Source organism: Sphingomonas faeni, assembly GCF_040407565.1.
Taxonomy (GTDB): Bacteria; Pseudomonadota; Alphaproteobacteria; order Sphingomonadales; family Sphingomonadaceae; genus Sphingomonas; species Sphingomonas faeni_F.
Genome location: NZ_JAPZPR010000002.1, coordinates 228466 through 340173, shown reverse-complemented (window position 1 = coordinate 340173; position 111708 = coordinate 228466). Strand labels below are relative to the sequence as shown.

General features: G+C 66.8%; 109 protein-coding genes and 1 tRNA gene (1 of these 110 only partly in view). 45 read left to right on the top strand and 65 right to left on the bottom strand.

From position 1 onward, the window contains the following. The first annotated feature begins 85 nt into the window (after positions 1 to 85). Complete coding sequence (locus tag O6Y00_RS06040; RefSeq protein ID WP_353441693.1) at positions 86 to 1195, top strand: aldo/keto reductase; 1110 nt, start codon at positions 86 to 88, stop codon at positions 1193 to 1195. 103 nt (positions 1196 to 1298) lie between these two features. Here the strand turns inward: O6Y00_RS06040 and O6Y00_RS06035 are convergent, their stop codons facing one another. Genes O6Y00_RS06035 through O6Y00_RS06025 form a run of 3 tightly spaced genes read right to left on the bottom strand, consistent with a single transcriptional unit; the run spans position 1299 to position 3116 of the window. Then, positions 1299 to 1745 (bottom strand): carboxymuconolactone decarboxylase family protein, encoded by a 447-nt coding sequence (locus O6Y00_RS06035; RefSeq protein ID WP_353441692.1) that lies wholly within the window; start codon positions 1743 to 1745, stop codon positions 1299 to 1301. After that, on the bottom strand, positions 1742 to 2143 hold the full coding sequence (locus O6Y00_RS06030; protein WP_353441691.1) for a cupin domain-containing protein: 402 nt from the start codon (positions 2141 to 2143) through the stop codon (positions 1742 to 1744). Before O6Y00_RS06030 ends, O6Y00_RS06035 begins: the two co-directional genes overlap by 4 nt. After that, positions 2130 to 3116, bottom strand: coding sequence for a catalase family peroxidase (locus O6Y00_RS06025; RefSeq protein ID WP_353441690.1), 987 nt, complete (start codon positions 3114 to 3116; stop codon positions 2130 to 2132). Before O6Y00_RS06025 ends, O6Y00_RS06030 begins: the two co-directional genes overlap by 14 nt. A gap of 112 nt (positions 3117 to 3228) precedes the next feature. Here O6Y00_RS06025 and O6Y00_RS06020 point away from each other — a divergent pair, with 112 nt between their 5' ends. Together O6Y00_RS06020 and O6Y00_RS06015 are read left to right on the top strand one after the other, a co-directional pair. Beyond that, the gene (locus O6Y00_RS06020; RefSeq protein WP_353441689.1) at positions 3229 to 4119 is read left to right on the top strand and encodes an AraC family transcriptional regulator; all 891 of its coding nucleotides are present in this window, start codon (positions 3229 to 3231) and stop codon (positions 4117 to 4119) included. A 318-nt stretch (positions 4120 to 4437) separates the two neighbouring features. Next, positions 4438 to 6570 (top strand): phosphocholine-specific phospholipase C, encoded by a 2133-nt coding sequence (locus O6Y00_RS06015; protein ID WP_353441687.1) that lies wholly within the window; start codon positions 4438 to 4440, stop codon positions 6568 to 6570. 64 nt (positions 6571 to 6634) lie between these two features. On the opposite strand, the gene O6Y00_RS06010 is transcribed toward O6Y00_RS06015, so the two are convergent. The 6 genes from O6Y00_RS06010 to O6Y00_RS05985 form a co-directional block, all read right to left on the bottom strand. Continuing rightward, a complete protein-coding gene (locus tag O6Y00_RS06010) occupies positions 6635 to 9163 on the bottom strand; it encodes a TIM-barrel domain-containing protein (protein ID WP_353441686.1) in 2529 nt (842 codons plus the stop codon). Beyond that, entirely contained in the window at positions 9160 to 10692 is a 1533-nt protein-coding gene (locus O6Y00_RS06005; RefSeq protein WP_353441685.1) for a tryptophan halogenase family protein, read from the bottom strand. The genes O6Y00_RS06010 and O6Y00_RS06005 overlap by 4 nt, the downstream gene beginning before the upstream one ends. Further along, complete coding sequence (locus O6Y00_RS06000) at positions 10689 to 12302, bottom strand: alpha-amylase family glycosyl hydrolase (RefSeq protein ID WP_353441684.1); 1614 nt, start codon at positions 12300 to 12302, stop codon at positions 10689 to 10691. The genes O6Y00_RS06005 and O6Y00_RS06000 overlap by 4 nt, the downstream gene beginning before the upstream one ends. Next, on the bottom strand, positions 12302 to 14104 hold the full coding sequence (locus O6Y00_RS05995; protein WP_353441683.1) for an alpha-amylase family glycosyl hydrolase: 1803 nt from the start codon (positions 14102 to 14104) through the stop codon (positions 12302 to 12304). Before O6Y00_RS05995 ends, O6Y00_RS06000 begins: the two co-directional genes overlap by 1 nt. Beyond that, the gene (locus O6Y00_RS05990) at positions 14101 to 15615 is read right to left on the bottom strand and encodes a tryptophan halogenase family protein (RefSeq protein ID WP_353441682.1); all 1515 of its coding nucleotides are present in this window, start codon (positions 15613 to 15615) and stop codon (positions 14101 to 14103) included. The genes O6Y00_RS05995 and O6Y00_RS05990 overlap by 4 nt, the downstream gene beginning before the upstream one ends. An 83-nt stretch (positions 15616 to 15698) precedes the next feature. Beyond that, positions 15699 to 18662, bottom strand: coding sequence for a TonB-dependent receptor (locus O6Y00_RS05985; RefSeq protein ID WP_353441681.1), 2964 nt, complete (start codon positions 18660 to 18662; stop codon positions 15699 to 15701). A 211-nt stretch (positions 18663 to 18873) separates the two neighbouring features. Between O6Y00_RS05985 and O6Y00_RS05980 the strand changes: the two genes are divergently transcribed. Next, positions 18874 to 19896, top strand: a complete 1023-nt coding sequence (locus O6Y00_RS05980; RefSeq protein ID WP_353441845.1) for a LacI family DNA-binding transcriptional regulator — start codon at positions 18874 to 18876, stop codon at positions 19894 to 19896. A gap of 163 nt (positions 19897 to 20059) precedes the next feature. Here O6Y00_RS05980 and O6Y00_RS05975 read toward each other — a convergent pair whose 3' ends face one another. After that, the gene (locus O6Y00_RS05975) at positions 20060 to 20740 is read right to left on the bottom strand and encodes a DUF6445 family protein (protein WP_353441680.1); all 681 of its coding nucleotides are present in this window, start codon (positions 20738 to 20740) and stop codon (positions 20060 to 20062) included. Between the two features lie 50 nt (positions 20741 to 20790). On the opposite strand from O6Y00_RS05975, the gene O6Y00_RS05970 reads away from it, so the two are divergent. Next, positions 20791 to 22374: an MFS transporter gene (locus O6Y00_RS05970; RefSeq protein ID WP_435368591.1), complete on the top strand. Its 1584-nt coding sequence runs from the start codon at positions 20791 to 20793 to the stop codon at positions 22372 to 22374. Positions 22375 to 22404: 30 nt separating this feature from the next. On the opposite strand, the gene O6Y00_RS05965 is transcribed toward O6Y00_RS05970, so the two are convergent. The 7 genes from O6Y00_RS05965 to O6Y00_RS05935 form a co-directional block, all read right to left on the bottom strand. Next, positions 22405 to 23472, bottom strand: a complete 1068-nt coding sequence (locus O6Y00_RS05965; RefSeq protein ID WP_353441678.1) for an alpha/beta hydrolase — start codon at positions 23470 to 23472, stop codon at positions 22405 to 22407. A 23-nt stretch (positions 23473 to 23495) separates the two neighbouring features. Continuing rightward, entirely contained in the window at positions 23496 to 24455 is a 960-nt protein-coding gene (locus tag O6Y00_RS05960; RefSeq protein ID WP_353441677.1) for an alpha/beta hydrolase, read from the bottom strand. 70 nt (positions 24456 to 24525) lie between these two features. Beyond that, positions 24526 to 25191: a dTMP kinase gene (gene tmk, locus O6Y00_RS05955; RefSeq protein WP_353441676.1), complete on the bottom strand. Its 666-nt coding sequence runs from the start codon at positions 25189 to 25191 to the stop codon at positions 24526 to 24528. A gap of 106 nt (positions 25192 to 25297) precedes the next feature. Further along, positions 25298 to 27853, bottom strand: a complete 2556-nt coding sequence (gene mprF / locus O6Y00_RS05950; RefSeq protein ID WP_353441675.1) for a bifunctional lysylphosphatidylglycerol flippase/synthetase MprF — start codon at positions 27851 to 27853, stop codon at positions 25298 to 25300. Positions 27854 to 27879: 26 nt separating this feature from the next. Next, the gene (locus tag O6Y00_RS05945; RefSeq protein ID WP_353441673.1) at positions 27880 to 28278 is read right to left on the bottom strand and encodes a DUF2147 domain-containing protein; all 399 of its coding nucleotides are present in this window, start codon (positions 28276 to 28278) and stop codon (positions 27880 to 27882) included. Positions 28279 to 28288: 10 nt separating this feature from the next. Then, positions 28289 to 29050, bottom strand: coding sequence for an AcvB/VirJ family lysyl-phosphatidylglycerol hydrolase (locus tag O6Y00_RS05940; RefSeq protein WP_353441672.1), 762 nt, complete (start codon positions 29048 to 29050; stop codon positions 28289 to 28291). A gap of 80 nt (positions 29051 to 29130) precedes the next feature. Next, entirely contained in the window at positions 29131 to 29415 is a 285-nt protein-coding gene (locus O6Y00_RS05935; protein WP_353441671.1) for a chorismate mutase, read from the bottom strand. A 132-nt stretch (positions 29416 to 29547) separates the two neighbouring features. Between O6Y00_RS05935 and O6Y00_RS05930 the strand changes: the two genes are divergently transcribed. Next, positions 29548 to 30576 carry a polyprenyl synthetase family protein gene (locus O6Y00_RS05930; RefSeq protein ID WP_353441670.1) on the top strand — a complete coding sequence of 343 codons (1029 nt, stop codon included), beginning with the start codon at positions 29548 to 29550 and terminating at the stop codon, positions 30574 to 30576. 203 nt (positions 30577 to 30779) lie between these two features. Here the strand turns inward: O6Y00_RS05930 and O6Y00_RS05925 are convergent, their stop codons facing one another. The 3 genes from O6Y00_RS05925 to mutS form a co-directional block, all read right to left on the bottom strand. Continuing rightward, positions 30780 to 31244 (bottom strand): hypothetical protein, encoded by a 465-nt coding sequence (locus O6Y00_RS05925; protein WP_353441669.1) that lies wholly within the window; start codon positions 31242 to 31244, stop codon positions 30780 to 30782. Between the two features lie 65 nt (positions 31245 to 31309). Further along, a complete protein-coding gene (locus O6Y00_RS05920; RefSeq protein ID WP_353441668.1) occupies positions 31310 to 32302 on the bottom strand; it encodes a cation diffusion facilitator family transporter in 993 nt (330 codons plus the stop codon). Between the two features lie 331 nt (positions 32303 to 32633). Continuing rightward, positions 32634 to 35213 (bottom strand): DNA mismatch repair protein MutS, encoded by a 2580-nt coding sequence (gene mutS / locus O6Y00_RS05915; RefSeq protein ID WP_353441844.1) that lies wholly within the window; start codon positions 35211 to 35213, stop codon positions 32634 to 32636. 339 nt (positions 35214 to 35552) lie between these two features. Between mutS and O6Y00_RS05910 the strand changes: the two genes are divergently transcribed. The 3 genes from O6Y00_RS05910 to O6Y00_RS05900 all read left to right on the top strand — a co-directional run bounded on the left by O6Y00_RS05910 (position 35553) and on the right by O6Y00_RS05900 (position 40100). After that, positions 35553 to 36392 (top strand): class I SAM-dependent methyltransferase, encoded by an 840-nt coding sequence (locus O6Y00_RS05910; RefSeq protein WP_353441667.1) that lies wholly within the window; start codon positions 35553 to 35555, stop codon positions 36390 to 36392. Positions 36393 to 36503: 111 nt separating this feature from the next. Next, positions 36504 to 38762 carry an NADP-dependent malic enzyme gene (locus O6Y00_RS05905; protein ID WP_353441666.1) on the top strand — a complete coding sequence of 753 codons (2259 nt, stop codon included), beginning with the start codon at positions 36504 to 36506 and terminating at the stop codon, positions 38760 to 38762. A gap of 96 nt (positions 38763 to 38858) precedes the next feature. After that, on the top strand, positions 38859 to 40100 hold the full coding sequence (locus O6Y00_RS05900) for a hypothetical protein (protein WP_353441665.1): 1242 nt from the start codon (positions 38859 to 38861) through the stop codon (positions 40098 to 40100). 165 nt (positions 40101 to 40265) lie between these two features. Here O6Y00_RS05900 and O6Y00_RS05895 read toward each other — a convergent pair whose 3' ends face one another. Continuing rightward, positions 40266 to 41054 (bottom strand): SDR family oxidoreductase, encoded by a 789-nt coding sequence (locus O6Y00_RS05895; RefSeq protein ID WP_353441664.1) that lies wholly within the window; start codon positions 41052 to 41054, stop codon positions 40266 to 40268. Between the two features lie 130 nt (positions 41055 to 41184). On the opposite strand from O6Y00_RS05895, the gene O6Y00_RS05890 reads away from it, so the two are divergent. From O6Y00_RS05890 to O6Y00_RS05875, 4 genes are all read left to right on the top strand, one after another. Then, positions 41185 to 42012, top strand: a complete 828-nt coding sequence (locus O6Y00_RS05890) for an SDR family NAD(P)-dependent oxidoreductase (RefSeq protein WP_353441663.1) — start codon at positions 41185 to 41187, stop codon at positions 42010 to 42012. Next, complete coding sequence (locus tag O6Y00_RS05885; RefSeq protein WP_353441662.1) at positions 42009 to 43442, top strand: MFS transporter; 1434 nt, start codon at positions 42009 to 42011, stop codon at positions 43440 to 43442. The genes O6Y00_RS05890 and O6Y00_RS05885 overlap by 4 nt, the downstream gene beginning before the upstream one ends. A gap of 243 nt (positions 43443 to 43685) precedes the next feature. Beyond that, positions 43686 to 45563 (top strand): M1 family metallopeptidase, encoded by a 1878-nt coding sequence (locus O6Y00_RS05880; RefSeq protein WP_353441661.1) that lies wholly within the window; start codon positions 43686 to 43688, stop codon positions 45561 to 45563. Between the two features lie 137 nt (positions 45564 to 45700). After that, positions 45701 to 46318, top strand: coding sequence for a CHAP domain-containing protein (locus tag O6Y00_RS05875; RefSeq protein ID WP_353441660.1), 618 nt, complete (start codon positions 45701 to 45703; stop codon positions 46316 to 46318). Positions 46319 to 46686: 368 nt separating this feature from the next. On the opposite strand, the gene msrB is transcribed toward O6Y00_RS05875, so the two are convergent. The 4 genes from msrB to O6Y00_RS05855 form a co-directional block, all read right to left on the bottom strand. Further along, a complete protein-coding gene (msrB, locus tag O6Y00_RS05870; RefSeq protein ID WP_133030144.1) occupies positions 46687 to 47175 on the bottom strand; it encodes a peptide-methionine (R)-S-oxide reductase MsrB in 489 nt (162 codons plus the stop codon). A 61-nt stretch (positions 47176 to 47236) separates the two neighbouring features. Continuing rightward, positions 47237 to 48475 carry a cytochrome P450 gene (locus O6Y00_RS05865; RefSeq protein WP_353441659.1) on the bottom strand — a complete coding sequence of 413 codons (1239 nt, stop codon included), beginning with the start codon at positions 48473 to 48475 and terminating at the stop codon, positions 47237 to 47239. Positions 48476 to 48615: 140 nt separating this feature from the next. Continuing rightward, complete coding sequence (locus tag O6Y00_RS05860) at positions 48616 to 49851, bottom strand: ABC transporter permease (RefSeq protein ID WP_353441658.1); 1236 nt, start codon at positions 49849 to 49851, stop codon at positions 48616 to 48618. Beyond that, positions 49848 to 50774, bottom strand: coding sequence for an ABC transporter ATP-binding protein (locus O6Y00_RS05855; RefSeq protein WP_353441657.1), 927 nt, complete (start codon positions 50772 to 50774; stop codon positions 49848 to 49850). Before O6Y00_RS05855 ends, O6Y00_RS05860 begins: the two co-directional genes overlap by 4 nt. Before the next feature lie 44 nt (positions 50775 to 50818). On the opposite strand from O6Y00_RS05855, the gene queG reads away from it, so the two are divergent. After that, positions 50819 to 51967: a tRNA epoxyqueuosine(34) reductase QueG gene (gene queG, locus O6Y00_RS05850; RefSeq protein ID WP_353441656.1), complete on the top strand. Its 1149-nt coding sequence runs from the start codon at positions 50819 to 50821 to the stop codon at positions 51965 to 51967. Between the two features lie 72 nt (positions 51968 to 52039). Here queG and O6Y00_RS05845 read toward each other — a convergent pair whose 3' ends face one another. The 3 genes from O6Y00_RS05845 to O6Y00_RS05835 form a co-directional block, all read right to left on the bottom strand. Then, entirely contained in the window at positions 52040 to 52513 is a 474-nt protein-coding gene (locus O6Y00_RS05845) for an Hsp20 family protein (protein ID WP_353441655.1), read from the bottom strand. Between the two features lie 199 nt (positions 52514 to 52712). Further along, entirely contained in the window at positions 52713 to 53084 is a 372-nt protein-coding gene (locus O6Y00_RS05840) for a hypothetical protein (RefSeq protein ID WP_435368590.1), read from the bottom strand. Continuing rightward, positions 53081 to 53770 carry an EI24 domain-containing protein gene (locus O6Y00_RS05835; RefSeq protein ID WP_353441654.1) on the bottom strand — a complete coding sequence of 230 codons (690 nt, stop codon included), beginning with the start codon at positions 53768 to 53770 and terminating at the stop codon, positions 53081 to 53083. The genes O6Y00_RS05840 and O6Y00_RS05835 overlap by 4 nt, the downstream gene beginning before the upstream one ends. A gap of 452 nt (positions 53771 to 54222) precedes the next feature. Between O6Y00_RS05835 and O6Y00_RS05830 the strand changes: the two genes are divergently transcribed. Beyond that, positions 54223 to 55221 carry an adenosine kinase gene (locus O6Y00_RS05830; protein WP_353441653.1) on the top strand — a complete coding sequence of 333 codons (999 nt, stop codon included), beginning with the start codon at positions 54223 to 54225 and terminating at the stop codon, positions 55219 to 55221. Between the two features lie 244 nt (positions 55222 to 55465). Here the strand turns inward: O6Y00_RS05830 and O6Y00_RS05825 are convergent, their stop codons facing one another. From O6Y00_RS05825 to hisB, 8 genes are all read right to left on the bottom strand, one after another. Beyond that, complete coding sequence (locus tag O6Y00_RS05825) at positions 55466 to 57076, bottom strand: amino acid permease (RefSeq protein ID WP_353441652.1); 1611 nt, start codon at positions 57074 to 57076, stop codon at positions 55466 to 55468. Positions 57077 to 57186: 110 nt separating this feature from the next. Further along, positions 57187 to 57564 carry a histidine triad nucleotide-binding protein gene (locus tag O6Y00_RS05820; protein ID WP_353441651.1) on the bottom strand — a complete coding sequence of 126 codons (378 nt, stop codon included), beginning with the start codon at positions 57562 to 57564 and terminating at the stop codon, positions 57187 to 57189. Between the two features lie 116 nt (positions 57565 to 57680). Continuing rightward, positions 57681 to 57998, bottom strand: coding sequence for a phosphoribosyl-ATP diphosphatase (locus O6Y00_RS05815; protein WP_056489754.1), 318 nt, complete (start codon positions 57996 to 57998; stop codon positions 57681 to 57683). Between the two features lie 32 nt (positions 57999 to 58030). Beyond that, positions 58031 to 58252, bottom strand: a complete 222-nt coding sequence (locus O6Y00_RS05810) for a hypothetical protein (RefSeq protein WP_353441649.1) — start codon at positions 58250 to 58252, stop codon at positions 58031 to 58033. A gap of 3 nt (positions 58253 to 58255) precedes the next feature. Beyond that, entirely contained in the window at positions 58256 to 59032 is a 777-nt protein-coding gene (gene hisF, locus O6Y00_RS05805; RefSeq protein WP_353441647.1) for an imidazole glycerol phosphate synthase subunit HisF, read from the bottom strand. Positions 59033 to 59261: 229 nt separating this feature from the next. Continuing rightward, on the bottom strand, positions 59262 to 59996 hold the full coding sequence (hisA, locus tag O6Y00_RS05800; protein ID WP_353441646.1) for a 1-(5-phosphoribosyl)-5-[(5-phosphoribosylamino)methylideneamino]imidazole-4-carboxamide isomerase: 735 nt from the start codon (positions 59994 to 59996) through the stop codon (positions 59262 to 59264). Beyond that, a complete protein-coding gene (hisH, locus tag O6Y00_RS05795) occupies positions 59993 to 60598 on the bottom strand; it encodes an imidazole glycerol phosphate synthase subunit HisH (protein ID WP_353441645.1) in 606 nt (201 codons plus the stop codon). Before hisH ends, hisA begins: the two co-directional genes overlap by 4 nt. Positions 60599 to 60707: 109 nt before the next feature. Beyond that, entirely contained in the window at positions 60708 to 61295 is a 588-nt protein-coding gene (gene hisB / locus O6Y00_RS05790) for an imidazoleglycerol-phosphate dehydratase HisB (protein ID WP_353441644.1), read from the bottom strand. A gap of 71 nt (positions 61296 to 61366) precedes the next feature. Here hisB and O6Y00_RS05785 point away from each other — a divergent pair, with 71 nt between their 5' ends. From O6Y00_RS05785 to gmk, 5 genes are all read left to right on the top strand, one after another. Beyond that, on the top strand, positions 61367 to 61852 hold the full coding sequence (locus O6Y00_RS05785; RefSeq protein ID WP_056052087.1) for an SspB family protein: 486 nt from the start codon (positions 61367 to 61369) through the stop codon (positions 61850 to 61852). A 186-nt stretch (positions 61853 to 62038) separates the two neighbouring features. Continuing rightward, complete coding sequence (gene fumC, locus O6Y00_RS05780) at positions 62039 to 63427, top strand: class II fumarate hydratase (RefSeq protein WP_353441642.1); 1389 nt, start codon at positions 62039 to 62041, stop codon at positions 63425 to 63427. A 168-nt stretch (positions 63428 to 63595) separates the two neighbouring features. Then, positions 63596 to 63808 (top strand): hypothetical protein, encoded by a 213-nt coding sequence (locus O6Y00_RS05775; protein WP_132737264.1) that lies wholly within the window; start codon positions 63596 to 63598, stop codon positions 63806 to 63808. After that, the gene (locus O6Y00_RS05770) at positions 63805 to 64005 is read left to right on the top strand and encodes a hypothetical protein (RefSeq protein WP_132737267.1); all 201 of its coding nucleotides are present in this window, start codon (positions 63805 to 63807) and stop codon (positions 64003 to 64005) included. Before O6Y00_RS05775 ends, O6Y00_RS05770 begins: the two co-directional genes overlap by 4 nt. A 72-nt stretch (positions 64006 to 64077) precedes the next feature. Beyond that, the gene (gmk, locus tag O6Y00_RS05765; RefSeq protein WP_353441641.1) at positions 64078 to 64728 is read left to right on the top strand and encodes a guanylate kinase; all 651 of its coding nucleotides are present in this window, start codon (positions 64078 to 64080) and stop codon (positions 64726 to 64728) included. Between the two features lie 84 nt (positions 64729 to 64812). Here gmk and O6Y00_RS05760 read toward each other — a convergent pair whose 3' ends face one another. Genes O6Y00_RS05760 through O6Y00_RS05750 form a run of 3 tightly spaced genes read right to left on the bottom strand, consistent with a single transcriptional unit; the run spans position 64813 to position 66364 of the window. Then, entirely contained in the window at positions 64813 to 65493 is a 681-nt protein-coding gene (locus O6Y00_RS05760) for an ATP12 family chaperone protein (RefSeq protein WP_353441640.1), read from the bottom strand. Further along, a complete protein-coding gene (locus O6Y00_RS05755) occupies positions 65490 to 65708 on the bottom strand; it encodes a hypothetical protein (RefSeq protein ID WP_353441639.1) in 219 nt (72 codons plus the stop codon). The genes O6Y00_RS05760 and O6Y00_RS05755 overlap by 4 nt, the downstream gene beginning before the upstream one ends. Beyond that, positions 65705 to 66364: an HAD-IA family hydrolase gene (locus O6Y00_RS05750; protein ID WP_353441638.1), complete on the bottom strand. Its 660-nt coding sequence runs from the start codon at positions 66362 to 66364 to the stop codon at positions 65705 to 65707. The genes O6Y00_RS05755 and O6Y00_RS05750 overlap by 4 nt, the downstream gene beginning before the upstream one ends. Positions 66365 to 66478: 114 nt before the next feature. Here O6Y00_RS05750 and O6Y00_RS05745 point away from each other — a divergent pair, with 114 nt between their 5' ends. Next, positions 66479 to 66973 (top strand): DUF1440 domain-containing protein, encoded by a 495-nt coding sequence (locus tag O6Y00_RS05745; RefSeq protein WP_353441637.1) that lies wholly within the window; start codon positions 66479 to 66481, stop codon positions 66971 to 66973. 423 nt (positions 66974 to 67396) lie between these two features. Here O6Y00_RS05745 and O6Y00_RS05740 read toward each other — a convergent pair whose 3' ends face one another. The 3 genes from O6Y00_RS05740 to O6Y00_RS05730 all read right to left on the bottom strand — a co-directional run bounded on the left by O6Y00_RS05740 (position 67397) and on the right by O6Y00_RS05730 (position 70170). Further along, positions 67397 to 68692, bottom strand: a complete 1296-nt coding sequence (locus O6Y00_RS05740) for an RluA family pseudouridine synthase (RefSeq protein ID WP_353441636.1) — start codon at positions 68690 to 68692, stop codon at positions 67397 to 67399. Beyond that, positions 68689 to 69063, bottom strand: coding sequence for a fluoride efflux transporter CrcB (gene crcB / locus O6Y00_RS05735; RefSeq protein ID WP_353441635.1), 375 nt, complete (start codon positions 69061 to 69063; stop codon positions 68689 to 68691). The genes O6Y00_RS05740 and crcB overlap by 4 nt, the downstream gene beginning before the upstream one ends. Positions 69064 to 69438: 375 nt before the next feature. Then, on the bottom strand, positions 69439 to 70170 hold the full coding sequence (locus O6Y00_RS05730) for a hypothetical protein (protein WP_353441634.1): 732 nt from the start codon (positions 70168 to 70170) through the stop codon (positions 69439 to 69441). A gap of 234 nt (positions 70171 to 70404) precedes the next feature. Between O6Y00_RS05730 and O6Y00_RS05725 the strand changes: the two genes are divergently transcribed. Continuing rightward, positions 70405 to 70626, top strand: a complete 222-nt coding sequence (locus O6Y00_RS05725) for a hypothetical protein (RefSeq protein ID WP_093398685.1) — start codon at positions 70405 to 70407, stop codon at positions 70624 to 70626. 77 nt (positions 70627 to 70703) lie between these two features. Here the strand turns inward: O6Y00_RS05725 and O6Y00_RS05720 are convergent, their stop codons facing one another. From O6Y00_RS05720 to O6Y00_RS05710, 3 genes are all read right to left on the bottom strand, one after another. Beyond that, positions 70704 to 71303: a glycine zipper 2TM domain-containing protein gene (locus tag O6Y00_RS05720; protein ID WP_353441633.1), complete on the bottom strand. Its 600-nt coding sequence runs from the start codon at positions 71301 to 71303 to the stop codon at positions 70704 to 70706. Positions 71304 to 71414: 111 nt separating this feature from the next. After that, positions 71415 to 71843, bottom strand: coding sequence for an OsmC family protein (locus O6Y00_RS05715; RefSeq protein WP_353441632.1), 429 nt, complete (start codon positions 71841 to 71843; stop codon positions 71415 to 71417). A gap of 106 nt (positions 71844 to 71949) precedes the next feature. Then, complete coding sequence (locus O6Y00_RS05710; RefSeq protein WP_056065671.1) at positions 71950 to 72255, bottom strand: glycine zipper 2TM domain-containing protein; 306 nt, start codon at positions 72253 to 72255, stop codon at positions 71950 to 71952. A 196-nt stretch (positions 72256 to 72451) separates the two neighbouring features. Between O6Y00_RS05710 and O6Y00_RS05705 the strand changes: the two genes are divergently transcribed. Then, positions 72452 to 73090: a trimeric intracellular cation channel family protein gene (locus O6Y00_RS05705; protein ID WP_353441842.1), complete on the top strand. Its 639-nt coding sequence runs from the start codon at positions 72452 to 72454 to the stop codon at positions 73088 to 73090. Between the two features lie 351 nt (positions 73091 to 73441). On the opposite strand, the gene O6Y00_RS05700 is transcribed toward O6Y00_RS05705, so the two are convergent. The 4 genes from O6Y00_RS05700 to sppA all read right to left on the bottom strand — a co-directional run bounded on the left by O6Y00_RS05700 (position 73442) and on the right by sppA (position 76971). Then, complete coding sequence (locus O6Y00_RS05700; protein ID WP_353441631.1) at positions 73442 to 74029, bottom strand: GNAT family N-acetyltransferase; 588 nt, start codon at positions 74027 to 74029, stop codon at positions 73442 to 73444. After that, positions 74029 to 74157 (bottom strand): hypothetical protein, encoded by a 129-nt coding sequence (locus O6Y00_RS05695; protein WP_353441630.1) that lies wholly within the window; start codon positions 74155 to 74157, stop codon positions 74029 to 74031. Before O6Y00_RS05695 ends, O6Y00_RS05700 begins: the two co-directional genes overlap by 1 nt. Positions 74158 to 74302: 145 nt before the next feature. Next, on the bottom strand, positions 74303 to 74893 hold the full coding sequence (locus O6Y00_RS05690) for a DUF805 domain-containing protein (protein ID WP_353441629.1): 591 nt from the start codon (positions 74891 to 74893) through the stop codon (positions 74303 to 74305). Positions 74894 to 75024: 131 nt separating this feature from the next. Beyond that, a complete protein-coding gene (gene sppA, locus O6Y00_RS05685; protein ID WP_353441628.1) occupies positions 75025 to 76971 on the bottom strand; it encodes a signal peptide peptidase SppA in 1947 nt (648 codons plus the stop codon). 493 nt (positions 76972 to 77464) lie between these two features. On the opposite strand from sppA, the gene groES reads away from it, so the two are divergent. From groES to O6Y00_RS05670, 3 genes are all read left to right on the top strand, one after another. Next, positions 77465 to 77752 carry a co-chaperone GroES gene (groES, locus tag O6Y00_RS05680; protein WP_056052039.1) on the top strand — a complete coding sequence of 96 codons (288 nt, stop codon included), beginning with the start codon at positions 77465 to 77467 and terminating at the stop codon, positions 77750 to 77752. Positions 77753 to 77818: 66 nt separating this feature from the next. Then, positions 77819 to 79462 (top strand): chaperonin GroEL, encoded by a 1644-nt coding sequence (gene groL, locus O6Y00_RS05675; protein WP_121904408.1) that lies wholly within the window; start codon positions 77819 to 77821, stop codon positions 79460 to 79462. Between the two features lie 199 nt (positions 79463 to 79661). Next, a complete protein-coding gene (locus O6Y00_RS05670) occupies positions 79662 to 80225 on the top strand; it encodes a Uma2 family endonuclease (protein ID WP_353441627.1) in 564 nt (187 codons plus the stop codon). A 6-nt stretch (positions 80226 to 80231) separates the two neighbouring features. On the opposite strand, the gene O6Y00_RS05665 is transcribed toward O6Y00_RS05670, so the two are convergent. Further along, on the bottom strand, positions 80232 to 81119 hold the full coding sequence (locus tag O6Y00_RS05665) for an alpha/beta hydrolase (protein WP_353441626.1): 888 nt from the start codon (positions 81117 to 81119) through the stop codon (positions 80232 to 80234). Between the two features lie 152 nt (positions 81120 to 81271). Here O6Y00_RS05665 and O6Y00_RS05660 point away from each other — a divergent pair, with 152 nt between their 5' ends. From O6Y00_RS05660 to O6Y00_RS05645, 4 genes are all read left to right on the top strand, one after another. Next, on the top strand, positions 81272 to 82213 hold the full coding sequence (locus O6Y00_RS05660; protein WP_353441625.1) for a sigma factor-like helix-turn-helix DNA-binding protein: 942 nt from the start codon (positions 81272 to 81274) through the stop codon (positions 82211 to 82213). Between the two features lie 46 nt (positions 82214 to 82259). After that, a complete protein-coding gene (locus tag O6Y00_RS05655; RefSeq protein ID WP_353441624.1) occupies positions 82260 to 82718 on the top strand; it encodes a hypothetical protein in 459 nt (152 codons plus the stop codon). A gap of 20 nt (positions 82719 to 82738) precedes the next feature. Beyond that, positions 82739 to 83278 (top strand): winged helix DNA-binding protein, encoded by a 540-nt coding sequence (locus O6Y00_RS05650; protein ID WP_353441623.1) that lies wholly within the window; start codon positions 82739 to 82741, stop codon positions 83276 to 83278. 175 nt (positions 83279 to 83453) lie between these two features. Then, positions 83454 to 83858 carry a GFA family protein gene (locus tag O6Y00_RS05645; RefSeq protein WP_435368589.1) on the top strand — a complete coding sequence of 135 codons (405 nt, stop codon included), beginning with the start codon at positions 83454 to 83456 and terminating at the stop codon, positions 83856 to 83858. Between the two features lie 33 nt (positions 83859 to 83891). Here the strand turns inward: O6Y00_RS05645 and O6Y00_RS05640 are convergent. Further along, positions 83892 to 83965, bottom strand: a tRNA-Gly gene (locus O6Y00_RS05640). A gap of 156 nt (positions 83966 to 84121) precedes the next feature. Here O6Y00_RS05640 and O6Y00_RS05635 point away from each other — a divergent pair. Beyond that, entirely contained in the window at positions 84122 to 85420 is a 1299-nt protein-coding gene (locus O6Y00_RS05635) for a methyltransferase family protein (protein ID WP_353441621.1), read from the top strand. Between the two features lie 110 nt (positions 85421 to 85530). Here O6Y00_RS05635 and O6Y00_RS05630 read toward each other — a convergent pair whose 3' ends face one another. The 3 genes from O6Y00_RS05630 to O6Y00_RS05620 form a co-directional block, all read right to left on the bottom strand. After that, positions 85531 to 86904: a glutamate--cysteine ligase gene (locus tag O6Y00_RS05630; protein ID WP_353441620.1), complete on the bottom strand. Its 1374-nt coding sequence runs from the start codon at positions 86902 to 86904 to the stop codon at positions 85531 to 85533. An 83-nt stretch (positions 86905 to 86987) separates the two neighbouring features. Next, entirely contained in the window at positions 86988 to 87737 is a 750-nt protein-coding gene (locus O6Y00_RS05625; RefSeq protein ID WP_353441619.1) for a 16S rRNA (uracil(1498)-N(3))-methyltransferase, read from the bottom strand. Between the two features lie 530 nt (positions 87738 to 88267). After that, the gene (locus O6Y00_RS05620; protein ID WP_353441618.1) at positions 88268 to 88429 is read right to left on the bottom strand and encodes a hypothetical protein; all 162 of its coding nucleotides are present in this window, start codon (positions 88427 to 88429) and stop codon (positions 88268 to 88270) included. Between the two features lie 96 nt (positions 88430 to 88525). On the opposite strand from O6Y00_RS05620, the gene ubiA reads away from it, so the two are divergent. The 3 genes from ubiA to O6Y00_RS05605 are packed head-to-tail and all read left to right on the top strand — an operon-like array spanning position 88526 to position 91634. After that, positions 88526 to 89467: a 4-hydroxybenzoate octaprenyltransferase gene (gene ubiA / locus O6Y00_RS05615; RefSeq protein WP_353441617.1), complete on the top strand. Its 942-nt coding sequence runs from the start codon at positions 88526 to 88528 to the stop codon at positions 89465 to 89467. A 9-nt stretch (positions 89468 to 89476) separates the two neighbouring features. Beyond that, positions 89477 to 90823, top strand: a complete 1347-nt coding sequence (locus tag O6Y00_RS05610) for a TldD/PmbA family protein (RefSeq protein WP_353441616.1) — start codon at positions 89477 to 89479, stop codon at positions 90821 to 90823. A gap of 46 nt (positions 90824 to 90869) precedes the next feature. After that, positions 90870 to 91634 (top strand): 3'(2'),5'-bisphosphate nucleotidase CysQ, encoded by a 765-nt coding sequence (locus O6Y00_RS05605; RefSeq protein ID WP_353441841.1) that lies wholly within the window; start codon positions 90870 to 90872, stop codon positions 91632 to 91634. A 9-nt stretch (positions 91635 to 91643) separates the two neighbouring features. Here O6Y00_RS05605 and O6Y00_RS05600 read toward each other — a convergent pair whose 3' ends face one another. From O6Y00_RS05600 to O6Y00_RS05590, 3 genes are all read right to left on the bottom strand, one after another. Then, entirely contained in the window at positions 91644 to 92777 is a 1134-nt protein-coding gene (locus O6Y00_RS05600; RefSeq protein ID WP_353441614.1) for a hypothetical protein, read from the bottom strand. A gap of 252 nt (positions 92778 to 93029) precedes the next feature. Beyond that, the gene (locus O6Y00_RS05595; RefSeq protein WP_353441613.1) at positions 93030 to 93737 is read right to left on the bottom strand and encodes a hypothetical protein; all 708 of its coding nucleotides are present in this window, start codon (positions 93735 to 93737) and stop codon (positions 93030 to 93032) included. Between the two features lie 5 nt (positions 93738 to 93742). Further along, positions 93743 to 94954, bottom strand: a complete 1212-nt coding sequence (locus O6Y00_RS05590; RefSeq protein WP_353441612.1) for a toxic anion resistance protein — start codon at positions 94952 to 94954, stop codon at positions 93743 to 93745. Between the two features lie 152 nt (positions 94955 to 95106). Between O6Y00_RS05590 and O6Y00_RS05585 the strand changes: the two genes are divergently transcribed. From O6Y00_RS05585 to typA, 3 genes are all read left to right on the top strand, one after another. After that, positions 95107 to 96120, top strand: coding sequence for a zinc-binding alcohol dehydrogenase family protein (locus O6Y00_RS05585; RefSeq protein WP_353441611.1), 1014 nt, complete (start codon positions 95107 to 95109; stop codon positions 96118 to 96120). Between the two features lie 408 nt (positions 96121 to 96528). Then, positions 96529 to 97494: a hypothetical protein gene (locus O6Y00_RS05580; RefSeq protein ID WP_353441610.1), complete on the top strand. Its 966-nt coding sequence runs from the start codon at positions 96529 to 96531 to the stop codon at positions 97492 to 97494. A 195-nt stretch (positions 97495 to 97689) separates the two neighbouring features. Continuing rightward, positions 97690 to 99534, top strand: a complete 1845-nt coding sequence (typA, locus tag O6Y00_RS05575) for a translational GTPase TypA (protein WP_056051990.1) — start codon at positions 97690 to 97692, stop codon at positions 99532 to 99534. Positions 99535 to 99825: 291 nt separating this feature from the next. On the opposite strand, the gene O6Y00_RS05570 is transcribed toward typA, so the two are convergent. Together O6Y00_RS05570 and O6Y00_RS05565 are read right to left on the bottom strand one after the other, a co-directional pair. Next, on the bottom strand, positions 99826 to 100794 hold the full coding sequence (locus O6Y00_RS05570) for a diguanylate cyclase domain-containing protein (protein WP_353441609.1): 969 nt from the start codon (positions 100792 to 100794) through the stop codon (positions 99826 to 99828). 131 nt (positions 100795 to 100925) lie between these two features. Beyond that, entirely contained in the window at positions 100926 to 101603 is a 678-nt protein-coding gene (locus O6Y00_RS05565; protein ID WP_353441608.1) for a L,D-transpeptidase family protein, read from the bottom strand. Between the two features lie 210 nt (positions 101604 to 101813). Here O6Y00_RS05565 and O6Y00_RS05560 point away from each other — a divergent pair, with 210 nt between their 5' ends. Together O6Y00_RS05560 and O6Y00_RS05555 are read left to right on the top strand one after the other, a co-directional pair. After that, on the top strand, positions 101814 to 102212 hold the full coding sequence (locus tag O6Y00_RS05560) for a hypothetical protein (protein ID WP_353441607.1): 399 nt from the start codon (positions 101814 to 101816) through the stop codon (positions 102210 to 102212). A gap of 143 nt (positions 102213 to 102355) precedes the next feature. Next, complete coding sequence (locus O6Y00_RS05555; RefSeq protein WP_353441840.1) at positions 102356 to 102616, top strand: DUF3297 family protein; 261 nt, start codon at positions 102356 to 102358, stop codon at positions 102614 to 102616. Between the two features lie 57 nt (positions 102617 to 102673). Here the strand turns inward: O6Y00_RS05555 and O6Y00_RS05550 are convergent, their stop codons facing one another. Both O6Y00_RS05550 and O6Y00_RS05545 read right to left on the bottom strand, forming a co-directional pair. After that, positions 102674 to 103240: a TMEM165/GDT1 family protein gene (locus O6Y00_RS05550; RefSeq protein WP_353441606.1), complete on the bottom strand. Its 567-nt coding sequence runs from the start codon at positions 103238 to 103240 to the stop codon at positions 102674 to 102676. Between the two features lie 3 nt (positions 103241 to 103243). Further along, complete coding sequence (locus O6Y00_RS05545) at positions 103244 to 103573, bottom strand: hypothetical protein (RefSeq protein WP_353441605.1); 330 nt, start codon at positions 103571 to 103573, stop codon at positions 103244 to 103246. 193 nt (positions 103574 to 103766) lie between these two features. Between O6Y00_RS05545 and rpmG the strand changes: the two genes are divergently transcribed. Next, positions 103767 to 103934 carry a 50S ribosomal protein L33 gene (gene rpmG, locus O6Y00_RS05540; protein ID WP_055881863.1) on the top strand — a complete coding sequence of 56 codons (168 nt, stop codon included), beginning with the start codon at positions 103767 to 103769 and terminating at the stop codon, positions 103932 to 103934. A 335-nt stretch (positions 103935 to 104269) separates the two neighbouring features. On the opposite strand, the gene O6Y00_RS05535 is transcribed toward rpmG, so the two are convergent. Next, positions 104270 to 104632 carry a response regulator gene (locus tag O6Y00_RS05535; RefSeq protein WP_353441604.1) on the bottom strand — a complete coding sequence of 121 codons (363 nt, stop codon included), beginning with the start codon at positions 104630 to 104632 and terminating at the stop codon, positions 104270 to 104272. Positions 104633 to 104668: 36 nt separating this feature from the next. Between O6Y00_RS05535 and O6Y00_RS05530 the strand changes: the two genes are divergently transcribed. From O6Y00_RS05530 to O6Y00_RS05515, 4 genes are all read left to right on the top strand, one after another. Beyond that, positions 104669 to 104953 (top strand): DUF3572 domain-containing protein, encoded by a 285-nt coding sequence (locus tag O6Y00_RS05530; RefSeq protein ID WP_353441603.1) that lies wholly within the window; start codon positions 104669 to 104671, stop codon positions 104951 to 104953. Beyond that, positions 104950 to 105576, top strand: a complete 627-nt coding sequence (locus tag O6Y00_RS05525; protein ID WP_353441602.1) for an HAD family hydrolase — start codon at positions 104950 to 104952, stop codon at positions 105574 to 105576. Before O6Y00_RS05530 ends, O6Y00_RS05525 begins: the two co-directional genes overlap by 4 nt. 235 nt (positions 105577 to 105811) lie before the next feature. After that, positions 105812 to 106276: a RidA family protein gene (locus tag O6Y00_RS05520; RefSeq protein WP_353441601.1), complete on the top strand. Its 465-nt coding sequence runs from the start codon at positions 105812 to 105814 to the stop codon at positions 106274 to 106276. Between the two features lie 178 nt (positions 106277 to 106454). Beyond that, positions 106455 to 107600, top strand: coding sequence for a GNAT family N-acetyltransferase (locus O6Y00_RS05515; RefSeq protein ID WP_353441600.1), 1146 nt, complete (start codon positions 106455 to 106457; stop codon positions 107598 to 107600). Here the strand turns inward: O6Y00_RS05515 and O6Y00_RS05510 are convergent. Together O6Y00_RS05510 and O6Y00_RS05505 are read right to left on the bottom strand one after the other, a co-directional pair. After that, the gene (locus O6Y00_RS05510; protein ID WP_353441599.1) at positions 107563 to 109149 is read right to left on the bottom strand and encodes a hypothetical protein; all 1587 of its coding nucleotides are present in this window, start codon (positions 109147 to 109149) and stop codon (positions 107563 to 107565) included. The two genes, O6Y00_RS05515 and O6Y00_RS05510, sit on opposite strands and share 38 nt — an antisense overlap. A gap of 122 nt (positions 109150 to 109271) precedes the next feature. Continuing rightward, the gene (locus O6Y00_RS05505; RefSeq protein ID WP_353441598.1) at positions 109272 to 110513 is read right to left on the bottom strand and encodes an argininosuccinate synthase; all 1242 of its coding nucleotides are present in this window, start codon (positions 110511 to 110513) and stop codon (positions 109272 to 109274) included. 147 nt (positions 110514 to 110660) lie between these two features. Between O6Y00_RS05505 and O6Y00_RS05500 the strand changes: the two genes are divergently transcribed. Continuing rightward, positions 110661 to 111050: an EF-hand domain-containing protein gene (locus tag O6Y00_RS05500; protein WP_353441597.1), complete on the top strand. Its 390-nt coding sequence runs from the start codon at positions 110661 to 110663 to the stop codon at positions 111048 to 111050. Between the two features lie 124 nt (positions 111051 to 111174). Here O6Y00_RS05500 and O6Y00_RS05495 read toward each other — a convergent pair whose 3' ends face one another. Beyond that, positions 111175 to 111708 carry the 3' portion of a cyclopropane-fatty-acyl-phospholipid synthase family protein gene (locus tag O6Y00_RS05495; protein WP_353441596.1) on the bottom strand. The gene runs 693 nt beyond the window's last position, so 534 of the gene's 1227 nt are visible here — the last part of the coding sequence; its start codon lies off the right edge, out of view; its stop codon occupies positions 111175 to 111177.

Sequence of the window (111708 nt, the reverse complement as noted above, 5' to 3'; positions counted from 1 at the left end):
CTTCACAAGGCCTTGTCGCCGATACCCGCTAATCACGAAAGCGATACCGTCTATCTCGTGTCGGACTTTCCTAGGAGATACAGTAATGACCCTCAACACGTATCGCACGCTTGGGCGCTCCGGCCTCGCGGTCAGTCCGCTTGCCCTCGGCACGATGACGTTCGGCGCCGGACGCTGGGGCGCCGACGAAGCCACGTCGCGGTCGATCTTCGACGCCTATGTCGAGGCCGGCGGCAATTTCGCCGATACCGCCGACGTCTATTCGGGCGGGCAGAGCGAGGAGATGCTGGGTCGCTTCGTCGCCGAACGCGGCAATCGAGACACGATGGTGATCGCGACCAAGTCGGGCTTCCCCCGCACCGACGGCACCCCGCTGGCCGGCGGCAACTCCGCGCGCAACATCCGCGACGGCATCGAGGGCTCGCTGCGCCGGTTGGGCACCGATTTCATCGATATGTACTGGACGCATGTCTGGGATCGCACGACCCCGCCCGAAGAAGTGCTGCGCGCGCTGACCGACGCGGTGCGGCGGGGCGACATCCTGTATTACGGCTTTTCCAACGCGCCGGCGTGGTACGCCGCGCAGATCGCGACACTCGCCCGCGCGCACGGTTTGCCCGAGCCGGTCGGGCTGCAATATTCCTATTCGCTGATCGACCGCGGGGTCGAGCTCGACGTGATGCCCGCGGGGCAGGCGCTCGGGCTGGGGCTGGTGGCGTGGAGCCCGCTCGGTGCCGGTCTGCTGACCGGAAAATACGGCCGCGAGAAGCTCGCGGAGGCGGGGCCCGCGGGCAGCCTGCCCAACCGCGCCGGCATGACGACCGACAGCGGCAGCGACGGCAGGTTGAACGGCGACAATCCGTATGGCGGCATGCTGTTCACCACGGCGAATTTCGACGTGGTCGACGTCGTGCGCGCGGTCGCAGCCGAGATCGGCCGGCCGATGGCGCAGGTCGCATTGGCGTGGGCTGCGGCCCGCGGCGGGGTTTCATCGGTGCTCGTGGGCGCGAGCCGGCCCGGGCAGTTGCTCGAGAACATCGCCGCGCTCGAGATCGTGTTCAGCCCCGACCAGCAGGCGCGTCTCGACGCCGTGGGCGCGCCGCCGATGCTGAACCCGTATTTCATCTTCGACCTGCCGCGCGAGCGGATCTTCGGCGGTCAGGCCGTAACGCCGTGGGCGCCTGCCATGCCGTGACGGGCATCGCGGGACCGGCCAAGCATTTCGACACGCATCCCTGCCGGTCGCGTCGCGTCAGCGCTTACGGGCCGCCACCGGGTTCCCTTGCGGTCCGATGCGGTCATGACCGCGCCTCGGGACCCCGTCGGAAACTGATGGCGATCCGGTTATAGGCGTTGATCAAGCCGATCGCCACGGTGAGGTCGGCGATCTCCTTCTCGTCGAACTGCGCGCTGACGATGGCGAACACCGCATCGGAGACACCGGCGCCCGCCACCATCGTGACCGCCTCCGTCCAGGCGAGCGCGGCCCGCTCGCGGTCGCTGAAGACGTCGCCCGCCTCGCGCCAGGCGGAGACGAGCAGGAGCTTACCAGCCGTGACGCCCGCGGCGAGCAGGTCATGGCCGTGGCTGTCGATGCAATAGGCGCAGCCGTTGATCTGCGATGCGCGCAGATACACGAGGTCGACCAGCGGCTTGGCCAGCCCGCAACCGCCGACATACAGATAGACGCCGCCTAACGCCTTCATGCCGTTCGCCGCGAGATGCTGGTAATCGAGGCGCATCATCGACGGGGGTCCGACGTCTTGAGGGGGGCGCCGTCGTCGGAGACGAACGTCACCAGCAGGCGCGCGGGACGCACCGCGCTCGCATTCGCCGTCAGCAGGTGATGGGCACCGGGTTGCTCGGTCCAGCCCTGCCCGACCCGGTAGCTGCGCACGGGCTCGCCTTCGATCCGGCTCTGGATACTGCCTTCGAGAACATAGGCGTAGAGAAACGCGGCGCCGTGCCGGTGCGGCGCGGCGCGCGCGCCGGGTGGGAACGTCACCACCGCCGCCGTGAACCGTTTGCCGACCACGCCGGGCAGCGGCTGCGAGACGAGCGGCGCGACGCTCTCCTCGGGGATCGGCGCGGCGGCCGGCATCGCTAGGAGCGCCGCGAGCATCACCGGACTAATGGCGTTCATTGAACGATACCGGATAGGCGGCATTACGGATCGTCACCATCGGGTCGGCGATCGCGATGCCCGGTGGCAAGGCGCCGGGAAGAAACAGCAGATCGCGGTCGGCCGCGACCGTGTCCGGTCCGGGCCGATCGATCGTGATCACGCCCAGCGTCACCAGGCGACGGGTTTCGGGCCATGCCACCGACGGATCGTCGACCCGGTCCGTCGGCTCTCCCAGTTGCGCAAGCCAGGTAAAGCGGACGGGTGCCCTGGCGACACGCGCGGCGATGTCGTCGATCAGGTACGTCGCCGAGCGTCGAGCTAGCGCGGCATCGTCCAGATACTGCTCGCCGGCCTCGGGCACGAAGCGATAGCGGACCGGGTGGCTCTTTCCGCCTGCGTCGATGAAGAAAAACGCGTTGACGCCGTAGAACGCGGTGGTCGCAAAGCTTTCCGGCGGCGGCTTCTGGGTCGTAAAGAACGTCCTTGCCGCAGGATGGGTGCCGAGAAATGCCTCGAACGGCGTTGGCGATGCCGTGCCCGCCGGGCTGTGGCCGAGCGCTTGCAGAAGCGTACTGAACTCCGCCGCCGTTCTCACCGGAAATCCATTGAAGCTGTGATTGACGATATCCAGGTTCGATCCGTCCGGCAGGAGGAACTTGACCGCGAAGCCGCGAGGATTGGCGCTCGCGCTGGTATCGGGAATATCGGGGATCCCGGTAAAATCGGAGAACCGGACGATGATCGGCACGGCGTCCGTGAAAACAGCCGCCGTCGACAGCGCGCGCGCAGCGGGAGCGGGCGTGAAACGGCCTTGCAGGATCACGCCCTTGGCGTGGACCGCGCGCGCATGATGCGCGCCGAACGCGCCATGGAAATCCTTGACGAGCTGTGCCGGGAGGCGTTTGGGAAGAGCCTGTTCGGTCTGCGCGTTGGCCGGCAAGCAGCCAAGCCAAACAGCAGCGATACCAACAACAGTCGATCGAATAGCCATTCTGGTTCCCCCGGTCGTCGGCCAGATCATGCTCCGATCACAGAAGAAAAGTCTGTTCCCAAATTGCTATTCGGAACCGATACTGCGCCCATGCTCCGGCGGAGTCATTATCATGCGGATGGAAGATCAGAGCGGCGCGAAATACGGCGGCAGGGATATACTGGAATCGTCCGTCGCGGGCGGCTGGCGGGGACTGGCCGCCGATCACCGTCATCATCCAAAGGGCGAAGTGGGGTCGTTCCAGCCCGCGAACCTCGAAATCGCGATCGCCACGGCCTGCAACCCCGCGTGTGTGGTCAGCCGAACGGGTGACCGGATACGCCAGCATACGCGCGTGGAGGCGGGGACGATCTGGTTCTGCCCGACGGGCGTCGAGGAGACCGACATCATCGTTTCCGAATGGCACGACGCGCTTCACATCTACCTGCCGTCGTCGGCGTTTGCGGACATTTCGGATGCGCGTGGCGGTGCAGCGTGCCGGCCCGAGGGCGTGCCCTATCTCGGCGGGTTCTTCGATGAACGGCTCAGGCGCCTCGGTGCCGAGGTGCTGCGCGAACTCGTGGCGCCGAGCGCGGCCAGCACTGTGCTGGTCGACACGCTGTCGATCGCACTGACCCGTTGCGTCATCGCTACCTATTCCGGTGTCGACACCGGGTCCGAAGGACGCGTCTCGGCCCATCGGCTGGACGACCGGCGTCTGCGGCGCGTTCTGGATTACATGACCGCGCATCTCGAAGACGATGTCGGGCTGACGGACCTGGCGGATGCAGCCTGCTTGAGCGTGTTTCATTTCATTCGACTGTTCACCAGCACGACCGGCCTGCCCCCGCACCGCTATCTGAGCCGCTTGCGGCTCGAACGCGCAAAGACGCTGTTGTCGCTGCGGACGATGCCGATCGCGGAAATCGCGCAGGCATGCCGCTTCTCGTCGCAATCGGCCTTCACGCGGGCCTTTCGACACGCGACGGCCACGACGCCGCAGGTCTATCGCCGACAATCCTAGCGCCGCATGGTGCCTTTCATGCCGCACGCGGTTGGAGATCTTCGCGAACGATGCCGGCTGGGGATCATCGGGAGCGAGCGTCACGCCGGTGAAACGTGACGGGCATAGCGAATCGCGCGTGAAGATGTGGTCCCTTTCGTCGTCGATGCATGCCCCGGCCGATCCGATCCCCGAACGCCGTCTGTCGAGTGCCCCTTGCGGATTGGCGCTCCTCGTCACGCCGTCCGCGACCGCGTCGCTGTCACTCGATCTCCGATCTGATAGGGGCGTGGTGTGCCGACGTTTGCGGACCATGATCTTCGCCTTTGGAGTGTCCCGATGACCGATGTCTCCCGCCGCACGCTGCTCGGTGCCAGCCTCACCGGCGCGGCGCTATCCGCATTTCCCGTCGCCATCGCGCGCGCTGCAGCGATCGCGCCCGACGTCAGGACGGGCACGCTCATGGACGTCGAGCATGTCGTCATCCTGATGCAGGAGAATCGCGGCTTCGATCATTATTTCGGGTCGTTGCGCGGCGTGCGCGGCTTTGCGGACCGGTTGCCGATTCCCGTGCCCGCCCCCGGACCCGCCCCCGTATTCGGGGAAGCCGGTGCGACGAAGCCCGTGCCGGTCTGGTATCAGCGCGACCGCACGGCGACCGGCGGCGCGCGGACGGTTTTGCCGTTCCATCTCGCGACCCGTACGAATTTCGACCTGATGCGGATGGAGGGCACGCCGCACAGCTGGCCCGATGCGCAGCGCGGGTGGGACGAAGGGCGGATGGCGCATTGGCCCGAGGCGAAAAGCCAGCGCGCGATGGGACATTACCGGCGCGAGGATATTGCGTTCCAGTTCGCGCTCGCCGAGGCGTTCACGGTCTGCGACGCCTATCACTGCTCGGTCCAGACCGGCACCAACACCAACCGCCTGTTCCTGTGGAGCGGCACCAACGATCCCGGTGGCACGATGGGCGGTCCGGCGATCGGCAACTCGCACGACAGCTTTCCCGAGGATGGCGGCAACGCCGAACCCTATCGCTGGACGACGGTGGTCGAACGGTTGCAGGCGAAGGGGGTCGACTGGCGAATCTATCAGGACATGGCCGATAATTTCACCGACAACCCGCTGGTCGGGTTCGCCGCGTTCCGCGACGCGCACGGGGGACGCGGCGATCCGGCGCTGAAGGACCGGGCGCTGACGACGCGCGGCCTCGACACGTTGCGCGGCGACGTACTCGCCGGACGACTCCCGCAGGTGTCGTACGTCATCGCCACCGCGAAAGGCTCCGAGCATCCCGGCCCGTCGAGCCCTGCGCAAGGCGCGGCCTACACCGCCGAGGTGCTCGACGCGCTGACGGCGGATCCGAAAATCTGGGCGCGGACTGCGTTGCTCGTCATGTTCGACGAGAATGACGGCTTCTTCGATCACGTCCCACCGCCCGCGCCTCCCTCGCTTGCCACCGATGGTACGATGCTCGGCGGCTCGACGGTCGATCTCGAGGGCAGCTATCACCGCCACCCGAGCAGGGGCGATGCCGCACTCGATCTCCCCGCCTATCGTGGCCGCGCTTATGGGTTGGGCCCACGCGTGCCGATGTATGTCGTCTCGCCGTGGAGCCGGGGCGGGTGGGTCAATTCGCAGGTGTTCGATCACACCTCGGTGATCCGCTTCCTCGAACGCCGGTTCGACGTTCACGACTCCAACATCGCACCGTGGCGGCGCGCGGTCTGCGGCGATCTGACCTCGGCGTTCGACTTCACCGCCGCGACCCTCACGCCGTTCGCCGCCTTGCCCGATCCACGCGCCGACGCGGTGCGGGCCGCAGCGATCCCGAAGCAGGTGAGCCCGCAGGCGCCGGCGGGATCGACGCCGCCGTGGCAGGAGCCCGGTATCCGCCGCGCCCGCCCGCTGCCCTATGCGTTGACCGTCAGCGACACGATCGGCGAGGACGCGGTTCGGCTTCGCTTTGCCGCCGACGGCGCGCAAGCCGCGGTGTTCCACGTCTACGACCGTACCGACCTGGTCCGGGCGCCACACCGCTTCACGGTCGAGCCCGGTGGTGCGTTGGATGGGCGCTGGGCGTTCGACGGCAAGGGGCAATACGATCTCTGGGTGCTCGGCCCGAACGGGTTCCACCGTCATTTCATGGGCCACCGCGACGACCCCGCTTCGCTGTCGGGGCTGGTATGGCGTGCCACAGCGACGGAGATGGCGCTGCTGCTCCCCGCCGGGCACCGCGCGCACGCTCTTGTCGCGCGTGCCGAACGGGTCGGCGCGACTGCCCAGGCGACGCCGCTCACCCGGACGCGGCACCGCTGGTCGCTGGCGGATACCTATGGCTGGTACGACATCACGGTCAGCGCAGCGACCGCGCCGAACTATCGCCGGCGGGTATCCGGGCGGATCGACACCGCCGGCCGAATCACGTGCAGCGATCCGTTCGCTGCGGCCGGTCCGACTGGCGACACTTAGCGGCACCAACATCATGGCGCGGTTCGGGACTACCAGCCTGCGACGGTTCGGGCTTTGGAGCGAGTCACTGCGCCGCGGCGGATGTCGGCGAGATCGCAGCCGATGCCGGCGCTCCTTCCACCACAAACGCGCGTGCGCTTGTCGTCGGGGGGACGATCAGCGTCGATGTTCCCGCCGCCTTGTCCTGGACGACGGCAGTCTGCTTGCCTTCGGTTCTTGCCAAGCCAGTGCCGTTCCAGCCGTGCACGGTGATCGCGATCGTCTTCCACCACGGCTTGAAGCCACCCTCGGGCTTGGCGAAGTCGATCGACAGGCCGGCGGGGGTGATCGTGCAGCGCACCGTCTGGCGGAAATAGCCGCGGCGGGTGTACGCCAAGGTGCGGCCGTCGTCCTCGTAGAGCGTGCCCAGGCAGTCGGCGCCGGGATAGACGTCGAGCCGCAGCGGACCGTTCGGGGTTTCGCTCGTGCTCTGGACCAGCGGCTGGCGGGGCAGGATCGTGCCTGCGCGGACGAACACGGGGAGGTAATCGAGGCGCGGTGTTTCTGTCACGCGATCGCCTAGCGTACGCGCGGTCGGTACGGCCTGCGTCGCGGACTGGATCGGGCCGGCGGCGGCGGGTTCGGGCGTGCCGACGCGTTGTCCGGTCCAGTAATCATACCAGCCGCCAGCGGGCAGGCAGACGTCGTAGGTCTGCGGCGACTCCGGCTTGGGCGGCGGTGCGATCAGCAGCGACTTGCCGAGCGTGAACGCCATCGACTGGTCGCACGACGCAGTCGCGGCGGCGGGGTAATCGTAGAATACCGGGCGCATGATCGGATCGCCGAACCGCGCATTCTGGTCCGCCAGTGCGTAGAAATACGGCATCAGGCGATAGCGCTCCTCGATGAAGCGACGGCGGATCGCGAGATGGTCGGGGCCGTCGACCCAGGGCTCGACGCGGGGGGTGCCGGTCGCCGAATGATTGCGGAACACCGGCGTGAACGCGCCGATCTCGGTCCAGCGCGTGAGCAGGTCGGGGCTCGGGCCGCCCGCAAAGCCGCTGACGTCGGCGGCGCTGTAGCCGAAGCCCGACAGGCCGAGGTTGATGATCTGCTGCACCGACAGCTTCAGGTGATCCCAGGTCGCGCTGTTGTCGCCGGTCCAGGTAACCGCGTAACGCTGCCCGCCGGCATAGCTCGCGCGGGTCATCACGAACGGGCGTTCGTCGGGGCGCAGCTTGAGCAGGCCGTCGAACGTGGCGCGCGTGTTGAGCATGCCGTAGACGTTGTGCGCCTCGCGGTGATCGGTGATGCGTGCCGCGAAATCGTCGCTGTCGATGCGGTGGCGGGTGTCGAGCGGCATCGTCTTGGTCGGCGTCTCGAAGATCGCCGGCTCGTTCATGTCGTTCCAGAACCCCGCGATCCCGGCGTCGAGGAAGCCCTTATACTGCGTGCCCCACCAGGTCCGCGCGGCGGTCTTGGTGAAGTCGGGGAATACCGAAGGGCCAGGCCAGACCGGCGCGACATACGGAGTGCCATCGGCGTTCTTGATGAACGCGTCGGCCTTCATCCCGCTCTGGTAGGGCGCGTAACCCTGCTCGACCGCGGCGATGTGGAGGTCGGTGATCGCGACCAGCTTGATCCCGTCCGCCTTCATCTCGGTGGCGAGCTTGGGCAGGACGGGGAAGGTCTTGGCGTCGGTGGTGAAGGGGCGGTTGCGATCCTGATAGCCGATGTCGAGCCAGATCACGTCGGTCGGCACGCGGTCGCTGCGCAGGCGCGCGGCGATCTGGCGGACCTCGTCGGCGCTGCCGTAACTGTAGCGCGACTGTTGGTAGCCGAGCGCCCATTTCGGCGCGAGCGGCGCGTGGCCAGTCAGGTCGGCATAGCGGCGCGTGACCTCCGCGACCGAGGGCCCGGCGATGAAGTAATAGTCGATCGGGCCGTCGGGGCCGCCGAACGACAGCGTCTCGGCATCGCGGTGGCCGAAGTCGAACCAGGTGCGATAGGTGTTGTCGAGCAGGATGCCGTAGCTGCCGCCCGCACCGCCGGAGCCGATGAAGAAGGGTATCGACTTGTAGATCGGATCGTCCGCGCTGCTGAACCCGAACGCGTCGGTGTTCCAGTCGACGAAGCCGTGGCCGCGCCGGTCGAGCCCCTGCGTCTTGTCGCCGAGACCGTAGAAATGCTCGCTGATCGGCAGCGTCTTGGAGATCGCGAACGCCTTGCCGTCGGTCGCGACGGGGGCAGCGTCCGCAGAGATGATCTTGCCGTCGAGCGTCTCGAAGGTGATCGCGCCGCCGGCACCGATCCGTACGCGGACGCTGGCGGTGGTGAAACCGTCGGGCGCGGCGCTTACTTTGGCGGTTTGCTTGCGGGTCGCCGCCGTCACCGCCCAACTCGCATCCTCGGCGAACGCGCCGTTCTTGGCGACGCGCACGCGGACGAGGCCGTCGGTCATAGCGGTGATCCGCATGGTCGCCGCGCCCGCGCGAACCTCGACGCCATCATTGCGCGGCGTGAGCGTCGGGGCGGCGAGCGTGGTCGTCTGCGCCTGGACGGGCACACTGCACACGCCGGCGGTGGCGGCGAGCAGGAGGGCGATGCGTTTCATACGTGATCCTTGTGGTCCGCGGCGGCGCGGAGGCGAGAGGCGTGTGACCCGAAATTCGATGCGCAACGGGTCAGGAAATCGTCGATCTTGGCCAAGTCGATGGGATCGATGTCGGCGCCGGGGGGGATCAGCCGCGCGGTGTCGGGGAAGGTGCCGTAGCCCGCGAACAGGCAGTGCCAGCTGATCGCCGAATAATAGCGGCCGAGCCCGGCGCGATCGATCGCCGCGACCATGTCGGCGCCGGTGAACCAGGTGGACATCAGCATCTTGAGGTCGTCGGACAGGGCTTCGACCCCTCGCGCTTCCGCCCAATAGCTGGTCGGATCGTCGTGGCGCTGGTTCAGCCGGTAGTGCGCGACGATGTAGTCGCGGACGCCGTCGTAGCGCGCGGCGATGCGCGTGTTGAACGCGGTGCGGACGGCGTCGGTCGCGCCGTCTTGGTCGACCATGTCGAGGAACGCTTCGACGGTGGCGATCACCAGATGCAGCGCGGTTGCCTCGAGCGGTTCGAGGAAGCCTTGGGCAAGTCCGACCGCGAGCGCGTTATGCGACCAGCTGTCGCGGACTCGGCCGACGCGCATCTTGAGGTGGCGCGCTTCGCCGGTGTCGACGCCGATATACGCGCGCAGTTCCGCTTCGGCCTGTGCTTCGGTCAGGTGGCGGCTGGAATAGACATAGCCGTTGCCGTTTCGGCTGGTCAGCGGGATGTGCCACGCCCAGCCGGCCGACAACGTGGTCGCGCGGGTCTGGCTGGGGATCGGTGCGCCGGGAACATGCGCGGTCGGCATCACTACCGCGCGGTCGTTGAACAGTGCGTCGGCGTAGCTGACGAACGGCACTTCCAGCGCACCGAAGATCGTGCTGCGAAATCCGCTCGCGTCGATGAAGAATTCGCCGGCGATGCGTTCGCCGTCGGTATCGATCAGCGCGGCGATTTCGCCGGTCGAGGCACGCTCGACGCTGGTGATCCGGCGCTGGAGATGGACGACGTCCAGCGTCTCGGTCGCGTGCGCAGCGAGGAACGCGCCGACCTTGTACGCGTCGAAATGATACCCGTAGCTGACCTCGAACGGGAAGTTCGCGGCAGGCTGCGGAGCGCAGTGCGCGGCGGCGAGCCGGGCGGGGAGCAGGAACTGGTCGGGATGCGCCTCGACGTCGCGCCCCGTTCGCCTTGCCCGCGCATTGTAGAAGAATTGCGGCGTGGTGTGGCCGTCGAGCGCGGTGGGGAAGGGGTGGAAATAGCGCTCATACCCCTCGCGGTCCGACCAGCCCTCGAAGCCGATCCCGAGCTTGTAGGTCGCATCGCACGCCGGCATCCACTCGGCTTCGGCGATGCCGAGCGTGTCGAAGAAGTGCTTCAACTGGGGCGTCGATCCTTCGCCGACGCCGACGATGCCGATCTCCGGGCTTTCGACCAACGTCACGCGGACGCCGCGATCCCGCCAGCGATGCGCGATCAGGCACGCGGTCATCCACCCGGCGGTGCCGCCGCCGAGGATGACGATGTGCTGGCCGAGCCCGTCGATCACCGTCGCAACACCAGCCCGGACAGCGGTGGCAGCGTCGTCGTGCCGGCGCCAACGGTCGCGAACAGCATGTCGCCGTCGGTCGCGATGCCGACTGGCCAATCACGCGCGTCGTCGCCGAGATTGAATACGCAGAGCAGCGTCTCGTCGCCGGACTCCCGCTCGAACGCGATCACTGCATCGTCGCTGTGGACGATCCGCAGGCTCCCGAGCCGCAACGCTGGATGCGCCTTCCGTGCGGCGATCAGCGCCCGTGTCCAGTGCAGCAGCGACGTCGCGTCCGTTTCCTGCGCATCGACCGCGATCGCGCGGTGATCCTCGCCGAACGGCAGCCAAGGCTCGGTACTGCCGAACCCAAGGTCGGGCGCCGCGCCGATCCAAGGCATCGGCGTACGCGCGCCGTCGCGGGACAAGGTCAGCGGCCAGTTCGCGATCGCCTCAGGATCGAGCAGGTCGTCGAACGCGATGTCGACCTGCGTCAGCCCGAGCTCCTCGCCCTGATACAGGAAGATGTTGCCGCGCAACGCGACGAGCAGCAGGATCTTCATCCGCGCGAACGCCTCGCGCTGGTCGGGCGTGGTCCAGCGCGACACCGCGCGCGGCGCGTCGTGGTTCTCGAACGCCCAGCTCGGCCAGCCGAGACCCGGCGTATCGGGCCAGTTGCCGACTGCATCGACGATCAGCTCGGGCGTCAAACGGTCCGCGTACAGGAAGTCGAACCCGTACGCGCTGTTGAGCCGGCCATTGCCGCCGGTGAACAGCTTCATTTCGCGGTCGCTGTCGTCGCCGCCGACTTCGGCGACGGTGAACCCGGCGCCATATTCGTCGAGCAGTGCGCGGATCCGCTCGATGAAGCCGACGATGTCCGGATGGCTCTGGTTGTGCAGCTTCTGCTGGAAATCGAACGACCGCGTCCGCGCGCGATTCGTCGCGGGCGCGGGCGGATTGTCGGTCAGCGCCGGGTCGTGCATCGCGAAGTTGATCGCATCGAGGCGGAAGCCGTCGACGCCGCGATCCAGCCAGAACCGCGCGGTCGCGATCAGCTCGTCCTGCACCGCGGGGTTGTGCCCGTTGAGCTGCGGCTGGTCCTTCAGGAAATTGTGCATGTAATATTGGCCGCGCCGCGCGTCCCAGGTCCAGGCGGGGCCGCCGAACACCGACTGCCAGTTCGACGGCGGCGTGCCGTCGGGCTTGGCATCCGCCCAGACATACCAGTCCGCCTTGTCGCCGCTGCGCGACGCCCGGCTCCGGCGGAACCAGTCATGCTCTTCCGAGGTGTGCGAATAGACCTGGTCGATGATGATCTTGAGCCCGAGCGCATGCGCGCGCGCGATCAGCGCGTCGAAATCGGCGAGCGTGCCGAAGATCGGATCGACGTCGCGGTAATCCGACACGTCATAGCCGAAATCCTTCATCGGCGAGGTGAAGAACGGCGACAGCCACACCGCGTCGACGCCCAGCGCTGCGACGTAATCGAGATGCGCGGTGATACCCGGCAGGTCGCCGATCCCGTCGTCGTTCGAGTCCGCGAAACTCCGGGGGTAAATCTGATAGATCGTCGCGCCCTTCCACCAGGGGTGGTCGGCAACGGACTCAGGCAATCGTGCAGGCATCAACGAGTCTCCGCGGCGCAGACGGCATAGCCGAAGGCGGGCAGGGTTAGTGTGACACTCCCGGGGGCGGCAGCGCGGGGCGCACATGTTCCGGCAAGCGTAGCGAAGCGGGTGGAGCCGGTCTCGACCTGCACCGCCTGCGTGAGCGGCTTGGCCGAGGTGTTGAACGCAAGCAGGGTTTCCGCACCCGTCGTCGGATCGAAGCGCGAAACGGCGAGCAGGCCCGGTGTCTCGCTGCGGCTGCGGATGACCGTCCGGCCACGGGTCAGCGCGGGATATGAGACGCGCACCTTCGAAAGCTCGGCGATCTCGCGGAACAGCGGATTGGTCTCGCCGAAGCTCTCGGTCGCGGTCGTCTTGGTCGTGCCGAGCAGGCGGTTGTCGTTGTAGATCGCGACCTTCGACGCGAACATGTCCTCGCGCGCGTCCTGGTCGTTGCCGTCGCCGACGAAGCCCTGCTCGTCGCCCGAATAGATCGTCGGCACGCCGCGCAACGTCAGCAGCATCGCGTTCGACAGCAGCACGCGCTTCAGCACGTCCTCGTCGGACGCCTGCGGGAATGCCTTCCGCACGTAGGTGGCGAAGCGGCCGTCGTCGTGATTGCCGGTGAAGGTCGGCAGGATTGCCGCCGTGTTGGCGCCCTTCGCATACAGCACGTCGCCGTCGAACAAGGCCTCGAATGCATCGGTGCCGCGCGTGCCGGCGACCGTCTCGACCACCGCCTGGCGGAACGCGAAGTCGAGCACCGCGGGCAGCTTGTCGACAATCGTGTGCTGCGCGAGCACCGCCGGGCGGACCTCGTGGTCGGAAACTTCGCCGAAGATGTGGAAGTTCGGGATGCCGTTCGACTTCGCCCGCGTCAGCATCGCGGGCACGAACTGTGCCCAGAATTCGGGGTTCACGTGGCGCGCGGTATCGATGCGGAAGCCGTCTACCTTGAACCGGTCGATCCACGATCCGAAAATGTCGATCATGCCGCTCACGACGCGCGGGTTCTCCGTCATGATGTCGTCGAGACCCGAGAAGTCGCCCATCGTCGAACTCTCGTTCATGAAAGTCGTGTCGCCGCGATTATGGTAATAGATCGGGTCGTTGAGCCACGCCGGCACCTTCACGGTGCGTTCCGCGGCGGGCACGTACGGCGTGTAGGCATAGGTCGTGTCGGTCAGCCTGGCGAAGTTCGCCGCGGTCTGGACGCCGTCGCCGACGAACCCTGGGTTGATCGCCTTGCCGCCGACACCGCCCTTGCGCTGGTACGGATACGTCGCGCGATCGCGGTACGGGCAGGGCAGGCCGACCGCGCATTCGCGGTACTGGATCACGTCGGCTGTGTGGTTGATGATGATGTCCATATACACCTTCATCCCGCGTTTGTGGGCGGCATCGACGAACGCGGTCATGTCGGCGTTGGTGCCGAGATGCGGGTCGACCTGCGTGAAGTCGGTGATCCAATAGCCGTGATAGCCCGCGGACTCGTGGCCCGGCGAACCCTGCACCGCCTTGTTCTTGAAGATCGGCCCGAGCCAGATCGCGGTCGCGCCGAGATGCTGGATATAGTCCAAGCGCTTGGTCAGGCCCTTCAGGTCGCCGCCGTGATAGAAGCCCTTCGCGGTCGGATCATAGCCGGTCTTCAATCGATCGCCGGCGATCCCGCCGCGATCGTTGCTCGGGTCGGCATTCTCGAACCGGTCGGGCAGGACGAAATAGATCACCTCGTCCTGCGGCGCACGCGCGCGGTAGTCGGCGGGCGGCACGGCTGCCGCGCCGGACAGCGCGAGCAGGATGGCGGCGGCAATGCTCATGCGCCGAGCCCTGCGGATGCCGCGCAATGCTGCGCGACGAACGCGGCGTGGTCCTGCATCTGGCCCGCCTCGCGCGCGTTCAGCTTGTCGATCGTGTCCATGAATTCCCCCAGGTCGCTCGTCGATATCGCGTCGGCCAGCGGGTGGTGGCCCGCCGGCATGATGCCTTGTCCCGCCAGCACCTGAAGCCAGCCGACTTCGGTGAACAGCTCCTCATGCTCGCGGACGATGTGTCCGTTGCCGCGCCACAGGTCGATCTTGGCGGCGAGGGTATCCGGGGCGGCCATGTCGCGGCACTGGCGCCAGAACGGCGTGTCGTCGCGCGCCGTCGCCTTGTAGTGGAGGATGATGAAGTCGCGGATGCGTTCGTATTCGAAGTCGCTCTGGCGGTTGAACTCGGTGCGGTCGGCCTCCGCAATCACACGGCCGGGCAGCAGCTTGAGCAATCGCGCAATCGCCGACTGGATCAGGTGGATGCTGGTGGATTCAAGCGGTTCCATGAACCCGGCGGCAAGCCCGAGCGCAACGACGTTGCGGTTCCACATCCGCTTGCGACGACCCGTGCGGAACGCGATCGTGCGCGGATCGGCCTTCGCCGGCGTGTCGAGACCGGCGAGCAACGTCGCGGTCGCCTCGTCCTCGCTCATATGTGCGCTGGAGAAGACGACGCCGTTGCCGGTCCGGTGCTGCAACGGGATCCGCCACTGCCAGCCGGCGGCATGTGCGGTCGATCGGGTGTACGGCGTGAACTTTTCGCTTCGTGCCGAGGGCACCGCGATCGCGCGGTCGCACGGGAGCCAGTGCGTCCAGTCCTCGTATCCGGTGCCGAGCGCCTCCTCGATCAGCAGCCCGCGAAAGCCGGTGCAGTCGATATACAGGTCGGCGGCGACGGTGGTGCCGTTCTCCAGCACGAGGCCGGAGACGTCGCCGCTGTCACCGTCGCGGGTGACGCGGACGATCTTGCCTTCGATCCGGTTGACGCCGCGCGTTTCCGAGTAGCGTCGCAGGTACCGCGCATAGAGCCCCGCGTCGAAATGATAGGCGTACGGCATCGATGGCAGCGTCCGCGCGGTGCGGGCAGGGCCACGCTGCATCCGCTCGGCAAGCGCCGCATGCGTGTTGAGCGAATAGGCGCCGAGATCGCCGGCCAGCCCGAGCGATCGCGCGCGCAGCCAATATTGGTGGAACGGCAGCAAGCCGACATCACGGCCGACATCGCCGAACGCGTGCATGTACCGATGGCCCGGCTTGAACCAGTCGACGAACTCGATGCCGAGCTTGAACGTGCCGCCGGTCGCGCGGAGGAACGCGTCCTCGTCGAGCCCGAGCGCATCGTTGAACAAATGGATCTGCGGGATCGTTGCCTCGCCCACCCCGACCGTGCCGATATCGTCGGACTCGATCAGGTCGATCTCGTATCCCGTCTCCAGGAACCGCGCGAACGTCGCCGCCGCCATCCAGCCGGCCGTGCCGCCACCGGCGATCACGATACGCAAAGGGTGATTGGCCATCGTCCGCGTCCCCGCTTCGAAACCGTTAGGTGCCGCCACTGCGGGGCAAATGCGGGGCGGCGTCAACCGCCCCGCCATCGACATCAGAACTTATACGTAATGCCGACATAATAGTCGCGACCATAGCGCTGATAGTCGATCACCTGGCGCGGATCGTCGTTCTGGTAGGTCACGAACGGCCGGTCGGTCAGGTTCTTCGCCTGTGCCAGGATCGCGAAGTTCGCGAGCGGACCGCTCTGGAATTCATACCCGATCTGCGCATCCAGGATGCCTTCCGATCGCGCGGTGCGATAGGTCGGGTTGGCGGACAGGCCGGCGACCTCGGCGAGGAAGCTGGAGCGGTAGCGATAGTTCGCGCGCGCCTGGAAGCCCCATTTCTCGAAGTAGATCGTGCCGCTGCCGGTCCACTTGGACAGGCCGGGCAGGGTGATCGCATCGGTCGGGTTGCTGGCGAACTTGATCGTCGACTGCGTGTAGTTGCCGCTGGCGAAGATGCCGAAGCCGTCGAGCGCCGACGTGATCGCCTTGAACGGCAGCGACACCGTGCCCTCGACCCCGAGCACTTCGCCGCGACCGGTATTGGCAGGCGTCGAGACGTTGCCGATCGTCTGGCCCGCCGCGATCACCTGCGCCTGCTGTGCCGCGGTTAGCGCCGGCAGCAGCGCCGAGAAGTCGTAGGGCAGCGAGTTGTTCGGATCGACGAAGTCGGTGAGGTGCTTGAAATACCCCGACAGTGCGACATAGCCGCCACCGCTGAAATACTTCTCGAACGACAGATCGATGTTGGTCGACTGGTACGGCTTCAGATTGACGTTGCCGCCGGTCGAGGTGAACACCGGGAACAGCCCGGCGGGCGTCTGGCCGATATTGGTCAGGTTGATCGCGACGTCCTGCGTCACGCGCTCCTGGTCGAGACGCGGACGGACCATCGTCTGCGAGGCGCCGACCTTGACGAAGCCCAGCGGGATCAGTTCGACCGACATCGTCGCCGAGGGCAGGAAGTTGGTGTACTTCACCGACTGCGTCACCGGGGCGATCGTCACGACGCCGCCGACGACGCTGGCGATCTGGCCGGTCGAGCTCTGGTCCGAATGCACCACCTGCGCACCGATCGAGCCCTTGAGCGGCTTGTCGCCGACCAGGCCGTCGATCGTGACCTTGGCATAGCCGGTCCAGACCTTTTCGAGCACGACATTGTCGCGCACCAGCGCGGACGGACGACCGTCGAACGCCGCATTGAGCGAATTATTGTAGAGATACAGCGGATCGAGCGTCAGCATCTGCGGGATGCCGAGGTAATCGAGCGCCACGTTCTTGCCGAGCAACGCCTCGCTCGGCACGTTGCCGCTCAGCGGCGAGCCGCTCGCCACGGTGCAGTTGGTGCCGCCGCCGGTCGGGCAGAGGAAATAGGACGTGTACGCGCTGGTCTTCTTGCGCTGGCTGTAGTTGCCGCCGGCTTCCCAGCCCTTGACGACGCTGTCCGAGAACTCGCCGTTGAGGCTTGCGCGGAGCGACTTCAGATCATCCTTGAAGCTCGGCCGGTTGAGGAAGCCCGACTGGACGACCTGCTGCGTGCCGTTGTTGCCCCAACCCTGCGGATCGGTCAGCTTGAAGATGTTGGTGTTGGTGTAATCGAGCGTCGGCGAGAAGGTGTAGGTGCCGTTGCCATTCTGCTTGACGGTGACGGTGTCCGCCGCGCCGCTCTTGGCGAAGCCGGTGCCGGTGTTGGTCTCGAGCAGGAAGTCGGTGCGCTTCGCACGGCTCCAGCTCGCATCGACGTTGAGGTGAACCGACTCGGTCAGCTTGAGGTCGTTGTTCCAGCCGAGCGAGAAATTGTCCGCCTTGCGCTGGTTATAGTCGTTGCGCTGCACCGCGAAGACGTTGCCGAACGTCGCGCTGGTCGCGAAGCCGTCGGCAATTGTCACCCCGGTAGCGGTCGTTCCGCCAGGCGAGGTCGGCGTCGTCAACTGACCAGCCAGCGGGAATTCAATGCCGCGCAGGATCTGCGTTTCCTCGAAGTGCGAATACAGCGCGTCGAACGTCGAATGGAAGCTGTCCGACGGCTGCCACTCGATCGTGGCTACGCCGCCATACCGCTTCAGTTCGTTCGACTGGACGTACGGCTTGGCGCCGTTGAGCAGGAACGGGCTGGTCGCCGTGCCGGCGCCGCTATAGCCCCACGCGTTGTAGCGCTCGTCCTGCGACGGCGTCTGCGTTGCGGACACGCCGATCGCGATGCCGAGCGTGTCGTTGGCGAACTTGTCGACATAGGTCGCCGACGCGCGATAACCGTAGCGATCGCCATCCGGGTTCAGCTTGTCGATGCCGTTCATCTGCGCGCGCGCGCTGACCGCGATGATGCGGTGCGCCTGGTCGAGCGGTCGCAGCATGCGCAGGTCGACCGTACCGGCGACACCCGCGGCGATCAGCGAGGCGTCGGCCGACTTGTAGACGTTGACGGTCTTGAAGAATTCCGACGGATACTGGTCGAACTCGACGCCGCGGTTGTCGCCGGTCGTCACCTGTTCGCGGCCATTGAGCAGCGTGGTCGAGAAATCGGGGCCGAGGCCGCGGATCGACAGGCGCTGGTCGCGGCCTTCGAGACGCTGCGCGGTCACGCCGGGCAGGCGCGCGAGCGAGTCCGCGATCGACACGTCAGGCAGCTTGCCGATGTCCTCGGCCGAGACCGAGTCGACGATCAGGACCGACTGGCGCTTGATCTTGGCGGAGGATTCGAGGCCGGCGCGGATGCCGGTGACGACAATGTCGCCACCATCCGCGGCATCCTGCGGTGCGGAATCCTGCGGCGCGGTCGGGACGGCGTCGGCGGGCTGCGGCGTCGGTGCCGCTACGGTCGGGACCGCGTCGACCTGCGCGGGTGCGGTCGCGTTCGCGTTTGCCGTGCCCGGTGTCGCCTGCGCGAACGCGGCCTGGCCCGGCAGGATCAGCGCGGCGGCGAGTGCGGTGGCGCTGACGCGGAGCGCGAGGCGGCTATGCGCGGAAACGCCGGTCGTGGCGCGCGCGCGGCACGGTGCAAAATTGCTCATGAATACCCCTTTGGCGGGAATGATCCCGCGCATCCTCAGTGACTTGTGTCGGTAGCCTCGACGTCGTGCTTTCGCGTCGATTGTCGCAAGGCTGCTATATTTCGGCGGCGGTCGTTGCAAAAGGGACGGGCATACGTATTCACTGTTTCATGCAGACCGTGTCTCTTTCGGACCACGCCAGCCGACAGTGGCGCCGATATCGGTGCCGGTGATGGGGCGTCGCCCGACATCGTTCGACATCGCGCAACTGGCGGGCGTCTCGCAGCCGACGGTGTCGCGTGCGCTGCGGGGATCGAAGTCGGTCAATCCGCAGACCCGCCAGCGGATCGAGGCGATCGCGCGGAGCCTGCATTATGCCGTCGACAAGCACGCGTCGTCGCTGCGCAGCCAGTCCGCGAACACGCTGGCGCTGCTGTTCTTCGAAGAGCCGGCGGAAGACGATTCGACGATCAACCCGTTCTTCCTGTCGATGCTCGGCTCGATCACGCACGCCTGCGCGCGGGCCGGCTACGACCTGCTGATCTCGTTCCAGCAATTGTCGGGCGACTGGCACGTCGATTACCAGGACAGCCGCAAGGCCGACGGCATCATCCTGCTCGGCTATGGCGATTACGAAGCCTATCGCGCCCGGCTCGATCACCTGACCGAACAGGGCACCAAGGTGGTGCGCTGGGGCGCGGTCGGCACGGGGCCGGCGGGGATCACGGTCGGTTCGGACAACCGCGGTGGTGGCGAGGCGGCGACGGCGCACCTGATCGCACGCGGCCGCCGCCGGATCGCCTTTCTCGGTGCGGCCGACGGGCGCTATCCCGAACTCGAGGATCGTTACCGGGGATATCGCGACGCGCTCGAGGCGGCCGGGCTGACGGTGGACGACGCGTTGCAGGTCGATGCGATCACCACCGAGGATGCGGGACAGGACGCGGTCGCCGATCTCGCGCGGCGCGGTGTCGAGTATGACGCGATCTTCGCGGCGAGCGACAGCATCGCGATCGGTGCGATGCGGGGACTGGCGGCGGCGGGACGTTCGGTGCCGGGCGACGTGGCGATCGTCGGCTTCGACGACATCGCCTCCGCGCAATTGACCAACCCGCCGCTGACGACCGTCACGCAGGATGCGCGCCGGGCGGGAGAGGCGCTGGTGCGGACGTTGCTCGCCAGGGTGCGCGACGAGGCGGTGGAAAGTGCGCCGTTGCCGACCCGACTGGTGATCCGCGCGAGCAGCGGGGCGTAGCGCGACACGATCCTCCCCCGCCAGGGGGAGGTGGCAGGCGTCAGCCTGACGGAGGGGGCGGCATGAGCAACCGCTGTTGCGTAACCTCCCCCTCCGTCACCTTCGGCGCCACCTCCGCCTGGCGGGGGAGGATCGAAGCGCCAAGCGGAACGGGCAGGCGCATTCAGTCGTCGAACAGGAACAGATTCAGAGTCAGCCGCCCGGCCAGCGGGTCCGAACTCAGCGCCACCTCGGGCGGCAGATACGCGCAGTGCAGCGTATTTCCCGCATAGACGAGCGCCCGGTTGAACCGCGCCGGCTGGACTGCGGCACACTCGTACAACGCGGTGTCCCCGGCAATGTAGGACGCTTCCGGCATCCCGAACGTCTGCACGTCCGCGTCCAGCGCCGCGCGGAACCGGTCGAGCCGCGATGCATCGACGCTTTCGAACCCGGTCGCCCGCTGCCGGTAAAACGCGGTGCCGCCCTGCTCGCCATGCCCGAGGAACAGCAGCACCGCGATCCGCCGCGATTCCACGCCGTCGAAATGCGGTAGGCGCTGGATCGGCGCGAGATCGACGGGGGCCGTGGTCACCAGCGAATAATAGGCTTCGGATACGGCCGGTGCGGGGTCGAGACCGAAATGCTCCGCCAGCAACGGGGCGATCCGGCGGCGCATCGTCTCGGCGAGGCGTGGCGGCACGGGTGCGCGGACGCCGGGATAATGCGGGCCGATCGCCGTCATGCGAAGGCTCGCCGCATCCTCGCGGAGCGCATCCGGATCGGGCCAGAAATCGTCGATCGCGAGCAGCGGGCGCTGCTCCTGGCCCTGGAGATGCAGCGTGGTTTTGAGCGTATCTGTCATCCCGGTCCTCATGCCGCCCCGCGGCGTGCGGTGCGAAGGTATTCGTATGCATGGTTGTTTTGACAGTCGCTTGGGGTCAAGCCAAGCCGACAGGATCGCCGTGCGGACAAGCGGCGACCGAGGGGAACCGCGTTTTGACCGAGAAACCAGTCCAGGGCTTTGGCGGCCTGTGGAACATCAGCTTCGGCTTTTTCGGCATCCAGATCGGCTTCGCGTTGCAGAACGCCAATATGAGCCGGATCTTCCAGACGCTCGGCGGCTCGCTCGACGACCTCTCCTATCTGTGGGTCGCGGCACCGTTGACCGGCCTGCTCGTCCAGCCGATCATCGGCCATTACAGCGACCGCACCTGGACGCGCTTCGGCCGGCGTCGTCCCTATTTCTTCGCCGGCGCGGTGCTTGCGGCCCTGGCGCTGTTCGTGATGCCCGAGGCGAAGATGCTCTGGCTCGCCGCGCTCACCTTGTGGGTGCTCGATGCGTCGGTGAACGTCTCGATGGAGCCGTTCCGCGCGTTCGTCGGCGACATGCTGCGCAAGGACCAGCACACCGCCGGCTATGCGCTGCAGACCGCGTTCATCGGCACCGGCGCGGTGGTCGGATCGATCTTTCCGTTCGTGCTCGCGCATCTCGGCGTCTCGGGCGACGCGCTGTCGGGCGTGCCCGATACGGTGCGCTACAGCTTCTGGTTCGGCGGTGCGGCGCTGTTGCTGGCGGTGCTCTGGACGGTCGGCAGCACGCGCGAATACAGCCCCGCGCAGATGGCCGGTTTTGCCGAGCGCGACGCGGTCGCGGTGCGGGTCGCACCGGCGGGCGACCTCGCCAACCGCGGCTTTGCAAGCAGCGTCGCCTGGATCGTCGCGGGCATCGCGGTGATCGTCGCGGTCCCCGAGCTGGCGTTACAGAAGGAAGTGTATCTGCTCGGCGGTCTGCTCGTCGCGTTCGGCGTCGCCAGCGTCGTCGCCATCGTCCTCGCGCGCGGCGGCAACACCGACAACGCGCTTAGCCAGATCGTCGGCGATTTCGCCGCTATGCCAGGCGTCATGAAGCGTCTCGCGGTCGTCCAGTTCTTCAGCTGGTCGGCGCTGTTCATCATGTGGATCTTCAGCACGCCGGTCGTCGCGCAATATATGTACGGATCGAGCGACGCGACGAGCGCGGCGTACAACGCCGGCAGCGACTGGGTCGGCGTGCTGTTCGCGGTCTACAACGCGGTCGCGGCCCTGGTCGCGTTGCTGGTCCTGCCCCGTCTCGCCAGGCGGATCGGGCGCGTCAGGACGCATGTCGTATGCCTGTTGTGCGGCGCGGCCGGGTTCGCCAGCTTCCTGGTCGTGCGCGATCCGATGCTGTTGCTCGTCAGCGAAGTGGGTATCGGCATCGCCTGGGCGTCGATCCTCGCGATGCCGTACGCCATCCTCGCGTCGAGCCTGCCGCAGGCCAAGCTCGGCATCTACATGGGCCTGTTCAACATCTTCATCGTCATTCCGCAGTTGCTCGTCGCGACGCTGATGGGGTCGGTGCTGAAGGCGTTCTTCCCGACCGAGCCGATCTGGACGATGGCGTTCGCCGCGGTCGTTCTCGCGCTTGCTGCGCTCGCCACGCTACGCGTGCACGACGTCACCGATCCAGCGTCGTGAGCCCGCGCGGCGACGCGGGCGAAGCACCGGTCAGGTGGCGGCGAAGGCGCGGCGCAGCGCGGCGAGTTTGGCGCGGGTGAACTGCTGCGCCTGCGGCGTATCCGGCGCGATCCGGTCGAAGGCGTGGAACGCGCCCGGGACGAGCAGGCATTCGGTCGCGACGCCGCTTTCCACCAGACGCCGGGCGTAGGTCATGTCCTCGGGCGCGAACAGGTCCACGCCGCCGACCGCGATGAAGGTGGGGGGCAGGCCGCGCAGATCGGCGACCCGCACCGGCACTGCAGCGGCAGGCACGCGCGCGGTGCCGGGGCTCATGCCGAGAAACGAGCGCCAGCCATATTGATTGGCCGTTCCGGTCCAGACGACCGCGCCGATAAAGGACGGTAGCTGGACGGCACCGCCGGTGCGATCGTCGAGCATCGGATAGATCAGCGACTGGAAGGCGACCGGCACCTCGCCGCGATTGCGCGCGACGATCGCCAGCAGCGCGGCATGGCCACCACCGGCGCTTTCGCCCATCACCGCGATCCGGGTGCGGTCGACGCCGAGCGTCGCGGCGTGCGCATGAAGCCAGCGCAGCCCTGCGTAATTCTCCTCGATCGAGCCGCTGTAGCGCGTCTCGGGTGCCAGACGGTATTCGACGGTCACGATGACGCAGTCGACGTCCCTGGCCAGCTGCTGGAGATAGGCGAGCTCCTGCTTCGCCGATCCGAGGATGAAGCCGCCGCCATGGGTGTGAAGGATCGCCGGGCGCGCCGCGCCGCCGGGCTTCGCGTTGACGACATAGACGGTGACGTCGGGCTGGCCGCGACCGACCGGCACCTGCCGCGCCGTGACGGGTACGTCGGCAAGTTGCGCCGGGGCACCAGCCGCGCCGGCCGCACGCAGCTTGGGCAGCGCCACGTCGGTGAACGGGTCGCTCTGCGCCGCCAGCGTCAGCATCCGCTGCGCGGCCGGGCGCAATTCGGGTGCGACATGTGCCAGCGCCTCGGCTGCGGGGGGCGTCGTGCCGACCGCGCCGGCCATTGGCGCGAGCAGCGTGCCGGCGACGACCGCGCCGGTTGCGTGCAGCATCTCGCGCCTGTTCCATCCGGTCATGTCGATCTCCAGTGCGTGTCGGGTCAGGCGGCGGCGGTGCGATCGGCGATCCAGCGCAGGAACAGGTCCGGCCAGGCGCTGGCTGGCAGGTCGGGCCGGCCGGTGCCGAAGCCGTGGCCGCCGCGCTGGAAGAAATGCGCCTCGACCGGGCGCTTCGCCGCCTGCATCGCGCGCATCATGATGACGCTGTTCTCCGCCGGTACCGCCGGATCGTCCAACGCGTGGGCGAGGAAGATCGGCGGCGTGGTCGCGGTGACGTGCTCAGCGGGCGAGCGGCGCGCGATCGATGCGGCGTCGGGGGAGGGGCCGAGCAGCATGCGGGTCGAATCGGCATGGCCGATGCCGGGGGCGTGGCTGATGACCGGATAGATCAACCCGACATGCGCCGGCCGCGCGTCCTGGCGATCGACCGCATCGCGCACCGCGGCCACCGTCTCGCCGAACCCGGTCGCCAGACTGGCCGCCAGATGCCCGCCCGCCGAAAAGCCGATCACCGCCAGCGTCGCGGGATCGAGGCGATAGTCGTGCGCGCGCGACCGGATCACGCGGACCGCGCGCTGCGCATCCTGCAACGGCACGTCGGCGCGGTGCGTCCAGCCTTCGCCGGGCAGGCGGTAGATCAGCACGAACACGGTATAGCCGAGCGCGTTCATGCGGTGCGCGACGTCGATCCCTTCGTTGACCACCGAGACGAAGGTATAGGCGCCGCCGGGGATCGACAGCACCGCCTGGCCGTTCGGCCGCGCCGGGACGAACACGCGCAACTCGGGCTGCGCGACGTTGCGGACGAAGTTCCGGGGGTAGGACGCGGGCTGCGGTTGCGGGACGAAGCCGGTCTCGGGTGGTCCGTCCGGCCATAGCGGGATGCGCGGTTGCCGGTCCCAGGACGCCGGCAATCCAGGCGCTGCCGACACTACGGGGGTGCCGACGACCAGCGCGGCCGACGTGGCGCCGGCGGCGATGAGGATGCTGCGACGGCTCATAGGGTTTCGATCCACGGGCATTGACATGGCGGCCTTCCAGAATTGACGAACGACGGACGCTATGGGGCAATCAGGGCGCGGGCAATCGGCGATCGGGAGCCAACGCCCATGCATCGAAGGCGGACATCACGCGCGCGCGAACCTCGTCCAATGGTCCGGACGCGTCGACGACGATATGGCGATGCCGCGCGTCTGCCGCCTGATCGAGGAAAGACTGTCGGATCCGCCGATGGAATGCGAGGTCGAGCGTCTCGAAGCGGCCCTCGTCGATCACCTCGTCGGACAGCCGTCGCCGACTCCGTTGCAGTCCGATCTCCGGGTCGAGGTCCAGGACGATCGTGAGATCGGGCCAGACGTCGCCGACGACCGACGCATGCAGATTGCGGATCAGCCGTTCCGACATGCCGCGCCCGGCGCCTTGATAGGCAATCGTCGACCCCACGTAGCGGTCCGATACGACGAATTGTCCGGAACGAAGCGCGGGAAGGATGACGCGACGGACGTGTTCGACCCTCGCGGCGGTCATGAGCAACAGCTCGGAATGCGGATCCCATACGTCGTCGGCGCCGGAAAGGATGAGCGACCGTATCGCTTCGCCCTGCGGTGTGCCGCCGGGCTCCCGCGTGGTCACGCCGTCCAGCCCCTGGTCCCGGAGATGCTCGACCAGGGCCCGCACGATTCCCGTCTTGCCGCTGCCGTCGATGCCTTCGAGCGAAAGAAAGCCTACCCCCTCCATCCGTGAACTCCTGCGATGAGACTGGTGCGATGAGACTGGTGCGATCCGGGGGAAAAGACGATGGTCCCTTCCGATCGCTGGTGACTTGGATGGTCCCTAGCAAGCCTTACCGGCTCACCAAAGCCTGCAAATCGATCAGCCCGCGCAACAGCGACGTGCCGCCCGGCGACGCGATGTAGCGCGGTGTCCAGTTCGGGCGGAACTTCTCCTTGTACGCGCGCAGGCCCGCGAACCCGTAGAAGCGCTCGCCGTGGCGGAACAGGAACGCCGCGACCTTCGACCAGGTCGGCGATAGCCGCCGCGCCTCGATCCCCGACAGCGGCGCCATCCCGAGCGAGAAATTGCGGTAGCCATGCTCGTGGCCCCACAGCATCAGTCGCGTGAACAGGAAGTCCATGCCGCCCTGTGGCATGTCCTCGGCGTGGCGCATCAGGTCGACCGAAAGCTCCTGCTTGTTCGGCGTGCCCCAGATATTGGCGAAGGCGACGATCCGGCCGTCGATCCGCACCACCGCGCAGTCGAACTTGGTGAGGTACCCGGGTTCGAACCGGCCGACGCTGAAGCTCTTTTCGGCATGCTCCTTGTCGGCCAGCCACCAGTCCGAGATCGCCTGCAACTCCGGAATGATCGCGGGCATGTCGGCGGCCGGGACGACCGCGAACGCGGCGCCCGCCCGCTCGGCGACGCGGCTGGCCTTGCGCACGCTGCGCATGTCGGACGTCTCGAGCGTGAAGCCGCCAAGCTCGACGGTCGCCTCCTCGCCGTATTTGACGAGCTTCAGCCCCATCTCGATCGCGATCGGGACGATGCGCAGGCCGATCTGGTAGAGCAGCAGCCGCCCTTGTGCGGCATCGGCCCGCGCGCGGATCGCCCAGAGCAGTTCGGACCACGCCTCGGCCGGGCCTACGGGATCGCCGATCACGATCCAGCTCGCGCCCTTGACCTGGTACATCAGGAACGCGTCGCGGCTGTCCGACACCAGGAAGCGCTTGTCGCCGGTGAAGGCGAGCATCGCGTCGGTCCGGTCGGCATGCGCGAGCGCGGCCTCCGCCACGTCGTCGGGCAGCACGTCGTGCACCATCGGCACGGGCGCCGCCGCGAACAGCCGCCAGATCGCCGCACCGATCAGCAGCAGGCCGACCGCAAGGCTGGTGCGCAGGAACCGCGAGGCGTTGGCGTTGGTCTCGAACTGCCACCACAGGTCGCTCGAATAGCCGACGCGGCGGTATGCGAAGAAGCCGATCAGCACCGACAGGCCGATCGCGGCGCCGACCCCGACCAGCCATTCGGGCGACAGCGGCTCCGCAGTCAGCCGCGTTCGCCGGTAGAACGCACCGCGCGTCCATTGCAGTGCGGCGGCGGTCAGCAGCAGGACGGCCGCTTCCTCGTAATCGAGACCCTTGGCGATCGACAGCAGCGCGCCCGCGACCAGCAGCAGCCGCGCCGCCCAGAACGCGCCGTCGAGCCGCCGGTACAGCCCGAGCGCGACGAACAGCAGCATGACGCCGACGAGGCTTGCCGCGACATGCGCCATCTCGCTGATCGGCAGCGGCAGGATCATCGCCAGCGCGTTCATGCGGCCGGGCGCTGCGGGGAGGGCGCCCGAGACCAGCAGCATCGCGCCGCTCATGAACACCAGCACGCCGAGTAGCAGCGGCGCGAGGGGGAGGGCGATCGCCAGCGGGTCGGGGCCGCCGCGCGCCTGATCCGGCGCGCGTGCGCGACGACGCCATTGCCGGCCCTCGTGGAACGCGAGGAGCACCGCCGCCAGGATCAGCGGCGCGACGTAATAGATGATCCGGTAGGCGAGCAACGCGGCGAGGATGGTCGCGTTGTTCTGCGGCATGGTGGCGATGATCACCGCCTCGAACACGCCGAGCCCGCCCGGCACATGGCTGATCAGCGCGACGACGATCGCCACCGCATAGCCGAGGAAGAGCACCGGATAGAGATCGGGCGATGCGTTGGGGAGCAGCACGAACAGCGCCGCGCTCGCCGCCGCGAGATCGACCGTCGAGACGAGGACCAGCGCCAGCGCCTGCCGCGCGTTCGGCAGCGGCAGCCGCCAGCCGAACAGTCCGATCGATCCGCCCTGCCGATAGCACAGCACGACCACCAGCATCGCCAGCGGAATGCCGATCCCGATCGCGCGCTCCAGCAGCGGCGGCATCGTCCAGTGGACGATCGGCAGCATCCCCGGATGGATCGCCATCGACAGGCAGGCAACGCTGATCACCCCCGCCCAGAACGTCACGCCCGCGATCAGGACGACGCGCGCCACCGCCGCCTCGTCGAGGCCGGCGCGGCTGTAGACGCGGTAGCGCGCCGATCCGCCGGTCAGCATCGCGAGCCCGAGATTGTGGCTAATCGTGTAGCTGGTGAACGAGGCGACGGCGGCGGTCCGCCAGGGCAGCGGATGACCGATCACGCGCAATGCGATCGTGTCGTAAAAGGTCAGCGCGATGTAGCTGACGACGGTCAGTCCGATCGACGCCGACAGCTGCGGCCAGCCCAGCGCCGCGAACGCCGCGCGGACCTCGGACAGGCGGATTTCCGCGGTCAGCTTGTGGATCGCCGCAAAGCCGAGCACCGCGACGAGCAGCACCGCGAGCGCGATCAGCGTGCCACGGCGATGCGCGATCCAGTCGCGAATCCGCAGCATTCGCGCAGGGGCCACCGCAGACTGCGTCAACCGCGGTGCCAGGTCTGCGTCTTGCAGAGGAACCCGCCGATCAGGCAGCCCTTGACGTCGATCGTGTTCGCATCGACCAAAGTGAGCGTCGAGCCGAACGTCCGGCCCATGTCGGGGACGAAGATCTGGCCCGACCATTTGCGACGACCGCTCGGGCGATATTCGCGGAGCAACGCGGTGCCGATCAGCCTCGGCGTCCCGCCATCGCGCGCGTCGGCCTGCGCCTCGTCGTCGGCGCGGACGACCCAGCCGCACAGCTTGTCCCCGCACGCGCCCGTCTTCACGGCCACGCTGTTCTTCGGATTGTGCCAGATCCCATCCACCGGAGAGGCGGGGGCGGGGGCGGGGGCGTTACTGGCTGCGGCCAGCGCGAGCGCCATCACTGCAAGACTCATCGAACGATCCTCAAGACGCGAAGACGAACCGCGACAGCACAGCGTAGAGCGCATCGGCATCGCGGTGAAGCGGGTGACCACCCGGCAGGGCGACGACCTGCGCATTGGGCTGCTTCAGCAGCGGGCACAAGCTGTCCGCCTCGACGATGCCGTGCACGCACAGCAGCGGCACCCAGGTTAGACGCCGCGCGGTGGGCAGCGCATCAGTGGTGGGAGTCCAGTAATCGAAGATTTCGTTCGGCGATGCGCGGAACTGGACGGTCTTTTCGGGCACGACCAGCGCCACCCTGGCAATCTTTGCGCGCAGGCTTTGGGGCAGCCCGACCAGCCCGACATGCAGCATGTCTGCGCCGAACGACTGACCGATCATCACCACGCGGTCGACATGGCCGAGGCGCAGCGCCCGCTGTTCGGCGCGCGCGACCAGCGTCGTCACGTCGGCGGGCGTTCGCGTCCGGCGCAGATAGGTCAGCGTGTTGATCCCCACCACGGCGACGCCGTCCGCCGCCAGCCGCTGCGCGATGTCGGGGCTCATACCGGTGTTGAAGCCGATATCGCCCGACAACAGCACGACCGCGAAGCGTGGGCGCGGGCCGGACGATCGATGCTCAGCGGGAATGTCGATGAAGATCGGTCCGCCGAAATAGCCGAGCCACCCCATGACGCCCGCGGCCGCCACGCCGAGCACGGCGACAGCGAGTAAGGATCGGCGAAACCACGTCATGCGCAACCGATTGCACGCGACCGGATGATCGACTCGTGGAGCAGACATGATGTTTTCGTCATCCGGGGCCTGTCCTGCCTTTCCGTCACCTCTCCCCGGCAGGGAGGATCGCGCGGGTAGGCCTCGCCTCAGCCCTCGCCCGCCAGTCGCTCGTGGTGGCGGATCACTTCGTCGATGATGAACCGCAAAAACTTTTCCGAAAATTCCGGGTCGAGCTGCGCGTCCGCCGCCAGTCGGCGCAGTCGCGCGATCTGGCGTTCCTCGCGGCCCGGATCCGCGGGCGGCAGGCCGTGCGTCGCCTTGTGGCGACCGACCGCCTGGGTCACCTTAAAGCGCTCGGCGAGCATGTGGATCAGCGCCGCATCGATATTGTCGATGCTCTGGCGATATCCGTTCAACAGGTCGTCGGCCATCGCGTACCCCTTCGATTGCGTGTTAGGTTGCGTCGTTGTCGTCTCGGGGCGCCTTTTGCGGAGATGCGCGCCGCTCGGCAAGAGGCACCAAGGCTTGCTTTGCGGAGGCATAGGCGTCAGAGGCTCGGGCAGATGAGCGCCACCGTCCACCGCCTCGACTCCCCCAGTGCGAATATCGGGCTTCAGCCGTCGCTGGACCCGATCGTCACGCTCGTGTCCGGCGATATGGACCAGGTCAACGCGGTCATCCGCGGCCGGATGCAGTCCGAGATTCCGTTGATCCCCGAACTCGCCGGACACCTTATCGCTGGTGGTGGCAAGCGGATGCGGCCGATGCTGACGCTCGCGAGCGCGCAGTTGATCGGCTATGCGGGGACGCAGCATCACCTGCTCGCCGCCGCGGTCGAGTTCATCCACACCGCGACGCTGCTGCACGACGACGTCGTCGACGGCTCGGACCTGCGCCGTGGCAAGCGCACCGCCAACATCATCTGGGGGAACCCCGCCAGCGTGCTGGTCGGCGATTTCCTGTTCAGCCGCAGCTTCGAACTGATGGTCGAGGCGGGCAGCCTCCGGGCGCTGAAGATCCTGTCGTCGACCAGCGCCGTCATCGCCGAGGGCGAGGTCAACCAGTTGACCGCGGCGCGGCGCGTCGATCTCGGCGAGGAGCGGTATCTCGACATCATCGGTGCGAAGACCGCCGCCTTGTTTGCCGCCGCCTGCCGGATCGCCGCGGTCGTCGCGGATCGCCCCGAAGCCGAGGAGGCCGCGCTCGACGCCTATGGCCGGAACCTCGGCATCGCCTTCCAGCTGGTCGACGATGCGATCGACTACGTCTCGGACGCGGACACGATGGGCAAGGACGCGGGCGACGACTTCCGCGAGGGGAAGATGACGCTGCCGGTGATCCTCGCCTATGCGCGGGGATCGGCCGAGGACCGCGCGTTCTGGAAGGATGCGGTCGAGGGCCGCCGCGACAGCGACGCCGATCTCCAGCATGCGATCCGCCTGATCCGCTCGACCCGCGCGATCGACGACACGTTCGCGCGCGCCCGGCACTACGGGCAGCGTGCGATCGATTCGATCGGCGGTTTCCCCAACGGTGCCGCCAAGGATGCGATGATCGAAGCGGTCGAGTTCGCGGTCGCCCGCGCGTACTAGATCGGGTTTAGAAATCATCCCCCGCCATTGGGAGTTGGCAGGCGGCAGCCTGACGGAGGGGGAGGCACGCGCAACTGCTGTTCCGTATCCTCCCCCTCCGTCACCTTCGGCGACACCTTCCCCTGGCGGGGAGGATTACAGGGCCGCATACGAAAACGGCGGCCGATCGCTCGGCCGCCGCTTCTTCTAAACCCGGCTAGCGCTCAACGGCACTTCACGTTGCCGCGATCGACCGACCGGCCGAGCAGCGCGCCGCCGCCGGCACCCGCCAGCGTGCCGAGCGTACCGCCACCGATCAGGTTGGCGAGCACGCCGCCACCGACCGCACCGATCACCAGGCCGGTGGTGCCGTCGTTGCGCTTGCAATATGCGCGACCGTCCCGGCCGCGATAGATGCGGTCGTTACGGCTCAGGCGACGCTCGCGGTAGCTGCCGTTCTGGTAGCTGCGCGACGGATCCCAGTTGCGATCGTTGTCGCCGCGCCAGTTACGATCGGCGCGCTGGTCGTCACGACGATCGTCCCGGCGGTCGTCCCGGCGATCATCACGGTCGCGACGATAGTCCTGTGCGCGACGATAGTCGTTGTTCTGCGCTGCGACCGGCGTCGAAATCATGGCGGGGGCCGCGACGGCAACCGACATCAGCGCGGCGATGAGATGCTTCTTCATAGGTAAAGACTCCTGATCTATGGAAGCCCAACCCGCACCGGCCCGGAAAAGTTCAAACCGCCGATCTAGACCGTCCTTGCGTCCGCCATCGAACAATCGTGGTCGCTACCGGTCTCGACCTGCAACGTCGCGTGGCCGATCCCGAATGTGTCGTGGAGCATCGTCCGGGCCTTGCTCAGGAACTGATCGCCCGGATGGCCACCGGGCATGACCAGATGCGCGGTCAGCACGGGCTCGGTGGTGCTCATCGGCCAGATGTGCAGATCGTGGATCTCGGTCACGCCGGGCAGGCCGCACAGCGCCGCATCGACATCGTCGAACGCGATCCCGCGCGGCACCGCCGACAGCGCCATCTCGACGGTCTCGCGCAGCAGGCCCCAGGTCTGCCAGAAGATCAGTACGGCGATGACGATGCTGACCGCCGGATCGATCCAGGTCAGGCCGGTGCGCCAGATCACCAGCCCGGCGATCACCACGCCCGCCGACACGATCGCGTCCGCCGCCATGTGCAGATACGCGCCCCGGATGTTGACGTCGCCCTTGCGTCCGCGCGCGAACATCCACGCGGTGACCGCGTTCACCGCGATGCCGATGCCCGCGACCAGCGACACGGTGAGGCCGGCAGTCGGAGCAGGGTCCGAGAAGCGCTGCGACGCCTCCAGCACGATCGCACCGAGCGCGACCAGCAGGAGCAGCGCGTTGGTCAGCGCGGCGAGGATGGTCGAGCCCTTCAGGCCGTAGGTGAAGCGCTTGGTCGGCGCGGTGCGCGCCAGCATCGTCCCGCCCCACGCGACGACGAGACCGAGCACGTCCGAGAGGTTGTGGCCCGCATCGGCGAGCAGCGCGACCGAGTCGATTCGCAGGCCGACCACCGCCTCGACCGTGACGAAGACGATGTTGAGCCCGATCCCGATCGCGAACGCGCGGTCGAAGGAGGCGGGGGCGTGGCTGTGGCTGTGGCCGCCATGGGAGTGGCCTCCGCCGTGGCTGTGGCCTGCCTGAGATGGGGCGCCGGCATGATCGTGCCCGTGTGAATGCCCGTGATGATGTCCGCCCAAGGCCCGCGCTCCGCTAAATCCGGCCGCCGCCTAGCATCGCCGTATCATGAGATACTAGGACGCGAGCGACATTCTCGCACGTCGCCAATCACGCAACGGTCCCCCCTCCCTGAAAGGGGGCAGGGGGTGGGTCGGCCGGTTTATGTCGCAACCGCGAGGACATGCGGAACCCGACCCACCCTCAACCCCTCCTTTCCAGAAAGGGGAGCAGTTTACCCTGCCACCAACCCACTCCGTCACCCCGACGGAGGCCGGGCCCGCCGTCCCGCGCACGCAATGCTCTTGAATGTGCGGAACAGTGGATGCCGGAACTCGCCCGGCATGACGGGGGCTAGCCCTCGTTCGCCAGCGCCTTCAGCCGGTACAGCGCGGCCAGCGCCTCCCGCGGGCTCATCGCATCGATGTCCAGCTTGGCGAGATCCTCACGCAGTACGTCGCACGCCGCTTCCTCGACCTGTGCGGCGGCGGCGAACAACGGCAGGTCGTCGAGCCCAGCCGCCAGCCCGCCGGTCTTCGCACGCCCGGCCTCGAGTTTCGCCAGCACCGCCTTCGCGCGCGCTACCGTTACCGGCGACATCCCCGCCAGCCGCGCGACCGCCAGCCCGTAACTCCGATCCGCCGGGCCGTCGGCGAGTTCGTGGAGCAGCACCAGCTCCCCCTTCCACTCGCGCGCGCGGACGTGGTGCAGCGACAGCGCCTCGCAGCGTTCGGCGAGCCGCGTCAGCTCGTGATAATGCGTCGCGAACAGACACCTGCACCGGTTGTCTTCGTGGATCGCCTCGACCACCGCCCAGGCGATCGCGAGGCCGTCATAGGTCGACGTTCCGCGCCCGACCTCGTCGAGGATCACGAACGACCGCGGCGTCGCCTGCGCGAGGATCGCCGCGGTCTCGACCATCTCGACCATGAACGTCGACCGCCCGCGCGCGAGGTTGTCCGACGCGCCGACGCGGCTGAACAGGCGGTCGACCAGACCCAGCGTGGCCTTGGTCGCGGGCACGTACGACCCCGCCTGCGCGAGCACTGCGATCAGCGCGTTCTGGCGGAGGAAGGTCGATTTACCGCCCATGTTCGGGCCGGTGACGAGCCACAGCCGCGAACTCTCCGAAAGATTGCAGTCGTTGGCGACGAACCGGTCGCCCGACTTCGCCACCGCCGCCTCGACCACCGGATGCCGGCCGCCCTCGATCTCGAAACACGCGTGATCGACCAGCGACGGCCGCGCCCAGGCGCCTTCCGCGGCGCGCTCCGCCAGCCCCGCCGCGACGTCGAGCAGCGCGAGCGCATCCGCCGTTGCCGCAATCGCCTCACGCCCGGCGAGGGCTTGCGCAGTGAGATCTTCCAGATGCGCCGCTTCCGCCGCCAACGCATGTGCGCCTGACTGCGACACCTTCGCCGCGACTTCGTGCAGAGCCGGCGTATTGAACCGGACCACGCCCGCCAGCGTCTGGCGATGCGTGAAACCGCTCTCGGGCTTCATCAACGGATCCGCCGCCCGCGCCGGGACTTCGACATGATAGCCGAGCACGCCGTTGTGGCGGATCTTCAGCGCGGTGACGCCGGTCGCGGTGCGGAACTCCGCTTCCAGCGCAGCGATCGCGCGCCGCCCGCCAGCGCCTGCATCGCGCAGGTCGTCGAGCGCAGCGTCATAGCCTGCCGCGATATACCCACCGTCCGATGCCTCGATCGGCGGCGACGGCACCAGCGCGCGCTTGAGCAGGTCGATCAGCGCGCCGTGTCCGCGCAACCTTGGCGCGATGTCCCGGAGCAGCACCGGCGGATCGACGATCGCATCCATCCGCTCGCCGAGGCTCCACGCGCCGTCCAGCCCGTCGCGCAACTGCCCCAGATCGCGCGGGCCGCCACGCCCCGCCGCCAGTCGCCCGAGCGCGCGGCCGATGTCCGGCAGAGCGCGCAACGTCGAGCGCAACCGATCGCGCGCCGCCTGGTCGTCGTGGAACAGCCGCACCAGGTCGAGCCGCGCATCGATCGCCGCCTTGTCCATTAGCGGCGCGCCGAGATCCGCGCCGAGCAACCGCGCGCCGGCCCCGGTGACGGTCCGGTCGACCGCGTCGAGCAGGCTGCCTTTGCGCACGCCACCGGTGGTGCAGGTCAGCTCGAGGCTCTCGCGGGTGGCGGCGTCGATCGCCATCGTCTCCGCCGCTCGGCCGATCCGCGGGGGGCGGAGGAAGGGCATCGTGCCCTTCGCATTATGCTCTAGATACGCGACCAGGCCTCCGGCTGCGGCCAGCCCCGCGCGCCCGAACTGACCGAACCCGTCGAGCGTTGCCACGCCGTACAACCGCTTCAGCCGCGCCTCGCCCGCGCCGCTGTCGAAGTCGGTCTTCGGGCGCAGCGTCGTCGCGGCTTCCTCGAAAGCGCTAGCCTCCGACGCAACAACTTCGGCCGCACCGAGCCGCGCGAGTTCCGCCTCGACCGCATCGCCCGTAACCTCGACGATCTCGAACCGCCCGGTCGACACGTCCGCCGCGGCGATCGCCACCGACCCGCCCGCCTCGCCGATCGCCACGCACCAATTGTCCGAGCGCGCGTCGAGAAGCGCCTCCTCGGTCAGCGTCCCCGCCGTCACCACCCGGACGATCGCCCGCGCGACGAGCGCCTTCGATCCGCCGCGCGCCTTGGCTTCGGCCGGGCTCTCGACCTGCTCGGCGATCGCCACCCGGTGCCCGGCCTTGATCAGCCGTTGCAGGTACACCGTCGCCGCGTGCACCGGCACGCCGCACATCGGGATCGGCTTGCCCTCATGCTCGCCGCGCGCGGTCAGCGCGATATCGAGCACCCCCGCCGCGATCCGCGCATCGTCCATGAACAGTTCGAAGAAATCGCCCATCCGGTAGAACAACAGGCAATCCTGCGCCTCCGCCTTCAGGCCGAGATATTGCGTCATCATGGGGGTTGGGGCGGACATGCGCTGGGTTGATACAGCCGGGCCCCGGTCTTGCAAGCGCGGTGGCGTCCGACGCGATCCCGCCGGTCGGGAACGCCGCCGGCGGGTTGGCTCGCTCGTGCCTTCTGGATCGGGTCAAGCGTTCCGGTCAGGTTTTCCATCAGACAAAACCCCGAAAGAACCATTCTGGATCAGTATAACGGAAATTGAGCAAGGTAATGCCAAGAACGACGCTGGTCGACGGCCGCTGTTGACCGCTCAGAGTAAAGATGATCTCTTGCCGCCGGCAACGGGATTGACCCTGTTCGACTACAGCACGCCTGCATGACCGGGAGACGATATTTGCCGAGCGTCAAACGCCTCGTAAAGACACCCGTCATTGCGACACTTGCGTCGACTGCCGCGATCATCGGCGCGTCGAAGCGTCGGCGCGACAGGTTGCTGCCACCGATGACCCGGTCCAATTTCCTGAGAACCATTCCCGCAACCGGCGCGGTACTCGAACTCGGGCCGTTCGATGTTCCACAGATGATCGGCGACGACGTCGCGTATTTCGACGTGCTCGATCAGGACGCGCTCCGCATTCGCGCGGTCCAGGAAGGGCGAGACCCCGCCGGGTGTCCGGTGATCGATTACGTTTCGGACTGCGGCGATCTTTCGGTCGTGCCGGGCCCGTTCGATGCGGTGTTCAGTGCGCACGTGATCGAGCACCAGCATGATCTGATCCAGCATCTGGTCGACGTCCACCGCCTGCTCAAGCCGGGTGGCCGCTATTATCTGGTGGTCCCCGACAAGCGCTATTGCTTCGATCATTTTCTGAAGCCCTCGACGATCGAGGACGTGACCGCGATGACGGATCGGGGGCCCGCCGCCAATGTCGAGCGCGCCATCCACGACGTCTATCACAACCTCGCGCACAACCATGCGTTGAAGCACTGGCTCGGGCTGCATGGCGCGCGCCTGACGACCCCGGCCACGGCCAAGGCGGAGTCCGATACGGCGATCGCGCTGTATCGCGACGGCAACTACCGCGACGTTCACGCCTGTCATTTCACGCCGTCCAGCTTCCAGGCGATCCTGACCGGCTTGCATGCATCCGGACGCAGCCCATTGCGGCCGGTCGCGGTCCACGACACCCGCTTCGGCGACCTCGAATTCTTCGCCGTCCTCGAAGCATCCTAGCGCCGGTCGGATCGCGCCGGCCGGTCCTCTCGTGCGCCGATCCGGTCGGCCCGTGTCTTGTCAGCCGGGGGAGGGGTGGTATTGCCGGAGGCGAAAGCGCGAGGTGTGCAAATGGCTGACGACAATAATCTCCAATTCTCCGAACGCGAAGCTTTGCTCTTCCACTCGGAAGGCCGCCCGGGGAAGATCGAGATCATCGCGTCGAAGCCGATGGCGACGCAGCGCGATCTCGCGCTCGCCTATTCGCCCGGCGTCGCGGTGCCGGTGCAGGCGATCTATGACGATCCCGCCACCGTCTATGATTACACCGCGAAGGGGAATCTGGTCGCGGTCATCTCGAACGGTACCGCGATCCTCGGCATGGGCAATCTCGGCCCGCTCGCCAGCAAGCCGGTGATGGAAGGCAAGGCGGTCCTCTTCAAGCGCTTCGCCGATGTCGACGCGATCGATATCGAGCTGAAGACCGAGGACGTGAACCGCTTCATCGACGCGGTCGAGCTGATGGAGCCGACCTTCGGCGGGATCAACCTCGAGGACATCAAGGCGCCCGAATGCTTCATCATCGAGCAGGCGTTGCGCGAGCGGATGAACATCCCGGTCTTCCATGACGACCAGCACGGCACCGCGATCATCACCGCCGCCGGCCTGATCAACGCGTGCCTGTTGACCGGGCGGAAACTCTCCGAGGTCAAGATCGTCGTCAACGGCGCTGGCGCCGCGGCGATCGCGTGTACCGAACTCGTCAAGGCGATGGGCGTGCGCGGCGACAACGTCATCCTCTGCGACCGGAAAGGCGTGATCTACCAGGGCCGCGAGGGCGTCGACCAGTGGAAGTCGGCGCATGCCGCGGTGACCGAAACGCGCACGCTGACCGAGGCGCTGGTCGGGGCCGACGTGTTCCTGGGGCTTTCCGCGGCAGGCTCGCTGACGCCGGAGATGGTCAAGGACATGGCGCCCGCGCCGATCATCTTCGCGATGGCCAACCCCGAGCCCGAAATCCGGCCCGAGCTGGCGATGGCCGCGCGCCCCGACGCGATCGTCGCCACTGGCCGCTCGGATTATCCGAACCAGGTCAACAACGTGCTCGGCTTCCCGTTCATCTTCCGCGGTGCACTCGATGTCCGCGCGACCGGCATCAACGACGCGATGAAGATCGCCGCCGCCAACGCGATCGCCGAACTCGCGCGCGAACGCGTGCCCGAGGAGGTCGCCGCGGCGTACGGCGTCAGCCACAGCTTCGGCCCGGCGTACATCATTCCCGCGCCGTTCGATCCCCGGCTGATGGAAGTCGTCCCCGTCGCGGTCGCCAAGGCGGCGATGGCCTCGGGCGTCGCCACCAAGCCGATCCTCGACATCGAAGCGTATCGCCATTCTTTGAGAGCACGCCTCAACCCGACCACCTCGGTGTTGTCGATGGCCTATGAAGGTGCCCGCGCGCATCCCAAGCGCGTGATCTTCGCGGAGGGCGAGGAAGAGGTCGTCCTCCGCGCCGCGATCGCGTTCAAGGAAGGCGGCTACGGCACCCCGGTCCTCGTCGGCCGCGACGATGTGCCCGACCGGTTGCGCGCGCTCGGCGTTACCGACCCCGAGAGCTTCGAACTCCACAACAGCCGCGTCTCGCCGCTCGTGCCGCGGATGGTCGACTTTCTCTATTCCCGGCTCCAGCGCCGCGGGTATTTGCGTCGCGATTGCGAGCGGATGGTCAACCAGGACCGGAACATCTTCGGCGCGCTGCTGCTCCAGCTCGGCGAAGGCGACGCGATGATCACCGGCATCACGCGCACCTACGGCGAGACGATGCGCCAGATTTATCGCGTGATCGATCCGGTGAAGGGCAAGACGCCGTTCGGTATCCACCTGCTGGTCGGCCAGAGCCACACGGTGTTCATCGCCGACACCACGGTCAACGAGCGCCCGACCGCCGAGCAGCTCGCCGACTTTGCCGAGCAGACCGCGGCGGTCGCGCGTCGCATGGGGCATGAGCCTCGCGTGGCGTTCCTCAGCTATTCGAACTTCGGCAATCCGAAGGGCGAATGGCTCGACAACATCCGCGATGCCGTGACGGTCCTCGACGGGCGGCAGGTCGGCTTCGAATATGAGGGCGAGATGGCGCCGGATGTGGCGCTGAACCGGAAGCAGCTGGCGAACTACCCCTTCGCGCGACTGTCGGGGCCGGCCAACGTCCTGATCATGCCGGGCCTCCAGTCGGCCCATATCTCGGCGAAACTGCTGCGCGAACTGGGCGGCGACTCGGTGATCGGGCCGATGCTGATCGGGATGGAGAAGCCCGTCCAGGTCGCACCGATGACCTCGACCGCGAGCGAACTGGTCACGCTGGCGGTCCTGGCGGCGGGGGGTATCGCGCGGTAAGATCGGCCGGCAGACCGACTGGGCGCTGAAAAATACCGTGTTGCCGAAGTCCTGTGCTGGGATATGATCCCCCCGAAAAGATAACCGGGGGGTGTCATGAGGATGAAGCTGGTCGTCGCGGGCATGCTCGCGAGCTTTGGGTGCGTCGAGGCGGCGGTTGCCCAGGCGGTGATGCCGGTGCCTTACGGCGGCACCAGGCCAGCGCCCGTTCCACAATCGCCGACGGTCAATCCAAAGGATACGCCTGAAGAGATTGCCAAAGATTCGGCGCGCGACCTCAGCGACGATCATTTCTACAATCGTCCCGGCGCAACGCGGGCGAGCTACGATGCGGCGTGGCAACGCTGCCGCCTGATCGCGCGCGGATCGCGGACGCCGTCGGGATCCATCCCCTATTCCTACAATCCCGCGCTCGTCTCGCCGCTCGCGGCGGGGATCGGCGGCGGGCTGGGCGGCTTGCTGGCAGGCGCGATCGCCGAGGGGCAGCAGCGGCGCGCGAACCGGCGCAGCTGCCTGCTGATCGAAGGCTGGCGGATGATCGAGGTGCCGCCGGCGACGGCGACGCGCCTGAAGACGATGACCGAAGACCAGCGTAGCACGTATTTCAACGGGATCGTCGGCGCGGCGCAGGTCGACGGCAAGGTCACCGAGCGCACGAGCTTCACGCAACCGGTCGATCCCGTCTTCAATCTCGACGCGCCCGTCTTCGGCCCGGGGTCGGTGTATCTCGGCAAGAAGGTCGATCCGAAGGCGCCGTTCGTGCTCGCACCCGGAGAGGCCGCGGTCGTGCTGGCGTTTCGCCGGCCCGACGCGCTCAGCGCAGGCCGCTCCGCGCTGGTCCAGCTCGCGCGCTACGACGTCGCCGGCCGGGACCTGCTGTACCGCCGAAAGGACTGGAAGAAGACCGGCGACAAGACCGTCTATGAGGTCGCCGCCGGGAGTGCCGATCGCAAGGCACCGTACGAAGTGCAGGTCCTCAAGGTCACGCCGGGCGATTACGTGATCGCCTCGACCGCGGTCGTCGCCAAGATTGCGACAACCAGCTACTGCTTCGGCGCGCCGACCTTCCACGTCGATCCCGGTGCGGTGCTGTATGTCGGCGATTTCGTCCCTGTCGTGGATGCCAAGCTGAAGACCGGCGAGACCGTGAGCACGCTCGCCTACGCCTCGCATATCGAGGATGCGCGCCGGACGCTGACGACGTCGCAGCCTGCGCTCGGCGCTGCTTTGCGTCCCGCGACGATGCAGAACCGCGCGACCTATGCCTGCTCGGCGATCACGATGGACCGCTGGGACCTGCCCGGCGTCGGCTCCCTACCGCCCGCCGCCGCCCAGTAACTCGAACTCCCTCGCCCCTACGGGGAAAGGGAAGGGGCCCGAGGCCATTGTCGTGGGAAGGAAGAGGGGCGTGAGGCTTTGGACGGTTGATCCCAACCGCCCCTCTCCCTTCCGTCGCAAGCGCTCCTCCCTCCCTCTCCCCGGAGGGGCGAGGGAATCCAAGGCTCAGGCGTCGATGCTTGTGCCTAGCGACGCGTGGACCAGGCCGCCGTCTACCGTGATCGTCTCCCCGATCACATAATCCCCGGCGCGGCTGGCGAGGTAGATCGCCGCGCCGGCCATATCCTCGTCCACGCCGACGCGCTTCGCCGGAATCCCCTGCGCCACCGCATCGCCGTGATCGCGCGCCGCCTTGTTCATGTCGCTCGCGAACGCGCCCGGTGCGATCGAGGTCACGTTGATCGAGTCCGTCACCAGCCGCGCCGCCATCCGCTTCGTCAGGTAGATCAGCGCCGACTTCGACGCGTGATAGCTGTACGTCTCCCACGGGTTCAGCCGCTGGCCGTCGATCGACGTGATGTTGATCACCTTCGCAGGCTTCTCGCGCGATCCCGAAGCCTTCAACGCCGCATGCAGAGCCTGCGTCAGGAAAAACGGTGACTTCACGTTCAGGTCCATGACCTTGTCCCAGCCAACCTCCGAAAACTCCTCGAACGGCACACCCCAAGCCGCGCCTGCATTGTTCACCAGGATATCGAGCTTGCCCTCATGCTCGGCGAACTGCGCGGCCAGTGCCTTGCACCCTGCTACCGTCGAGACGTCCTGCGGCAACGCGATGCAGTTCGGCCCGAGTTCCGCGGCCGCCGCCTCGCACACATCGGCTTTCCGCGACGAGATATACACCTTGGCCCCCTGCGCGATGAAGCCGGCGGCGATCATCTTGCCGATCCCGCGGCTGCCGCCGGTGATCAGCGCGACGCGGCCGTCGAGCCGGAACAGGTTGGTCGTATCCATCACGCATCCTCCGAAAGTTTGCCCGCTTGGTATCGCCGAGCGCCGCCCGCCGCAAACCCGTTTTTCGAACCAGCCGTCATTGACGAGGGAAAAGCCCGTACTATGCTCGCCAAAAACTAGGAGAGAGCGTGTGAGGTTTTCAGGCAAGCGAGCCGTCGTGACCGGCGGCGCGTCCGGCATCGGCCGGGCGACCGCGCTGCGACTCGCCGACGAAGGCGCCACCGTGCTGATCGGCGACATCGACGAGGCCGGCGGCCACGCGATCGCCGACGCGTCCGGCGGCCGTATCCTGTTCCAGCGCACCGACGTGCTCCAAGCCGGCGATATCGAGGCGCTGATGCAGACCGCCGACGATGCGGGCGGGCTCGACATCCTGTTCAACAACGCCGGCGCGGGCGGCTCGCGCGACCCGATCGGCGAGATTTCCCCGGAGGACTGGGACCGGACACAGGCGCTCCTCCTTCGCTCGGTCGCGCTCGGCATCCGCTACGCAGCACCGCTGATGGCGAAACGCGGCGGCGGCGCGATCGTCAACACCTCGTCGGTGTCCGCGCTTGGCACCGGCTATGCACCGACCGCCTATTCCACCGCCAAGGCCGGCGTTCTCCACCTCACCAAGCAGGCCGCCGCGGATCTCGCGCAGCACAAGATCCGCGTGAACGCCGTCGTCCCCGGCTTCATCGTCACCAATATTTTCACGCGAGCACTCGAATTAGACGACGACAAGACGACCAAGGCCGACGCGATGATCGCGCACATCGCCGCCGACTCGCAGCCGATCCGCCGGCCCGGCACCAGCGAGGACATCGCCGCCGCGGTCGCGTTCCTCGCGAGCGATGACGCAAGCTTCATCACGGGCACGCATATCCTGGTCGATGGCGGCATGACGATCGGCACGCGGCCGAGCTGGGACCCGGCGCAACCCTCGCTGTTCTCGATCCTCGACAGCCTTAAATGACCGCACCCGCCCGCCGCCTCTCGACCGGCACGATGGCGAGCTACGGCTTCGGCGCGGTCGCGTACGGGGTGAAGGACGCCGGGTTCGGCACGTTCCTGCTGCTGTTCTACAACCAGGTGGTGGGACTCCCGTCCGCCACCGTCGGGCTCGTCATCATGATGGCGCTGCTGATCGATGCGTTCGTCGATCCTGCGGTCGGTTTCTTCTCCGATCGCACGCGGACGAAATGGGGTCGACGGCATCCGTGGATGTACGCGTCCGCGCTACCCATCATGATCGGCTGGCTGCTGTTGTGGAATCCGCCTGCGATAATGTCCGAGCCGCAGACGCTCGTCTGGCTGTTCGTCATGGCGGTGATCGTGCGCAGCGCGGTGAGTTGCTATGAGGTCCCCTCGGTCGCGCTGACGCCCGAGCTTACGTCGGGGTATGACGAGCGCACGCGGATCATGGCGTATCGCTATCTGTTCGGCTGGGTCGGCGGGCTGCTGATGCTGTTGTCGGCGTACCAGTATTTCCTCGCGCCGACCGCGGCGTTCCCGAACGGCTTGCTCAACCGGGCCGGATACGGCGGCTTCGCATTGGCGGGGGCGATCTTCATCGGTGTAGCGATCCTCGTCTCCGCGCTCGGCACGCATCACGAGATCAGGCATCTTCCCAACCCGCCGATCGCCAGGCAGACTCTGCGCGAATCCTTCGCCGAACTGCGCCAAACCGTGAAAAACCGCGCGTTCGCGATCCTGATGGCGGCGGGGGTCTGCGCGTACACGATCCAGGGCATCAGCTATGCGCTGTCGAACTACCTTTACACCTATGTCTGGGGCTTCAAGGGACCAGTGTTCGTCTATCTGACGATCGCGCTGTTCTCGGGCGTGTTCCTCGCGTTCCTCGCCGCGCCCCGGCTCGGCAGGACGGTGAGCAAGCCCAAGGCGGCGATGGGCGCGGTGCTGCTCGGCGCGGCGCTCAATACCTCGCCGTACTGGTTGCGGATGCTCGGCGTGTTTCCGGAGGTCGGCGATCCATCGCTGCTGCCGATGCTGTTCGGGTTCTTCATCCTCGCCACCGCGTCGAACGTCACGGGGTTCATCCTCGGCGCGTCGATGATGGCGGACGTGGTCGAGGATTCGGAGGCGAAGACCGGGCGGCGGTCGGAAGGCGTGTTCTTCGCCGGCTCGTTCTTCGTCCAGAAATGCACCAGCGGGATCGGGATATTTTTCGCGGGGATGATCCTCGCGGTGGCGGGCTTCCCCGCCAAGGCGACGCCGGGGACTGTGCCGGTGGAGACGATCGACCGGCTGACGTTGATCTACGCCGGCCTCTACATCGTGCTGGCCTGCGTCTCGGCGTTCTTCTTCTCCCGCTTTCCGTTTGGCCGGGTCGAGCACGAGGCGCGGTTGGCGAGACTGGCAACGAACACAGTTCGCGAGAGCTAGGCGCCACGGTTTCCGATGATCCTCCCCCGCCAGGGGGAGGTGGCTGGTCCTTGCCAGACGGAGGGGGAGGCATGCGAAACGTGCGTTCCGTGTCCTCCCCCTCCGTCACCTTCGGTGACACCTCCCCCTTGCGGGGGAGGATCACGAGGTCGCGCGAACCCCGCCCTTCCAGCAACGGGACCCGCACGGTAGGACCGACGCTTGGCCGTCCCGATATCGAGGAACGGCGACATCGGAGTTCCCATGCGCATCCCCGCCTTAGCCACCGCCCTCGGCCTCGTCCTCGCATCCCCCGCCGTCGCGCAGACGATTGCCCCGATCCTCACCACCCCCGACGCGCACGACCCGCATAGCTATGCCCGCCCCGCCGAGGCGCGCGTCACGCATGTTGCGCTCGATCTCGCCGCCGACTTCGACACGCACGTCATCCGCGGCATCGCCACGCTCGACATCCTGGCGAAACCGGGCGCGAAGCTTGTGCTCGACGACAACGGCCTGAAGATCGTCAACATCACCGACGCTGCGGGCAAGCCGCTCCCCTACGAAGTCGGAGCGGTCGACAAGATCCATGGCGCGCCACTGATCGTCACCCTCAACGGCGCGAAGAAGATCCGCATCGCCTACGCCTCGTCCCCCGATGCGAAGGCGCTGCAGTGGCTCACCCCTGCGCAGACCGCGGGCAAGAAACAGCCGTTCCTGTTCAGCCAGGGCGAGGCGATCCTCAACCGCAGCTGGATCCCGACGCAGGACTCGCCCGGCATCCGCCAGACCTGGGAAGCGAAGATCGCCGTCCCGAAGCAATTGACCGCGGTGATGAGCGGGCTCGCGACCGGCAAGCCGACCTGCGCTGCCGATCGCTGCACGTTCCAGTACAAGATGGACAAGCCCGTTGCGCCGTACCTCATCGCGCTCGCGGTCGGCGACATCGCGTTCAAGTCGACCGGGCCGCGCACCGGCATCTGGGCCGAACCCGCGACCCTCCCCAAGGCCGCGTACGAGTTCGGCGAGCTCGAGAAATTCGTCGCCGCCGCGGAAGGGCTGTACGGTCCGTATCGCTGGGGCCGCTACGACGTGCTGGTCCTGCCGCCGTCGTTCCCGTTCGGCGGCATGGAGAACCCGACGCTCACCTTCGCCACGCCGACCGCGATCGCCGGCGACCGCAGCCTCGTCTCGCTGATCGCGCACGAACTCGCGCACAGCTGGTCGGGCAATCTCGTGACGAACGCGACGTGGGACGATTTCTGGCTCAACGAAGGCTTCACCAGCTATTTCGAGAACCGGATCATGGAAGCGCTCTACGGCAAGCGCCGCGCTGACATGGAGGCCGACCTCGCCTGGACCGACATGCTGGCCGCGGTGAAGGACGCCGGTGGCCCCGCCGCGAAGGACACGCAACTTCATCTCGATCTCGACGCCACGCGCGATCCCGATGACGGCATGACACAGATCGCCTACGACAAGGGCGCCGCCTTCCTCCGCACGATCGAGAAACAGGTCGGACGCGCACGGTGGGATGCGTATCTCCGCAGCTATTTCGACCGGCACGCCTTCCAGCCGCAGACCAGCGCCGGCTTCCTGGCCGACCTCAAGTCGAAGCTGCTGACCCCCGCCGAGGCGAAGACGATCGGCGTCGACACCTGGGTCTACCAACCCGGTATCCCGGCGAACGCGGTGCATGTGACATCCGCCGCGTTCCCCGCGGTCGACGCGGCGGCCAAGGCGTATGCGGCCGGCGGTCCCGTCTCGGGTGTGCCCGGCAAGGCTACAACGCAGGAGATCACGCGGTTCATCACGCAGTTGCCGCGCAAACTCCCGGCCGAGCGGTTGAAGGCGCTCGATACCGCGTTCGGGTGGAACACCACCGGCAATGCCGAGATCCGCTTCGCCTGGCTGCAACTCGCGCTCGCCAATCATTATGCGCCCGCCGACGCCTCGGCCGAGCAGTTCCTGACCTCTCAGGGGCGGCGCAAGTTCGTCGCGCCGCTGTTCCAGCAGCTGATGGATTCGGGGGACTGGGGCCACAAGCTGGCGATGGAGATCTACGGCAAGGCGCGGCCGGGCTATCATGCGGTCACGCAGGTCACGGTGGACCGCATAACCGGCTGGAAACTCATCAACTGAGCCAGCCTGCCTGACGCAATCGGGGGCTCATCGGCGCGGTAACACGCTTCGTCGGATATGGTTCCCGGCCGGGTTTCAATTAAATCGAACCTCCCGTAGCCAGAATGCGACAAACGGGTTTTGGCCGGGGGGTCTCGATGAATTTCAAGGCGTTAGCAGCGCGTTTTGCGCTGGTGGTATCGTGCGGCCTGATGACGGCCACCCCTGCTGCGGCTCAGTTCTGGCAGTGCGTGACGTTCGCCCGCTCGGTTTCGGGGATCGAAATCCGCGGCAACGCCAACACCTGGTGGAGCCAGGCCGAGGGTCGCTACGAGCGTGGCCACACCCCGAAGGCCGGTTCGGTCCTCGCCTTCTCGCCGACCTCGCGGATGCGCGTCGGCCATGTCGCGATGGTCTCGAAGGTCGTCAGCGACCGCGAAGTTCTCCTTACGCATGCCAACTGGTCCCGCCCCGGTGCGATCGAGACCAACGTCCGCGCGGTCGACGTCTCGCCGGCCGGTGACTGGAGCATGGTCAAGGTCTGGTACGGCCCGCAGGGCGACCTCGGCACTTCGGCCTATCCGACCAAGGGTTTCATCTATTCGGGGCACGCGCCTGCTGGTGATGCGCTTGATGCACAGCCTTCGTACCAGATGGCCAGCGCGACCCACACCGTGTCTGCAACGCAGCGCGCCAATGCTGCGCAACTCGCGACGATCCAGCATGGCCCGACTGACCCCCGCGGGATCTTCACGCTAGTGAACGAGGCGAACTGAGGTTTTTCCGTGCGGTGAAGTGCGGGGCTCGGTCCGGCATCCACGGCACTTGTTTTCTACGTCGTTAGTCTAGCGTTTCGCTACTGACCGCCCCCTGACAGTTAGGCGCCTCAACCTTTCCCCAAAGGGCACCTCCCCGGCGAAGGCCGGGGCCCAGTTGGAAAGGTCGCAGTAACAGCCCGCCACCTTCGTTAGCGACGTCCCCCAACTGGACCCCGGCCTTCGCCGGGGTGGCACTTTAGGGCTGAACACTGCTCTGCTAGCTTCTTGTTCTCCCGCGAGGGCGGGAGCCCAGTCTGGACCCCCGCCTTCGCGGGGAAACAAGTTTTGGACAGTGTTACGCGTCGCGCACGTTTAACTGAGCGCCTTCAAGCAGCCTTGAACGTCAGCGCATCGCCGTTCATGCAATAGCGCTTCCCCGTCGGCTTCGGCCCATCGTCGAACACGTGGCCGAGATGACCGCCGCAGCGCCGGCAATGCACCTCGGTCCGCGCCATCCCCATCGTCGAGTCCACCCGCGTCCGCACCGCGTTCGGCAATGGCTGCCAGAAGCTCGGCCAGCCCGTGCCGCTCTCGAACTTGGTCTTCGACGAGAAGTTCGGCAGCGCGCATCCGCCACACGAGAAAATTCCCGCGCGATGCTCGCCGTTGAGCGGACTGGAATAGGGCCGCTCGGTGCCTTCCTTGCGCAGCGTATCATAGGCGTCGGGCGACAGCTTCTTGCGCCACTGCGCGTCGGTCAGCGTGACCTCGAACCGCTCGGCGGCCTGCGCGGGTTGCGACGTGCATCCCCAGAGCGCGAAGCCGGCGACGCCCGCTCCGGCAAGCGTGAGGAAAGCGCGGCGGTCCTGGGTCATGTTCGTCTCCATGGTTCGGATATAGGTACGTCCGAACCACTCGATAAGGTTACGCCAAGCCTCAGTATTTGCTGATTTCCACCGGCAGCGTGCGATAGCCGTGGACGAAGCACGCCGCGACGCGCGTCGGTTCGGCGAGCACGTTGATCCGCATGCGGCGCGCGGCCATCTCCTCCAGCAGGATCGCGATCTGCATTTCGGCCAGTCGTGCGCCGACGCAGCGGTGGATACCGTGCCCGAACGCCAGATGCCGCCGCGCGTTCGGGCGATCCACCACGATCGCGTCCGCATCGTCGCCGAACACGCTCTCGTCGCGGTTCGCCGAGATGTACCAGAGCGCGAGCTTGTCGCCGGCCTTGATCTGCTGGCCCATCAATTCCGCATCGGCGGTCGCGGTGCGGCGCATGTGCGCGAGCGGCGTCTGCCAGCGCAGGATCTCGCTCACCGCGTTGGGAATCAGCGTCGGGTCCGCCTCGAGCTTTGCGCGCGACTCCGGAAACTTGTCGAGGCCATAGGCGAGCGCCGACATCGAATTGCGCGTCGTGTCGTTGCCGCCGACGATCAGCAGGATGAGGTTCCCGATGAACTCGTTGTGATCCATGTGGCTCATCGCGTCCGAGTGGATCATCATCGAGATCAGGTCGGGCGTCGGATCCTTGTCGATCTTCGCGTCCCACAGGCCTTTGAAATACGACCCACATTCGAACATGTACGCGAGCCGCTGACCACGGAGTTCCTCGTTCTTCACGATCTCGATATCGCCCGCCCAGTCCGACCACAGAGTCAGTTTGCGCCGGTCCGCCCAGGGGAAGTCGAACAAGATCGCGAGCATCTGGGTGGTGAGTTCGATCGCGACGGTATCGACCCAGTCGAACGGCGTGTTCCACGGCAGGCTGTCGAGCATGTCGGCTGTGCGCCGCCGGATATCGCCCGACATCCGGGTCATCTCGCTGGGGGTGAAGGCCGGCGCGACGGTGCGGCGCTGGCCGGTGTGCACGGGGCGGTCGCGCGCGATGAACATCGGCATGCGGACGTCGCGCTCGGCGACGAAATCGGCGATCGTGATCCCGCCGGCTTCGGAGGAGTAGAGGTCGGGGAGGGATTCGACCTCGACGATGCCCTTGTAGGAGGAGACCGACCAATAGGGGCCGTAGTCGGAATGCTCGACGTAATGGACGGGGGCCTCGGCGCGGAGTTGCGCGAACGGCGCCTGCCAGAGGTCGTCGCGGTAGAGTTCGGCGCGGCTCACGTCGAGCGGATCGACCATCTGTTGCGCTACGTCTCTTACCAGAGTCGCCATCGTCTCTCTCCCCTGTTTGCCGCAGGAGAGGCTTAGCTGACACTTATGTCAATAGGCTCCGTTGTCCTGCGAACGCAGGAGTCCAGGACCGCGAGGGATGGCGTTCGTTACCCTGGGCTCCTGCGTTCGCAGGAGAACAGTTAAGCGACTGCCTTGGCCTTGCGCCGCCAGAACGGCCTAGCGCTTCCCGATTGCAGCACGCCCCTTCGGAACAGCCGCGCGCCCACCGTAATGAAGATCGTCACCCACAACGCCTGCCACGCGAGCGCGGCGATATGCGGCCACAGTTCCGGCGAGTTCGCCGCACGTCCCGCCATCGCGAATGGCGAGGACAGCGGGAACAGTTCGGCGGCGGTGGCGATCCAGCTGCCCGGTCGCGATGCGGCCGCCGACGACAGGCCGAACATCGCGACCTGCAGGATCGTGATCGGCAGCGACAGCATCTGTATTTCGCGCATCGTCGTCGCCTGCGCCCCGACGCCGAGGAATACCGACCCGAGCAGCAGGTACGCCATGCTGAAATACGCCGCGAACAACACCGCGAACATCGGCGCGCCGACCGCCGGCGTCAGGTCGCCCAGCGCAACCGCCGCGGCGGCCGGCATCAGCGACGTGATCTGCGTGACGACGGTGCCCCAGAACGCGACGAACAGCACCGCGACGCCGAACATCCCGATCAGCTTGCCGAAGAACACCGATTCGAGCGGCACCGCGGCGGCGAGCACCTCGATCACCTTGTTGTTGCGCTCCTCGGCCATCGTCCCGACCACCTGTCCCGACAGGAACAGCGTCAGGAAGAAGATCCCGAACACCGCGAAGAAGGCGGATTGATGCTGCCCACCGACCGACGTGGTCGAGCGCGTGATCTGCGTCTTGGTCGCCGCGATCGCGGGCAGCGTGCCGCCGAGCTTCTGTGCGGCGAGCGTCGTCTGCGCGAGGAGCCCGAGATAGTCGGCCGACCGTCGCCCGCGCGGCCCGTACAGAATCTGCGGCGCGTCGAGGGGCCCGTACAGCACTGCCGCCGCGTCGATGTCCTTCGTCTCGAATGCAGCGCGCGCCTGCGCCGCTGGGTCGGTAGTCGGCGCGACTGTCGTCAGTTTTGGAGGGACTTCGTCATCGCGGAACATGTCCCGTAATCGCGCGTCGGCGTCGTCGAGCGGACGCGAAGTCGCAGGGAGGACGATCGCGATGATCCGCGTTTTGTCCTGCGCGCCGTCACCGACGCTGGCTGCGCTTATGCCGCCGAGGACGCTTAACGATCCCATGATCGCGGGGGCGAACAGGAACAGCAGGAAGATCGGCGTGAACACCGTGGCGATGAAGTCGCGGCGCGCGATCGTGAAGGTCTGGCGGAGCGTGCGGCGGAAACGGCTCATGCCGCCTTCTCCACAGGCGCATCGCCGTGCTGGCCGACGATCCGGACGAACGCCTCGTGCAGCCCCGGCCGCTCGATCGACAATCCCGAAATCCCGTATCCCGCGTCGATCAGTCTCACGAGCAAGCTCTCGATCCCCTCGTTCGGCAGCTCGAAGCGCCAGTTATCCCCGTCCGCCACCGCATCGACCGGCAGCACACCCCGGATCGCAGGATCGGGGCGATGCGGCGTGTAGTGGACGCGCTGCGGCAATATACCCCGAGCGTCCGCCACGGTGCCCTCGAAGCGCCGCTTCCCCCCCGCGATGATCGCCAGCCGGTCGCACAGGCGCTCGGCGTGACTCATGATATGCGTCGAGAACAGGATCGTCGCGCCGCGATCGCGCTCGTTGAGGATCAGCTTCTCCAGCCGCTCCTGGTTGACCGGATCGAGCCCGGAAAACGGCTCGTCGAGCACCAGCAGGTCGGGCTGGTGGACCACCGAGCCGAGCAACTGCACCAGCTGCGCCATGCCCTTCGACAGTTTCCGGATCTTCTCGTCGACTGCATGGCCGAGTCCTGCCGCCTCCATCAGCACCACCGCACGCTCGCGGCCGGTCTTCCAGTCTAGCCCGCGCAGAGCCCCCAGGAACGCGATCGCCTCGCGCGCCTTCATCGCCGGATACAGTCCGCGCTCCTCGGGGAGATAGCCGACCCGGTCGCTCGCATCGCGCGGATTGTCGTAGCCGAGCAGCGTGCGCGAGCCCTCGTCGGGTTCGATGATCCCGAGCAGCATGCGCAGCGTCGTCGTCTTGCCCGCGCCGTTGGGCCCGAGCACGCCGTACACCGAGCCGCGCGGCACCATCATGTCCACCCCGTCGACCACCCGCCGGTCGCCGAACCGCTTCACGATCCCGTTCGCGGTGACCGCCCATTCATCGTTCACGCGCAATCTTCCTCCCGAGGGTGGCGTCGTGGTAGCGGGCGGACGTGGCGCAAGACAAGCTGGAACACAGGCTCAAGGCCAAAGCGGCGGAACTGGGCTTCGTCGCGTGCGGGATCGCGCATGCGGGGGCGGCGCCGCGCGCGGGCGAACGGCTGCGCCAGTGGCTCGCCGACGGTCGCCACGGCGACATGATCTGGATGGAGGAGCGCAAGCACCACCGCGAGAGCCCCGCCGGCCTTTGGCCCGAAGTCCGCAGCGTGATCGCGCTCGGCATGAGCTATGCGCCGAAGGACGATCCGCTGCGGCTGGCGGACGAGGGCGGGGTGGGCCGGATCTCGGTCTACGCGCAGGGGCCGGACTATCACGATGTCGTGAAGCGGCAGTTGAAGGCGCTCGGACGGTGGCTGGCGGCCGAGGCGGGGCGGGACCTGCCGCCGTTCGATTTGAAAGTGTTCGTCGACACCGCGCCGGTCATGGAAAAGCCGCTCGCCGAAGCCGCGGGACTCGGCTGGCAGGGCAAGCACACCAATCTCGTCAGTCGCGAGCATGGCAGCTGGCTGTTCCTCGGCGCGATCTACACCACGCTCGATCTGGAGCCGGACGAGGGCGGCATCAACACCTGCGGCAGTTGCGACGCGTGCCAGACCGCGTGCCCGACCGACGCCTTTCCGCGGCCCTACCAGCTCGACGCCCGCCGCTGCATTTCCTACCTGACGATCGAACACGCCGGCCCGATCCCGCACGAGTTCCGCGCCGTGATCGGCAACCGCATCTACGGCTGTGACGACTGCCTGGCCGTCTGCCCCTGGAACAAGTTCGCCGCGGCCGCCAACGCGAACCTGGCGTTTCATCCTCGCGCAGAACTGGTCGCGCCCGAACTGGCGGATATCCTCGCGCTCGACGACGCAAGCTTCCGCCAAGTCTTCGCCGGCTCGCCGATCAAGCGCATCGGCCGCGACCGGATGATCCGCAATACGCTGATCGCCGCGGGCAACAGCGGCGACCGCGCTTTGGTTACATCGGTGGCGGTGCTGTTGGACGATCCCGCCCCGGTCGTTCGCGACGCCGCAATCTGGGCATTGGCACAGTTGGATCCGGCACGCTTCAGGGAGGAGCAGATCCGGCGGGCCGCTGGGGAAATCGACCCTGCGATCATCGCTGCGTGGAGGCAGGCCGATACGATGGTCGCCTAGACGAATGCGTGTTCGGCCAGGCCATAGGCAAAATGATGCTGCCGACGTTGGCGCCGGCAGCATCCCTAAGCGTTAGGCGGCGTCGCGGTCGCCCTTGGTTTCCGCGATGCGGTCGTTTGCTGCGGCCCCCGCGATCTCGATCCGGCGCGGCTTCATCGCCTCGGGCACCTCCCGCTTCAGTGCGATGCGGAGAAGCCCGTTGTCGAAGCTGGCATGCTGGACCTGGACGAAGTCGGCCAACTGGAATCGGCGCTCGAACGCGCGGGTCGCGATGCCGCGGTGCACGAACCGGCTTTCGTCGCGATCGTCCGGGCGTCGCCCGGTCACGGTCAGCTGGTTGTTCTGCGCGACGATCTCGATGTCGTCGGGGCGGAAGCCCGCCACCGCGAGTGTGATCTGATAGCTGTCCTCGCTCTCGCGCTCGATATCGAACGGCGGGTAGCCCTCGGGCGCCTCCGTCCGGGCGGTGGTTTCGAGCAGATCGAACAGCCGGTCGAAGCCGACCGTCGACCGACGATAGGGAGCGAAATCGAAGTTGGTCCTCATATCCAAATCCTCCTCATGAGCAATCTGAGCACGAGGAACACCGGATACCGAGCCGGTGCCCTCAGGTGACGCCGGACCGAAATGCGCCCGGCGACGGCAAAATAATTTTGCCTGGACCGGGTTCAAGAGGATCTGTGAATTTTTTTGGAAGGCCGTTTGCGCGGCCTGAAATCGACGGAAAACCGTGCAGGGAGAGCGGCTATTTGCCGCCCTCGCGCCGGGTCAGCGCCGCCACGCAGCTGGCGCGGTCGATCGTGCTGCCGTCGGGTTCGCGCGCGTCGAGATAGGTGACGCGCGGGGCGTCCGAGCCCTTGGGATAGAGATACGCGTCGAGCACGCAGATCCCACTCTGGAACTGGAGCTTTCGTGCGCTGCCTTCGCGGACGTCGGCGTCGGGCTGGCCGAACAGCCTGGTCAGGCCGGCGGCATCCTGCCCTAGGACGCGCTCGAGCCCGACGCTGGTATAGGGGATCGCCGGGCGACCGGCCGCCGGCTTGGCCATGGGTGCCGCGCAGCCAGCCAATCCGCCGCCGAGCGCCAGTGCGATCCCCATCGTCGTCAATCGCGTCATGCTTGGGCCTTACGGTAGAATTGGCTGTGGAAGTAATGCGTCGCCATCGCCGCGCCTAGCACGGGCGCGGCGATGTTGAGGACCGGAACCACGAACAGCCCGGTGTTCGCAAGCCCCAGCACGAACCGCCCCCCCTTGGTCGTCGCACGCCAGCCCCGCATCGCCGCCGCATCCATGTGGCGCGCCGCCACGATGTCGCCCAGATCGCGTCCGAGCAGCCAGCCATTGATGATGAAGAACGCGGCGGCAGTACCGACCCCGGTGACGAGCAGCGCGATGTATACGGGCAGCATCAGCACGTTGACCAATATCACGCGTGCGGCGGAGCGTAGCCCCATCGCGAGGCTGCGTGCGAACGGCACGGGGCGGGCGGTCTTCAGCGCTTCGGGATAATGCCGCGCCTCGACCGCTTCGACGACCTCGTCCGCGAAGATCCCGACGACCGCGATCGCGACCGCGCGGAACAGCAGCCACAGCGCGAGCACCGTGACGAACAGCGCGAACGCGGCGGCGAGTCCGCTCGCGTCCCAGCCGAGCCACGCGGCAAGCGCGGCCTGCGTCCCCCACCACGTGCCGACTCCGAGCAGCGCGAAGACGAGCAGCGTGACGACCATCGACTTGACGAACACGCGGAGGACCGGCGGATCGGTCAATTGGCGGAGCGAGAGGAGGAGCGCGCGGATCATCGGCTCGGGATGACGCGGGGGGTGTCGCAGGTCAACGCGCCTTCGTTTCGATAGGTAGCCGTTCACCCACCCGTTGCCCCGCGGAAGCGGGGGCCCAGCTAAATCGAAGGCATCGCCCGAGATCCTGGACCCCCGCGTTCGCGAGGGAACAGCGGAAGGCAATGGGGGGTATCCACGTCTTCAGCACCGCGAGAACCGCTGTAACCTTCAGAACCGCTGGACCCGCCCTAACCGCAATCACCACCCCGGCGGAGGCCGGGGCCCAATGGGGGGACGGCGGTAACGACGGGTTGCGCATCATTACGACGACCTTTCCAATTGGGCCCCGGCCTTCGCCGGGGTGGTCCACCTCTGACCGCCACCAGGCAGCGACCCGCACGCCACCCGCGCCAGTTGCACCAATCCCCCCCGGCATTTACGGCAGGGCTTTCCCGCACCCCCGGAGTTTCCCCTTGAGCACACCAACTTACGACGTCGTCGCGATCGGCAATGCCATCGTCGATATTCTCAGCACCGCCACCGACGCCTTCATCGAAGAGATCGGCGTCGCCAAAGGGTCGATGCAGCTCATGTTCTCGTCCGAGGAAGCTGATGCGCTCTACGCCAAGATGGGCCCAGGCATGGAAATCTCCGGCGGGTCGGCCGCCAACACGGTCGCTGGCATCGCCGCGCTCGGCGGCAAATGCGCGTTCATCGGCCAGGTCGCCGACGATCAGCTCGGCCAGGTCTTCGCGCACGACGTCCGCAGCATCGGCATCGAATTCGCCACCCCCGTCCGCGCCGGCGACCCGACCACCGGCCGCTGCCTGATCTTCGTGACGCCGGACGGCCAGCGCACGATGAACACCTTCCTCGGTGCGGGCCAGTTCCTCCCAGCAGCTGCGATCGACACCGCGATGATCGCCGACAGCGCGATCCTGTATCTCGAGGGCTATCTCTGGGATCCCGAAGAGCCGCGCGCCGCGATGCGCGCCGCGATCGACTGCGCCCGCGATGCGGGGCGGAAGGTCGCCTTCACGCTCAGCGACGTGTTCTGCATCTCGCGCCACGGCGGCGATTTCCGCCAGCTGCTGTCGGACGGTCTGATCGACATCCTGTTCGCCAATGAGAGCGAACTCGCCGCGCTCGCCGAGACCGACGACTTCGACGCTGCGGTCGCCAAGATTGCCGCGCAGGTCCCGACCCTGGTCGTCACCCGCGGCGAGCACGGTGCGTGCGCGCTTCAGAACGGCAACCGCGCCGAAGTGAAGGCCGAGCCGATCGCCAAGGTCGTCGACACCACCGGCGCGGGCGACCTGTTCGCGGCGGGCTTCCTCCACGGCCAGGCGCAGGGCTACGACCTGCACGCCTCGCTCAAGCTCGGCGCGGTCTGCGCGGCCGAGATCATCAGCCATGTCGGCGCCCGCCCGATGGTCGACATGAAGGCGCTCGCCGCCAAGCATATCGGCTGAACGCGCTTAGGGACCCGCACTAATCCTCCCCCGCCAGGGGGAGGTGGCGGGCGTAGCCTGACGGAGGGGGCGGCAGGCGATGACCTGCGTTCCGTGTCCTCCCCCTCCGACTGGCAAGTGCCAGTTACCTCCCCCTGGCGGGGGAGGATCAGGAGAAAGGGACCTTCACTACTACGGTGCGCAACCCCGCACAAAAAAAAGGGCCGCGGGAGGTTTTTCCCGCGGCCCTTTCTCTTGGGCTCGATCAGTGGCTGGCCGGAGGCATCCGGTCATCCTCGGCTACACCGTCGTCGAGCCCGAGCCCGACATGGCTGCGCGAGCGGCTGTAGAGGAAGTAGATCGCCAGCCCGATCGCGCCCCAGCCCGGCAGGACCAGCTTGGCGGTCAGCGGCAGCGACAGATACAGCCCGATGCAGCCGATGATCGCGAGCGGCGCGACGATGTACACCGCCGGCGTGCGGAACGGACGCTTGCGGCCGGGGTCGGTCTTGCGCAGCACCATGACCGAGATCGCGACCATCATGAACGCGAACAGCGTGCCCGCGTTGGAATAATCGGCGAGCTTGCCGACCGGCAGGATCGCCGCTGCGACAGCCGCGGCGATCCCCGTCACGATCGTGACGACATGCGGCGTGCGGAACTTCGGATGGATCGACGCGAGGCGTGCCGGCAACAAGCCGTCGCGCGCCATCGTGAAGAACACGCGGGTCTGGCCGAACATCATCATCAGGACGACCGACGGCAGCGCGAGCACCGCGGCGAGGCCGACGAGGCGGCCCATGATCGGCCAGTTGATGACCTGGAGCACGTGGACGAGCGCTTCCTTCGAACACACCAGCGGTTCCATCGCGCCCGAGGCTACGATCGCGGCGCACCGCCCCGCCATCTCGGCCGAGCCCGGCGCCAGCACGCCGCCATCGGCGGTCGTCACCGGGTTCGCACCGATCGCACCGATCGCGCCCGATGCGACCAGCAGATAGAACAACGTACAGATGCCGAGGCTGGCGATCAGCCCGATCGGTACGTTGCGCTGCGGGTTCTTGGTCTCCTCCGCAGCCGTAGAGACCGCATCGAACCCGACATACGCGAAGAAGATCGACGCCGCCGCACCCAGCACACCGACGCCCGACGAGCTCAGCGGATTGCCGACGCCGTACGGCAGGAAGGGGTGGAAATTGTCTGCCTTGAGCACGGGAATCGTCAGCGCGATGAACGCGGTCAGCGCGGCGATCTTGATCAGCACCAGCACCGCGTTGACGCGCGCGCTCTCGGTCGTGCCGACCACCAGCAGCCACGTGACGAGGCCGATGATGATCACCGCGGGCAGGTTCATGAAGCCGCCGACGGTCATCGCGGTCTGCAGATCGGCGTTGGGCGTCGCGCCGAACGCGACCTGGACGTGTGCCATCAACGCGTCCGCGTTGCGCAAGCCGTTGGGAATGTGGAAGCCGATCCCGTCGAGCAGGCCCGCCAGATGGTTCGACCAGCCGACCGCGACCGCGCTTGCGCCTACTGCATATTCGAGGATCAACGCCCAGCCGACCATCCAGGCCAGTAGCTCACCCGTGACGGCGTACGTGTAGGTGTAGGCCGAGCCCGATACCGGCACCATTGACGCGAGTTCGGAATAGCAGAGCGCCGCTACCGCGCAGACGAAGCCCGCGACGACGAAGCTCAGCAACATGCCCGGCCCCGCCTTCTGCGCGGCCTCGGACGTCAGCACGAAGATACCCGTGCCGATCACCGCGCCGACGCCCAGCAGGGTCAGCTGGAACGCACTCAGCGTCCGCGACAGACCCTTTTTCTCTGCCGTCGCCAGAATGGCATCCAGCGATTTTACGCGACCAAAAATCAATTCGGTACCCCCCGGGGATTGCTAGGGCCGGGTCAAAAGGCCCCTTGCTCAAGCGTCGGAGCCTAATGGCAATTTTATTACGTGCAATCCTTTAGTGGCGGAAAGCTGTGCTATTGCGCGAGCATCGGCCCGAGCGGGCGCCCGCCGAAGACATGAACATGCAGGTGCGGCACCTCCTGGTGTCCGTCCCCACCGATATTCGCGAGCAGGCGATAACCGGGTTCGACGAGGCCCGCCGCACGCGCGACGCTGCCGACCGCGCGGACGAAGCCCGCGATCTCGGCGTCCGATCCTCGCGCGGAGAAATCGTCCCATGAGACGTACGCGCCTTTGGGGATCACGAGCAAATGTGTCGGCGCCTGCGGATTGATGTCGTGGAACGCGATCGCGAAGTCGTCTTCATACACCCGCTTCGACGGGATCTCGCCGCGCAGGATCTTCGCGAAGATGTTCTGGTCGTCATAAGGCTGGGTGGCGTCGATCGGCATATATTCCCCTCCCGCTTGCGGGAGGGGTTAGGGGAGGGGCTGGGCCATCCCGATCCCGGCGGAGCATGTGCGTCATGCCCTCCCCCGACCCCTCCCGCAAGCGGAAGGGGAGCAGGTCAGCCCGTCCGCCCGGCCTTCTCGACCAGGCCGCCAACACCCTCGCGCCGTTCCAGCTCCGCGCGCACGTCGTCGAGACTCAACCCCGCGTCCGCCAGCAATACCGCGAGGTGGAACATCAGGTCCGCGGCTTCCGGCACGATGCTCGCCTCGTCGCCCGAGCACGCCGCGATCACCGTCTCGACGGCTTCCTCGCCGAGCTTCTGCGCGATCTTCGGGCGGCCCTTGGCGAACAGGCTCGCGGTATAGGAGGTGTCGGCGGGCGCATCGCGGCGAGCGCGGATGGTCGCCTCGAGGCGGTCGAATACGGGGTCCATGTGCTGCGTGCTGACGTAGCGGGGAGGGCGGGTCAATCCTTCTTGGGCGGTATCCCGTCGCGATCCGCCGCCTCACGATCGGCTGCGTTGCGGCGCCGGGCGTCGATGAACCGCTTGCGCAACGCCCGCCGCACCAGCCACACGCCGATCGCCGCGAAGACGAACAGCGCGACGTCCGACAGCGCAAATCCGGTCGGCGGATGCGCGACGCCGCTGTGCCCGGATTCGACCGCAAGGACGGTGAGCACCGGCATGGTCTAGCGCGCCCCGCGAACCGGCGTCCGCACCGGGATCCCCGCCGCTGCCAGCGCGGCATGCGCATCGCCGATCGACGCCTGCCCGAAATGGAAGATCGACGCCGCCAGCACCGCGCTCGCATGCCCGTCACGGATGCCCGCAACCAGATCGTCGAGCCCGCCGACGCCGCCACTCGCCACCACCGGTACGCTGACGCGGTCCGAAATCGCCCGGATCAGGTCGAGGTCGTAGCCACTCCGTGTGCCGTCACGGTCCATCGACGTGACCAGCAACTCGCCCGCACCGAGTTCGGCGAGCTTCAGCGCATGCGCGATCGCATTGATCCCGGTCGCGCGGCGGCCGCCATGCGTGAACACTTCCCAGCCTTCACCGGAACGCCGCGCATCGACGCTCGCGACGCAGCACTGACTGCCGAATCGCTCGGCGATATCCGCGACCAGTTCCGGTCGCTCGACCGCCGCGGAGTTCACGGCCACCTTGTCCGCCCCCGCCAGCAACAGTGCGCGCGCATCGTCCGCCGTCCGTACACCGCCACCGACCGTCAACGGCATGAAGCACACCGCCGCCGTCCGCCGCACGACGTCGAGGATCGTCCCCCGACCTTCATGGCTTGCCCCGATATCGAGGAAACACAACTCGTCCGCCCCGGCCGCATCATACGCCCGCGCCTGCTCGACCGGATCACCGGCGTCGCGCAGTTCGACGAAGTTCACGCCCTTCACCACGCGCCCATCGGCCACGTCGAGACACGGGATTACGCGCGCGCGGACCGTCATGCGCTGCGCCGAAGGTTTTGTTCACGCGGAGACGCGGAGACGCGGAGACGCGGCAAAGCCGCTAAGAATGATTCACGCGAAGGCGCAAAGGCGCGAAGAGTAATAAAGCGAGACAGACCAACCTTCTGCTCACTCTTCGCGCCTTTGCGCCTTCGCGTGAACAAATCTCTGCCTGCGGCGCCCCAGCTCGCTCTGCGGCCTCCGCGTCTCCGCGTCTCCGCGTGAATCATCATGAGGCCTTAGCCACGCTCAAAGCCGCCGCGAGATCGAGCCGCCCGTCGTACAAGGCCCGCCCCGTAATCACGCCCTCGACCCCGTCCCGCACATGCAAAGCGAGAACGTGGATCTCGGCAATGCCCTTCACCCCGCCGCTGGCGATCACAGGAATGTCCACCGACCGCGCCAGATCGACCGTCGCGTCGACGTTGCACCCCTTCAGCATCCCGTCGCGGCCGACGTCGGTGAACAGTAACGCCGCCACCCCCGCATCCTCGAACCGCCGCGCGAGGTCGGTCGCGCTGGTCGTCGAAACGTCCGCCCAGCCCTTGGTCGCGACCATGCCGTCCTTCGCGTCGACCGCGACCACGATCCCGCCGGGGAAATCCTTCGCCACGCCGCGCACGAACTCGGGGTCCTCCAGCGCCGCCGTCCCGATTACGACGCGGGAGACACCCAAGTCGAACCAGCCCTCGACGCTCGCCCGCGTCCGGATGCCGCCGCCAAGCTGCACATGCCCCGGAAACTGCGCGACGATCGACCGCACCGCATCGCCGTTGACCGAAGCCCCCGCAAACGCGCCATCGAGATCCACGACATGCAGATGCTCCGCACCCGCCTCGGCGAACAGCATCGCCTGTGCCGCAGGATCGTCGCCATAGACGGTCGCCCGGTCCATATCGCCCTCGGCGAGACGCACCACCTGACCCGCCTTGAGGTCGATCGCGGGGAAAATGATAAGGCTCACGGCCGCCACTCCAGGAAACGTTCGAGCAAGGCCAGGCCGTAGCGCTGGCTCTTCTCAGGGTGAAACTGCACGCCGATCATCGTGTCACGACCGATCGCCGCTGTGACCGGGCCGGCATGGTCGGTCGTCGCGAGCACGTCGGCGCCTTCGAACGCAAAGCTATGCAGGAAATACGCCTCGCCCGGCTCGATCAGCGGATGCGCGACGGACGGCACGACGTCGTTCCAGCCCATATGCGGCACCTTTGCCTCCATCGTCCCCGGCTCGAGCCTGCGCACGCGCCCCGAAACCCAGCCGAGCCCGGCATGAGTCCCCATCTCTTCCCCCGCATCGGCCATCAACTGCATGCCGACGCAGATCCCGAGAAACGGCGTACCCTCGTCGCGAACCCGCCGGTTCAGCGCCTCGACCATCCCCGGCACCGCCCGCAAAGCCGCCGCACAAGCGCCGTACGCGCCCACGCCCGGCAGCACGATCCGGTCAGCCTTCGCAACGACGTCGGCATCGGCGGTGACAACAAGATCGACACACCCAGCCGTCCGCAACGCGTTCTCGACCGAATGCAGGTTCCCCGCACCGTAATCGATGAGCGCGAGCGTCAAATTCCCCTCCCGCTTGCGGGAGGGGTTAGGGGAGGGAGTGACATAGCCGCGAGTCCGACGATCGAGGCCAGGCCCTCCCCCGACCCCTCCCGCAAGCGGGAGGGGAGCATCAGAGAATCCCCTTGGTCGACGGAATCGCGTCGGCCTTGCGCGGATCGATCTCGATCGCCGTCCGCAACGCGCGCGCGACACCCTTGAACGCCGCCTCGGCGATGTGATGATTGTTCGACCCGTACAGAGTCTCGACGTGCAGCGTGATGCCGGCGGCTTGCGCAAAGCTATGGAAGAAGTGCTCGAACATCTCGGTATCCATGCCGCCTAGGCGCTTCTGCGAGAACAGGTCCTTCCACACCAGCCAAGGTCGCCCGGAAATATCCAGCGCCACCCGCGTCAACGTCTCGTCCATCGGCGACAGCGCATCGCCGTACCGCGCGATACCGCGTTTATCACCGAGCGCCTGCGCGAACGCCTGCCCGATCGCGATGCCGGTATCCTCGACGGTGTGATGCTCGTCGATATGCAGATCACCCTTGGTCCGTACGTGGATGTCGATCAGCGAGTGGCGCGACAATTGTTCGAGCATGTGATCGAAGAAACCGACCCCGGTCTCGACGTCGTACACGCCGGTCCCATCGAGGTTCACGGTGACGTCGATCGCCGTCTCGGCGGTGGAGCGGGTGATCGTGGCGGTGCGCATGCCACCTCCCATAACGTCCGCCACGACGCATGCAATCTTGACCGGCATCCGAATGGCGCTACCCAAGGGATATGACCGATGGACTGCCCGATAGCCTGATTCCGTACGACGAGATCGTACAAGAAGCCCTGCGTGCCGTGGTCGGCCGCGTGCTCGGTTCGGTCGCGGAGGCCGGCGGGCTTCCCGGAGAGCATCATTTCTACATCACTTTCAAGACGCAGGCGCCCGGCGTCGACATCCCCAAGCGCCTGATCGAGCGTTTCCCGGACGAGATGACGATCGTCATGCAGAACCGCTACTGGGACCTCATCGTCGACGACGAGCGCTTCTCGATCGGGCTTTCGTTCAATCAGGTCCCGTCGAAGCTGGTGATCCCGTATTCTGCGATCACCGCGTTCCAGGATCCCGCGGTAAGCTTCGAGCTCCGCTTCCAGGCGCAGGAAGGGGCGGACGATGCACTCGGCGACCATGACGAAGCGGAGAACGACGGCCCGACCGCCGTTCCGATCGAAGACGGTTCCAACGTCGTGGCCGTGGATTTCAAGCGGAAGAAGTGACCCAGACTCCCTCTCCCCTCGTGGAGAGGGAAGGGGCCCGCGGCACTTGCCGTGGGAAGGGAGAGGGGAATTGGGACGCACGGTCCTAAGCCTCAAAGCCCTCACCCTTCCGTCGCCTGCGGCTCCTCCCTCCCTCTCCCCGAAGGGGCGAGGGACCCACGCAAGCCCCCGGAAGGTTCTCCCCACATGACCACCCGCACAGAAACCGACACGATCGGCCCGATCGAAGTCCCCGCTAACGCCTATTGGGGCGCGCAGACCGAACGCTCGATCGAGAACTTCCCGTTCGCCGCCCGCGAACGCATGCCGATCGAGATCGTCCACGCGCTAGCCCTCGTCAAACAAGCCGCCGCCCGCGTAAACCGCTCGCACGGCCTTGACGAAACAATCGCCACCGCGATCGACTCCGCCGCACAGGAAGTCATCGACGGCAAGCTCGACGACCAGTTCCCCCTCGTCATCTGGCAGACCGGCAGCGGCACGCAGTCGAACATGAACGCCAACGAGGTCATCGCCGGCCGCGCCAACGAGGTCCTCACCGGCACCCGCGGCGGCAAGTCCCCCGTCCACCCCAACGACCACGTCAACATGAGCCAGTCGTCCAACGACAGCTTCCCCACCGCGCTCCACATCGCCGCCGCGATCGCCACCACGCACCGCCTGATCCCCGCGCTCGACAAGCTCCACGCCGCGCTCGACGCGAAGGCCAACGCCTGGGACGACATCGTCAAGATCGGCCGCACGCATCTCCAGGACGCGACGCCGCTGACGCTCGGCCAGGAATTCTCGGGCTATGCGAACCAACTCTACCGCTGCCGTGCCCGCATCGAGCCCGCGATCAGCCACGGCATGGTCATCCTCGCGCAGGGCGGCACCGCGGTCGGCACCGGTCTCAACGCCCCCGCCGGGTTTGGTGACGCGATCGCGCATGAACTTGCGCAGATCACCGGCCTGCCGTTCGTCAGCGCGCGCAACAAGTTCGAGGCACTCGCGTCGAACGACCCGCTCGTCCACCTCTCGGGCACGCTCAACACGCTGGCGGTCGCGCTGACCAAGATCGCCAACGACATTCGCCTGCTGGGCTCGGGGCCCCGCTGCGGCTTCGGCGAGATCGACTTGCCCGCGAACGAGCCCGGCAGCTCGATCATGCCCGGCAAGGTGAACCCCACGCAGTGCGAGATGCTGACGATGGTCGCGGGCCAGGTAATGGGCAACCACGTCGCGGTTACCGTCGGCGGCATGCAGGGGCATCTCGAGCTGAACGTCTTCAAGCCGCTGATCGGCGCCAACGTCCTCCGCTCGATCGACCTGCTCTCGACCGCGATGGAAGGATTCGCGGAGCGCTGCGTCGACGGCATCGAACCCAATCGCGGGCGGATCGCCGAACTGCTCGACCGCTCGCTGATGTTGGTGACCGCGCTCGCCCCGGAGATCGGCTACGACGCCGCCGCAAAGATCGCCAAATATGCCCACGCGGAAGGCCTGACGCTGAAGGAAGCAGGCCTCGCGCTCGGCCTCGTCGACGCCGAAACCTTCGACCGCGTCGTCAAACCCGAATCGATGCTCGGCCGCTAACCTTCCGCACTCACTCCGTCATCCTGACGAAAGTCAGGACCCAGAGCCACGATCGGTCCGCTGAGTAATCTTGGGTCCTGACTTTCGTCAAGATGACGGATGGTGGTGGGGCGCGGGAACCCAATCCTCCGCCAAACGCTAACCCGCCACACGGACAGGAGAAATTACGTGGGCGCAACGACCATAGGCGCGCTGATCGGCGCAGGCATCGACTCGCTCAGCGGCGACGACGGCAACGCGGACGGCGCGATCATCGGTGCGATCACCGCCAACGTACTCAAGATCGTCGTGCCGCTAGCCGTGACCTACGCGATCGGCTGGGCAGTGCTGCGCGGTGCAGCGGAACTTAAGGACCAGGTTTTCGGGGAGCGAGAAGCATGATCGGACGTATTATCAGTGCATTGGTCGGCCGCGAAATGGGCCGTCGCGAAGGCAGCGGCGGTACGTCGGGTGCAATCAAGGGTGTCGTCGCAATGAGCCTGATGCGCCGCATGGGCCCGCTCGGCATGATCCTCGGCGGCGGTTATGCAGCAAAGAAGGCGTATGACCGCAACAAGGCACGCAAGGCCGGCTATTAATCCGCCTTCGTAATACCACGCGCGGACTGCGCATGGGTTGACGCCCATGCGCAGTCCGCGGCAAGGGCGCGCATGCCCCACACACTTCCGTCCGACCCGCATGGTTTCCGTCGTCGCGGAGTCCTGTTCGTCCTGTCCTCACCATCCGGTGCCGGCAAGTCGACGATCGCGCGCAGATTGCTCGCGGACGAGCACGAACTCGAGATGTCGGTCTCGGTCACGACCCGGTCGATGCGACCCGGCGAAGTCGATGGCAAGGACTATCATTTCACCGACCTCGAGGGCTTTCGCGACATGGTCGCGAAGGACGAGTTCCTCGAATGGGCCCACGTCTTCAACCACCGCTACGGCACGCCGCGCGCGCAGGTCGAGGAGTTGCTCGCGGCCGGCAAGGACGTGCTGTTCGACATCGACTGGCAGGGCGCGCAGCAACTGTTCCAGATCGCCGGCGGCGACGTCGTCCGCGTCTTCATCTTTCCGCCCTCGATGGAAGAACTCCACCGTCGCCTCACCAGCCGGGGCACCGACTCGACCGAAGTGATCGAAGCCCGCATGTCGCGCGCGGCGAACGAGGTCAGCCACTGGGACGGCTATGACTATGTACTGGTCAACGACGACGTCGACAGCTGCATCCGCGGCGTGAAGACGATCCTGGCCGCGGAGCGCCTGAAGCGCTCGCGCCAGACCGGGTTGATCGGCTTCATCCGCCGCCTGACGCGCTAACCCGTTCTCCTGCGAACGCAGGAGCCCAGGGTTACAGGCCGGAGCGTTTGAGTATCCTGGGCTCCTGCGTTCGCAGGAGAACGCTCAGAGCAGCCCCAGAAACTCTACGCCCAACCCGAACTCCTTGCGCTTCAACTCGCGCAACTGAGTCGCCTGCCAGTCCTCGCCCCACATCTCGACCGACCAGTCCTCGTCGATCCCCGCCGCGGCCCAAGCCGCATCCGCGTCGATCTCGCCCTCGATCAGCGCCAGCCCGATCACCAGCGACCCGGTCAGCGTCACCACCGGCGACAACCCGGCCAACCGAAAATCGTCATACGCCGCCACCGCCTCGTGCAGCCGCGCGACCGTCGCGTCCGGTTGCGCGACATGCATCACGCCCGCCGTGACCGCGAAGGTCACGTCATACCGCCGCCGCGCCCACGCCAGCAGCGGATCCCAGGACGCCGCCTGCCGCTCGACCAGCAACGGCGGCCCCTCGGCGCGGTAGCAGAGCAGGTCGCTCTCGCCATACGCCGCCAGCCGCGCGGCAAACTGCGCAGGATCGTTCGCGATCGGATCGGTCGCGGCATTGGCAAGCCCGGTCAGCGGCATCGTCCGCGGATCGATCGTCTCGCCGACCGCGCGCCATTCCGCCGCGACCGCCTCGGCCAGCGCACCGCTCGGCAACGCCAGCGGTCGCCGCCCGGGCGTCCGCACCGGCTTGCCGTCGAGCGTCACCACCCGATCCGCATCGATCGCGACGTCTTTCCAGAACCGCTTCACGCTTCAGGACTCCGCCAGCGATGCGCCAGACTGCGCGGCACGATCGCGATCATCGCCATCGCCGACAGCACGATCGCCGTCCCGAGGATCTTCGGCGCCCAGTCATGCGCGCGCGCGATCAGGATCAACCCGAGCAGGGCACCTGCCACCCCAGCCAACCGGACGACGACCAGCACGAACCAGCGTCGCTGCGCTACCTTGTCAGCCTCAGTCATCGCGGCGACACCATGTGCAGCAGGTCCGGCACGGTCGTCGCAACGACATCCGCCCCCGCGTCCGACAGTTCGTGCACGTCGTGATACCCCCACGCGACCCCGACGGCGCGCACACCGGCCGCGCGGGCCATCGCCATGTCGAAGCTCGTATCGCCGATCATCGCGGTCGTCTCCACGGCAGCGCCGGCCTCCGCAATCGCCGCGAGCAGCATCGCCGGATCGGGTTTCGACGGATGCCGGTCCGCGGTCTGAAGCGTCACGAACCGATCGGCGATTCCGTGCGCTGCGAGGATATGCGCGAGACCCCGGTCCGACTTCCCCGTCGCCACGCCGAGCAGCCAGCCGTCTGCGGCGAGTGTCTCGATCACCTCGGCAATCCCCTCGAACAACGGCTCGTCCGCCAACTCGCCACTCGCGCGCATCGCATGGAACGCGTTCTTGTAGTCGGTAGCGAGCGACCGGTGCAGTGCCTCGTCCGCTGTCGGCAACAAGACCTGCATCGCCTCGACAAGACTCAAGCCGACGATCCGCCGAATGTCCGCGCGCGGCGGCGGGATTAGCCCGGCGCCCTCGAACGCACGCTCGCACGCGACGCAGATATTCGCCTGGCTGTCGACGAGCGTCCCGTCGCAATCGAACACGGCAAGGCGGGTCATGAGATTTTCCAACGCATCGCCGCCTCGTAGATCACGCGTGCACGCGAGGGAACGCCAAACCGGAACGCGCGCGCCTGCGAACGGTTCGTGTCGGACACCTCTGGAGACTTAACGATGGCGCACGCACAGACCGAAACCCCGAACATCTGGGCCGCCGCCGCCGCGGGTCTGGTCGCCGGTCTCGCCGCCTCATTCGTGATGGACCGCTTCCAGGCCGGCGTCGCCGCGCTGTCCTCGTCCGAGAGTCATGCCGAACCGGCGACGGAGAAGGCGGCGGACAAGGTATCGCAGGTGGTGGTCGGCCACGACATCCCCGACGATCGCAAGTCGCTTGCCGGGCAGGTCGTGCATTACGCGCTCGGGGCAGGGCTGGGGATCGCCTACGCGGTGGCGGCGGAATACCGGCCTTCGGTGACGGCAGGCTACGGCACCGCGTTCGCTGCGGCGACGACCGCGTTGCTGGATGAGGCTGCGGTGCCGGCGGCGGGTCTCGGTGATGCGCCGTGGAACACCGCGCCGACCACGCATCTGTATAGCGCGGCGTCGCACATCGTGTTCGGGACGGTGACGGAGGGTGTGCGGCGGTTGGTGCTGGGCTGGCCGAAGTAGGGCGCTAGCTGCGCTCTTGTAGTTCCCCCGCGAAGGCGGGGGCCCAGGAATCAAGCAGCGACGCGATCGTGGCTCCTGGACCGCCGCCTTCGCGGGGGAACGGCTTAGTGTCACCGCCAAGTTGGACGGCATGCCCCATAAGTGTCCTTATGGGGCATGAGACTTGGACCCGAATGGCATGGGTGCCTACCCCCTGGCGCCGCTGACGCACTTCAGCGCGAAATAGAGAGCTGGAAGCTGTCCGGTGTAGTCGCTGGCATCGAAATTCTAGGCTGCGAGGACTGCGAAGCTTCTATGGCCTTGACTGATCGCGTATTTCCGCATGATCGGCCGCCCACGCTCCCAGCCTCGGGATGCGTTCGTCGACCTTGTTGCGGCTGTGGCTTCGTCGCAAATTTGCTCGACTGACGAATCCAATGTCACTTACCGAGTCCCAGGCCCACTCCGAGGCCCAGGCTTCCCAGCGCCACCCGGACGCCCGCGCCCAGCCGGCTTGACCCCCTCAACCCGAGGCCCACTCCGCGGCGCTCCGAACTTCGACCCAGCCCCGGTCCGAGGCCCACCAGTCTTCGGCGCAGGCTTCCCCGTCGCCTTTTCCTCGACAACCCCACGCCCACGCCGCTCACCCTTACGGTCTTTCCGCACCGACTTCGCATGCGCCCTAGCCCGCGACTTCATCTGCTCGCGCGTTGGCGCGGTCTTCTCGTCGAGCACCAGGTCGTCGCCCAGCTTCTCCTCGAAACCCAGCTGCTTCAAGCTCTCCGCGAAATGCGTCGGCAGCTCGGCAGTCACGTCGATCGACCCGCCATCCGGATGATCCACCTTGATCCGCCGCGCGTGCAGATGCATTTTCCGCGAGATCCCGCCGGTCAGGAACGCCGCGGCTCCGCCGTACTTGCCATCACCGACGATAGGATGTCCGATCGCCGCCATGTGCACGCGCAACTGGTGCGTCCGCCCCGTAAACGGCTGCAACTCGACCCACGCCGCACGGTTGCCCGCGCGCTCGATCACCCGATACCGCGTCCGCGCGGGCGCGCCCTCGGCCTCGTCGACGTGCATCTTCTCCCCGCCGGTGCCCGGCTGCTTGGCGATCGGCAGTTCGATCATGCCGTCCTCGATCGACGGCACGTCGACCACCAGCGCCCAATAGACTTTCCGCGCGGTCCGCCCCGAGAACGCCTTCGCAAAGAACGCCGCCGCCCGCGACGTGCGTGCCACCAGCAGCGCGCCGGACGTATCCTTGTCGAGCCGGTGGACCAGCTTCGGCCGACCCTCGTTGTCGTACTGCAGCCCGTCGAGCAGCCCGTCGACATGCTGCGTCGTCTTGGTCCCACCCTGCGTTGCCAGGCCCGGCGGCTTGTTCAGCACGAACGCCTGGAAGTCCTTGTGGATGACCATGCTCTGCGCGAGTTCGGTTTCCTCGTCCGACAGGATCACGCGTTCGCGAACGCGCCTGGGCTTGTCGACGTCGGCGGCGGCCTTGTCGGCTTCGGGCGGCGGCACGCGGAGCATCTGGCCCGCTGCGATCCGGTCGCCCGGGGTCGCGCGCGCGCCGTCGACGCGGAGCTGCCCGGTGCGCGCCCACATCGCCACCGTCGTGAAGCTCGTGTCGGGCAGATGCCGCTTGAACCACCGGTCCAGCCGGATGCCGTCATCGTCGAACCCGACGTTGAACTCGCGGAAACCCGTATCGCTATCGCTTTTGCCCGCAGTCATGCGACGGCCCTTACTGCGGAGAGACCCGCGAACAACGCGGCGACCGAACCGATCACCGACACCAAAACATACCCGAACGCGACGCCGATCGCGCCGCGTTCGATCATCGTGACGACGTCCAGCGAGAACGCCGAAAACGTCGTGAAACCCCCCAATACGCCCACGCCAAGCAGCAAACGCCACGTTTCCGAAGCGCTATTACGGGCAAGCACGCCAGCCAGCACTCCCATCAGCAATCCACCGATCAGATTCACGGCAAGCGTACCAAAGGGATAGTCAGCGCCGAGCAACGACAGCATCGCGCGGCCAGTCAGATAGCGCGCGCCGGATCCGACCGCACCACCGACCATGACATAGAGAAGGGGAAGCATTCTCGCGCCCTAGCGTGAATCGGGCAAAACGGAAAGGTGCGCCGCAGGGGTAGGGATGTGCGCTTCATCCGGGTCAGTTCGAGATCACCGCGCAAGCGCTGTCCCAAAATGTTTCCCCGCGAAGGCGGGGACCTAGTCTGGGCTCCCGCCTTCGCGGGAGAACAAGGAGAGGAGGCGACTTCATCCCAACCCGCCACCACCCCAATACGCCACCGGCCCGGCGAAGGCCGGGGCCCAGTTGGAAAGGTGGCAATAACGAAGGACCGCGTTCAGTTAGCAACGTTTCCCAACTGGACCCCGGCCTCCGCCGGGGAGGTGCACTTGTTGGTCGCTTGCTTCGGGTGTGTGCCGTTCAGTAGGGTCGAGATCACGCCCTCACCGCCCAGCGTTGGAAACCAGATCCACATCGCTCCCGCCGCCAGCCCGCGTCGTCACATACACAACATACGCGTCGTTCCCGCGAACCCCGCCCAGCACATGCTGCCTGCCGTCCGTGCTATGCCCAGCCGAATACCCGGCCGCGCTAGCCTTCGTGAAATACCAGTCGAGCATCTTCTGCATCGGCGCAGCGCTCGCGAAACTCACCACGCGCAAGCGGCACCCATCGCGATCCGCTCCCGCCGCTTCGGTCAACTGCGCCCCCGGATACAGCGGCAGGTCCGCCGGCAGCCGGTTCGCCCACCCCGCCGAATAGCCGATCTTCTGCGCACAGACCCCGGCATCGGGCGTCTTCTGCCGCTCGGCCAGCGCACCGAGCGTCAGCGCGCCGTCCGCGGACTTGCACTCGGGGCAGTCGTTCGATACCGCCGGTGCACGCTTGAGCGTCGCCGGATCGACCGGATCCTTGCGCAGCGCCACGTCCGCCGGCACCCCGCCGGTTTCAGGCCGCGGCGGCGGCCGCACCGCATCGGTGTTGGACGATTGCGCGAGCCGCGGGTCGATCATGATCTGCGCGCCAAGCGACTGCGCGACCGCCGGATCGCGCGTGGTCCCGTTGGTCAGTTCGGCATCGAGGCTGTTGAGATCCTGCTGGTCGGTCGAAGACCGTCCGCACGACGCCAGCGCAAGCGGCAAAAGGATCAGGGCGGGGCGCAGGGAAAAACTCATCACCGCCATCCTATGCGCGAACGACGGTGAAGAAAGCGTTTTTCGCACGCCCTCGATCCTCCCCCGCAAGGGGGAGGTGGCTGGCGCCTGCCAGACGGAGGGGGAGGCACGCGCCAACGACTGTTTCGTATCCTCCCCCTCCGTCACCTTCGGTGCCACCTCCCCCTGGCGGGGGAGGATCGTAAGGGCCCGCCAAGTCTTGCCCGAACCGGTCCGACTCGCCATGTTCTGCTCATGCTGAACATCGTCTCGATCCTAATCGGCCTCGTCACCCTGGTGCTTGGCCTCGTCGCCTTCATCCCGCTGCTCGGCTGGATGAACTGGCTCGTCATCCCGATCGGCATCGTCGGCGCCGCCGTCGGTGCGCTGTCGTCGAGCAACGGCGGCCGCAACCTAAACATCGTCCTCATCATTATCTTCGCGCTCCGCCTGAGCCTCGGCGGCGGGATCATCTGACGCGAAAAGGGCCCGGTGTTTCCACCGGGCCCTTTCAATTCCTCAATCCGCCCCCTTGCGGGGGAGGATCATAGGCCTCAACGGCAGCGCACGTTGCCGCGATCGATCGACGAGCCGAGCACCGCGCCGCCGCCCGCACCGATCAGCGTACCGAGCAGCCGCGAACCACCGCCCGCGATCACGTTGCCCAGCGCACCACCGGCAAGCCCGCCGACGATTAGTCCGGTCGTCCCGTCGTTGCGACGGCAGTAATACCGCCCGTTGCCGCCGCGATAGATCCGGTCGTTGCGACCGAGACGACGCTCCTGATAATAACGCCCATCGCGGTAATAGCGGTCGGCGAGATAGCCGCGCTGGCCAGGCTCGTAGCGGTTATAGTCATAGCCGCGATATTGCTGCCAGTTGCGCCCATCGTTGCGACGATCCTGGCGGATGTCGTGAATGTCGCCGCGGCGGTCCTGCCGTGCGTCCCGCACTTCGTCACGGTACTCGCGGCGCGCATCGCGCACGTCGCCGCGCGAGTCGGCATTGCGCAGGTCGCGGCGATAGTCGCGTCGTGCGTCGCGCACCTGATCGTTATATTCCTGGTTGGCGCCGCGGACGGTCGACTGGGCGCCGGCGGGAATCGCCCCGAACGCGGTGGCGGCAAGGGCTGCCGAAAGAATGGCGATACGCATGAAATCTCTCCCGATTATGTGGGTAGAGAACGGCCGGCCGAAGCGCGAGTTGCGTGAACCGCAAACTACGTCGCATTCAGCCGGCCGACAGGTCGCTGCAATCAGGCGCGTTTATGCGGCGAGGTTATGCTCCAGCGTGATCTCGGCGTTGAGCACCTTCGACACCGGGCAGTTCGCCTTGGCGTCTGCGGCGATCGCCTCGAACTCTTCCTTCGAGATGCCGTCGACCTTGGCGTTCAGCGTCAGCGCAGACTTGGTGATCTTGAACCCGTCGCCGTCCTTGTCGAGCGTCACCGTCGCCGACGTCTCGAGCGTGCCCGCCTCATACCCCTTGCCCGCGAGCGCGAAGCTCAGCGCCATCGTGAAGCACGACGCATGCGCGGCCGCGATCAGCTCCTCGGGGTTGGTGCCGGGCTCGTTCTCGAACCGCGTGTTGAAGCCATAGGGGTTGTTCGAGAGCACGCCCGACTGTGTCGAGACATGACCCTTGCCGTCCTTGCCGAGGCCTTCATATTTTGCCGAACCGCTGCGTGTGGTCATCGATAGATCCTTCGTCTGGACAAGAAAAAAGGCGCCGCGGTTTCCCACGACGCCCTTCCACAACGCGCAACTATCGAAATAGCGGCATTGATTTAGCCGATCAGTGTCAGCGGCAACGACGGTTGTTGTTGCTCGTGCCCTTGTCGATCGCACGACCGGCGAGGCCACCGAGAACCGCGCCACCAAGCGTGCCGACCGTGCGGTCGCCGCGGGTGTCGACCGTGCGGCCGAGCAGTGCGCCGCCGACGCCGCCGATGATCGTGCCGGTCGTGCCGTTGCTCTTCTTGCAGTAGACGCGGCCGTCACGACCACGCCATTCGCGACGATCGCGTGCGTCGGCGGCCGAGACGGGGACGAGGACGGTCGGCAGGACCATTGCGCTGAGGCCCATGGCCAGAACGAACTTACGCATCATGTAACTCCCTAGTGAATTGATCTGCTGGTGTAACGAGGTGACTATAGCGCGGGTTGCATGAACCAAAAACAACACCGCGTTCATGCTGGCGTTCATCTTCGCGGCCGACGTCCTGCGGCTGCGATATCGAGACCAAGGACGTCATTCCGCGGTCCTGCTTTACGCTGGGTGGCAGGCCGGTTACGCCGCCGCGATGTTGCCAGTCCCGCTGCCCGTCGAGATCCTGCCCGTCGCCGCACCGTGGTTCGACCTCGCCGGGCTCGCGGTGTTCGCAGCCTCGGGTGCGCTCGCCGCGGCCAAGCGTGGCCAGACGTTCGTGACGCTGGTGTTCTTCGGGCTGATCACCGGCGTCGGCGGCGGTACGGTGCGCGACCTGCTGATCGGCGCGCCGGTGTTCTGGGTCCACGACGCGCGCGCCGCGAGCGTGTGCCTGGGCGTGGCGCTGCTGATCTGGGTGACACCCGAGCGGTGGTGGAAGGGCGACGCGCTCGGCTGGTTCGACGCGGTCGGGCTCGCGGCGTATGCGGTGTACGGCGCGGCGAAGGCGCTGGGCTACGGTGTGCCCCCGGTTCCCGCCGCGCTGATGGGGGTGATGACCGCCTGCGTCGGCGGCATCATCCGCGACGTGCTGGCGGGCGAACCGTCGATCCTGATGCGGCCGGAGCTGTACGTGACCGCGGCGGCGCTGGCGGCGGCGAGCTATGTGGGGTTGGTGTTGCTGGGCGTACCGCTGAGCTGGGCGGCGGTGATCGCGGCGAGCGCCGGGTTCACGCTAAGGGCGGCGGCGATCCGCTTCCATCTGGCGCTGCCGGCGTACGGTGGGCGCCGCTGACTCACGAAGCTTATCACGCAATAACCTTGTGTCCCCGCGAAGGCGGGGACCCAGTCTGGGCTCCCGCCTTCGCGGGAGAACAAGGATGGGTGGGCCGGTGGTTGGGCTTGAGCCGACGGGCCGATCTTACTCGATCCAATCTTGCGCGCCTGATCTCTACTTGTTGAGAGCGACACGCTCCAACACCGCCACCACCCCGGCGAAGGCCGGGGCCCAGTTGGAAAGGTTGGAGTAACGGAGCGCAGCGCACGTCAGCGACGTTCCCCAACTGGGCCCCGGCCTACGCCGGGGTGGTGGCCTCCGCCGCGGTGGCGTCGCTTTGACTACGGTCACGTCATTCCAGAGGAAGCTCTACCCCCGCACAACCCCAACATCCGCAAACCGCTTCGGCTCCACCGGCGGCACCGCAGGTTCGTTCAACTCACACTGCCAATGCCCGACATTGATCCACTGCCCATTCTTGTACCCGACCTCGCGGTACACCCCCGCGCGCCGAAACCCGACCGCCTCATGGAGCTTGATCGACGAATCGTTCGGCAACGCAATCGCCCCGATCGCCTGCGTGAACCCCTGCGCGCGCAACGTATCGATCAGCGCCTCGTACAATAGCCGCCCCGCACCCTGGCGCTGCGCCGCGTCCGCGACATACACCGTGGTCTCGCACGCGAACCGGTACGCCTCGCGCTTGTGGAACGCCGACGCATAGGCGTACGCCAGCACGCCGCCCTCCGAGCCGATTGTCGCGACCAGCCACGGATACATCCCGTCCGACGCCGCCATCCGCGCGCGCATTTGGTTCGCGTCGGGCGCGACGGTCTCGAACGACACCGTCCCGACCAGCACGTGCGGCGCATAGATCGCCGCGATCGACGCGGCATCCTCGGGGACCGCGGCGCGAATCACGATCCCGCCTCCGTTGCCAGTTGCGGTGCTGATCATCAGAACCCGATCCGTGCCAGCAGCAGGTCGAGCAGCTTGGCATCGCCGACGTCGGCGGTCGTCGGCCCCATCCCGCCGCATTCGAGGCAGCGCGCCTGGATCGAGCCGGAGGTCGCAAGCCGCTTCATGCCGCCAGTACGTCACGAGTCTCCGTCCAGCCGGCCGGGCTGGGCTGTAACGGACCAGCCGACTTTCCCCTGAATGGACGGCCAGCGTCTTTGAAGCGGGCAAGCAGCTGTTGAGCGGCTTTCAGACGCGCGGGATTGCAGGTGATCACCGTGCCGGCACCCGATCGGCGGCGGTGGCGCGGCTCATGCGTTCGACGCGATGCTCGTTTTCCTCCCGCATGCCGTCCGAAATGGTCGCCAGCAACACGCCGACGGCCGTGGCGCCGATGATTGCCAACGCGGTGAAGCCCACCGTACGAACCGGCTGTATCGGACCCTGCGTTGCGGTCAGCGGCCCTTGCGGCGGGGCGCCATACGCGTTCGCCACTTTTTGTCCGGGCAGCAGGAATAGCGCCGTCCCGATCAGCGCCAGCGCTATCGCCACGATTGCGGTCGGTGTGCCCGGACCGGCGCCGGGCGCGGAAAGGCCGGCCAACCCCACCAGCATCAGAATGCAGATCCCGATCACCAGGCCGATCACGCCGCTCCGCCCGAGATCGTGACAGCGCCGACCGCCCTCGGCGAAAAGTTTTGCGAGCGTCGCGCCCGCCAGCGCGCCGATCAACGGGAAGGCTGCGGTCGAGGCGGTCGCCAGAAGCGCGCGACAGCCGAACAGGATGGCCAGGGCGACGAGTGATGCGATCAGGAAGCGGATGACCCCGATCCTGCCCCCGGTCGAAAAAAACCGCGTGATCATTCCGGCATTCTCCGATTTCGCCGCGTGGCGTCCTGCGCATCAGATCATGAATTCGGGATTGCGGCCCTTCCAGTATCTTGTCGGTGGAAATGATCGGCCATGTTTCTCTTGGATTTGACTGCGGCGCGCTTTCAGAATCCGATCCGTGCCAGCAGCAGGTCGAGCAGCCTGGCATCGCCGACGTCGGCGGTCGTCGGCCCCATCCCGCCGCACTCGAGGCAGCGCGCCTGGATCGAGCCGGAGGTCGCAAGCCGCTTCATGTCGCCCACGGCGCGCGCGAGCATCTGGCGGCGGTCGGCGGCGACGTGCGCGAACGCATCGCCGCCGCTTGCGTCATCGTCCGCATCGTCGCCACCGAAATCCTGCACGATCGCCGCGAGGAAGCCGGGCTTCTTCTCGAGATACTCGGCATGGACCTTGGCGGGATCGAGCTTGGCGCGCTTGGCCGCCTCGTCGATCGCGTCCTGCAACGTGCCGAACCGGTCAACGAGCCCGATCTGGCGCGCGGTGCCGCCATCCCAGACGCGTCCCTGGCCGATTTCGTCAACCCGCGCCGGCGTCATCTTCCGCGATGCAGCGACGCGCGACACGAACTCGCGATAGCCGTTCTCGATGCCCGACTGCGCGATCGCGTCGAACATCGGCGTCGTGCCGCCGGTGATATCGGGCTGGCCCGACAGCGGCGTGGTCTTCACGCCGTCGCTGGTCACGCCGATCTTGGCGAGCGTCGCCTCGAACGTCGGCACGATCCCGAAAATGCCGATCGAGCCGGTGATCGTGCCGGGTTCGGCGAAGATCACGTCGGCGGGCGTCGACACCCAGTATCCGCCGCTGGCCGCGAGGCCACCCATCGACACCACCACGGGCAGCTTCTGCCGTTTGGCTTCGAGGATTGCCAGCCGGATCTGCTCGGACGCCATCACCGATCCACCCGGCGAATCGACTCGCACCACGAGCGCCTTCAGGGTCTTCTTGGCGAGCCCGTCGAGAACCGCCTTCTCGATCGTCTTGCCCGCGGCCTTGCCGGGGCCGCCTTCGCCATCGACGATTTCGCCGGCGATCGTCAGCACGCCGATCGCGTCGCCGCCGGTCGGCAGCGGGTTGGCCTTGACCCATGCATCGTACTTGATCGTCGCGTAGTTGCCCGCGGGCTTCTTGTCGTCGGTCCCGGCATATTCCGCCACACGGCGCCCGAACGCGGTCCGGTCGCCGAGCTTGTCGACGATACCCGCACGCAAATTCGCCTGGGCGATGTTGCCGTTCGCCGCGAGGATCACCTTGTCCGGCGCGCTCATGAACTGCGCGATCTGCGCCTTGGGCCGGGCCTTGGCGATCGCCTCGCGCCACTGCGCGAACAGCGTGCCGTACAGCGCGGTGCTGGCTGCGCGCGCGTCCTCGCTCTGGTCGGCGCGCGTGTAGGGCTCGACGAACGACTTGTAGCGACCGACGCGGTAGACGTGCGCGTTGACGCCGAGCTTGTCGATCAGGCCCTTGTAATAGAGCTGGTTGCCGCCCGGACCCATGAAGATCGTGCCGCCCAGCGGGTTGACCCAGATCTCGCTCGCATTGGCTGCCAGGCGGTAGCCGCCGTCGGTATAGGCGGTCGCATAGGCGAGTACCGGCTTGCCGCTCGCGCGCACGCGCGCCAGCGCATCGCCGACCTCGCCGAGTGCCGCCGGATACGCGCCGCCGAAGCTGTCGAGATCGAGCACCAGCACCTTCACCCGCGCATCGGTTCTTGCCGTGTCGATCGCGCGGACCACGTCGCGCAGGCGGAACTGGCGCGCTGCGGGCTGGCCGGAGAGCGCGGCGAACGCGGCCTGTTCCTCGGGCTGCTCGACGATCGAGCCGTTGAGGTCGAGCACCAGCGCGCCGTCCTTGATCGCCGCGGTCCCCGGCCGCGAGTTGAGTGCCGCGAAGATCAGCCCGAAGAACAGCAGCATCGCGATCAGGACGAGCGCGTCCTTGATCGCCACGAGGAGCTTCCACACGCCGCGCACCAGCCGCCATTTGCGGCGCGGCGGGCGGGCAGGGTCGACATAGGAGGGGGCGTAGGACGGCGCTGCGGTATCGGTCATGCGAGGAGAGCTAGAGCATGCGCGGACCGAGGTAAATGGCCTGTGTTACGGGGCCAACACAGGCGCGGCTCAAGTTCCTAGGGCTACCCCAACCGCCACGCAGTCCCCCTCCCGCTTGTGGGAGGGGTTAGGGAGGGGAGCCCCACGAACGCTTAGCTAGAGAAACCCCTCCCCCGACCCCTCCCGCAAGCGGAAGGGGAGCAGAAGGCAGCATAGACCCGCCCGCGTGTTCTCCTGCGAACGCAGGAGCCCAAGATACCAAGCGCCGCCCTCCGTCACCCTGGACTCCTGCGTACGCAGGAGAACGGCTGTGCGATCCGTAGCGTTGTCTTCCAACCCCTTCAGCCACGATGCCCGAATGCCACGCCCGCCCGAAAAAAATTCGCTCCCGGAACCTTTGACATGCCGCACCCCGAGGCACATATGCCGTCCGTTGGCACTCGATAACCTCGAGTGCCAGAAATCTGTCACAATCCAAAAGGACATGGACCCCATGAACTTTCGTCCGTTGCATGATCGCGTGCTGGTGAAGCGCCTCGAAGCCGAAGAGAAGACGGCTGGCGGCATCATCATCCCCGACACCGCCAAGGAAAAGCCGCAGGAAGGCGAAGTCGTCGCCATCGGCACCGGCACCCGCGCCGAGAACGGCACGATCACCCCGCTCGACGTCAAGACCGGCGACAAGATCCTGTTCGGCAAATGGTCGGGCACCGAGGTCAAGGTCGACGGCGAAGACCTTCTTATCATGAAGGAATCTGACATCCTCGGGATCGTCGGCTGACTTCTGCCGGGTTACCTTGGTGTAACCTTATCATGACTTTTCAACTTATACGAAAGGGTAGCTGACATGGCTTCCAAGGACGTAAAATTCGGCCGCGACGCGCGTGAGCGCATCCTTCGCGGCGTCGACATCCTCGCCGACGCGGTCAAGGTGACCTTGGGCCCCAAGGGCCGCAACGTCGTCATCGACAAGAGCTTCGGCGCACCGCGCATCACCAAGGACGGCGTCACCGTCGCCAAGGAGATCGAGCTCAAGGACAAGTTCGAGAACATGGGTGCGCAGATGCTGCGCGAAGTGGCCTCGAAGACCAACGACATCGCCGGCGACGGCACCACCACCGCGACGGTTCTGGCGCAGGCCATCGTTCGCGAGGGCATGAAGTCGGTCGCAGCGGGCATGAACCCGATGGACCTGAAGCGCGGCATCGATCTCGCCGTCATCAAGGTCGTCGAGGACGTCAAGGCACGTTCGAAGCCGGTTTCGGGTTCGAAGGAAGTGGCGCAGGTCGGCATCATCTCGGCAAACGGCGACCGTGAAGTCGGCGAGAAGATCGCCGAAGCCATGGAGAAGGTCGGCAAGGAAGGCGTGATCACCGTCGAGGAAGCGAAGGGTCTCGAATTCGAGCTCGACGTCGTCGAGGGCATGCAGTTCGACCGCGGCTATCTGTCGCCGTACTTCATCACCAACCCCGAGAAGATGACCGTCGAGCTTCAGGATCCCTACATCCTGATCCACGAGAAGAAGCTTTCGAACCTGCAGGCGATGCTCCCGATCCTGGAAGCCGTCGTTCAGTCGGGTCGTCCGCTCCTGATCATCGCAGAAGACATCGAGGGTGAGGCTCTGGCCACGCTCGTCGTCAACAAGCTACGCGGCGGCCTGAAGGTCGCAGCGGTCAAGGCACCGGGCTTCGGCGATCGTCGCAAGGCGATGCTCGAGGACATCGCGATCCTGACCAAGGGCGAGATGATCTCGGAAGACCTCGGCATCAAGCTCGAGACCGTCACGCTCGGCATGCTCGGCACCGCCAAGCGCGTCACGATCGACAAGGACAACACCGTCATCGTCGACGGTGCCGGCGATCACGACACGATCAAGGGCCGCACCGAAGCGATCCGCCAGCAGATCGAGAACACGACCAGCGACTACGACAAGGAGAAGCTCCAGGAGCGTCTCGCCAAGCTTGCCGGCGGCGTTGCCGTGATCAAGGTCGGTGGTTCGTCCGAGGTTGAGGTCAAGGAGCGCAAGGACCGCGTCGACGACGCGCTGCACGCAACCCGCGCAGCTGTCGAAGAAGGCATCGTCCCCGGCGGCGGTACGGCTCTGCTGTACGCAACCAAGGCGCTTGATGGCCTCGAGGGTGCGAACGACGACCAGACCCGCGGTATCGATATCGTGCGCAAGTCGCTGACGGCTCTGGTTCGCCAGATCGCGCAGAACGCCGGTCATGACGGTGCGGTGGTTTCGGGCAAGCTGCTCGACGGCAACGACTCGAACATCGGCTTCAACGCCGCGACCGACACGTACGAGAACCTGGTGGAAGCCGGCGTGATCGATCCGACCAAGGTCGTCCGCACCGCGCTGCAGAACGCGGCATCGGTCGCAGGCCTGCTCATCACGACCGAAGCGGCCGTGAGCGAGCTCGCCGACGACAAGCCCGCCATGCCCATGGGCGGCGGCGGCATGGGCGGCATGGGCGGCATGGACTTCTGATTTCGGACGGGGCCAGCACATGCTGGCCCCGACACGGAATCAGAACGGCCGGCGGGCTGGGCGGCGCAAGCCCCCAGTCCCGTCCGACGAAAAGGGCCGGCTTTGCCGGTCCTCCGTTCCGAACAAACGACCAAAGCAAAGGGCCGGGGAGCAATCCCCGGCCCTTTGTTTGTCCGCAGACAAGTGGTAAACCACACCGATGCGGCACGATCCCCTCTACAAGAAGATCACGGTCGACGAATTCCTCGCGATCGACTTCGGCACGGACCGCAAGTTCGAGCTGGTCGACGGCGTCATCCGCCTGATGACCGGCGGCACTCCCGCCCATTCTCGCGTGGCTACCAACATCCTCGTATTCCTAGCCGGGAAGCTTCGCGGTACGGGCTGTCGAGCATACAACTCCGACATGGGTGTGCGGGTCAATGACACCGATCTGCGCTACCCCGACGTCAGCATCTTCTGCGGCAACCCCGCGACCCGCGAACGCGAAGAACAGCGCGTCTTCGACGATCCGAAGGTGATCTTCGAAGTCCTTTCCGGCTCGACCGCGAAGATAGACCAAGGCAGCAAGCTCGCCGAATATCGCGACCTCGCATCGATCGACACGATCGTCTTCGCCGACCCAGAAAACGAACTGACCCGCGTCGTCCAGCGCCTCGGGCCAACCACATGGCGCGACGACATGTTCGCGCAGCCGCATGACGTGGCCCTGCCATCGCTAAACCTCACGATCCCCCATGCCGAGATCTTCGCCCGAGACTAACGCCGGCTACTTAGCCACTGCCGCTTCGTCCGCAGCGATCTGATCCAGCGCCCGCCAGACCACCGGCGCGATGTGGCTCAGATCGAAGCTGTGATACGCCTCACCGTCGATCGGCACGACCAACGCCTTGCCGCCAGCTGCCGCGCGCAACCGCTCCGCCGCCGCGAACGGCACCACCTCGTCCTTGCGACCATGAAGAAGCAACACAGGCACCGTCACCCGCCGGATCGCCGCGACGTTGTCGAACGCGTCCGCGTAGAACCCGCGCGCCAAACCCGGCACGAACCGCGCGAAGGAATCGAACGCGCCGAGCGTCACGACCGCATCGACGGCGACCGGCGCTTCACCGGCCACGTGAAGCGCGACCGCAGAGCCGAGGCCATCGCCGAACACGAACCGCCTGCCGTTCGGTACCAGTTGCCGCGCCCGTGCGACGAACGCGCGGCCATCCTCGTACAATCCCCGCTCGTCCGGCACTCCGGCGTTGTCGCCATACCCCCGATACGATGCCACGAGCAGACCATGGCCGTCGCGCGCAAACGCCTGCGCTGCCAACGCCGCGGTGTCCCGATTGCCGCCACGCCCCGGCAGATAGATCAGCACCGCCCCGTCCGTCGTAGCCGGGGGCCAGTACCATCCCCGCAGGCGAACCCCGTCGTGCGTGACCGTTTCGACCAGGGTCGGTGCCCGCTCGGTCCAGATCGGCGTTATCGATCCCAACGGCGTCGGCTTGTACAGCGATCGACCCACGGGGTTCACGCACCCGCCCAGCAGTCCCAGTACCAGGAAGACCGGCAGGACCGCAGCGGTCGTCGACCGTCCGCGTGCGGCATCGCGGGATCGGGGTCGTCGCGCGGCACGGTGGCACGTTTTGCCGTCTTCGTTCGCCGCCATACTGTCCTCGCCGCATTCTTTTCAGAGCTTAGGTAGAGTCGTCGGCGCGATCGGCCAGCAAGATTTCCTTCCAATCCAATACCCTGCGATCCCATTCCACTATATGCAACCGGAAGCGTGCAACCGGGGCGCGTTCGCGCTACCATCGCGGCATGACCGCAGGCCGCATCGATCAGTTGACCGAAGCCCAACGCGCCTGCCTCCGGCTGGTGTTGACGCATCACAACTCGAAGGAAATCGCGGCGATGCTCGGCGTCTCGCCGTCCGCGATCGACAAGCGGATCGAGCGCGCGGTCCAGATCCTCGCCGTCGGTACGCGGTTCGAGGCGGCCCGGCGCCTGCAGGAGCATGAGCGCGGCGACGGCGGCGACCTGCCCTTCACCAGCGAACGCGCGCCGGCATACGAACGGCTACCATCCGAACCAATCGACGTTCCCACGCCCCCCCTCCAGGGGTCACATGCCGATCAGGACGAGCCGTGGGGGTTCGCTCGCCGCTTCCTGGGTTTGTCCCAAGGCCGCGGACCAACGGGGGTGGCGCGCAACCGGTTCTCGATCGGCGACAGGGTCGTCAAGCTTTTCGCACTCATGGGCCTGATCGCCGTCACCTCGATGGCGCTCGTGAACATGGCGATGACGCTGACCAGCCTGTTACGCTCGAACCGCGAACGCGGCGATCCCGTGCACGTCACCGCAACGCCGGTGCCAAGGGGGGAAATCTCGATGTTGAACCAACGACCCCAGGCCGCCGACAGGGTCGCCAGTGAGTTTCTGAAGGCGGAGGCGGCGGTCGATCAGGCCGCGATGCTCGCCGCTTCGTGCGTGTCGACGTTGTTGCAGCAGCGGATCGCCGCCAATCTGCCGGTCGGGACCGGCGTCGCCGCGTTGCAGATGGTGTCGCAGGCTTCGATGGACATCATCAACGCGCGACAACGCTTCGTCGAGGCGCATCGTGCCTTGGTCGACGTACGGTCCGAGATCGGTCTCGGGCAGTTCTACGGCTATGGCGACACCGCCAAATGCCCGCCGAACGAAGGCACGCTTCGCGATGTCGCGGGGCTCGACGCGCCGATCCGCCTGGCGGCGGTCGCCTGAGCCGTCGCCTGAACGGTCGGTAACGATCCTGCTTCGGAGGTGAGAGTTGGATCGGGTTTGGCTATTCTACGCGATACAGGTTGCGGCCTCCGGCTACGCCATCTTTCGGGGCGGCGCGCCGGAGCGTCTGACGGGACTGGCGCTGTTGCTCGCGGCAGGCTCCACGGGGCTTATCCAGCAGAACATACCGGTCCTGTTCGCCGGGCTGGAGGTGGGCGTGATGCTCGTGGATCTGATCCTGCTTGCGGTGATGATCGTGATCACGCTGAAGGCCGATCGGTTCTGGCCTGCCTGGGTGACCGCACTCCACGGATTGGGCACGGGTGCCCATCTGGCGCGCGCGCTCAGTCCGGATGTGATCCGGCTCGTCTATGCCGTCCTCTCCGCCGCCTGGAGCTATCCCATCGTCCTGCTTCTCGTGATCGGAACGGTCCGGCACTCGCGGCGGATCCGGGCCCATGGCTGGGATCTCGACTGGAGCCGACAGGATCCGACGATCCGCTGAAAAATATTCGGAAGGTGTCCATGAACTACGCATCGACCACCGCACACGCCATGCATGCCTTGAGCACTGCGTCGCCTCTCGCACTCGATCCGGCCCGTCTTGATCCGGCCCGTCTTGATCCGGCCCGTCTTGATCCGGCCCGTCTTGATCCGGCCCGTCTTGATCCGGCCCGTCTGGATGCAGGCCGGCTAGGTCTTGCCATAGGGTTGGCGGACCAGACGCGCGCCGATGCCGGGATATTCGGCATGGCCAAGCGGCTCTACGCCACGCGCAAGGTGCGCGACGACCTGCTCGGCGGAGCATTGTTTTCCGAGCCCGCCTGGGACATATTGCTCGACCTGTTCATTTCGGAACACGAGCATCGTCAGCTCAGCGTGTCGGCGGTGTGCATCGGCGCCCGCGCGCCGTCCGCTACCGCGCTGCGCTATCTGACGATGCTGCAGGACGCCGACCTGGTCGAACGCACTCGCGACGAACGCGATGGACGCCGGTCACACGTTCGTCTCACCCAGCTTGGGCGACGCCGCATGGCGAGCCTCCTGGCACGCCTGGTCGAGTGAGGGGTGAAAAACCGCGGGGTCGCCCCGACACCGCCACCGCCACCGCCATCGACTCCACCGGCCACCGCGGTGCCCGGCGGACCTCGGCCGCGCGCGTCCGCTGCGTTGTCGGCGGGCGATTCGGGCGGGGTGATGTGCGCAGCGCGCGACGAGGAGCAATCACGATGAAAGCAGCGTGCCAGTGAAAGCCGCGTGCCAGTGCGGACTGGTGTCCGTGAAGTTGCCGGGCCCTACGCCTCTGGTCGTCGCCTGCCACTGCGTCGCCTGCCAGCGCCGAAGTGGCTCCCCGTTCGGCGTCACGGCCTATTACCCTGCCGAGCGTCTTGCCATTGCCGGTCCGGCCAGGATGTTCGAGCGGAACACGGACGAGGGCAATGTCTTCCGTACGTATTTCTGCGCCACCTGCGGCTCGACCGTCTACGTGAAGAGCGACAAGCACCCCGCGCTGATCGGCATACCCGTCGGCGCGATCGCCGATCCGACCTTTCCGGGTCCCGTCAGGTCGGTCTGGGAGCAGACCATGCACGGCTGGGCGGCAATCCCCGGCAATGTCGAGCATTTCGCTCAAGGACGCGGATAGGCAGGGGGCGGGACGGTGTCGCTGCAGGAAGTCTGGAGCGGGTAACGGGAATCGAACCCGTGTATTCAGCTTGGAAGGCTGCTGTACTACCATTGTACTATACCCGCCCGATGCGCCGGGGCGAGGGTGGGAACTAGCGTCGCCGCGCGGCGGGCGCAAGCGTTCGCGTGCGCCGGCCGCACCCCGAGAGCCTGTGCGGGTCCCGTACGAGGCACGCATCATGCTTCACGCCTTGCTCACCATTCCGCGCTATGGCCGAGTCCATGCATAACGACGCCGTGCTTTCCGATCGGACCCCGCCGAGTTCAGGCGTCGGCCAAGTCGCCGATCCCCGTCCGCGCTCGGCCGTCAGCCACGGTGCGGGGGTGTCGGGGCTGGTCGGCGTGCTGGCCTGGCTTGGCATCGCCCGCTGGCAGGCGATCGACGGCCCCTATTCGGCGCTGGTCAACGTGTTCGCGTGCGGCCTGCCGATGGTGGCCTGGTCGCTGCTGGTGGACAAGGTCCACCGCAGTCCCAGCACCGGAATCGACTGGTCGGCGGGCAAGCCCCTGCGCGACACGCTGGACACGAGTCTCACCAAGCTTGCCGGGCTCTGGGCGACCTGGACCGCGATCGCGGTCATCTACGGCACCGGGCGGTTCTACTGGCAGGGCAATTTCGCGTTCGCGATGTGGTGCTTCACCAACGCCGCGCCGATCCTGTTCGTCGCCTCGATCCCCTACGTCCTCTGGATCGACCGCTATCTGACAGAGCCGCGCGACGGCGCCTGGCATCTCGGCGCGTGGTTCACGGGGCAGGCGGGCGTCGACCGGGAGGCGATCTACGGCCATCTGCGCGCCTGGGGCGTGAAGACGTTCTTTCTCGCGTTCATGCTGGCGATCGTCCCGCCCGGCTTCAGCGAATTCGTGCGCGGCGATCTGTCGACCGTGCTGCACGATCCGGTCGCGCTTGCGAACTGGCTGATCACGCTGATGTTCCTGATCGACGTGGCGTTCGCGACGATCGGCTACATCCTGACCTTCCGGCCGCTCGATTCGCATATCCGCAGCGCCAACCCGTTCGCGGTCGCGTGGATGGCGGCGCTGATGTGCTACCCGCCGTTCATCCTGATGAGCGACGGCGGGCCGCTCGATTACCATCCCGGCACGTCGGACTGGACAGTCTGGTTCCAAGGGCATCCGGTCGTGCTGGCGGCGACCGGCGCGGTGCTGGTAGGGCTGACCGCGATCTACGCCTGGGCGACGATGGCGTTCGGCTTCCGCTTCTCCAACCTCACCAACCGCGGTATCCTGACGCACGGGCCTTACGCGGTGTCGCGGCACCCGGCGTATCTGTCGAAGAACCTGTTCTGGTGGATCTCGACGGTCCCGGTGCTGACGACCGGGTCGCTGGTCGACGCGGCCCGCGCGACGTTGCTGATGGCGGCGGTCAGCGGCGTGTATTTCTGGCGGGCGAAGACCGAGGAGCGGCATCTGAAGCTCGACCCGGACTATCGCGCCTATTTCGACTGGATGACGCGCAACGGCCTGGTGCCGCGCATCTTCGCGAAACTGCGCGGCTAATTCCCCTCCCGCGTGCGGGAGGGGTTAGGGGAGGGGCTGTCTGGCGTTTTCGCGCGCACGTCCGCGGCCAAGCCCTCCCCCGACCCCTCCCGTGAACGGGAGGGGAGCCGTCAGAAGCTGGCCTCGTCGTACACCTTCGAGACGTCGCCGTTCCAGGCGCCGTTATAGCGCTCCAACAGCACCTCGGCGGGCACCTTGCCGCTGCGGACGATCTCGCGCAGCGGATCGAGGAAGCCGGTCTCGTTGTCGCCCGCCCGGTTGAACCGCGCGCGCGCCGACAGCCCCGCGCCGGCGATGTCGAGCACTTCACCCGCGATGTCGCGCAGCGTCCCGCCGCCCGCGATCGGCGCGTTCAGCGCGAGCTTCGGCACCGCATCGCGCAACGCCTGACGCTCGTCGATCGTCCAGTCCTTGACCAGATCCCACGCCGCATCGAGCGCACCCTGATCGTAGAGCAACCCGACCCACAAGGCCGGCAGCGCGCAGATCCGGTTCCAAGGGCCCCCGTCCGCGCCACGCATCTCGAGGAACGTCTTCAGCCGCACCTCGGGGAACGCAGTCGACAGATGATCGGTCCAGTCGTCGAGCGTCGGCTTCTCGCCCGGCAGCACCGACAATTCGCCCTTCAGAAAATCGCGGAACGAAAGGCCAGCGGCGTCGATGTACTTGCCCTCGCGGTAGACGAAGTACATCGGCACATCGAGCGCGTACTCGGCATAGCGCTCATAGCCGAAGCCATCCTCGAACACGAACGGCAGCATGCCGGTGCGGTGCGGATCGGTGTCCGACCAGATATGGCTGCGATACGACAGCATGCCGTTGGGCCGCCCTTCCGTGAACGGCGAGTTCGCGAACAGCGCGGTCGCGAGCGGCTGGAGTGCCAACCCGACGCGGAATTTCTTCACCATGTCCGCCTCGGACGCATAATCCAGGTTCACCTGGATCGTGCAGGTCCGCAGCATCATGTCGAGGCCCATGCTGCCGACGCGCGGCATGTGCCGCAGCATGATCGCATAGCGCCCCTTGGGCATCGTCGGCAGTTCGGCGCGCGTCTTGTCCGGCCACATGCCGAGCCCGAGGAAGCCGATGCCGAGCTTTTCGCCCGCCGCCTTCACCTGCTCCAGATGACGCCCGGTCTCCGCGCAAGTCTCATGCAACGAATCGAGCGGCGCACCCGACAGCTCGAACTGGCCGGCGGGCTCCAGGCTGATGCTGCCGTCGGGACCCGACATGGCGATGGCGTTTCCACCCTCCATGACCGGCTTCCACCCATATTGCTCCAGCTCGCCGAGCAACGCACGGATGCCGCTCGGCTCGTCATAGGACGGCGCGTGATGATCGCCGTTCGCATAGACGAACTTCTCGTGCTCGGTGCCGATCCGCCACGCGTCCTTCGGCTTTTCGCCGCCCGCGAAGCTGGCGATCAACTGGTCGCGCGACTCGATCGTCGGGCTGGTCTTCGGCGGAGTGGGAATCGTCGTCATCGCCGCGCCTTACGCGCCGATGAACGAGGGGGCTAGGGGGATCCGAACCGATCGGTAGCAATGTCGTGCCGTCTGCCCTTGGTTCAGTCGCCCGACCAGTCGCCCGCCGCCGCCATCCACAGCGCAACCGCCGCGCCGGCCGCGGTTTCCGCGCGAAGAATGCGCGGTCCAAGGCCGATCCCCACCGCGCTCGGATGCGAACGAATCGCCTCGCGCTCGTCCGCGTCGAAGCCGCCTTCGGGGCCGATCAGGATCGCTGCCGGTCCGGGTCGCGCGCGCATCGCCGCCAGCGCGGGCACGCCGCCCGTCTCGTCGGCGAAGAACAGCGCACGATCCTGGGGCCAGTCGCGGAGCAACGCGGCGAGCTTCACCGGCTCGGCGACCGCGGGCAGCGCGGTGCGACCGCATTGCTCGGCCGCCTCGATCATCTGCGTACGCAGTCGCTCGGTATTGGGCTTGTCGACGATCGTCCGCCGGGTGACCACCGGCTGCAGCCTAGCGACGCCAAGCTCGCACGCCTTCTCCGCCATCCAGTCGACCCGACCCTTCTTGAGCGGTGCGGCACACAGCCACAGATCGGGCACGTCCTCGCGCGGTCGCAGCAACTCGGTGACGTCGAGCGTCAGGTCCCGCTTGCCGACGCTCGACGCGACGCCGAGCCATTCGCCGGTCCGATCGTCGAACAGCTTCACCGGATCACCGATCTTCATCCGCATTACGCCTGCGAGATAATGCGCCGCCGGCCCATCGACGTGAAGCGGGCCGGCCACAAGCGGCGTATCGACGAAAAGGCGCGGCGTGGACTGCGGCGGCCAGGCTGGGGTTGCGGGCATGGGGGCGGCTCTAGCAAATCCTCTCGGATACGGGGAGGGGGCCGTGATGAATGGGGTGCGCCTCGCTAATCTTCGATCCTCCCCCGCCAGGGGGAGGTGGCTGGCACTTGCCAGACGGAGGGGGAAGGAAGCGAAACGAGTGTTGCGCGTCCTCCCCCTCCGTCACCTTCGGCGACACCTCCCCCTGGCGGGGGAGGATCAAGGAAACGACTAAATCCTCCCCGGCACGGGGAGGGGGACCGTTCGCCATCGGCGAAGGGTGGAGGGGGATCGCACCGCACGTAACGCTGGCAATGAAGAGTTTAGCAGGAGCGTCGAGACTTCAAGGTCGGGCGCGAGTGTTACGCTCGCGGAAGCCCCCCTCCACCAGCTGCGCTGGTCCCCCTCCCCGTGCCGGGGAGGATTTCGCGCCCTTCCAGCTCTCCTCCCTGGAAGGCAGGGGGTGGGTTGGCCTGTAACTGCCGAAACGCCCGCCAAGCAGCCGACCCACCCCCCTCGCTTCCAAGGAGGGGGCAGTTGGCTCGCCCATTTCAGAGCTTCCGCCGCGCCCACATTTTCCGAGCCACCACCCACGCAACAATCAAAACCACAACCCCAAGGATCAACACCCCCGCGACCGCGCCGGCGACCCGGAAGATCCCCCAGAACAACGCCTCGACGAAGCGGCCGACCGCGACCGACAGCCCGATCATAAGGGCCCGATCATAAAAGAGGCTCGAAACGCGTCACACGCCCTCGGTACCCGGCAAAGGCTTGCGCGCCAAACCCCGTCTTCCTACGCCCCCGACATGCAGACCCAGCCGAGCCACGCGGAAATCGTCCCCGACAGCGAACATAAGGGCCTGGTCGGTCGCCTCCCGCCAACGCTCCGCGGTCTGGCATTGCTCGCCCGCTTCGACCGCCCGATCGGCTGGTGGCTGCTGTTTTGGCCCGGCGCCTGGGGCGTCGCGCTTGCCGGTGGCGCAGTCCAGCGCTGGGATCTGATCCTTTGGCTCCTCCTCGGCAGCATCGCGATGCGCGGCGCCGGCTGCGTGTTCAACGACATCGTCGACCGCGATCTCGACGCGCAGGTCGCGCGCACCCGTGCCCGCCCGATCCCCAGCGGGCTCGTCTCGATCAAGCTCGCCTGGATCTGGCTCGTCGCGCTCTGCCTGATCGGGTTTGCGGTCCTGCTCCAACTGACGTTCCTCGCCGCGATCGTCGCGCTCGCGAGCCTCGCGCCGGTCGCCGCCTACCCGTTCATGAAGCGCATTACCTGGTGGCCGCAGGCGTGGCTGGGCATCGTCTTCTCCTGGGCGTTGCTGGTCGGCTGGAGCGACATCGCCGGGGCGCTCGATACGTCGATGTGGCTGCTCTACGCCGGGTCGATCGCGTGGGTGATCGGCTACGACACGATCTACGCGTTGCAGGACCGCGAGGACGACGCGATGATCGGTATCCGCTCCTCGGCGCTCCGCATGGGCACGCATGTTAAGGCCGGCGTCGGAATCTTCTACGTCGCCGCGGTGGCCTTATGGGCTGCGGCGTTCTGGACTGTCCGCCCCGATCCGCTCGCGATCGCCGCGCTCGTCCCCGTCGCGCTGCATCTCGGGTGGCAGGTCGCCACGCTCAGGCCCGGCACCAGTCCCGAAGCCGGCACCGCCGCGCTCGCCCGCTTTCGCGCGAACCGTTTCGCCGGACTGCTCATGTTCCTCGCCTGCGTGGTTGTCGGCACGAGCCTGCATCCTTAAGTCGCTGATATGCTGACCCCAGACCAAGCCCGCGACCGCGCCCACGACATCGTCCAGCGCGCGAGGGCGGCGGGTGCCGACGCCGCCGACGCGGTCTTCGCGGCCGACGCAGCGCTCGACGTGTCGATCCGCCTCGGCAAGCTCGAGGATATCGGCCGTTCCGAAAGCGAGGACCTCGGCCTGCGCGTGTTCGTCGGCCAGCGTTCCGCCAGCGTCTCCACCTCCGACCTGTCGACCGCCGCGATGGACGCGCTGGTCGAACGCGCGGTCGCGATGGCGCGCGAAGCCCCGGAGGATCCCTGGGCCGGGCTCGCCCCCTCCGAACGGCTGCTCCACGGTGATCCACCATTGCTCGGCATCGACGACGGTGGCGAGGTCAGTCCCGAACAACTGCGCGACGCAGCCCTCGAAGCCGAAGACGCCGCTCGCGCCGTCCCCGGCGTCTCGAACAGCGAAGGCGGCGGCGCCAGCGCCTCGCGCAGCGTATGGGCGCTCGCCACCAGCCACGGGTTCGCCGGCGCCTATGCCGCGACCGGCTACGGCGTGTCGGCCAGCGTTTTGGCGGGCGAAGGTGGCAACATGCAACGCGATTACGCGCACAGCAGCGCCCGCCTCCGCGCGCATCTCGAATCGCCCGAAGCGATCGGCCGCCGCGCCGGCGAACAAGCGGTCGCGCGCCTGAACCCCGGCCGTCTCGTCAGCGGCCCCACTACGATCGTCTACGACCGCCGCGTTGGCGGATCGCTGGTCGGCCACATGCTCGGCGCAATCTCCGGCCAGGCGATCACGCGAAAAACGAGCTTCCTGCTCGACTCGCTCGGCAGCCAGGTTTTCGCGCACGGCATCACCATCCGCGACGATCCGCACCGCCCGCACGGCCTGCGCTCGCGCCCGTTCGACGGCGAAGGCCTGCCCGTCTCGCCCAGCGACATCATCGAGGACGGCATGCTCGAACGCTGGCTGCTCGACTCCGCCTCGGCGCGCCAGCTCGGCCTCGAACCGACCGGTCACGCCGCGCGCGGTGTCGGCGGCGGGCCCGGCGTATCGACCAGCAACGTGTTCATGGAACCGGGCCACGTACCCCTCGAAACGCTGATCGCCGACATCGAGTCGGGCGTCTACGTCACCGAACTGATGGGCGGCGGCGCGAACGGCGTGACCGGCGATTACAGCCGTGGCGCGGCGGGCTTCCGGATCGAGAACGGCCAGATCACCACGCCGGTCGCCGAGTTCACGATCGCCGGCAACGTCAAGGACATGTTCCTCGCGATGACCCCCGCCAACGATCTCGAATTCCGCTACGGCGTCAACGTGCCGACCCTCCGCGTGGAGGGCATGACGGTGGCGAGTGGCTGACGGGCGCCGCCGCGGGCCGGAACGGTCGCCCGAATGGCTGCGCGCGATGGCCGACGCCGTCGCGACGATCGCCATGGAGGCCGGCGCGATGGCGCACGACCGCTTCGACACCGATTTCCAGCGCTGGGAAAAGACTCCCGGCAGCCCGGTCTGCGAACTCGACATCGCGATCGACCGGATGCTCAAGGCGCGGCTGTCGACGCTGCTCCCCGAGGCCGGCTGGCTCTCCGAGGAAACCGCCGACAATGCCGACCGCCTCGCCCACGATCTCCTCTGGGTCGTCGACCCGATCGACGGCACGCGCGACTATATCCGCGCACGGCCCGGCTGGTGCGTCTCGATCGCGCTGGTCGATCGCGGCAAGCCGGTGATCGGTATCCTCGAAGCCCCCTCCCGCGACGAACGATGGCACGCGGTCGCAGGGCAGGGCGCCACCCGCAACGGCATCCCGCTGAAGGCCGGAAACCGAACCGACTTCCCCGGCAGCCGCACGCCCGTCGACGCGCTTCCCAAAGCCGACCGCGACCTTGTCATGGTCCACAAACCCAACTCGATCGCGCTCCGCATCGCGATGGTCGCCGCCGACGAAGCCGACCTCGTCGCCACGCTCCGCTGGGGCAACGAATGGGACATCGCCGCCGCCGTGCTGGTCGCGAGCGAAGCGGGCGCGGTGGTGAGCGATGCGCTCGGGGCGCCGCTGATCTTCAACAAACCGCGCCCGCAGGCGTTCGGCGTGCTGACCTCGACCCCCGGCATTCACCCGGCAGCGATCGCACGTCTGGCGGACAGGGCGCGCGCGATCGGCGGATGATCGACGCGGTCAGCGGCTGGCCGTCACCGTTTTATCCGGCTGCGTCAGGTCGAGTACCTCCAGTTCCGAGGGACCGCTCCGCCGGCGGATATTACTGTCGGTCGGTGTTTGATACAGGCCGCGCAGCGAGAATCGCTCGATCCTGTAGACGCCGCTACCACCTTCCGCGTCGGGTGTGCCCGTATAGCGACGTCCGGATACCTGCTTTACCAGATACCCGGCCCAACCCGTCGATCGCGATCCGCGGAGTATCTCGACGTCGTCGGTCTTGCCGTCCGGCTTGATCCAGAATCCGATATCGACCCACTGGATCGGGTTCAGATCGCCCGATCGCGTTGGCACCGGATTGATGAGATCGAACTTGGCGGCGTCCTCCCGTGCCGCAGCCAGCGCCGTCGGCTCATAGGGCGGTCCCCAGATCAGCACTGGCCGGGTCGACGTGGCATGGCCGATCTCGCGGACGAGGCGGTCGACCTGACCGTTATCGGCACGTTGCGCTGCCAGTCGCAAGCGGACGACCTGCAACACCGATCGCAGCGCGGGATCGGCGGCCGCCGGCCTTGCCTCGGCCTCGGCCAGAAGCCGTGTCGCGCCCGAGATATCCCGTCGTGCATTGGCCAGCCCGACTCGCCGCAGTGTCGCCAGCATCGCCAGCGTGGCATTGCCGTCCGCCATCGCCTGGCGCTCGACCGCCCGGTACGAACTCTCGGCCGCGCGTCCGTTGCCGAGCGAGAGCCACATATCGCCGGTGGCGAATGCCGCGGCGATCACTGCAGGGTCGTTCGGCGGCAAGTTCTCGCGCAAGGTCCGGACCTGCCCGGCAACGGCCCTTTTGAACACGTCCATCTCGCCATCGTGCAGCGAGACGGTGGCATAGGCCTCGTACAGCGCCGCGACCGGTTTCGGATCGGTCGCGGCATTCTGCTTGTTGCGGGCGACCGCCGCGGCCAGCGTCTTTCGCGCCTGCAGGTACGCACCCTGTCGAAATTGCTGTTCGGCATACGCGATCGAGACCTGGGCATCGCGCAGCGGCGGACAGGTCTGCTCGACGCAGGCTTCGTACGCGTCTGTCAAACGCTTGCCTGACACGACGATATCCGGGGTGGTAGCTTGCATCGTCAACGCGAACAGCAACGCGATCATGGCTTGGTCCTCCGATACTTGTCGCTAGTCTGCACGATCCCACCAGCGCGGAAAAGCCGGAAGTGATCCGATTTCGATGTCTAGCGCGTGTACTTGCCCTTCATCCTGCTGGTCAGATGAAGATGCAGACACCGGTCGCACCGATACACCCTGAGCGGCACGCGCCCGGCATTCGCAACCACCAGCGCGTCGGCCTCGGAGACGAAGCGCGCCTTGCGGCGGCAGACGCTGAGCCGGGTGCGTTTCAGCTGCTCAATCCTTGTACTTCATCTCCAGGAAGCGGCCGCGGGTCGAGAGGTTGTCGAGGTCGCTCTGTGCCAGGCGCGCGGTCATTTCGCCGATTTCCTGTTCGATGAGCTTCAGGCCGTCGACCAGCTCGGCGTCGGGCGAGCGGCCGTTGCGCGGCGTCGTGCGGAGCGACGCCGGGACCTTCTCGTAATCCTTGACGAAGGCGGGAAGTTGTTCGCCGATCAGCTCTCGGACGTCGACGGCTTCCTGCGTGTTCGCGTCGAGCGTCGCGAGCTGCGGCGTCAGCGTTTCGAGGCGCAGGCCGATCCGGTCGACCAAGGTCATCGCCGGTGCGGGGAGGGCGGGGCGTTGCGCCTCCAGCCAGCGTTCGGTCTGCGCCGGCAGCGCGCGGATGTCGACCGCCGCGAGGCGCTCTGGCGTGGGCGCGCGTTCCGCCGGCCAGACCGCGAACAACACCGTGGCGGCGATCAGCAGCGCCATCACCAGCATCGCGCCGCCGATCCCGAGCGGCACGATCCAGCCGATCACCATCGCCGCGATCAGGATCGCCACGTCGGCGACCGCGATCCGGGTCAGCCGCTTGCCGATCGCCTGCGTCTGCCTTGCCCGCCCCCGCGACGGCGCACGCGCGATGGCGGTGCCCGTCCGGTCGTCGGAAATGCGCGACCAGGAGGCGCGGGCGCTGGCGATGGCGTCGTCGACTTCGCTCACGAGGGTTACATCGCCTCCAGCTTGAACGGGCTAGGCGACGGTCCGCCGAGCTGGCCTTGGGTGGCGCCTTCAGCCCGCGCGATATAGCCACGGGACTTATCGACCTCATTCGACAGCGCGCCGACCGTGACCTTCATCGAATCGAGCGCCTTCAGCTTGAACACGTCGATCGCATCCATCGTGTCGTAAATATTCTGGAACGCACGTTGCAGCGTCTCCAGCGAGATCGTCGCCGACGCGGCCTGTTCGTGGATCTGCGCAGTCTGCGATTTGAGCAGCTTGCCGGTCGAATCGATGATGTTCGCGGTGGTCGTGTTGAGCGCGGTGATCTGCTCCAGCACCAGCTTCTGGTTGGTCAGCGCCTGCGCCACCGTCACCGCGGTGCGCAGCGCGGACACGGTCGTGGTCGACGCGCGATCGACGCCCTTCACCAGCTCGACATTGTTCTTCTTGACCAGATCGAGCGCGAGATAGCCTTGCACGGTGACCGCCATCTGCGTCAGCAGATCCTGCGTCCGCTGCCGCGTATAGAACAAAGCCGTCTCGCGGATCGCCTTCGCCTTGGCGGGGTCGGTATGGTCGAGGTCGTTCGCGACGTCCTCCAGCTTTGTATCCATCGTCTTCGACAGATGGATCATCTGCTCGAGCCGACCCATCGCCGCCCACAAATTCGCGCGCTCGGTATCGATTGCGGCATTGTCCATCAGCAGCTCGTCCTTGCCCGAGCCGAGGCTCTTCAGGATCTGCGCGATGTGCGTCTGCGACGACTTATAGCCGTCGAAATAATTGCGCATCTTGCCACCGAACGGGATGATCCCGAACAGCTTCTGCGGCGCGGTGAGGTTGCCCTTCTTGCCGGGATCGAGATCCTCGACGACGCGGCGCAGCTCGGCGAGGTCCTTGCCGACACCGGTCTCCTGATCCATCGCCTTGACCGGGCGATCGAGAAAGCGGTTCGACTGGCCGGCGGCGTCGCGGATTTCCTTCGCGCCCATCGCCGTGATCGCGTCGACGCGCTTGCCGAATTCGGGCGAATTGACGTCCTGCGCGACGAGATCGGTGACGAAGCCCGACACGCGCTCCTCGAGCTGCGACTTCACGCCGGCATCGACGGGCACGAGGCCGGACGCCTTTGCGGCCGCGACCGTGGGCACCGGATCGGGCGGGGTCAGCACCAGGCTAGGCTCTTCCGTCAGCGTGTTCGGGGTCGTCGCCATGCTTGTGTCTCCGTTCGGTGGCGCATCGTGGCTGCAACCCGCCCCGCGTTCAAGTGGCGTATATAGATAATACACTTAGGCTTGCCAACCGCTCTCCTTGAAACCGGGCGCGCGCGTGGACAGCTTGTCGGCGACATCACAGGAGTTCCAGCATGCGCGCCATCGGCTATACCAAGTCGCTCCCGATCGACGATCCGCAGTCGCTCGTCGAGCTCGATCTCCCCAAGCCCGAGGCGACCGGCCGCGATCTGCTGGTCGAGGTGAAGGCGGTCTCGGTCAACCCGGTCGACACCAAGATCCGCCAGCGGCGCGAAGATCCCGACGGCAAGCCGCAGGTGCTGGGCTGGGACGCATCGGGCGTCGTCGTCGCGATCGGCCCGGACGTGACCGGGTTCAAGGTCGGCGACGACGTGTTCTACGCAGGCGCGATCGACCGGCCGGGTACCAACTCGGAGTATCACCTCGTCGACGAGCGCATCGTCGGCCACAAGCCGGCATCGCTCGACTGGGCGCAGGCGGCGGCGCTGCCGCTGACCTCGGTCACCGCGTGGGAGACGCTGTTCGACCGGCTCGACGTGCGCAAGCCCGTCCCCGGCGCGGCGAACGCGATCCTGATCATCGGCGGTGCGGGCGGAGTCGGCTCGATCACGATCCAGCTCGCGCGACAGCTCACCGACCTGACCGTGATCGCGACGGCGTCACGCGACGAGACGCGCGGCTGGGTCGAGGCGCTCGGCGCGCATCACGTGATCGACCACCGCAAGCCGCTCGCCGCGCAGGTCGAGGCGCTCGGGCTCGGCGCGCCGGGGTTCGTGTTCTCGACGACGCATACCGACGAACACATCGCCGAGATCGGCGAACTGCTGGCGCCGCAGGGTCGGCTGGCGCTGATCGACGATCCGAAGACGCTCGACATCGTGCCGCTGAAGCAGAAGTCGATCTCGGTGCACTGGGAACTGATGTACACGCGCTCGCTGTTCCAGACCGCGGACATGGGCGAGCAGGGGGTGTTGCTCGACGAGGTCGCGCGGCTGGTGGATGCGGGGACGATCCGGACGACGCTGGCGGAGAATTTCGGGCGGATCGACGCGGCGAACCTGCGCAAGGCGCACGAGCGGATCGAGAGCCACACGGCCAAGGGGAAGATCGTGCTGGAGGGGTTCTGACGCACCGCAAGTCATCCCCGCGCAGGCGGGGATCCATACAGGCTGGCCTCGATATAAAGTCGCTAGCCTCCTGAGAATATGGGTCCCCGCCTCCGCGGGGATGACTTGCAAGGGTGTGCACCACCCCGGCGAAGGCCGGGGCCCAATTGGGGGACGCTGCTAACGGATGGCGACGCTCCATTATTGCCACCTTTCCAATTGGGCCCCGGCCTTCGCCGGGGTGGAGAGGTTGGAGGGCGGGACGCTTCTTCCTGTTCCCTCGCGAACGCGGGGGCCCAGGAGCCAAAGACGTTACCGTTTGTAACCCTGGACCCCCGCCTTCGCGGGGGGAACGGCTTTGGGCTGGTGTGGGGCACATCGCCCGTCGAATGAGACTGGCGGCGGCGCAAACACACGATACTCTACACCATGCTCCGCCCGCTGATCCTCGCGCTCGCCCTCCTCCCCGCGGCGGCCACGAATCGTCCCCCGCCAGCCGATCCGCTCACCGCCACGATCCACACCGAAGACGCCGACCGCTTCGCGACCCTCTTCGCCAAAACCAAAAGCAAGCTGACCGCTGCGCAACTCAAGCGCGAGTATCTCGACAAGGGCAGTTTCGGGATCGGCGTCTTCACCCCCGGCCGTATCGTCGACGCGGACACGCTAGCGCGCGCCATCGCCGCCAACCCGACCCGCTACGCGCAAGCGATCAAGACCTGCCTCCCCGCCGCCAAGGCCGCCACTGCCGACCTCCGCGCGATCTACCTCGGCCTCCACGGCGCGCTCCCCGACGTGAAGCTCCCGCAAGTCTATATAGTCTTTGGCGCGAACACCTCCGGCGGCACCGCCAAGCCGGGCGCGCAAGTCCTGGGCCTCGAAGTGCTGTGCCGCATGTCACCGACGCCCGAAAAACTGCGCCAGACGCTCCGCCATTTCTTCGCACACGAGACGGTGCATTCGTTCCAGCAGGACGCCGGCATGACGCTCGCCCGCGACCCGCTGCTCACCGCGATCCTCGTCGAGGGCGCCGCCGATTTCATCGCGCAACTCGTCACCGGCGAGGAACCCGACGCCGCGCGCGCCGCCTGGGCTACCCCTCGCGAGGCGGAACTCTGGCGCCAGATGCAGGCCGACATCGCGCTCACCCGCATGCTCACCGACAAGGACGACCCCGAGGAGGGCTCACCCGAAGCCAAGGCGTACGCGCGCTGGATCGGCAACTACTCCACGCCGCCCGCCGGCTGGCCGCCCGAACTCGGCTATTGGATGGGGCTGCGAATCTGGCAGCGTTACTATGCTGCCGCCCCTGACAAGCACGCCGCGCTGAGGGCAATGCTGGCGGTCCGTGATCCCCGTGCTATTCTCGCCGCCGGACCATACAAGCGCCGTTGATCCCGCGCGCTCCGTCATCCTGACGAAAGTCAGGACCCAGAGCGGCGGAGGCAGCTTTTGTTACCCTGGGTCCTGACTTTCGTCAGGATGACGGAAGGGGTGGAAAGCCCTCAAACCAAGCCCGGTCTTCCCGCGGCGCAACAATTACGCTATGGCGCGCGCCAACCCCGTTCCTCGTTTCAAGAGAATACATTCATGAGCCTCCGCAACGTGGCGATCATTGCGCACGTCGATCACGGCAAGACGACGCTGGTCGACCAGCTCTTCCGCCAGTCCGGCACCTTCCGCGACAACCAGCGCGTTGAAGAGCGCGCAATGGATTCGAACGACCTCGAAAAAGAGCGTGGCATCACCATTCTCGCCAAGCCGACCTCGGTCGACTGGACCCCTCCCGGCGAGTCCGAGAGCATCCGCATCAACATCGTCGACACGCCCGGCCACGCCGATTTCGGCGGCGAAGTCGAGCGCATCCTGTCGATGGTCGACGGCGTCGTCCTGCTGGTCGATTCGTCGGAGGGCGCGATGCCGCAGACCAAGTTCGTCACCGGCAAGGCGCTGGCACTCGGCCTGAAGCCGATCGTCGTCGTCAACAAGGTCGATCGTAACGACGCGCGCATCCAGGAAGTGCTCGACGAAGTGTTCGACCTGTTCGTGTCGCTCGACGCGAACGACGACCAGCTCGACTTCCCCGTGCTCTATGCATCGGGTCGCAACGGCTATGCCTCGACCGACATGGACGCGCGCGAAGGCACGCTGATCCCGATGTTCGAGACGATCGTGAAGCACGTGCCGCCGCCCGCCGTGGAAGTCGCCGGTGTGCCGTTCACCTTCCTCGTCACGCTGCTCGACCGCGATCCGTTCCTCGGCCGCGTCCTCACCGGTCGCGTCAATTCGGGTACGGTGAAGACCAACCAGGCGATCCACGCACTCGATAACGACGGCAAGATCATCGAGACCGGTCGTGCGTCCAAGATCATGTCGTTCCGTGGTCTCGAGCGCGTTCCCGTCGACGAGGCCAAGGCCGGCGACATCATCTCGCTGGCAGGTCTCTCGGTCGCTACGGTTGCCGACACGATCGCCGACATCACGGTGACCGAGCCGCTGCACGCGCAGCCGATCGATCCCCCCACGCTGTCGATGCGTTTTGCCGTGAACGATTCGCCGATGGCGGGCCGCGAGGGCAGCAAGGTGACGAGCCGCATGATCCGCGAGCGCCTGTTCCGCGAAGCCGAGTCGAACGTCGCCGTGAAGGTGACCGAGGCGGCCGATAAGGACAGCTTCGAAGTCGCCGGCCGCGGCGAGCTTCAGCTGGGCGTGCTGATCGAGACGATGCGCCGCGAAGGTTTCGAGCTGGGCATCTCGCGTCCGCGCGTGCTGTTCGGCGAGGACGAGAACGGCAAGAAGACCGAGCCGTACGAGACCGTCATCATCGACGTCGACGAGGAGCATTCGGGCACCGTCGTCGAGAAGATGAACACGCGTAAGGCCGAGCTGACCGACATGCGTCCGTCGACCGGTGGCAAGACCCGCATCACCTTCTCGGCGCCGTCGCGCGGGATGATCGGCTATCACGGCGAGTTCCTGTCCGACACGCGCGGCACGGGCATCATGAACCGGCTGTTCGAGAAGTACGGTCCGCACAAGGGCGCGATCGAGGGTCGCAAGAACGGCGTGCTGATCTCGAACGGTTCGGGCGAGGCGAACAACTATGCCCTCGGTCCGCTCGAAGAGCGCGGCATCCTGTTCGTGGGCCACGGCGAGGCGCTCTATGAGGGCATGATCGTCGGCGAGAATGCCAAGCCGGACGACCTCGAGGTCAACCCGATGAAGACCAAGGCGCTGACCAACTTCCGCGCCTCGGGCGGCAAGGACGACCAGGTCCGCCTGTCCCCGCCGAAGCGCGCGACGCTGGAGCAGGCGATCGCGTACATCGACGACGACGAGATGGTCGAAGTCACGCCGAAGTCGATCCGCCTGCGCAAGCGCTTCCTGGATGCGAACGAGCGCAAGCGCGCTAGCCGCGCTAAGCAGAGCGCCTAAGCCTGGCACGGCGAAGCCGGCCAAGCTTACAAGCTCGGCCGGCCTCGCTCAGGCGAGGTCCGACGACGCGGCTTTGCCGTGTCGCGCTGGCTAGGAAATGCAGAAGGGCCGGGGGGAAACCTCCGGCCTTTTTATTTGGATGGCGCCCCTAACGATCCTCCCCCGCCAGGGGGAGGTGGCACCGAAGGTGACGGAGGGGGGGGCACGGAGCAGAGGGAATCGCTTACCTCCCCCTCCGTCTGGCAAGTGCCAGCCACCTCCCCCTGGCGGGGGAGGATCGCAAGCGCGCCCTCACTTCACCAGTCGCATCATCCGCTTGGCCTCACCGCCCGGCACCCCGACCCGGAACGTGTTCCGCCCCGCCGTCTTCGCCGCGTACAGCGCCGCATCGGCTACCGCGAACATCGCCTCCGCATCATAGGCGTAAGCATCGCCCGCCGCCGCGATCCCCGCCGACGCGCCAACCCGTAAAATCTCCCCCGCCCACGCGATCGGCGTCCGCAGATCGGCCAGTGCCGCGGCAAGTCGCAGTTCGAGCGCCGCCCCCAGCGTTTCCGCTCCCACCAGCGCCGCGAACTCGTCGCCACCGATCCGCGCGATCATCGGCGCGTCCGGAAAGCCGACCGCCAGCCGCTCCGCCACCACGCGCAAGCACGCATCGCCAGCGGCATGCCCGTACCGGTCGTTGACCTGCTTGAAGCCATCTACGTCGAACAGGATCAGCGCCCCCAGCGGCGCGAGTCCAGACCCGCCCGCCGGCGCATCCAGGAACCGGCTTTGGAACACCGCGCGGCTTGCCAGCCCGGTTAGCGCATCATGCTCGGCAAGCCGCCGCATCGCCTCCCAGCGCAGTTTCTCGTCGGTAATGTCCTGCTTCAATCCATATAGCCGCCGCGCGCGCCCGTCCTCGACCACGACATCTCCGGTCAGGCGCATCCACCGGTGCGCGCCGTCCGTGCGAACGATCTCCGCATCCAGCGAGAAGCGTCCACCGCCGGCAATGGCGCGGTCACGCAAGGTCTCCATCATCTGCCGCGACTCCTCGGCATACATCGCGGCGGTCTCACGGCGGTCGACAACCGCGTCGGCGGGCAGCCCGAACAGATCGTAAACGCCCGCTGTCCAGCATAAAGACGAGTCCGCGAGTTCGCATGCCCAGGCGCCAATCCCGGTCAGAGCCAGCGCGCGCTCGATCAGCGCACTCTTGTCGAACCGGCCATCGGACAAGGGCGGCGACCAGCAACTGATCGCCGTGCTCATGATCGTCGTCCGGTACATCTGCGCCTGAAGTCCATGTCGGCGATCCTACCAACGGAGCCGTTAAGGCATCGACGCGATCCGGGCGCTATTTACGTACAATGGTCGCTGAACCGGTTTCAGACGATCCGCTTTCAGGCGGCGGTGATCCGCCCGCCGCGCGCCAGCGTCTCGCCGCTCGTGACGATCACCCGATCACCGAGCTTCACCTGCGCGAATATCAGCTTGGCGAGCGGGGTCGGGATCCCGACACAGCCATGCGTCGCGTACTTCCCATCCATCAATGCGCTGCCATGGATCGACACGCCGTCGTTGGTCAGCCGCAACATATACGGCATCGGTGCGCCGTAGAGGTTCGACACGTGATGCGCGTCCTTCTGCGTGATCGTGAACACGCCGAGCGGGGTGGGCTTCTCGTCCGCGCCATAGATCACCGCGGCCGTCCCGATCTCATACCCTGCGCGAAAGATCGACAGCGTCTGTGCGACCAGGTCGACGGTGATCACGATCGGTCCCTCGGGTACGCCAGCGGTATCCCAGTAATAGTCGCCATGCCTTAGCGGCTCGGGCACGTTCAGCACCCGCTTCACGACATACGCATCCACCGGATCCGCTTTAGCGACGACGGGCGTGGGCGAGGGGGCGGTTGCGGGCTTGGCCTTGGGACGGACGATTGCGGTCCGGGCGACCCGCACGGGTTCCGTCGCGCGGACTCGCACCGGCGAGCCCGAGAGGGCAAATCCCGCGATCAGCACGCCGCTGGCGGCCAATACGGAGAAGGCGATCGTTCGCGTCGAAATGGTGCTGCGCATGCGCTTTCCATACGCCGTAATCGTGAACAATGCGCTCGTGACGATCACGCGGTCGGGTCCCCTCATGGGACGGCAATATTCCACCTATACCGTGGGTTAACGGCCCGTTCCGCACCGGTTCAGACCGACTCGCATAAAGCATGAAACACGGTCGCACACTCATGCGTTTGAGCCACTTGGACCGGCGTAACTGGTATTGGAGGTTCGGAAATGAACGGATTCATGAAGAAGGCAGGTCTCAGCATCGCGCTTGTGGCAACTGCATTGACTGCTGCGGCGCCGGCCGACGCTCAGCGTTGGGGCCGTGGTGGCTATGGTCGCGGCTGGGGCGGCTATCATCATCGTGGCGGCGGTAACGCAGCCGGTGCGGCGGTGCTCGGCGGTATCCTCGGTCTTGGCGTCGGCGCGGCGATCGCGAGCAGCAACAACCGCAATCGCTACTACGACCGCGGTTATTACAATGGCGGTTATTACGCACCGCCTCCGGTCACCTATTATAATCCGCCGGTGCGGACCTACTACCGCGAGGACTATCGTCCCCGGTGCTGGAACGAGTGGCGGGTCGATCCCTATTATGGCGACCGTGTGCAGGTGCAGGTCTGCAGTTGAACTGAATACAACGTTGAAGAGCGGCGTCGGGAGATATCCCGGCGCCGCTTTTTTGTGGCGGAGCGACCGTGCTTGCCGCTAGACGCGCGACCATGACCGACACGCCAAACACGCCCGAAACCGAAATCGACACTCCAGTCGCTGTGGACGACACGCCCCCCGATCGCCTGTCGATCAACCAGCGCAGCCCGTTCTTCCAGCAGGACCTGCTCGAGCGCGGCATCGGTATCCGCTTCAAGGACAAGGTGCGCCACGACGTCGAGGAATATTGCATCTCCGAAGGCTGGATCCGCGTCGCGCTCGGCAAGAAGGTCGACCGCAACGGCAACGCGCTGACGTTGAAGCTGGTCGGGCCTGTCGAGGCCTGGTTCGAACGACCGGCGACGGAAGCCGAGCAAGGCTGAACCGCCTCTCGGTTCGGTCGACGAAGCGAACGTCCGGCGCCCCCGTGGCGTCCGCGTTCAAACCAGCCGAAGCGCGCCGAGGGCGAGTATGAGCCCGAAGATCAGGAATAGTCCCCCGATCGCGATCCTGATCGGCTTGAGCGGCAGGCGCAGCCATGCGGCCTCTCCCATGAGCGCCGCGGGTACGACGACGACCAGCGAACCGATCGTCGCGCCGATCGCGGCGAGTGCGGGCACCGGAGTCCGCGCCGCCAGCGTCAGGACGATGAATTGTACGCCGTCGCCGAACGCGAGGATGAACAGCCCGAGCAGCGCGGTCGCGACTGCGCCGATCTTCCAGCGGTCGAGGCGGTCAGGGCATTTGGCGGGGAAGAACGCGCCACCACCCTGCAGCAGCATCGCGACCGCGAGCATCAATTGCTGGGCGTTAGGCGCGAGCTTCGGGCCGATCACCGCCCCCAACGTCGCTGCGAGACCGCTGGCCGCAAGGATCGCGAGCGTCGCCATCGCGATGACCAGTCCGGGTCGCCGGTGACGGTCCGAGAGGATCGCGGCAAGCCACGCGGTACGATCGCCGACCTGCGCGAATGCCGCGGCGACGAGGGCCGCCATCAATGCGTCCATGAATTATCCAGCGAGACGAACCGAGCACGCAGCCGCGAACGCGTGGCAGGCCTGCAGGTCCTGGCGTTCGCAGCCGACCGCATCGCGCAGGATGCCAAGCCAGCCATGGACGAGCGCGCCATGCTCGCCACGCGACAGCGCCGAGTCGACGAAATGCGCGACGGTGACCGCGGGGTTGAGGCCGTTGCTGTGCGCGATCACCCGAATCGCGTCGATCTCGGTGGCGATGTCGCAGGGGCGGGCATAGGGCGCGCGGACGTCGATCGCGGCGATGCGCGCGGCCAGATCGGCCTTGACCGCACCGAGGTCGTCGATTCGTAAAGCTTGCCCCATGATCCCTGCTCCTTGTTATTCTGTCGACAGGATGCACCTCGGGTGGTGAATAGCGAGTTAAATGCGGGCTGACGAAGCATGCGGCGCGCGGAAAGCTTGACTTCGCCGCGGCTGTCCGCCATGCGCGGGGCTTGATCGAGCGGCGGCATCAGTTCGCCGCTTTCGCATTTTCAAGCCATAGGAATTTGGGCTCATGGCCAAGCCAACGACCGTCAAGATCAAGCTGCTCAGCACCGCTGACACTGGCTTCTTCTATGTCACCAAGAAGAACCCCCGTACCAAGACCGAGAAGCTCTCCTTCTCGAAGTACGACCCCGTCGTGCGCAAGCATGTCGAGTTCAAGGAAGCCAAGATCAAGTAATCCGGTCGGCGGTGCAAGCCGTCGTCTGATTGCTACGAATCGAAAAGCCGCGGGTAACCCCTGCGGCTTTTGGTGTTTGTAGTTCCTCCCCTCCGTTCGTCTTCCACATCCCGTTCGTCCTGAGTAGCCGTCGAGTAGTCGCCGTAGGCGGCGTATCGAGAGGGCGTATCGAAGGGCAGGTTGGCGGGTGGAGCCCATGCTTCGATACGAGCCCTCGATACGCTTCTGCGAAGCTACTCGGTCTCTACTCAGCACGAACGGAGTGGCGGCAAGGCGCCGGATTATCGGTCGATATGGCAGGCTGGGTCGAGGCGAACGGCGCGCCCTCTCCCGCTTCAGACCAGCGCCCCGACCGCATCCATGAACCGCGCCAGGCTGATCGGCTTCGACACATACGAGTCCGCCCCTGCCGCCCGGATGCGCTCCTCGTCCTCGCGCCCGGCATAGGCCGTCACCGCCATCACCGGAATCGCGCGCAACTCCTCGTCCGCCTTCAGCTCCAGGATGATCTCGTACCCCGTGACATGCGGCATCTGGATGTCCATGATGATCAGGTCGGGGGTGAAATCCCGCGCTCGTGCAACGGCTTCGCGGCCGTCGCGCACGGGTTCGACGGCGAACTGATGCGCGCGCAACAGGTCGCAGAATAGTTTGAGGTTCAGTTCGTTGTCCTCGACAACGAGCACCTTCTTTGTCACCGATCCACCTTATCCGGAAAGAAGGCTTGATAGGCAATGCGCGACCGCGATTCAAACGAAGACGCCGAGGCACTGGCGCTGCGCGCATTGGTGTGGACGCTGATCGAGCCCGACCGGGCGATGCGGTTGCTGTCGGTCACCGGCCTCGACCCGCACGATTTGCGCGCACGGGCAAGCGATCCGACCGTGTTGTCGGCCGCGCTCGGTTTCCTGGAGAATTACGAACCCGATCTGATCGCGTGCGCTGAATCGCTCGGCGTGAAACCCGAATCGCTGGTGCGCGCCCGCGCCAAGCTGGACAACGGAGAGTTCGAAGCATGAGGCCGCTGCTGATCAGCGATTGCGACGAAGTGCTGCTGCACATGGTCAAGCATTTCGGCGTCTGGCTCGACGAGCGCCACGATATCGACTTCGCGATCCAGCACGGTGATTTCTCGACTGCGATGACCCGCCGCGATGGCGGCCCGCCGCCGTCGCGCGAGGATATGTGGGCGATGCTCGGCGAGTTCTTCCCCGCCGAGATGCACCGCCAGACGCTGGTGCCGCACGCGGTCGCGGCGCTGGAGCGACTGGCGCAGGTGGCGGACATCGTCATCCTCACCAACCTCCAGGACGAATGCCGCCAGCCGCGGATCGAGCAGCTGGCTAAGTTCGGGATCGAGCACCGGGTCGAGTGCAACCAGGGCGGCAAGGGTACCCCGGTTTCGCGGCTGGTCGAGGAATACGGCTCGCCGGTGACGGTATTCGTAGATGACCTTGCGGTGCACCACGAGTCGGTCGCCAAGCACGCGCCGGGGGTGCACCGGCTGCACATGGTCTCCGAGCCGACGCTGGCGGTGAGCGTGCCGAAGGCGGAGCATGCTCACGCACGGATCGACGACTGGCGCGAGGCGGCGGACTGGATCGCGGCACGGTTCGAAGCGGGTTTGCCGGCGGGGACCTAAAGACCTCGTTGAAAGGTGCCGAGGACCAGCAATCCTCCCCCGCAAGGGGGAGGTGGCAGGCGCAGCCTGACGGAGGGGGAGGTAAGGGAAAACCGCCGTTCCGTGTCCTCCCCCTCCGACGCCTACGGCGCCACCTCCCCCTGGCGGGGGAGGATCGATCGGAAGGCGGTTCGAACCAAGGGCATGGGGTAGACTCACTTGACCCATCCCCCACCGCTGTGGTGATACCTCCTCCATGACCGATCGTATCGACCGCAAGCTCGAAGAGCTGGGCCTCACCCTCCCGCAGGCTGCCGCACCCGTGGCGTCCTACGTCCCGACCGTGCTGGCGAACGGCATGCTCCACATCTCCGGCCAGTTGCCGTTCAAGGACGGCCAACTGGTCACCGGTCGCGTCGGAGACGGCGTCTCGCTCGAGGACGCGCAGGAAGCGGCCAAGCTGTGCGGACTGATGCTCGTCGCACAGATGAAGGCGGCGCTCGGCACGCTCGGCCGCGTCGAGCGGATCGTCAAGCTCGGCGTGTTCGTCAACTCGACCGGCGATTTCACCGATCAGGCCAAGGTCGCCAACGGCGCATCGGACCTGATGGTCGCGCTGTTCGGCGACTCCGGCAAGCATGCGCGCGCGGCCGTCGGCGTTCCCGTCCTCCCGCTCGGCGCCGCTGTCGAGATCGACGCGATCGTCCAGGTCTCTGCCTAACCGTCTGGAGTTCTTGTTCGCCCGCGAAAGCGGGAGCCCCGGGTTACCAAGCGCAGCCCATGTGGTCCTGGGCTCCCGCCTTCGCGGGAGAACAGCGTATGGGACGAATGGCTGCTTTCCTTAGAGATAAGCTGACGCGCCCTTTGCTATCGGCACCCGGCTACCCCAAATGCCGCGGATGAACGCCGTCACAGCTCGCATCGCCCAAGGCGTCACCTCGATCGCGGCCGAGGACTGGGAGGCGTGCTCCGGCACCGCCAACCCGTTCGTCGGCCACGCCTTCCTCTCCGCGCTCGAAGCCTCGAAGAGCGTCGGCGGCCGCTCGGGCTGGCAGGCGCTGCCGGTGGTGGTCGACGGCCCCGACGGCAAGCCCGCCGCGATCGCACCCGCGTATGCCAAGAGCCACAGCCAGGGCGAATACGTCTTCGACCAGGGCTGGGCCGACGCCTGGGAGCGGGCAGGGGGGCAATATTACCCCAAGCTCCAGATTGCCGCCCCGTTCAGCCCGGTTCCAGGCCCGCGCCTGCTGCTGCGCGACCGTGAGCAAGCCCCTGCGCTGATCGCCGCGCTGGAAGCCGTCACCGACCAGAGCGGGCTATCGTCCGCCCATGCCACCTTCATCGACCCCGACGAAGTGGCGCTGTTCGAGGCGGCAGGCTGGCTCATCCGCCAGGGTACGCAGTTCCACTGGAAGAACGACGGCTACACCAGCTTCGACGATTTCCTCGCCGTGCTCGCCAGCCGCAAGCGCAAGGCGATCCGCAAGGAACGTGCCGCCGCCGTCGAAGGCTTGACCATCCGCCACCTCGTCGGCCCCGAGATCACCCCCGAGCACTGGGACGCGTTCTGGGTGTTCTACCAAGACACCGGCAGCCGCAAATGGGGCCAACCCTACCTGACGCGCGGCTTCTTCGACCAGATCGGCAAGACGATGGGCGACCGCGTCCTGCTCATCCTCGCGGAGCGCGACGGCGTACCGATCGCCGGCGCACTCAACCTGATCGGCGACGACACGCTCTACGGCCGCTACTGGGGCGCGACGGAGGAGGTGCCGTTCCTCCATTTCGAGCTCTGCTATTACCAGGCGATCGACGCCGCCATCGCGCGTGGCCTGAAGACCGTCGAGGCCGGCGCGCAGGGCGAACACAAGCTCGCGCGGGGGTACGCCCCGGTCGCGACCTATTCCGCGCATTACATCCCCGACCCGAGCTTCCGTCGCGCGATCGCCGACTATCTCGTCCGCGAGCGCGAAGCCGTCGCCGAGCAGCAGGAGTATCTCGGCGAGCTTACTCCGTTCCGGCGGGGCGAGCAGCAGGTCGGTTGACCCGATATAACAGGCTCGTCCCATCGCGGCGGATCAGCGTCAGGTCCTTCACCAGCGCCGGATCGAATTTTTGCGGGTGGATCAGCCACATATAATCGAACGCGTCGCGCGGAAACTTTTCGAGCGCCACATCGATCGGCCGCCAGAACTGGCCACGGCATTTGATGTCGCTGACGATCTCCGACGGATCATGCGCAAAGCCCTTTGCCGCCGGATATTGCGTCGTCATCAACTGCGCGCCGGCCATCGACCACTGATCGTTGGTGAACGCCAGTCGCCGCTCCAGCAACAGCGCCGGCACATGCTCGAGCCGCGAATACGCCCATTCGTCACGACATTTTCGCCCGACGAACGACACGACGCGCGCCCGTTCCGGTACCGTGTCGATCGCCGCGATCGCCTGGTCGTAGCTGCGGTCGTACATCAGGTAACTGACGGTCGTGCCCGCCAGCCGCACCGCGAAGAACGCGAACCCGAGCACCGCCAGCACCGCCGCGCCACGCAGCGACAGCCCGTGCCGCGGCCGCAGCGCGATCACCGCGATCGCCAGCACGAACGGCGCGAGCCGCATGTCCGCATAGGCCGACCCGAACACGATCCGCGGCAGCAGCACGTAGACCGCCGCCAGGAACAGCGCCGACAGCCCCAAATTGCGCGAATATTCGATCGTCTGGTCGCGCACGCCGCGGAACAGGATCACGAACAGCACCGTGACCGACGCGATGTCGAACGCCATCCACCGATCGCGCAGGACCATCGTGATCCAGTTCATCTTCCAGCGCCAGTTGAACCAGTCCTGCGTCTTGCCGCCGACATGATCGCCCGACCGCCACACTACCATCATCACCATCGGCAGTGCGAGCGGCAGGCAGTTCAGCCCGGCCCGGACGAACGCCTCGAACCAGCCATGCGCCCAGCTCTTGGGATCGCTGTCGCGGCGAATGTCGTGCTGGCGGATCAGCTCGGCGGAAAAGGCGAGCACGCCCAGCACGCCCCAGCCGAAGGTATGGCACAGCCACAACAGGCACGAGATCGGCACGAAGATGACCGCGCGCAGGCGCTCGCGCTTGAGCCGCCCCATCCGCAGCCACAGCGCGAAGAGATTGAGCGCAAGTGCCATCGCCAGCGCGAAATTCACGAATCCGAACTGGAACGGATAGCTGTACGCGAGCGGCAGTGCGAACAACGCGGTCGCCGGAATTCGCCCATGCACCTCGCGCGCGATCCATAACAGGCCGGTCACGGTCAGCGCCGGAATCGCCATGACGATCAGCTTCACCGCCAGCTGCAACCCGAAAATCGGTGCGAGCGGCTCGATCAGCAGGTCGATGCCGAGGTTGCCGATCATCTGCCAGCGGAAGTTATACCACTGATTCAACCAGGGATTGTCGCCAATCGCCAGCTGGACGCGGTACCGGCCCATATGCCCGGGCAGGTCGACCAGCGGCGGGATTTCCGGCCACAGCAACGGTATGATCGAAGCGATCGCAACCGCGGCGACGAATGCGCGCGTCTGCCACCAATGCAGCTTTTCCCCCGGAGTAATCATATCGTCGAACCCTAGGGGCGGGTGGGCGCACTAGACAAGTGCGCGCACGACGAGTTGACGATCTTCGCCGCAAACTTCGACATCACGACTGAGGTCCAGTGGGGGAAGGTTACTGGCCGCCCCTACTGATCACGCCGTCCGAGCAGACGCAGGCGCAGTGCGTTCAGCTTGATGAAGCCAGCCGCGTCGCGCTGGTCGTAGGCGCCCTGATCGTCCTCGAACGTCACGACCTTCTCCGAATAGAGCGAGTTCGGCGATTTCCGCCCAACCACGTACACGCCACCCTTGTAGAGCTTCAGCCGAACGGTGCCCGAGACCTTCTCCTGGCTGTGGTCGATCGCCGCCTGCAGCATCTCGCGCTCCGGCGAGAACCAGAAACCGTTGTAGATCAGCTCGGCATAGCGCGGCGCGAGTTCGTCCTTCAGATGCGCGGCGCCGCGGTCGAGCGTCAGCTGCTCGATGCCGCGGTGCGCGAGCTGATAGATCGTGCCACCGGGAGTCTCGTACATGCCGCGGCTCTTCATGCCCACGAAGCGGTTCTCGACGAGGTCGAGGCGGCCGATGCCGTGACGGCGGCCATAATCGTTGAGCGTCGACAGCAGCGTCGCCGGGCTCATGCCCTCGCCGTTGATTGCGACGCCGTCGCCGCGCTCGAAATCGATCGTGATGTATTCGGGGACATCGGGTGCGTCCTCGGGGTTCACTGTGCGCGAATAGACGTAGTCGGGGACCTCGTCCCACGGGTTCTCGAGCACCTTACCCTCGGACGACGTGTGCAGCATGTTCGCGTCGGTCGAGAACGGCGACTCGCCGCGCTTGTCCTTGCTGACCGGGATCTGGTGCTGTTCGGCGAACTCGATCAGCTTGGTACGGCTGGTGAGATCCCACTCACGCCACGGGGCGATCACCTTGATGTCGGGCGACAGCGCGTAATAGCCGAGCTCGAAGCGGACCTGGTCGTTGCCCTTGCCGGTCGCGCCGTGGCTGACCGCATCGGCGCCGACCATCTTGGCGATCTCGATCTGGCGCTTGGCGATCAGCGGCCGCGCGATCGACGTGCCGAGCAAATACAGCCCCTCGTACAACGCGTTCGACCGCATCATCGGGAACACGTAGTCGCGGACGAACTCCTCGCGCAGGTCGTCGACGAAGATGTGCTCGGGCTTGACGCCCATCATCTCGGCCTTGGCACGCGCCGGCTCGAGCTCCTCGCCCTGACCGAGATCGGCGGTGAACGTCACGACTTCGCAGTTGTACGTCTGCTGGAGCCATTTCAGGATCACGCTCGTGTCCAGGCCACCGGAATAGGCGAGTACAACGCGGTTGATTCCGGCGCCGCCGGCGGGGTTGCTCTGATCGGTCACGGGCAGGATCCTTCGGGCAATATCCAATGCCCGCGCCCCTATGCGCTGGGGCGCGTTCGCGCAACCGCCGGACGCCTGACACGCGTTAATGGCGCGTACAACCGAATCCCGCTATTCGCGCCGCACATCCACTGGAGTGTCCCGACCGTGCTACGCCAAAGCCTCACCCTTCTCGTTCTCGTCGGTCTCGCAACCCCGGCGCTCGCGCAGGAAACGCGCGCCTCGGCCGCCGCCAAGTTCAAGACCGAATTCGCCGCGTCCGATACCAACAAGGACGGCGTCCTGACCCGCGCGGAAGTGCTGGCACGGATCGACAACATGAAGGTCGGGGCAGGGCGTCCCGATCCGGTCCACGCCAAGCGCCTCGCCGACCTGTGGTTCACGAGCGCGGACAAGAACAAGGACGGCAAGGTCACGCAGGCCGAGGCACAGGCGCTGCTGGCGGCGACCTTCGCCAAATACGATGCGAACCACGACGGCAAGATCGGCGGCGACGAGCGCGCGGCCGCGAAGTCGGAAATGCAGGGCCCGCGCTAAAGCGCAACCGATCCCCCTCCCTGAAAGGGAGGGGTTAGGGGTGGGTAGGCCCGTTTTGCAGGCGCCGCTCATCCCAAGCCGCCGACCCACCCCCAGCCCCCCCCTTCCAGGGAGGGGAGCGGGCCTAGCCTTCGCGCAACGCCCGCTCGCCTTCGATCATGTAGTCGCGAGTCAACGGCAACGTCATCCGGCTCTTCGACAGCTGGATCTGGTAGTTGACCATCCCCCCAGTCCGGAACGCCGCCGCAGCGCCCGCCAGATAGAACGTCCACATCCGATAGAACCGCTCGTCGTACAGCGCGACGATCGAATCCTTCGCCGCCACCGTCCGGTCGTACCATTGGTCGATCGTCAGCGCGTAATGGACGCGCAGCACTTCGATATCGGTCGGGAACATCCGCAGCCCCTCATACCCCTTCACGATCTCCGACAGCGCCGGATTATACCCGCCCGGGAAGATGTACTTGGTCGTGAAGGTGTCGGTGACGCCAGGCCCGCCCATCCGGCCGATCGTGTGGAGCAGCATCACGCCGTCATCGGTCAGCAGGTCGCGACACCTGCGGAAGAACGCCTTGTAGTGCGCCGGGCCGACATGCTCGAACATCCCGACCGAGACGATCCGGTCGAAACTGCCGGTCAGCGCGCGATAGTCGATCAG

Coding starts and splice junctions, on each gene's coding strand:
- O6Y00_RS06040 (WP_353441693.1), top strand. CDS start 86: ATGACCCTCAACACGTATCGCACGCTTGGGCGCTCCGGCCTCGCGGTC.
- O6Y00_RS06035 (WP_353441692.1), bottom strand. CDS start 1,745: ATGATGCGCCTCGATTACCAGCATCTCGCGGCGAACGGCATGAAGGCG.
- O6Y00_RS06030 (WP_353441691.1), bottom strand. CDS start 2,143: ATGAACGCCATTAGTCCGGTGATGCTCGCGGCGCTCCTAGCGATGCCG.
- O6Y00_RS06025 (WP_353441690.1), bottom strand. CDS start 3,116: ATGGCTATTCGATCGACTGTTGTTGGTATCGCTGCTGTTTGGCTTGGC.
- O6Y00_RS06020 (WP_353441689.1), top strand. CDS start 3,229: ATGCGGATGGAAGATCAGAGCGGCGCGAAATACGGCGGCAGGGATATA.
- O6Y00_RS06015 (WP_353441687.1), top strand. CDS start 4,438: ATGACCGATGTCTCCCGCCGCACGCTGCTCGGTGCCAGCCTCACCGGC.
- O6Y00_RS06010 (WP_353441686.1), bottom strand. CDS start 9,163: ATGAAACGCATCGCCCTCCTGCTCGCCGCCACCGCCGGCGTGTGCAGT.
- O6Y00_RS06000 (WP_353441684.1), bottom strand. CDS start 12,302: ATGCCTGCACGATTGCCTGAGTCCGTTGCCGACCACCCCTGGTGGAAG.
- O6Y00_RS05995 (WP_353441683.1), bottom strand. CDS start 14,104: ATGAGCATTGCCGCCGCCATCCTGCTCGCGCTGTCCGGCGCGGCAGCC.
- O6Y00_RS05990 (WP_353441682.1), bottom strand. CDS start 15,615: ATGGCCAATCACCCTTTGCGTATCGTGATCGCCGGTGGCGGCACGGCC.
- O6Y00_RS05985 (WP_353441681.1), bottom strand. CDS start 18,662: ATGAGCAATTTTGCACCGTGCCGCGCGCGCGCCACGACCGGCGTTTCC.
- O6Y00_RS05980 (WP_353441845.1), top strand. CDS start 18,874: ATGGGGCGTCGCCCGACATCGTTCGACATCGCGCAACTGGCGGGCGTC.
- O6Y00_RS05975 (WP_353441680.1), bottom strand. CDS start 20,740: ATGACAGATACGCTCAAAACCACGCTGCATCTCCAGGGCCAGGAGCAG.
- O6Y00_RS05970 (WP_435368591.1), top strand. CDS start 20,791: ATGGTTGTTTTGACAGTCGCTTGGGGTCAAGCCAAGCCGACAGGATCG.
- O6Y00_RS05965 (WP_353441678.1), bottom strand. CDS start 23,472: ATGACCGGATGGAACAGGCGCGAGATGCTGCACGCAACCGGCGCGGTC.
- O6Y00_RS05960 (WP_353441677.1), bottom strand. CDS start 24,455: ATGAGCCGTCGCAGCATCCTCATCGCCGCCGGCGCCACGTCGGCCGCG.
- tmk (WP_353441676.1), bottom strand. CDS start 25,191: ATGGAGGGGGTAGGCTTTCTTTCGCTCGAAGGCATCGACGGCAGCGGC.
- mprF (WP_353441675.1), bottom strand. CDS start 27,853: ATGCTGCGGATTCGCGACTGGATCGCGCATCGCCGTGGCACGCTGATC.
- O6Y00_RS05945 (WP_353441673.1), bottom strand. CDS start 28,278: ATGAGTCTTGCAGTGATGGCGCTCGCGCTGGCCGCAGCCAGTAACGCC.
- O6Y00_RS05940 (WP_353441672.1), bottom strand. CDS start 29,050: ATGTCTGCTCCACGAGTCGATCATCCGGTCGCGTGCAATCGGTTGCGC.
- O6Y00_RS05935 (WP_353441671.1), bottom strand. CDS start 29,415: ATGGCCGACGACCTGTTGAACGGATATCGCCAGAGCATCGACAATATC.
- O6Y00_RS05930 (WP_353441670.1), top strand. CDS start 29,548: ATGAGCGCCACCGTCCACCGCCTCGACTCCCCCAGTGCGAATATCGGG.
- O6Y00_RS05925 (WP_353441669.1), bottom strand. CDS start 31,244: ATGAAGAAGCATCTCATCGCCGCGCTGATGTCGGTTGCCGTCGCGGCC.
- mutS (WP_353441844.1), bottom strand. CDS start 35,213: ATGATGACGCAATATCTCGGCCTGAAGGCGGAGGCGCAGGATTGCCTG.
- O6Y00_RS05905 (WP_353441666.1), top strand. CDS start 36,504: ATGGCTGACGACAATAATCTCCAATTCTCCGAACGCGAAGCTTTGCTC.
- O6Y00_RS05900 (WP_353441665.1), top strand. CDS start 38,859: ATGAGGATGAAGCTGGTCGTCGCGGGCATGCTCGCGAGCTTTGGGTGC.
- O6Y00_RS05895 (WP_353441664.1), bottom strand. CDS start 41,054: ATGGATACGACCAACCTGTTCCGGCTCGACGGCCGCGTCGCGCTGATC.
- O6Y00_RS05885 (WP_353441662.1), top strand. CDS start 42,009: ATGACCGCACCCGCCCGCCGCCTCTCGACCGGCACGATGGCGAGCTAC.
- O6Y00_RS05880 (WP_353441661.1), top strand. CDS start 43,686: ATGCGCATCCCCGCCTTAGCCACCGCCCTCGGCCTCGTCCTCGCATCC.
- O6Y00_RS05875 (WP_353441660.1), top strand. CDS start 45,701: ATGAATTTCAAGGCGTTAGCAGCGCGTTTTGCGCTGGTGGTATCGTGC.
- msrB (WP_133030144.1), bottom strand. CDS start 47,175: ATGACCCAGGACCGCCGCGCTTTCCTCACGCTTGCCGGAGCGGGCGTC.
- O6Y00_RS05865 (WP_353441659.1), bottom strand. CDS start 48,475: ATGGCGACTCTGGTAAGAGACGTAGCGCAACAGATGGTCGATCCGCTC.
- O6Y00_RS05860 (WP_353441658.1), bottom strand. CDS start 49,851: ATGAGCCGTTTCCGCCGCACGCTCCGCCAGACCTTCACGATCGCGCGC.
- O6Y00_RS05845 (WP_353441655.1), bottom strand. CDS start 52,513: ATGAGGACCAACTTCGATTTCGCTCCCTATCGTCGGTCGACGGTCGGC.
- O6Y00_RS05840 (WP_435368590.1), bottom strand. CDS start 53,084: ATGACGCGATTGACGACGATGGGGATCGCACTGGCGCTCGGCGGCGGA.
- O6Y00_RS05835 (WP_353441654.1), bottom strand. CDS start 53,770: ATGATCCGCGCGCTCCTCCTCTCGCTCCGCCAATTGACCGATCCGCCG.
- O6Y00_RS05820 (WP_353441651.1), bottom strand. CDS start 57,564: ATGCCGATCGACGCCACCCAGCCTTATGACGACCAGAACATCTTCGCG.
- O6Y00_RS05815 (WP_056489754.1), bottom strand. CDS start 57,998: ATGGACCCCGTATTCGACCGCCTCGAGGCGACCATCCGCGCTCGCCGC.
- O6Y00_RS05810 (WP_353441649.1), bottom strand. CDS start 58,252: ATGCCGGTGCTCACCGTCCTTGCGGTCGAATCCGGGCACAGCGGCGTC.
- hisF (WP_353441647.1), bottom strand. CDS start 59,032: ATGACGGTCCGCGCGCGCGTAATCCCGTGTCTCGACGTGGCCGATGGG.
- hisB (WP_353441644.1), bottom strand. CDS start 61,295: ATGCGCACCGCCACGATCACCCGCTCCACCGCCGAGACGGCGATCGAC.
- O6Y00_RS05785 (WP_056052087.1), top strand. CDS start 61,367: ATGACCGATGGACTGCCCGATAGCCTGATTCCGTACGACGAGATCGTA.
- fumC (WP_353441642.1), top strand. CDS start 62,039: ATGACCACCCGCACAGAAACCGACACGATCGGCCCGATCGAAGTCCCC.
- O6Y00_RS05770 (WP_132737267.1), top strand. CDS start 63,805: ATGATCGGACGTATTATCAGTGCATTGGTCGGCCGCGAAATGGGCCGT.
- gmk (WP_353441641.1), top strand. CDS start 64,078: ATGCCCCACACACTTCCGTCCGACCCGCATGGTTTCCGTCGTCGCGGA.
- O6Y00_RS05755 (WP_353441639.1), bottom strand. CDS start 65,708: ATGACTGAGGCTGACAAGGTAGCGCAGCGACGCTGGTTCGTGCTGGTC.
- O6Y00_RS05750 (WP_353441638.1), bottom strand. CDS start 66,364: ATGACCCGCCTTGCCGTGTTCGATTGCGACGGGACGCTCGTCGACAGC.
- O6Y00_RS05745 (WP_353441637.1), top strand. CDS start 66,479: ATGGCGCACGCACAGACCGAAACCCCGAACATCTGGGCCGCCGCCGCC.
- O6Y00_RS05740 (WP_353441636.1), bottom strand. CDS start 68,692: ATGACTGCGGGCAAAAGCGATAGCGATACGGGTTTCCGCGAGTTCAAC.
- crcB (WP_353441635.1), bottom strand. CDS start 69,063: ATGCTTCCCCTTCTCTATGTCATGGTCGGTGGTGCGGTCGGATCCGGC.
- O6Y00_RS05730 (WP_353441634.1), bottom strand. CDS start 70,170: ATGAGTTTTTCCCTGCGCCCCGCCCTGATCCTTTTGCCGCTTGCGCTG.
- O6Y00_RS05725 (WP_093398685.1), top strand. CDS start 70,405: ATGCTGAACATCGTCTCGATCCTAATCGGCCTCGTCACCCTGGTGCTT.
- O6Y00_RS05720 (WP_353441633.1), bottom strand. CDS start 71,303: ATGCGTATCGCCATTCTTTCGGCAGCCCTTGCCGCCACCGCGTTCGGG.
- O6Y00_RS05715 (WP_353441632.1), bottom strand. CDS start 71,843: ATGACCACACGCAGCGGTTCGGCAAAATATGAAGGCCTCGGCAAGGAC.
- O6Y00_RS05710 (WP_056065671.1), bottom strand. CDS start 72,255: ATGCGTAAGTTCGTTCTGGCCATGGGCCTCAGCGCAATGGTCCTGCCG.
- O6Y00_RS05705 (WP_353441842.1), top strand. CDS start 72,452: ATGTTGCCAGTCCCGCTGCCCGTCGAGATCCTGCCCGTCGCCGCACCG.
- O6Y00_RS05700 (WP_353441631.1), bottom strand. CDS start 74,029: ATGATCAGCACCGCAACTGGCAACGGAGGCGGGATCGTGATTCGCGCC.
- O6Y00_RS05695 (WP_353441630.1), bottom strand. CDS start 74,157: ATGAAGCGGCTTGCGACCTCCGGCTCGATCCAGGCGCGCTGCCTCGAA.
- O6Y00_RS05690 (WP_353441629.1), bottom strand. CDS start 74,893: ATGATCACGCGGTTTTTTTCGACCGGGGGCAGGATCGGGGTCATCCGC.
- sppA (WP_353441628.1), bottom strand. CDS start 76,971: ATGACCGATACCGCAGCGCCGTCCTACGCCCCCTCCTATGTCGACCCT.
- groES (WP_056052039.1), top strand. CDS start 77,465: ATGAACTTTCGTCCGTTGCATGATCGCGTGCTGGTGAAGCGCCTCGAA.
- groL (WP_121904408.1), top strand. CDS start 77,819: ATGGCTTCCAAGGACGTAAAATTCGGCCGCGACGCGCGTGAGCGCATC.
- O6Y00_RS05670 (WP_353441627.1), top strand. CDS start 79,662: ATGCGGCACGATCCCCTCTACAAGAAGATCACGGTCGACGAATTCCTC.
- O6Y00_RS05665 (WP_353441626.1), bottom strand. CDS start 81,119: ATGGCGGCGAACGAAGACGGCAAAACGTGCCACCGTGCCGCGCGACGA.
- O6Y00_RS05660 (WP_353441625.1), top strand. CDS start 81,272: ATGACCGCAGGCCGCATCGATCAGTTGACCGAAGCCCAACGCGCCTGC.
- O6Y00_RS05650 (WP_353441623.1), top strand. CDS start 82,739: ATGAACTACGCATCGACCACCGCACACGCCATGCATGCCTTGAGCACT.
- O6Y00_RS05635 (WP_353441621.1), top strand. CDS start 84,122: ATGCATAACGACGCCGTGCTTTCCGATCGGACCCCGCCGAGTTCAGGC.
- O6Y00_RS05630 (WP_353441620.1), bottom strand. CDS start 86,904: ATGACGACGATTCCCACTCCGCCGAAGACCAGCCCGACGATCGAGTCG.
- O6Y00_RS05625 (WP_353441619.1), bottom strand. CDS start 87,737: ATGCCCGCAACCCCAGCCTGGCCGCCGCAGTCCACGCCGCGCCTTTTC.
- O6Y00_RS05620 (WP_353441618.1), bottom strand. CDS start 88,429: ATGATCGGGCTGTCGGTCGCGGTCGGCCGCTTCGTCGAGGCGTTGTTC.
- ubiA (WP_353441617.1), top strand. CDS start 88,526: ATGCAGACCCAGCCGAGCCACGCGGAAATCGTCCCCGACAGCGAACAT.
- O6Y00_RS05610 (WP_353441616.1), top strand. CDS start 89,477: ATGCTGACCCCAGACCAAGCCCGCGACCGCGCCCACGACATCGTCCAG.
- O6Y00_RS05605 (WP_353441841.1), top strand. CDS start 90,870: ATGGCCGACGCCGTCGCGACGATCGCCATGGAGGCCGGCGCGATGGCG.
- O6Y00_RS05600 (WP_353441614.1), bottom strand. CDS start 92,777: ATGATCGCGTTGCTGTTCGCGTTGACGATGCAAGCTACCACCCCGGAT.
- O6Y00_RS05590 (WP_353441612.1), bottom strand. CDS start 94,954: ATGGCGACGACCCCGAACACGCTGACGGAAGAGCCTAGCCTGGTGCTG.
- O6Y00_RS05585 (WP_353441611.1), top strand. CDS start 95,107: ATGCGCGCCATCGGCTATACCAAGTCGCTCCCGATCGACGATCCGCAG.
- O6Y00_RS05580 (WP_353441610.1), top strand. CDS start 96,529: ATGCTCCGCCCGCTGATCCTCGCGCTCGCCCTCCTCCCCGCGGCGGCC.
- typA (WP_056051990.1), top strand. CDS start 97,690: ATGAGCCTCCGCAACGTGGCGATCATTGCGCACGTCGATCACGGCAAG.
- O6Y00_RS05570 (WP_353441609.1), bottom strand. CDS start 100,794: ATGAGCACGGCGATCAGTTGCTGGTCGCCGCCCTTGTCCGATGGCCGG.
- O6Y00_RS05565 (WP_353441608.1), bottom strand. CDS start 101,603: ATGCGCAGCACCATTTCGACGCGAACGATCGCCTTCTCCGTATTGGCC.
- O6Y00_RS05560 (WP_353441607.1), top strand. CDS start 101,814: ATGAACGGATTCATGAAGAAGGCAGGTCTCAGCATCGCGCTTGTGGCA.
- O6Y00_RS05550 (WP_353441606.1), bottom strand. CDS start 103,240: ATGGACGCATTGATGGCGGCCCTCGTCGCCGCGGCATTCGCGCAGGTC.
- O6Y00_RS05545 (WP_353441605.1), bottom strand. CDS start 103,573: ATGGGGCAAGCTTTACGAATCGACGACCTCGGTGCGGTCAAGGCCGAT.
- rpmG (WP_055881863.1), top strand. CDS start 103,767: ATGGCCAAGCCAACGACCGTCAAGATCAAGCTGCTCAGCACCGCTGAC.
- O6Y00_RS05530 (WP_353441603.1), top strand. CDS start 104,669: ATGCGCGACCGCGATTCAAACGAAGACGCCGAGGCACTGGCGCTGCGC.
- O6Y00_RS05525 (WP_353441602.1), top strand. CDS start 104,950: ATGAGGCCGCTGCTGATCAGCGATTGCGACGAAGTGCTGCTGCACATG.
- O6Y00_RS05520 (WP_353441601.1), top strand. CDS start 105,812: ATGACCGATCGTATCGACCGCAAGCTCGAAGAGCTGGGCCTCACCCTC.
- O6Y00_RS05515 (WP_353441600.1), top strand. CDS start 106,455: ATGAACGCCGTCACAGCTCGCATCGCCCAAGGCGTCACCTCGATCGCG.
- O6Y00_RS05510 (WP_353441599.1), bottom strand. CDS start 109,149: ATGATTACTCCGGGGGAAAAGCTGCATTGGTGGCAGACGCGCGCATTC.